This window comes from Actinoplanes sp. NPDC051343, assembly GCF_044455125.1.
Lineage (GTDB): Bacteria > Actinomycetota > Actinomycetes > Mycobacteriales > Micromonosporaceae > Actinoplanes.
Genome location: NZ_JBITEL010000004.1, coordinates 57,031 through 171,377, shown reverse-complemented (window position 1 = coordinate 171,377; position 114,347 = coordinate 57,031). Strand labels below are relative to the sequence as shown.

Annotated in this window: 102 protein-coding genes, 2 tRNA genes and 1 pseudogene (1 of these 105 running past the window's edge); 45 read left to right on the top strand and 60 right to left on the bottom strand. The window is 70.6% G+C overall.

The window, feature by feature from the left end; genetic code table 11:
* Positions 1-1,062, bottom strand: partial view of a signal recognition particle-docking protein FtsY gene (gene ftsY, locus ACIA5C_RS14880; protein WP_396054646.1) — the 5' portion only. 117 nt of this gene lie to the left of the window's left edge; 1,062 of the gene's 1,179 nt are visible here — the first part of the coding sequence; the start codon lies at positions 1,060-1,062; its stop codon lies beyond the left edge, outside the window.
* Positions 1,063-1,203: 141 nt separating this feature from the next.
* Here ftsY and ACIA5C_RS14875 point away from each other — a divergent pair, with 141 nt between their 5' ends.
* The gene (locus tag ACIA5C_RS14875; protein ID WP_396054644.1) at positions 1,204-2,868 is read left to right on the top strand and encodes an alkaline phosphatase D family protein; all 1,665 of its coding nucleotides are present in this window, start codon (positions 1,204-1,206) and stop codon (positions 2,866-2,868) included.
* Positions 2,868-3,383 (top strand): DinB family protein, encoded by a 516-nt coding sequence (locus ACIA5C_RS14870; protein ID WP_396054642.1) that lies wholly within the window; start codon positions 2,868-2,870, stop codon positions 3,381-3,383. Before ACIA5C_RS14875 ends, ACIA5C_RS14870 begins: the two co-directional genes overlap by 1 nt.
* Positions 3,384-3,555: 172 nt before the next feature.
* Here the strand turns inward: ACIA5C_RS14870 and ACIA5C_RS14865 are convergent, their stop codons facing one another.
* Positions 3,556-4,200: a TetR/AcrR family transcriptional regulator gene (locus ACIA5C_RS14865; protein WP_396054640.1), complete on the bottom strand. Its 645-nt coding sequence runs from the start codon at positions 4,198-4,200 to the stop codon at positions 3,556-3,558.
* Between the two features lie 65 nt (positions 4,201-4,265).
* Here ACIA5C_RS14865 and ACIA5C_RS14860 point away from each other — a divergent pair, with 65 nt between their 5' ends.
* Positions 4,266-5,408, top strand: a complete 1,143-nt coding sequence (locus ACIA5C_RS14860; RefSeq protein WP_396055599.1) for an FAD-dependent monooxygenase — start codon at positions 4,266-4,268, stop codon at positions 5,406-5,408.
* Between the two features lie 20 nt (positions 5,409-5,428).
* On the opposite strand, the gene ACIA5C_RS14855 is transcribed toward ACIA5C_RS14860, so the two are convergent.
* The 4 genes from ACIA5C_RS14855 to ACIA5C_RS14840 form a co-directional block, all read right to left on the bottom strand.
* Complete coding sequence (locus tag ACIA5C_RS14855) at positions 5,429-7,537, bottom strand: M1 family metallopeptidase (protein WP_396054638.1); 2,109 nt, start codon at positions 7,535-7,537, stop codon at positions 5,429-5,431.
* Positions 7,538-7,636: 99 nt separating this feature from the next.
* On the bottom strand, positions 7,637-8,254 hold the full coding sequence (locus tag ACIA5C_RS14850) for an HAD family hydrolase (RefSeq protein WP_396054636.1): 618 nt from the start codon (positions 8,252-8,254) through the stop codon (positions 7,637-7,639).
* A 2-nt stretch (positions 8,255-8,256) separates the two neighbouring features.
* Positions 8,257-11,835: a chromosome segregation protein SMC gene (gene smc, locus ACIA5C_RS14845; protein WP_396054634.1), complete on the bottom strand. Its 3,579-nt coding sequence runs from the start codon at positions 11,833-11,835 to the stop codon at positions 8,257-8,259.
* Between the two features lie 237 nt (positions 11,836-12,072).
* Positions 12,073-12,267: a hypothetical protein gene (locus ACIA5C_RS14840; RefSeq protein ID WP_364107337.1), complete on the bottom strand. Its 195-nt coding sequence runs from the start codon at positions 12,265-12,267 to the stop codon at positions 12,073-12,075.
* Positions 12,268-12,920: 653 nt separating this feature from the next.
* Between ACIA5C_RS14840 and ACIA5C_RS14835 the strand changes: the two genes are divergently transcribed.
* The 3 genes from ACIA5C_RS14835 to ACIA5C_RS14825 are packed head-to-tail and all read left to right on the top strand — an operon-like array spanning position 12,921 to position 16,451.
* Positions 12,921-14,489: a DUF3492 domain-containing protein gene (locus tag ACIA5C_RS14835; RefSeq protein ID WP_396054631.1), complete on the top strand. Its 1,569-nt coding sequence runs from the start codon at positions 12,921-12,923 to the stop codon at positions 14,487-14,489.
* Positions 14,486-15,862 carry a hypothetical protein gene (locus ACIA5C_RS14830; RefSeq protein WP_396054629.1) on the top strand — a complete coding sequence of 459 codons (1,377 nt, stop codon included), beginning with the start codon at positions 14,486-14,488 and terminating at the stop codon, positions 15,860-15,862. Before ACIA5C_RS14835 ends, ACIA5C_RS14830 begins: the two co-directional genes overlap by 4 nt.
* A gap of 40 nt (positions 15,863-15,902) precedes the next feature.
* Complete coding sequence (locus tag ACIA5C_RS14825) at positions 15,903-16,451, top strand: spherulation-specific family 4 protein (protein WP_396054627.1); 549 nt, start codon at positions 15,903-15,905, stop codon at positions 16,449-16,451.
* A gap of 3 nt (positions 16,452-16,454) precedes the next feature.
* On the opposite strand, the gene mutM is transcribed toward ACIA5C_RS14825, so the two are convergent.
* The 9 genes from mutM to rsmD form a co-directional block, all read right to left on the bottom strand.
* Positions 16,455-17,306, bottom strand: a complete 852-nt coding sequence (mutM, locus tag ACIA5C_RS14820) for a bifunctional DNA-formamidopyrimidine glycosylase/DNA-(apurinic or apyrimidinic site) lyase (RefSeq protein WP_396054625.1) — start codon at positions 17,304-17,306, stop codon at positions 16,455-16,457.
* A gap of 35 nt (positions 17,307-17,341) precedes the next feature.
* Positions 17,342-18,544: a hypothetical protein gene (locus ACIA5C_RS14815; protein WP_396054623.1), complete on the bottom strand. Its 1,203-nt coding sequence runs from the start codon at positions 18,542-18,544 to the stop codon at positions 17,342-17,344.
* Entirely contained in the window at positions 18,541-19,308 is a 768-nt protein-coding gene (rnc, locus tag ACIA5C_RS14810) for a ribonuclease III (RefSeq protein WP_396054621.1), read from the bottom strand. The genes ACIA5C_RS14815 and rnc overlap by 4 nt, the downstream gene beginning before the upstream one ends.
* Positions 19,298-20,200: a phosphate acyltransferase PlsX gene (locus tag ACIA5C_RS14805; RefSeq protein ID WP_396055597.1), complete on the bottom strand. Its 903-nt coding sequence runs from the start codon at positions 20,198-20,200 to the stop codon at positions 19,298-19,300. The genes rnc and ACIA5C_RS14805 overlap by 11 nt, the downstream gene beginning before the upstream one ends.
* 101 nt (positions 20,201-20,301) lie before the next feature.
* The gene (gene rpmF / locus ACIA5C_RS14800) at positions 20,302-20,475 is read right to left on the bottom strand and encodes a 50S ribosomal protein L32 (protein ID WP_364107323.1); all 174 of its coding nucleotides are present in this window, start codon (positions 20,473-20,475) and stop codon (positions 20,302-20,304) included.
* A 5-nt stretch (positions 20,476-20,480) separates the two neighbouring features.
* Positions 20,481-21,047, bottom strand: a complete 567-nt coding sequence (locus ACIA5C_RS14795; RefSeq protein WP_396054618.1) for a YceD family protein — start codon at positions 21,045-21,047, stop codon at positions 20,481-20,483.
* Between the two features lie 123 nt (positions 21,048-21,170).
* Entirely contained in the window at positions 21,171-21,665 is a 495-nt protein-coding gene (locus tag ACIA5C_RS14790) for a hypothetical protein (RefSeq protein WP_396055595.1), read from the bottom strand.
* Between the two features lie 107 nt (positions 21,666-21,772).
* Positions 21,773-22,252 carry a pantetheine-phosphate adenylyltransferase gene (gene coaD, locus ACIA5C_RS14785; protein ID WP_396054616.1) on the bottom strand — a complete coding sequence of 160 codons (480 nt, stop codon included), beginning with the start codon at positions 22,250-22,252 and terminating at the stop codon, positions 21,773-21,775.
* Complete coding sequence (gene rsmD, locus ACIA5C_RS14780) at positions 22,249-22,812, bottom strand: 16S rRNA (guanine(966)-N(2))-methyltransferase RsmD (RefSeq protein ID WP_396054614.1); 564 nt, start codon at positions 22,810-22,812, stop codon at positions 22,249-22,251. The genes coaD and rsmD overlap by 4 nt, the downstream gene beginning before the upstream one ends.
* A gap of 391 nt (positions 22,813-23,203) precedes the next feature.
* Here rsmD and ACIA5C_RS14775 point away from each other — a divergent pair, with 391 nt between their 5' ends.
* Together ACIA5C_RS14775 and ACIA5C_RS14770 are read left to right on the top strand one after the other, a co-directional pair.
* Positions 23,204-24,727, top strand: coding sequence for an LPXTG cell wall anchor domain-containing protein (locus ACIA5C_RS14775; protein WP_396054612.1), 1,524 nt, complete (start codon positions 23,204-23,206; stop codon positions 24,725-24,727).
* A 370-nt stretch (positions 24,728-25,097) separates the two neighbouring features.
* The gene (locus ACIA5C_RS14770; RefSeq protein WP_396054610.1) at positions 25,098-26,063 is read left to right on the top strand and encodes an LAETG motif-containing sortase-dependent surface protein; all 966 of its coding nucleotides are present in this window, start codon (positions 25,098-25,100) and stop codon (positions 26,061-26,063) included.
* A 64-nt stretch (positions 26,064-26,127) separates the two neighbouring features.
* Here the strand turns inward: ACIA5C_RS14770 and ACIA5C_RS14765 are convergent, their stop codons facing one another.
* Genes ACIA5C_RS14765 through ACIA5C_RS14755 form a run of 3 tightly spaced genes read right to left on the bottom strand, consistent with a single transcriptional unit; the run spans position 26,128 to position 30,457 of the window.
* Complete coding sequence (locus tag ACIA5C_RS14765; protein WP_396054608.1) at positions 26,128-26,469, bottom strand: DUF952 domain-containing protein; 342 nt, start codon at positions 26,467-26,469, stop codon at positions 26,128-26,130.
* A complete protein-coding gene (gene recG, locus ACIA5C_RS14760; protein WP_396054606.1) occupies positions 26,466-28,652 on the bottom strand; it encodes an ATP-dependent DNA helicase RecG in 2,187 nt (728 codons plus the stop codon). The genes ACIA5C_RS14765 and recG overlap by 4 nt, the downstream gene beginning before the upstream one ends.
* Entirely contained in the window at positions 28,649-30,457 is a 1,809-nt protein-coding gene (locus tag ACIA5C_RS14755) for a DAK2 domain-containing protein (RefSeq protein WP_396054604.1), read from the bottom strand. The genes recG and ACIA5C_RS14755 overlap by 4 nt, the downstream gene beginning before the upstream one ends.
* Before the next feature lie 184 nt (positions 30,458-30,641).
* Here ACIA5C_RS14755 and rpmB point away from each other — a divergent pair, with 184 nt between their 5' ends.
* Positions 30,642-30,833, top strand: a complete 192-nt coding sequence (gene rpmB, locus ACIA5C_RS14750) for a 50S ribosomal protein L28 (protein ID WP_030436140.1) — start codon at positions 30,642-30,644, stop codon at positions 30,831-30,833.
* A 69-nt stretch (positions 30,834-30,902) separates the two neighbouring features.
* On the opposite strand, the gene ACIA5C_RS14745 is transcribed toward rpmB, so the two are convergent.
* Complete coding sequence (locus ACIA5C_RS14745; RefSeq protein WP_396054602.1) at positions 30,903-31,364, bottom strand: GNAT family N-acetyltransferase; 462 nt, start codon at positions 31,362-31,364, stop codon at positions 30,903-30,905.
* Positions 31,365-31,378: 14 nt separating this feature from the next.
* Positions 31,379-32,317 (bottom strand): thiamine-phosphate kinase, encoded by a 939-nt coding sequence (locus ACIA5C_RS14740; protein ID WP_396054600.1) that lies wholly within the window; start codon positions 32,315-32,317, stop codon positions 31,379-31,381.
* Between the two features lie 92 nt (positions 32,318-32,409).
* Between ACIA5C_RS14740 and ACIA5C_RS14735 the strand changes: the two genes are divergently transcribed.
* On the top strand, positions 32,410-32,643 hold the full coding sequence (locus ACIA5C_RS14735) for an Lrp/AsnC ligand binding domain-containing protein (RefSeq protein WP_364107299.1): 234 nt from the start codon (positions 32,410-32,412) through the stop codon (positions 32,641-32,643).
* Between the two features lie 2 nt (positions 32,644-32,645).
* Positions 32,646-33,284: a DUF3515 domain-containing protein gene (locus tag ACIA5C_RS14730; protein WP_396054598.1), complete on the top strand. Its 639-nt coding sequence runs from the start codon at positions 32,646-32,648 to the stop codon at positions 33,282-33,284.
* On the opposite strand, the gene ACIA5C_RS14725 is transcribed toward ACIA5C_RS14730, so the two are convergent.
* Positions 33,285-34,379 (bottom strand): D-alanine--D-alanine ligase family protein, encoded by a 1,095-nt coding sequence (locus tag ACIA5C_RS14725; protein ID WP_396054596.1) that lies wholly within the window; start codon positions 34,377-34,379, stop codon positions 33,285-33,287.
* 108 nt (positions 34,380-34,487) lie between these two features.
* Here ACIA5C_RS14725 and ACIA5C_RS14720 point away from each other — a divergent pair, with 108 nt between their 5' ends.
* Both ACIA5C_RS14720 and ACIA5C_RS14715 read left to right on the top strand, forming a co-directional pair.
* Positions 34,488-34,982: a hypothetical protein gene (locus ACIA5C_RS14720; protein ID WP_396054594.1), complete on the top strand. Its 495-nt coding sequence runs from the start codon at positions 34,488-34,490 to the stop codon at positions 34,980-34,982.
* A gap of 52 nt (positions 34,983-35,034) precedes the next feature.
* Positions 35,035-35,652, top strand: a complete 618-nt coding sequence (locus tag ACIA5C_RS14715) for a DUF4232 domain-containing protein (protein ID WP_396054592.1) — start codon at positions 35,035-35,037, stop codon at positions 35,650-35,652.
* A gap of 62 nt (positions 35,653-35,714) precedes the next feature.
* Here ACIA5C_RS14715 and ACIA5C_RS14710 read toward each other — a convergent pair whose 3' ends face one another.
* From ACIA5C_RS14710 to ACIA5C_RS14695, 4 genes are read right to left on the bottom strand one after another with little or no spacing between them, the layout of a single operon-like run.
* The gene (locus ACIA5C_RS14710) at positions 35,715-36,071 is read right to left on the bottom strand and encodes a hypothetical protein (RefSeq protein ID WP_396054590.1); all 357 of its coding nucleotides are present in this window, start codon (positions 36,069-36,071) and stop codon (positions 35,715-35,717) included.
* Positions 36,068-37,162: a cystathionine gamma-lyase gene (locus ACIA5C_RS14705; protein WP_396054588.1), complete on the bottom strand. Its 1,095-nt coding sequence runs from the start codon at positions 37,160-37,162 to the stop codon at positions 36,068-36,070. Before ACIA5C_RS14705 ends, ACIA5C_RS14710 begins: the two co-directional genes overlap by 4 nt.
* Positions 37,159-38,151, bottom strand: a complete 993-nt coding sequence (locus tag ACIA5C_RS14700; protein WP_396054586.1) for an NAD(P)H-dependent glycerol-3-phosphate dehydrogenase — start codon at positions 38,149-38,151, stop codon at positions 37,159-37,161. The genes ACIA5C_RS14705 and ACIA5C_RS14700 overlap by 4 nt, the downstream gene beginning before the upstream one ends.
* The gene (locus ACIA5C_RS14695; RefSeq protein ID WP_396054584.1) at positions 38,148-38,867 is read right to left on the bottom strand and encodes a lysophospholipid acyltransferase family protein; all 720 of its coding nucleotides are present in this window, start codon (positions 38,865-38,867) and stop codon (positions 38,148-38,150) included. The genes ACIA5C_RS14700 and ACIA5C_RS14695 overlap by 4 nt, the downstream gene beginning before the upstream one ends.
* Positions 38,868-38,995: 128 nt before the next feature.
* On the opposite strand from ACIA5C_RS14695, the gene cofC reads away from it, so the two are divergent.
* From cofC to ACIA5C_RS14675, 4 genes are read left to right on the top strand one after another with little or no spacing between them, the layout of a single operon-like run.
* Positions 38,996-39,643, top strand: coding sequence for a 2-phospho-L-lactate guanylyltransferase (cofC, locus tag ACIA5C_RS14690; protein ID WP_396054582.1), 648 nt, complete (start codon positions 38,996-38,998; stop codon positions 39,641-39,643).
* 19 nt (positions 39,644-39,662) lie between these two features.
* Complete coding sequence (locus ACIA5C_RS14685; RefSeq protein ID WP_396054580.1) at positions 39,663-39,860, top strand: cold-shock protein; 198 nt, start codon at positions 39,663-39,665, stop codon at positions 39,858-39,860.
* 55 nt (positions 39,861-39,915) lie between these two features.
* The gene (locus ACIA5C_RS14680; RefSeq protein ID WP_396054578.1) at positions 39,916-42,192 is read left to right on the top strand and encodes an RNA degradosome polyphosphate kinase; all 2,277 of its coding nucleotides are present in this window, start codon (positions 39,916-39,918) and stop codon (positions 42,190-42,192) included.
* Positions 42,192-43,076: an NUDIX domain-containing protein gene (locus ACIA5C_RS14675; RefSeq protein ID WP_396054576.1), complete on the top strand. Its 885-nt coding sequence runs from the start codon at positions 42,192-42,194 to the stop codon at positions 43,074-43,076. The genes ACIA5C_RS14680 and ACIA5C_RS14675 overlap by 1 nt, the downstream gene beginning before the upstream one ends.
* Here the strand turns inward: ACIA5C_RS14675 and ACIA5C_RS14670 are convergent.
* The 4 genes from ACIA5C_RS14670 to leuC form a co-directional block, all read right to left on the bottom strand.
* On the bottom strand, positions 43,033-43,464 hold the full coding sequence (locus tag ACIA5C_RS14670; RefSeq protein WP_396054574.1) for a hypothetical protein: 432 nt from the start codon (positions 43,462-43,464) through the stop codon (positions 43,033-43,035). The genes ACIA5C_RS14675 and ACIA5C_RS14670 overlap by 44 nt on opposite strands.
* Positions 43,465-43,620: 156 nt before the next feature.
* Positions 43,621-44,448: an HU family DNA-binding protein gene (locus tag ACIA5C_RS14665; protein WP_396054572.1), complete on the bottom strand. Its 828-nt coding sequence runs from the start codon at positions 44,446-44,448 to the stop codon at positions 43,621-43,623.
* A 232-nt stretch (positions 44,449-44,680) separates the two neighbouring features.
* Positions 44,681-45,268, bottom strand: a complete 588-nt coding sequence (leuD, locus tag ACIA5C_RS14660) for a 3-isopropylmalate dehydratase small subunit (protein WP_396054570.1) — start codon at positions 45,266-45,268, stop codon at positions 44,681-44,683.
* Positions 45,269-45,282: 14 nt separating this feature from the next.
* A complete protein-coding gene (gene leuC / locus ACIA5C_RS14655; protein ID WP_396054568.1) occupies positions 45,283-46,725 on the bottom strand; it encodes a 3-isopropylmalate dehydratase large subunit in 1,443 nt (480 codons plus the stop codon).
* A gap of 49 nt (positions 46,726-46,774) precedes the next feature.
* Here leuC and ACIA5C_RS14650 point away from each other — a divergent pair, with 49 nt between their 5' ends.
* The 3 genes from ACIA5C_RS14650 to ACIA5C_RS14640 all read left to right on the top strand — a co-directional run bounded on the left by ACIA5C_RS14650 (position 46,775) and on the right by ACIA5C_RS14640 (position 48,962).
* Positions 46,775-47,461, top strand: coding sequence for an IclR family transcriptional regulator (locus ACIA5C_RS14650; protein ID WP_071807642.1), 687 nt, complete (start codon positions 46,775-46,777; stop codon positions 47,459-47,461).
* A 126-nt stretch (positions 47,462-47,587) separates the two neighbouring features.
* Positions 47,588-48,145, top strand: a complete 558-nt coding sequence (locus ACIA5C_RS14645) for a dihydrofolate reductase family protein (protein ID WP_396054566.1) — start codon at positions 47,588-47,590, stop codon at positions 48,143-48,145.
* 328 nt (positions 48,146-48,473) lie between these two features.
* Positions 48,474-48,962, top strand: a complete 489-nt coding sequence (locus tag ACIA5C_RS14640; RefSeq protein ID WP_396055593.1) for a GNAT family N-acetyltransferase — start codon at positions 48,474-48,476, stop codon at positions 48,960-48,962.
* Here the strand turns inward: ACIA5C_RS14640 and ACIA5C_RS14635 are convergent.
* The 7 genes from ACIA5C_RS14635 to ACIA5C_RS14605 form a co-directional block, all read right to left on the bottom strand.
* Positions 48,960-49,032, bottom strand: a tRNA-Glu gene (locus tag ACIA5C_RS14635). The genes ACIA5C_RS14640 and ACIA5C_RS14635 overlap by 3 nt on opposite strands.
* Before the next feature lie 93 nt (positions 49,033-49,125).
* Positions 49,126-49,197: transfer RNA gene (locus tag ACIA5C_RS14630), tRNA-Gln, on the bottom strand.
* 71 nt (positions 49,198-49,268) lie between these two features.
* A complete protein-coding gene (locus ACIA5C_RS14625; protein WP_396054564.1) occupies positions 49,269-50,072 on the bottom strand; it encodes an SDR family oxidoreductase in 804 nt (267 codons plus the stop codon).
* Complete coding sequence (locus tag ACIA5C_RS14620; protein ID WP_396055591.1) at positions 50,069-50,863, bottom strand: fumarylacetoacetate hydrolase family protein; 795 nt, start codon at positions 50,861-50,863, stop codon at positions 50,069-50,071. The genes ACIA5C_RS14625 and ACIA5C_RS14620 overlap by 4 nt, the downstream gene beginning before the upstream one ends.
* Before the next feature lie 34 nt (positions 50,864-50,897).
* Positions 50,898-51,143 (bottom strand): helix-turn-helix transcriptional regulator, encoded by a 246-nt coding sequence (locus ACIA5C_RS14615; RefSeq protein WP_364107252.1) that lies wholly within the window; start codon positions 51,141-51,143, stop codon positions 50,898-50,900.
* Between the two features lie 7 nt (positions 51,144-51,150).
* The gene (locus tag ACIA5C_RS14610; RefSeq protein ID WP_396054562.1) at positions 51,151-51,996 is read right to left on the bottom strand and encodes an ABC transporter permease; all 846 of its coding nucleotides are present in this window, start codon (positions 51,994-51,996) and stop codon (positions 51,151-51,153) included.
* Positions 51,993-52,913, bottom strand: a complete 921-nt coding sequence (locus ACIA5C_RS14605; RefSeq protein ID WP_396054560.1) for an ABC transporter ATP-binding protein — start codon at positions 52,911-52,913, stop codon at positions 51,993-51,995. Before ACIA5C_RS14605 ends, ACIA5C_RS14610 begins: the two co-directional genes overlap by 4 nt.
* 47 nt (positions 52,914-52,960) lie before the next feature.
* Here ACIA5C_RS14605 and ACIA5C_RS14600 point away from each other — a divergent pair, with 47 nt between their 5' ends.
* Both ACIA5C_RS14600 and ACIA5C_RS14595 read left to right on the top strand, forming a co-directional pair.
* Complete coding sequence (locus ACIA5C_RS14600; RefSeq protein WP_396054558.1) at positions 52,961-53,713, top strand: alpha/beta fold hydrolase; 753 nt, start codon at positions 52,961-52,963, stop codon at positions 53,711-53,713.
* A gap of 41 nt (positions 53,714-53,754) precedes the next feature.
* Entirely contained in the window at positions 53,755-54,696 is a 942-nt protein-coding gene (locus tag ACIA5C_RS14595; RefSeq protein WP_396054556.1) for a 3-methyladenine DNA glycosylase, read from the top strand.
* Here ACIA5C_RS14595 and ACIA5C_RS14590 read toward each other — a convergent pair.
* Together ACIA5C_RS14590 and arfB are read right to left on the bottom strand one after the other, a co-directional pair.
* A complete protein-coding gene (locus ACIA5C_RS14590; RefSeq protein ID WP_396054554.1) occupies positions 54,680-55,525 on the bottom strand; it encodes an alpha/beta fold hydrolase in 846 nt (281 codons plus the stop codon). The two genes, ACIA5C_RS14595 and ACIA5C_RS14590, sit on opposite strands and share 17 nt — an antisense overlap.
* A gap of 21 nt (positions 55,526-55,546) precedes the next feature.
* Complete coding sequence (gene arfB / locus ACIA5C_RS14585; RefSeq protein WP_396054552.1) at positions 55,547-55,984, bottom strand: alternative ribosome rescue aminoacyl-tRNA hydrolase ArfB; 438 nt, start codon at positions 55,982-55,984, stop codon at positions 55,547-55,549.
* Positions 55,985-56,034: 50 nt separating this feature from the next.
* Here arfB and ACIA5C_RS14580 point away from each other — a divergent pair, with 50 nt between their 5' ends.
* The 7 genes from ACIA5C_RS14580 (at position 56,035) to thrS (ending at position 64,030) form a co-directional block, all read left to right on the top strand.
* Positions 56,035-57,342 carry an ATP/GTP-binding protein gene (locus ACIA5C_RS14580; RefSeq protein ID WP_396054550.1) on the top strand — a complete coding sequence of 436 codons (1,308 nt, stop codon included), beginning with the start codon at positions 56,035-56,037 and terminating at the stop codon, positions 57,340-57,342.
* A gap of 37 nt (positions 57,343-57,379) precedes the next feature.
* Positions 57,380-57,973 carry an RloB family protein gene (locus ACIA5C_RS14575; RefSeq protein ID WP_396054548.1) on the top strand — a complete coding sequence of 198 codons (594 nt, stop codon included), beginning with the start codon at positions 57,380-57,382 and terminating at the stop codon, positions 57,971-57,973.
* A gap of 49 nt (positions 57,974-58,022) precedes the next feature.
* Positions 58,023-59,336: a M16 family metallopeptidase gene (locus ACIA5C_RS14570; RefSeq protein ID WP_396054546.1), complete on the top strand. Its 1,314-nt coding sequence runs from the start codon at positions 58,023-58,025 to the stop codon at positions 59,334-59,336.
* Positions 59,333-60,679, top strand: a complete 1,347-nt coding sequence (locus ACIA5C_RS14565; RefSeq protein ID WP_396054544.1) for a M16 family metallopeptidase — start codon at positions 59,333-59,335, stop codon at positions 60,677-60,679. Before ACIA5C_RS14570 ends, ACIA5C_RS14565 begins: the two co-directional genes overlap by 4 nt.
* Before the next feature lie 66 nt (positions 60,680-60,745).
* Complete coding sequence (locus ACIA5C_RS14560; RefSeq protein ID WP_396054542.1) at positions 60,746-61,672, top strand: endonuclease/exonuclease/phosphatase family protein; 927 nt, start codon at positions 60,746-60,748, stop codon at positions 61,670-61,672.
* An 11-nt stretch (positions 61,673-61,683) separates the two neighbouring features.
* Positions 61,684-62,649, top strand: a complete 966-nt coding sequence (locus ACIA5C_RS14555) for an endonuclease/exonuclease/phosphatase family protein (protein WP_396054540.1) — start codon at positions 61,684-61,686, stop codon at positions 62,647-62,649.
* Positions 62,650-62,848: 199 nt separating this feature from the next.
* Positions 62,849-64,030 carry a threonine--tRNA ligase gene (gene thrS / locus ACIA5C_RS14550; RefSeq protein WP_396054538.1) on the top strand — a complete coding sequence of 394 codons (1,182 nt, stop codon included), beginning with the start codon at positions 62,849-62,851 and terminating at the stop codon, positions 64,028-64,030.
* Here the strand turns inward: thrS and cimA are convergent.
* Complete coding sequence (gene cimA, locus ACIA5C_RS14545) at positions 63,994-65,583, bottom strand: citramalate synthase (protein ID WP_396054536.1); 1,590 nt, start codon at positions 65,581-65,583, stop codon at positions 63,994-63,996. The genes thrS and cimA overlap by 37 nt on opposite strands.
* Before the next feature lie 196 nt (positions 65,584-65,779).
* On the opposite strand from cimA, the gene ACIA5C_RS14540 reads away from it, so the two are divergent.
* On the top strand, positions 65,780-66,526 hold the full coding sequence (locus ACIA5C_RS14540) for a tyrosine-protein phosphatase (RefSeq protein ID WP_396054533.1): 747 nt from the start codon (positions 65,780-65,782) through the stop codon (positions 66,524-66,526).
* A 741-nt stretch (positions 66,527-67,267) separates the two neighbouring features.
* Here ACIA5C_RS14540 and ACIA5C_RS14535 read toward each other — a convergent pair.
* The 3 genes from ACIA5C_RS14535 to ACIA5C_RS14525 form a co-directional block, all read right to left on the bottom strand.
* Entirely contained in the window at positions 67,268-67,540 is a 273-nt protein-coding gene (locus ACIA5C_RS14535) for a hypothetical protein (protein WP_396054531.1), read from the bottom strand.
* 53 nt (positions 67,541-67,593) lie between these two features.
* A complete protein-coding gene (locus ACIA5C_RS14530) occupies positions 67,594-68,691 on the bottom strand; it encodes a branched-chain amino acid aminotransferase (RefSeq protein WP_396054529.1) in 1,098 nt (365 codons plus the stop codon).
* A 152-nt stretch (positions 68,692-68,843) separates the two neighbouring features.
* Complete coding sequence (locus ACIA5C_RS14525; protein WP_396055589.1) at positions 68,844-69,869, bottom strand: 3-isopropylmalate dehydrogenase; 1,026 nt, start codon at positions 69,867-69,869, stop codon at positions 68,844-68,846.
* Between the two features lie 346 nt (positions 69,870-70,215).
* Between ACIA5C_RS14525 and ACIA5C_RS14520 the strand changes: the two genes are divergently transcribed.
* Positions 70,216-70,575, top strand: a complete 360-nt coding sequence (locus ACIA5C_RS14520) for a hypothetical protein (protein WP_396054527.1) — start codon at positions 70,216-70,218, stop codon at positions 70,573-70,575.
* Here ACIA5C_RS14520 and serA read toward each other — a convergent pair whose 3' ends face one another.
* The 5 genes from serA to ACIA5C_RS14495 all read right to left on the bottom strand — a co-directional run bounded on the left by serA (position 70,576) and on the right by ACIA5C_RS14495 (position 78,277).
* Complete coding sequence (gene serA, locus ACIA5C_RS14515) at positions 70,576-72,171, bottom strand: phosphoglycerate dehydrogenase (RefSeq protein WP_396054525.1); 1,596 nt, start codon at positions 72,169-72,171, stop codon at positions 70,576-70,578.
* A 178-nt stretch (positions 72,172-72,349) separates the two neighbouring features.
* Positions 72,350-73,363, bottom strand: coding sequence for a ketol-acid reductoisomerase (ilvC, locus tag ACIA5C_RS14510; RefSeq protein ID WP_396054523.1), 1,014 nt, complete (start codon positions 73,361-73,363; stop codon positions 72,350-72,352).
* Between the two features lie 71 nt (positions 73,364-73,434).
* Positions 73,435-73,950, bottom strand: coding sequence for an acetolactate synthase small subunit (ilvN, locus tag ACIA5C_RS14505; RefSeq protein WP_396054521.1), 516 nt, complete (start codon positions 73,948-73,950; stop codon positions 73,435-73,437).
* Positions 73,950-75,779: an acetolactate synthase large subunit gene (locus tag ACIA5C_RS14500; RefSeq protein ID WP_396054519.1), complete on the bottom strand. Its 1,830-nt coding sequence runs from the start codon at positions 75,777-75,779 to the stop codon at positions 73,950-73,952. Before ACIA5C_RS14500 ends, ilvN begins: the two co-directional genes overlap by 1 nt.
* A 143-nt stretch (positions 75,780-75,922) precedes the next feature.
* A complete protein-coding gene (locus ACIA5C_RS14495) occupies positions 75,923-78,277 on the bottom strand; it encodes a putative bifunctional diguanylate cyclase/phosphodiesterase (protein ID WP_396054517.1) in 2,355 nt (784 codons plus the stop codon).
* A 102-nt stretch (positions 78,278-78,379) separates the two neighbouring features.
* Here ACIA5C_RS14495 and ilvD point away from each other — a divergent pair, with 102 nt between their 5' ends.
* From ilvD to ACIA5C_RS14475, 4 genes are all read left to right on the top strand, one after another.
* Positions 78,380-80,227 (top strand): dihydroxy-acid dehydratase, encoded by a 1,848-nt coding sequence (gene ilvD, locus ACIA5C_RS14490; protein ID WP_396054515.1) that lies wholly within the window; start codon positions 78,380-78,382, stop codon positions 80,225-80,227.
* Positions 80,228-80,943: 716 nt separating this feature from the next.
* Positions 80,944-83,664 carry an MFS transporter gene (locus ACIA5C_RS14485; RefSeq protein ID WP_396054514.1) on the top strand — a complete coding sequence of 907 codons (2,721 nt, stop codon included), beginning with the start codon at positions 80,944-80,946 and terminating at the stop codon, positions 83,662-83,664.
* Positions 83,661-84,455, top strand: a complete 795-nt coding sequence (locus tag ACIA5C_RS14480) for a YceI family protein (protein ID WP_396054513.1) — start codon at positions 83,661-83,663, stop codon at positions 84,453-84,455. Before ACIA5C_RS14485 ends, ACIA5C_RS14480 begins: the two co-directional genes overlap by 4 nt.
* Positions 84,456-84,599: 144 nt before the next feature.
* Positions 84,600-85,622 (top strand): serine/threonine protein phosphatase, encoded by a 1,023-nt coding sequence (locus ACIA5C_RS14475; protein ID WP_396054512.1) that lies wholly within the window; start codon positions 84,600-84,602, stop codon positions 85,620-85,622.
* Positions 85,623-85,638: 16 nt separating this feature from the next.
* Here the strand turns inward: ACIA5C_RS14475 and ACIA5C_RS14470 are convergent, their stop codons facing one another.
* Both ACIA5C_RS14470 and ACIA5C_RS14465 read right to left on the bottom strand, forming a co-directional pair.
* Positions 85,639-88,077 (bottom strand): FtsX-like permease family protein, encoded by a 2,439-nt coding sequence (locus ACIA5C_RS14470; RefSeq protein ID WP_396054511.1) that lies wholly within the window; start codon positions 88,075-88,077, stop codon positions 85,639-85,641.
* Complete coding sequence (locus ACIA5C_RS14465; RefSeq protein ID WP_396054509.1) at positions 88,071-88,802, bottom strand: ABC transporter ATP-binding protein; 732 nt, start codon at positions 88,800-88,802, stop codon at positions 88,071-88,073. Before ACIA5C_RS14465 ends, ACIA5C_RS14470 begins: the two co-directional genes overlap by 7 nt.
* Positions 88,803-88,958: 156 nt before the next feature.
* Between ACIA5C_RS14465 and ACIA5C_RS14460 the strand changes: the two genes are divergently transcribed.
* Both ACIA5C_RS14460 and ACIA5C_RS14455 read left to right on the top strand, forming a co-directional pair.
* Positions 88,959-90,227, top strand: a complete 1,269-nt coding sequence (locus ACIA5C_RS14460) for a sensor histidine kinase (RefSeq protein ID WP_396054507.1) — start codon at positions 88,959-88,961, stop codon at positions 90,225-90,227.
* 19 nt (positions 90,228-90,246) lie between these two features.
* Positions 90,247-90,906, top strand: coding sequence for a response regulator (locus ACIA5C_RS14455; protein ID WP_396054505.1), 660 nt, complete (start codon positions 90,247-90,249; stop codon positions 90,904-90,906).
* An 86-nt stretch (positions 90,907-90,992) separates the two neighbouring features.
* On the opposite strand, the gene ACIA5C_RS14450 is transcribed toward ACIA5C_RS14455, so the two are convergent.
* Together ACIA5C_RS14450 and ACIA5C_RS14445 are read right to left on the bottom strand one after the other, a co-directional pair.
* Positions 90,993-92,738 (bottom strand): RICIN domain-containing protein, encoded by a 1,746-nt coding sequence (locus tag ACIA5C_RS14450; RefSeq protein WP_396054503.1) that lies wholly within the window; start codon positions 92,736-92,738, stop codon positions 90,993-90,995.
* 139 nt (positions 92,739-92,877) lie between these two features.
* Positions 92,878-93,681: a helix-turn-helix domain-containing protein gene (locus tag ACIA5C_RS14445; protein WP_396054501.1), complete on the bottom strand. Its 804-nt coding sequence runs from the start codon at positions 93,679-93,681 to the stop codon at positions 92,878-92,880.
* A gap of 103 nt (positions 93,682-93,784) precedes the next feature.
* Here ACIA5C_RS14445 and ACIA5C_RS14440 point away from each other — a divergent pair, with 103 nt between their 5' ends.
* A complete protein-coding gene (locus tag ACIA5C_RS14440) occupies positions 93,785-94,651 on the top strand; it encodes an SDR family oxidoreductase (protein ID WP_396054499.1) in 867 nt (288 codons plus the stop codon).
* A gap of 276 nt (positions 94,652-94,927) precedes the next feature.
* Here the strand turns inward: ACIA5C_RS14440 and ACIA5C_RS14435 are convergent, their stop codons facing one another.
* Both ACIA5C_RS14435 and ACIA5C_RS14430 read right to left on the bottom strand, forming a co-directional pair.
* Complete coding sequence (locus ACIA5C_RS14435) at positions 94,928-95,602, bottom strand: permease prefix domain 1-containing protein (protein WP_396054497.1); 675 nt, start codon at positions 95,600-95,602, stop codon at positions 94,928-94,930.
* Entirely contained in the window at positions 95,599-95,931 is a 333-nt protein-coding gene (locus tag ACIA5C_RS14430) for a PadR family transcriptional regulator (RefSeq protein ID WP_396054495.1), read from the bottom strand. The genes ACIA5C_RS14435 and ACIA5C_RS14430 overlap by 4 nt, the downstream gene beginning before the upstream one ends.
* 53 nt (positions 95,932-95,984) lie before the next feature.
* On the opposite strand from ACIA5C_RS14430, the gene ACIA5C_RS14425 reads away from it, so the two are divergent.
* Positions 95,985-96,494 (top strand): GNAT family N-acetyltransferase, encoded by a 510-nt coding sequence (locus tag ACIA5C_RS14425; RefSeq protein ID WP_396054493.1) that lies wholly within the window; start codon positions 95,985-95,987, stop codon positions 96,492-96,494.
* Between the two features lie 177 nt (positions 96,495-96,671).
* On the opposite strand, the gene ACIA5C_RS14420 is transcribed toward ACIA5C_RS14425, so the two are convergent.
* From ACIA5C_RS14420 to ACIA5C_RS14405, 4 genes are all read right to left on the bottom strand, one after another.
* On the bottom strand, positions 96,672-99,116 hold the full coding sequence (locus tag ACIA5C_RS14420) for a glycoside hydrolase family 2 protein (RefSeq protein ID WP_396054491.1): 2,445 nt from the start codon (positions 99,114-99,116) through the stop codon (positions 96,672-96,674).
* Positions 99,117-99,127: 11 nt separating this feature from the next.
* Positions 99,128-99,979, bottom strand: coding sequence for a carbohydrate ABC transporter permease (locus ACIA5C_RS14415; RefSeq protein ID WP_396055587.1), 852 nt, complete (start codon positions 99,977-99,979; stop codon positions 99,128-99,130).
* A gap of 32 nt (positions 99,980-100,011) precedes the next feature.
* Positions 100,012-100,992: a carbohydrate ABC transporter permease gene (locus ACIA5C_RS14410; protein WP_396054489.1), complete on the bottom strand. Its 981-nt coding sequence runs from the start codon at positions 100,990-100,992 to the stop codon at positions 100,012-100,014.
* Positions 100,993-101,055: 63 nt separating this feature from the next.
* Positions 101,056-102,330 carry an extracellular solute-binding protein gene (locus ACIA5C_RS14405; protein WP_396054487.1) on the bottom strand — a complete coding sequence of 425 codons (1,275 nt, stop codon included), beginning with the start codon at positions 102,328-102,330 and terminating at the stop codon, positions 101,056-101,058.
* 306 nt (positions 102,331-102,636) lie between these two features.
* Between ACIA5C_RS14405 and ACIA5C_RS14400 the strand changes: the two genes are divergently transcribed.
* Complete coding sequence (locus ACIA5C_RS14400; RefSeq protein ID WP_396054485.1) at positions 102,637-103,650, top strand: LacI family DNA-binding transcriptional regulator; 1,014 nt, start codon at positions 102,637-102,639, stop codon at positions 103,648-103,650.
* Here ACIA5C_RS14400 and ACIA5C_RS14395 read toward each other — a convergent pair.
* On the bottom strand, positions 103,647-106,262 hold the full coding sequence (locus ACIA5C_RS14395; RefSeq protein ID WP_396054483.1) for a putative bifunctional diguanylate cyclase/phosphodiesterase: 2,616 nt from the start codon (positions 106,260-106,262) through the stop codon (positions 103,647-103,649). The genes ACIA5C_RS14400 and ACIA5C_RS14395 overlap by 4 nt on opposite strands.
* A gap of 190 nt (positions 106,263-106,452) precedes the next feature.
* Here ACIA5C_RS14395 and ACIA5C_RS14390 point away from each other — a divergent pair, with 190 nt between their 5' ends.
* Entirely contained in the window at positions 106,453-106,857 is a 405-nt protein-coding gene (locus ACIA5C_RS14390; protein WP_396054481.1) for a PH domain-containing protein, read from the top strand.
* Here ACIA5C_RS14390 and ACIA5C_RS14385 read toward each other — a convergent pair.
* Positions 106,829-107,749, bottom strand: coding sequence for a 2-hydroxyacid dehydrogenase (locus ACIA5C_RS14385; protein ID WP_396054479.1), 921 nt, complete (start codon positions 107,747-107,749; stop codon positions 106,829-106,831). The genes ACIA5C_RS14390 and ACIA5C_RS14385 overlap by 29 nt on opposite strands.
* 63 nt (positions 107,750-107,812) lie before the next feature.
* On the opposite strand from ACIA5C_RS14385, the gene ACIA5C_RS14380 reads away from it, so the two are divergent.
* From ACIA5C_RS14380 to ACIA5C_RS14370, 3 genes and pseudogenes are all read left to right on the top strand, one after another.
* The gene (locus ACIA5C_RS14380) at positions 107,813-108,982 is read left to right on the top strand and encodes a PQQ-dependent sugar dehydrogenase (RefSeq protein ID WP_396054477.1); all 1,170 of its coding nucleotides are present in this window, start codon (positions 107,813-107,815) and stop codon (positions 108,980-108,982) included.
* 1 nt (position 108,983) lies between these two features.
* Entirely contained in the window at positions 108,984-110,609 is a 1,626-nt protein-coding gene (locus tag ACIA5C_RS14375) for a metallophosphoesterase (protein ID WP_396054475.1), read from the top strand.
* Positions 110,610-110,808: 199 nt separating this feature from the next.
* Positions 110,809-111,029: pseudogene (locus tag ACIA5C_RS14370) on the top strand (IS481 family transposase); the annotation flags it as partial.
* Positions 111,030-111,246: 217 nt separating this feature from the next.
* Here ACIA5C_RS14370 and gatB read toward each other — a convergent pair.
* Positions 111,247-112,743: an Asp-tRNA(Asn)/Glu-tRNA(Gln) amidotransferase subunit GatB gene (gene gatB, locus ACIA5C_RS14365; RefSeq protein WP_396054473.1), complete on the bottom strand. Its 1,497-nt coding sequence runs from the start codon at positions 112,741-112,743 to the stop codon at positions 111,247-111,249.
* 135 nt (positions 112,744-112,878) lie between these two features.
* Between gatB and ACIA5C_RS14360 the strand changes: the two genes are divergently transcribed.
* Positions 112,879-114,297, top strand: coding sequence for a M1 family metallopeptidase (locus tag ACIA5C_RS14360; protein ID WP_396054471.1), 1,419 nt, complete (start codon positions 112,879-112,881; stop codon positions 114,295-114,297).
* Positions 114,298-114,347 lie beyond the last annotated feature (50 nt).

Below are 114,347 nucleotides of genomic sequence, written 5' to 3'. Positions count from 1 at the left end.
GGCGATGACGATGCCGCCCTTCGCGGTGCCGTCCAGCTTGGTCAGCACGACGCCCGTGACATCCACCGCTTCGGTGAACACCCGGGCCTGCTGCAGACCGTTCTGACCGGTCGTCGCGTCGAGGATCAGCAGGGTCTCGTCGATCGGGCCGTGCTTCTCGACGACCCGCTTGACCTTGCCCAGCTCGTCCATCAGGCCGACTTTGTTCTGCAGGCGGCCGGCGGTGTCGACAAGCACGGTGTCGATGCCGGTTTCGATGCCCCGCTTGACCGCGTCGAACGCCACGCTGGCCGGGTCGCCGCCCTCGGGACCGCGGACGGTCTCGGCACCGACCCGCTGGCCCCAAGTGGCCAGCTGCTCGGCCGCGGCGGCCCGGAACGTGTCGGCTGCCCCGAACAGCACCGTGCGTCCGTCGGCGATCAGCACCCGGCCGATCTTTCCGCAGGTGGTGGTCTTGCCGGCCCCGTTGACGCCGACGACCAGCACGACCGACGGGCGGCCCTCGTGCGGCGCGGTCCGGAGCGAACGATCCATGCCCGGCTCGAGGGCCTCGGTGAGCTCCTCGGCCAGCTGCTGCCGCACCTCGCTCACGGAGCGTGTGCCGAGCACCCGCACCCGCTCGCGCAGCCGCTCGACGAGCACCTGGGTGGCCTCCACCCCGACGTCGGCGCTGATCAGGCTGTCCTCGATCTCCTCCCAGTCGTCGTCGGTGAGGTGATCACGCGACAGCACGGTGAGGAGTCCGCGGCCGAACACGCTCTGCGACCGGGAGAGACGGGCGCGCAGCCGTACGAGACGCCCGGCGGTCGGCTCGGGGGTCTCGAACCGCTGCCCGGGCTCCTCGATGACCGGGGTCTCGACCAGCGGCGGAAGTTCCTCGACCGGAACCTCGGCGCCCGGAACCTCGACGCCCGGAGCCTCGGCGGGCGGCCGCTCGATGACGGTCGTGCCGCCCGCCGGAGGGGGCGGCAGTGGACGGCGGCGCATGCGGGGCACCACCAGGCCGACGGCGCCGACCACCAGCACGACGAGCAGAATCACTGCGGCGACCACGTATTCCATAGCCGAAATCCTGACAGATGTCCCGGCCGTCCGTGGCGTCGCCCGCTCCGCTGGCGACATCCGGCACATCTGACGCAGGATGTAGACCCCTAGGACTCAGCGTGGAGGCTCTCCCATGCGCCACCCCCGGCCGGTTTTCCGGTGACCGCACACCTGCTCATCGGCCCCGTGCTGCGGCGGGTGACCGGCACCCGAGCCACGATCTGGGTCGAGACGACGGCGCCGGCCACCGTGCGGGTCAAGGCCGGGAGCGGCGCCGGCGGCGTCGCGACGACCTTTACGGCGTACGGGCATCATTACGCGCTCGTGGTCGTCGAGGGCCTGCCGGAGAACGCGTCCACCCCGTACGAGGTCCTGCTGGAGGACCGACCGGTCTGGCCGGCACCGGAGTCGCCGTACCCGCCCTCGGTGATCCGCACCACCGACCACCGTGAGACTGACGTCCGCCTGATCTTCGGTTCGTGTCGCGAAGCGACGCCGAAGGCGACCGGCCGGAGCCTTCCGCCGGACGCGCTCGACGCCTACTCCCGCCGCCTGATGGCCGCACCGGACGACCCCGACCGGCGCCCCGACCTGATCGTCCTGCTCGGCGACCAGGTCTACGCCGACGAGACCTCGGAGAAGGTCAGGAAGTTTCTGCGCCGACGCCGCCGGGCCGGCCATCCGGGCCCGGACGACCAGGTGGTGAGCTTCGACGAATACACCAAGCTCTACCTGGAATCGTGGCGCGACCCGGAGATCCGCTGGCTGCTCTCGACCGTGCCCAGCGTGATGATCTTCGACGACCACGAGATCATCGACGACTGGAACACCTCCGAGTCGTGGCGCGACGACATGGCCGCCACGCCGTGGTGGACCGAGCGCATCGCGGCCGGCCTGGCCTCCTACTGGGTCTATCAGCACCTCGGCAACCTCGGACCGGACGAGCTGGCCGCCGACCCGCTCTATCAGAAGGTCCTGAACAGCGACGACGCCACCGACCTGCTGCACGACTTCGGCCGGGCGGTGGACGACGGCGGCCGCGGCTACCAGTGGAGTTACGCCCTCGAACTCGGTCGCACCCGCCTGGTGATGCTCGACAACCGCTGCAACCGGGTGGTCACGCCGGGCCGCCGCGAGATGCTGCCCGCCACCGAGTGGAACTGGTTCCTCGACCAGGCCCACGGCGACTACGACCACCTCGTCGTCGGCTCGTCGCTGCCCTGGCTGATGCCCCCGGCCATCCACCACCTCGAGGCGTGGAACGAGCGCACCGCCGACTCGCCGAACCCGAAGGTGTCGGCCCGGGCCGAGAAGCTGCGGCGGGCGTTCGACCTCGAGCACTGGGCCGCCTTCGGCCGGTCCTTCGACGCGATGGGCGAACTCTTCCGGCGGCTCGGCGAGGGAGAGGGCGGCCCCCGGGTGGGGGCGGGGCCCGCGTACGCCGCGCCGGCCTCGATCAGCGTGCTCTCGGGGGACGTGCACCACTCGTACGTCGCCCGGGTCGACTTCGGCACCCCGGTGACCACCCCGGTCCACCAGCTGACCTGCTCGCCGGTGCACAACCAGGTGCCCGCGTTCATGCGGCCGCTGATGCGTTTCAGCTGGTCCCGGGCGGCGGCGAAGGGCACGCGGGGCCTCGCCCGATCGGCCGGCGTGCCGCAACCGGCCTGGACCTGGCGACGGGAGGCCGGCCCCTACTTCGGCAACGCGGTCAGCACGCTCCGGCTCGCCGGGCGCACCGCGACCGTGTGCGTCGAGGGCACCACCAAGGACGGCGACCTGTTCGAGGTGGCGGCCGTCGATCTCAGTCATGATGGTTCTTGATGACTACCTGGATCGCGCCCCCGGCGCACCGCGTGCCCGAACCACAGACCGGCCCCGAGCGGGCCATGCTGCAAGGCTGGCTCGACTGGCACCGCCAGACCCTGCTGAGCAAGTGCGCCGGCCTGACCGCCGAGCAGCTCAAGACCGCCAGTGCCCCGCCGTCCACGCTGACCCTCCTCGGCCTGGTGCGGCACCTGGCCCTGGTCGAGCAGAGCTGGATCGCCCGCGCCACCGACACCGAGGAGCGGTGGGTCTACGGCTCGGACGACAACCCGGACGGCGACTTCGACGACATCGCGGGCGCGGACGCCGAAGCCGACTTCCGGACGTACGCCGCCGAGGTCGCCGACGCCGACCGCAAAATTGCCGACTTCGGCCTCGACCACGAGTTCAGCACCCCGCGCGGCACCAAGAGCGTCCGCTGGGTCTACCTGCACCTGATCGAGGAGTACGCCCGCCACAACGGCCACGCCGACCTGCTCCGCGAGCGCATCGACGGCACCACCGGCGACTGAGCGGCCCACGCCCCGACCCCTGCGGCCGCCCGACCACTCCGCCCGCCCGGCCGTGCGGCCACTCCGGCCGTGCGATCACTCCGCCCGCCCGGCCACTCCGCCCGCCCGACCACCCCGCCCGCCCGACCAACCCGCCCGCCCAACCCGCCCGCCCGGCCACTCCGCCCGGCGATCAGCGCGCGGCGGGCGCGGCCGGTCGGCCGGCCGGCGGGGCGGTGAAGGCGCGCAGCAGCGTCGCGACCGCGCCGGCCAGGTCGGCGCGGTTCTCGGCCGAGCCGGGGGCGGGCGCACCGCGCGAGCCGGCGCCGGCCAGCCGGTTGAACAGCAGGCCGTCGATGCACGCCACGAGGTGCTCGCCGTCGCGCTCCGGATCGCGGGCCCCGGCGGCGGCCAGCATCGCGCGGGCCTGGGCGCGCGAGGGGTCGCCGTGGGCGAGGATCGTGCGCAACTGGAGGTGGTGGGTGGCCTCGAGCAGGCAGGCGTAGCGGGCCAGCGTGCGGTTGCGGGCCGCGCTCATCCAATGATCTAGGACGGCCGCGATGCCGGCGGCCACCTCCCCGATGTCGTCCAGCACGACCGGCGGGGCGTCGGCCGCGCCCGGGATCCGGTTCGCCTCGAGGTCGGCCCGGTCGAGGTCGGCGATCCGGCGCACGACCGCCTCGATCAGCGCCTTCCGGGTGCGGAAATAGGCCGACGTGGTGCCCAGCGGCAGGCCGGCCCGGCCGTCGACGGCCCGGTGGGTGAGACCTCGCATGCCGAGGTCGGCCAGCACGTCGATGGCGGCGTCGGTCAGGACCGCGAACCGATCGGTCGGCATCGTGGCGTCGCCACCTCCTTCTACGGCTGTAGTATGGCTTTCTACAGTTGTAGAAGGGCGACGTGATGACACGAACCGCGGTGATCGTCGGCGGGGGCATCGGCGGGCTGGCCGCCGCCATCGGACTGCACCGCACCGGCTGGGAGGTGACCGTCCTCGAACGGGTCGGCGCCCTCCGCCCGGTCGGCGCGGGTCTGGTGCTGCAGGCCAACGGCCTGCGCTGCCTCGACGCCCTGGGGGTCGGCACGAGGGTGCGGTCGGACGGCTACGAGGACGTGACCGGCGGCACCCGCCTCCCGGACGGCCGTTGGCTGGCCCGCATCAGCGCCGGCGAACTCGAACAGGCCCTCGGCACGCCCGCAATCGGCATCCACCGGGCCGCCCTGCACCAGATCCTGCTCGACGCCCTGCCACTGGGCGCGCTCGTCACCGGTGCCGAGGTCGTCCGCGTGACCGAGGACGGCGAGGTCACACAGCGCGAGCCGGGCACCGGCCGCGAGCACACGGTGAACGCCGACCTCGTGGTCGGCGCGGACGGCATTCGCAGCGCCGTGCGCGGGGCCCTCTGGCCGGAGGCCGCCGCCCCGTCCTATGTCGGCGTGACCGCGTGGCGCGGGGTGACGCCGGTCCGGACCCGCGACCCGGTCGTCGGCATCACCTGGGACCGGGGTGCCGAATTCGGCATCGTCCCGCTGGCCGACCAGCGCGTCTACTGGTTCGCCGCCCTCAACACGGCGCCCGGCGAGCCGCGGGGCGACGAGAAGGCCCGGGTGCTGACCCGGTTCGGCCGATGGCACGACCCGATCCCCGAACTGATCGAGGCGACCACCGACGTTCTCCGCGACGACCTCGCGTGCCTGGACACGCCGCTGCCGACGTACGTGAAGGGCCGGGTCGCCCTGCTCGGGGACGCCGCCCATGCGATGGTGCCCAACCTTGGGCAGGGCGGCAACCAGGCCCTCGAGGACGCCGTCGTGCTGGCCGCGGTCGCACACCGGCGGGACGGCCTCCAGGCGTACGACCGCCTGCGGCGACCCCGCAGCCAGCGGGTGGCGAAAGCCTCCCGGGCCGTCGGCCACCTCGGCCAGCAGCTCAGTAATCCGGTCGCGGTGGCGGCCCGCAACGCGCTCGTGCGCGTCACCCCGCCCCGGCTGGCCCTGCGCTCGATGGCCCGCTTCGCGGACTGGCACCCGCCCTCGCTCGACTGAATGCCCTCCCTCGGCGGAGGTCAGTAGCGCACCGTGCGGCCGGTTGGCAGAAGGCCCGGAAGACCGTGCCGCGGCGGCCCGGCGGTGACCTTGGCGTTCGGGCCCGACCCACCCGGGTAGGGCGGCTTGCCCGCACTGAAGACCCAGGCGGTGAAGAAGCCGCTCAGATCGCGCCGGGTCACCCGGCTCGCCAGCGCGGCGAAGTCGTGGCTATTGCCGTTGCCACCCGACCGTTCGGCCGTCCACGTCTTCAGGATCTTGAAGAACGTGGAGTCACCGACGGTCATGCGGAGAGCCTGAAGGGCCATCGCGCCACGACCGTAGACGGCACCGCCGAGAGCCCCGTCGGCGCCCGGGTCGGCCAGCGGAGTGTTCCAGCTCGAGTCGTCGGCCGGGATCTCGCTGTACGAGTAGTCGAACTGCCCCTGAGCGCTGGTGCGGCCCTCGTGCTCGGACCACAGCCACTGGGCGTACGTCGCGAAGCCCTCGTTGAGCCAGGTGTCCTTCCACTGCTTGATCGAGACGTTGTCGCCGTACCACTGGTGGGCCAGCTCGTGCACCACCGTGCTGTCGGCGATGTCCTGCCAGCCGAAGAAGCCGGTGTTGTAGGTCGGGCGGGTCTGGGTCTCGAGCGCGAAGTCGAACAAGGCCGGGCTGACGATGCCGCCCGCGGTGTCGAACGGGTACGGCCCGAAGCTCCTGGCCATGAACGCGAGCATCTCGGGCTCGCGGGCGAACGACGCGTGGGCGATCTGCCCGGTGGCCGACATCGGCAGCCGGGCCGCGGTCAGCGACCGCCAGGTGCCGGGGTTGGCCCGGCTGCCGGCCGGCGCGGGCGGGAGGGCCCAGCCGTCCCAGGTGTCGCCGTCGTTCTCGAACGAGGTGTCACTGTGGCCGGTCGACACCTTGATGTCGTCGAGGTAGACGCCGGTGCGGGGCGTGCTGTCCTCGTCCGGCTGCGGGACCGTGGTGAGGTAGGTGACCGCGACCTCGGTCTTCGTGCCGGCGAACGGCTTCAGGTCGATCGTCCAGTCGCCGAACTCGCCGCCGTAGTTGAACGAGGACTGCCCGTTCCAGTGGCCGGTGGTCCCGTCCGGCGAGCAGGTGCCGTCCGGCTGCTGCGAGACGTAGTGCGCCAGGAACGGATGCGTGTCGAGATCGTGGCACAGTTCGCCCGCGTAGTCGAAGGTCAGACCGCTCTGTTCGGGCAGCGTGGTCCAGTTGTCCTGGCCCACGGTGTGCGCCTCGACCATCAGATAGCCGGTGTCGGCGGTCTCGAGCACGGCCCCGAAGCTCAGCGTGGCCCCGCCCGCCGGCACGTCGACGGTGTGCGTGAGCCGCTTGTACGCCGGGACCTCGGCCCCGGAGTACGCCATGCGCTGCCCGGTGCGCGCCGCCTTCACGGTCGGCCCGTCGAGCGAGGCGTCGACCGCGTCGGTGAACCGGATGCCGTCCCGGTCGTACGACGTCACGTCGTACCTACCGACCGAGATCGTGGCCAGATAGGACGCCATCGGATCGGCCGCGTTCCAGGTCCAGGTGGTGGTGCCGTCGGGGTGTGCGGCCTTGCCCGCGAAAAGGCCGTTGGCGACCACCGACCGCCCGTTCGGCACGGTCACCCTGAACGTGTACGCCGCCTTGTCACTCGGGTGATCGTCGACCGGGAACCAGGTCGCGGCCGCGTGCGGCTCGCCGGCCACGGTCACGCCGTCGTCGGTGCGCAGGAAGCCGGACGCCCCGATCTCCGGGTCGTCGATCGGCTGCGGCAGCCCGTCGTAGGTCACCACGGTCGTGAACGTGCGCCCGTTCCGCAGCCCGGCCGCCGGCGTGATCACCAGCTCGTTCCCGTCCCGCCGCCAGCCGGCGGCCCGCCCGTCGACGGTCGCCGACCGCACGGTCAGCCCGTCGAGGTCGAGGTCGAAGGCCGAGAGGTCCTGAGTGGCCTTCGCCGTGATCGTCGCGACGCCGCGCAGCTGGCCGGTCGCGGGCGCATAGCCCAGGTCGAGCGTGTAGTGCTGGGCGTCGTAACCGCCGTTGCCGTCGAGCGGGAAGTAGGGGTCGCCCGCGCCGGCGGCGCCCGGTGCGGCAAGCAGCACAGCGGACAGTAGAGCGGTGGCACTGGAGAGCATGCGTTCTCCGCATCGGTCGTCGTCGAATTGCCGGCGCGCGCCAGGCTAGGACAACCGCTGCAAAGAAGCTGTGAAGGACCGGTGAGACGACGGTCCTTTTCAGGAGAGTTCGAGGGCCTTCCGCAGGTAGGTCAGGTGCTGCGGCCCGGTCCACCGGTAGGCCGAGAGGCCCGCGGCCCGGGCGCCCCGGACCGCGCGGTCGTCGTCGTCGACGAACAGGACGCGCTTCGGCGGCTCACCGATCAGCTGGCAGGCCTGCTCGAAGTATTCGGGCGCCGGCTTGTGGATCCTCAGGTCCCAGGAGTTGATCACGACGTCGATCTCGCCGGTCAGCTCCAGCGCGTCCAGATCGGACGGGAGCAGGTCGGTCGCATTGGTGGCCAGCCCGACCTTGCGGCCGGCCGCCCGCACGTCGCGTACGAAAGCAAGCGCCTCGGGATCGACCTCGCCGCGATAGACCTGCCACTCGGCGACCGCCGCGGCCGCGTCAGCGGGCGGGAGCGGGAGCCGGCTCGCCACCACCCGCATCCACTCGTCGTGGGTGAGTTCGCCGGCCATCGCGGGCCGGTAGACGTCCCACTCCATCGCCGTCTCGAGCAGCGCGGCGGGCTTCAGGCCGTACTTCAGCTCGACCGCGATCATCGGCGCCGGGTCCCACCGGCGCAGCACCCCGTCGAAGTCGATCAGCAGGGCCCGGGCCGGGTCGCGCTGCGCCACTGTCAGTCCTCCGAGGTCGTCAGGCGCTGGCTGATCACCTGGGTGACGCCGGAGCGCATGGTCACGCCGTAGAGGGCGTCGGCGACCTCCATCGTGCGCTTCTGGTGCGTGATGATGAGCAGCTGGCTCTTTTCCCGCAACTGTTCGAAGAGGGTAATCAACCGGCCCAGGTTGACGTCGTCGAGGGCCGCCTCGACCTCGTCCATGATGTAGAAGGGCGAGGGGCGGGCCCGGAAGATCGCGCACAGCATGGCCACCGCGGTCAGCGACCGCTCGCCACCGGAGAGCAGCGACAGCCGCTTGATCTTCTTGCCCGGCGGCCGCGCCTCCACCTCGACGCCGGTGGTCAGCATGTCTTCCGGGTCGGTCAGCACCAACCGGCCCTCGCCACCCGGGAACAGCACCTGGAAGACGGCCTGGAACTCGCGCGCGGTGTCCTCGAAGGCGGACGCGAAGACCTCGAGGATGCGGTCGTCGACATCCTTGACCACGGTCAGCAGGTCTTTGCGGGTCGCCTTGAGGTCTTCCAGCTGGTCGGAGAGGAACTTGAAGCGCTCCTCGAGCGCCGCGAACTCCTCCAGCGCCAGCGGGTTGACCTTGCCCAGCAGCTGCAGGTCGCGCTCGGCCTTGTTGGCCCGTTTCTCACTTGTCGGCCGGTGGAAGGGCGCCGGGTCGGGCACCGGCTTGTCGTCCTTCTCCGCCTGCGCCGTCTCGGCCGCGCTGGGCGGCACCAGCTGCTCGGGGCCGTACTCGTTGATCAGCGTGTCGACGTCGAGCGAGAAGTCCTCGGCCGCCTTCGCCTCCAGTTGCTCGATGCGCATGCGCTGCTCGGCCCGGGCGACCTCGTCGCGGTGCACCTCGTTGGTCAGCCGCTCGAACTCGGACGACAGCCGCTTCGCGTTCGCCCGCACCTCCTGCAGCTGGGCCTCCCGCGCCGTACGCGCCTGGGCCAGCTCGTCGCGCGCCTCGACCGCAGCGGTCAGCGAGACCGCGACCCGGCCCAGCGCACCGCGGGCACCCCGCGCGACCGCGCGGGCGATTTCGGCGCCCCGGGCGCGGGCGGCCCGGCGGGCGGCCGCGCGTTCGCGGGCCTGACGTTCGGCGTTGGCCTGCCGCAGCAGCGAGTCGGCGCGCCCGGCGATCGAGGCGACCCGCTCCTCGGCCGTGCGCACGGCGAGCCGGACCTCCATCTCGTTCTGCCGGGCCTGCGGCACGAGGGCGGCAAGCGTGTCCCGTTCCTCGGTGGAGGGTTCCTCGTCGAGCGGGGTGTCCTCGGCCAGCCGCAGCCGCTCCTCGAGCTCGGCCACCCGCATGAGGTCGGCCTCGCGTGCCGACTCGGCCTTCTGCCGGGCGGCGCCGAGCCGGTCGGTCTCGGCCTTGGCCGACCGGGCGGCCGCGCCCAGCTCGGCGAGCCGGCGGGCGGCCGCGTTGCGCTCACCCTCGGCGGCCCGCTTGGCCTGGGCGGCGACGTTTACCGCCTCCTTGCGGGTGGCCACCTCGGCCCGCGCCTCGGCCAGCTGAGCCTTGAGCTCGCCGATCGACTGCTCGGCCGCGGTCCGCTTGGCCTTGGCCTCGTCGACCGCCGCCTGCACCTCGATGTAGCTGGTCGCCTTGCCCGAACCGCCGGCCGCCGCGAAGGCGCCGAGCACGTCGCCGTCCGGTGTGACCGCGCGGAGCTCGGCGTTGTGCGCGACCAGCCGGGCGGCCGCCGCGAGGTCGGGCACCAGCACGACGTCGCGCAGCGCCCGGTTGAGCGCCGGCCGGATGTTGTCGGGGCAGGAGGTCACGTCGGGCGCCCAGACGGCGCCCTCGGGCAGCACCGGACGCAGTGCGTCCAGCGGTCCCTGCATGCCCGGCGCCGCGGCGCCGGCCACCACCAGGTCGGCCCGCCCGGCGTCGGCGATCTTGAGCGTACGCATCGCCTCGATCGCCTCGTCGACCCCGGTGAGGGCGACCGCGTCGGCCAGCGTGCCCAGCGCGGCCGCCAGGGCCGTCTCGTGACCGGGCTGGACGGTCAGCATCGAGGCGAGGCTGCCGAGCAGGCCGGGCACCTGACCGGCCCGAGCCAGCAGCGCGCCCGCGCCGTCCTTGCGGCGCAGGCCCATCGCGAGGGCCTCCTCGCGCGCCTTCCAGCTCGCCGCGTCCTTCTCGGCCGCCCGCTCGGCGTCCGAGAGCTCGCGGACCACCGCGGCGGCCTGGTCGTGCTCGGCCTGCGCCTCGGCGTGCCGGGCGTCGAGCTCCACATTGTCGCGGTCGGCCTCGGACGACACCTCGGAGACCGCGTCGACCTCGGCCTGAGCGGCCTCGGCCCGCATCATCGCGTCGGTGTGCGCGGCGGCCAGTCGCTCGATCTCTTCGGCGGCACCTTCGGTGCGCGCCCGGGCCGCGTTCACGTTGCCGGTCAGCTTGGCGAGGCCCTCGCGCCGGTCGGCGATCGCTTTCGCGGCCGTACGCAGGGCGCCCTCGGCAGCCGCAAGCTGGCGTTCCAGCTCCTGGCGGCTCTCCACCGCCTCGGCCAGACGCATCTGGTCCTCGGTCAGCGCCTCGCGGAGCTCCTCTTCCTGCTCACGCACCCGTTCCGACTCGGCGACCAGCTGCTCGGGGTCGCGTCCCGGCCGCTCCTCCTCGCCGGTGGCAGCCAGGTGGCGCAGCCGCTCGGTGGCCAGCTGCTCGGTCGACCGGAAGCGTTCCTGCAGCGCGGACAGCTTGTACCAGGTGTCCTGGGCCGCCTGGAGCAGCGGCGCGTCCTCGGCGTGGGCCGCCTCGAGGTCGGCGAGCCAGCGCTGGATCTCGCGGTTTTCCGCCTCGACCTGCTCGCGGCGGTCGCGCATCGCCGACTCGTCGGCGATCTCCTTGTCGAGTGTGGTGCGCAGCGTGTGCAGGTCGTCGGCGAGCAGCCGGAGCCGGGCGTCGCGCAGGTCGGCCTGGATGCCGGCCGCGCGCCGGGCCACCTCGGCCTGCTTGCCGAGCGGCTTGAGCTGGCGGCGGAGCTCGGCGGTCAGGTCGTTCAGCCGGTTGAGGTTGACCTGCATCGCGTCGAGCTTGCGGACCGCCTTTTCCTTGCGCTTGCGGTGCTTGAGGACACCGGCCGCCTCCTCGATGAAGGAGCGGCGGTCTTCCGGCTTGGCGTGCAGCATCGCGTCAAGGCGGCCCTGGCCGACGATGATGTGCATCTCGCGGCCGATGCCGGAGTCGCTCAGCAGGTCCTGGATGTCGAGCAGGCGGCAGGAGTTGCCGTTGATCTCGTATTCGCTCGCTCCGTCGCGGAACATGCGGCGGGTGATCGACACCTCGGTGTACTCGATCGGCAACGCGCCGTCGTTGTTGTCGATCGTGAGGGTCACCTCGGCGCGGCCCAGCGGCGCCCGCCCGGCCGTGCCGGCGAAGATGACGTCCTCCATTTTGCCGCCGCGCAGCGCCTTGGCACCCTGCTCGCCGAGGACCCAGGAGATGGCGTCGACGACGTTGGACTTGCCGGAGCCGTTGGGGCCCACCACACAGGTGATGCCCGGCTCCAGCCGCAGCGTCGTAGCGGAGGCGAAAGACTTGAAGCCCTTCACCGTCAGGCTCTTGAGGTGCACGGATCTCCGGGGGTCGACGGTGAGCGTACTGGGGTGCAGGCTACCCGCAGCCCTGGTCACCTGCGGTACACGCCGCGCTCATCTGGCACGCGACCACCCAGAAAACGGACAAAAAGATGCGCGCCGCCACGGTGTGGAGGCGCGCGATTTCGCGGTGTTGCCGTACCAGGTTGCTTTGGTGCCGAGGGGAGGGACAGGACCGCCGGGTCTCGGCGATCGGGGTGGTGCCCGACTAGATCAGGTCAGCGCCGGTTCGGTCAGCCGCAGAATGTCGTCCGCCTCGGCAGCAGCCGCCGCCAGACGATCATTCTCCGCCCGCAGGCGGGTGATCTCGAACTCCAGAGCCGACACCCTGGACCGCAGTCGGGTGACCTCGTCGAGCAGGCGCCGGTCGGGCGCCGCACCTACGTGGCCGTAGAGGGCCTTCGCCATGGTGACTCCTTGGAAGCATTGCTTCTTTGTGGTGCCGCGTCTTTTGTTCTTGCGTCAACGCCGGGAAACCGGCCGACGCGCGCGCAGCATGCACCCGGACGTCTGGGCTCACGGGCACGCATGAGCACAGAATCATGCACCCTCATAAAGGTTCTTAAAGGTGCAGATCTCTCACACCTAGCTGTAACCGGGCATGAGTGGGCGCGACTGGCGACATCTCCATAGTCCGCCGATATCCACGCTCCGTCAAGCCGTGCGCAGCGCCAGCCTGGCCGAGAAGCAAGTGAATCATGCCACGCAAGCGGGTTTTTACCAGGGCTTATGTTTCGCTTAGCCGGTTTGCCCGACCCGCCGCTGCCTGCCTACCGTGATCTCGGTAAATCTCCTCGGCCTTCGGTGGGCGGGGAGGCAGCGCCCGGACGGACTCGCGCGGATCGTCCGCACCGTAACCCCCTCGGTGCCCGCGACGACGACGTCCGCTCCCGCGCCCGGCACCGGCGCCGCGCTGCTCCCCGCCCGCCGACTCTGCCCGGGCAAACAAGAATCCGGACTTTCTCTGCAAAACAGACGACAAATCGGGCAAAGAACGCTAAATTCTGTCGCCTAGGCGACACGTTCCGTCGGGGTGCCCGCACTGCATCGTTGCAGCCTTCGTGAAATCGACCCCGTCGCGAGAGCGCATCTGCCTGCTCACCGGCGGCGGGTACCCGTACCGGCGGGATGCCCTCAGCGGATGGTGCCGGACCCTCGTCGAAGGGCTGCGCCGGTTCCGCTTCGAGTTGCTGACCGTCACGGACCGGGAACCGCCGTCCGCACCCGCGTACCCGCTGCCGCTGAACGTCGGCTCGGCCCGCGCCGTCGCCATCGGGCGGGAAGCGCGGCGCGCCGAACGCCGGCGCGGAGCCGATGCCGAAGCCGTACAGCGGGCCGCCGGACTCCTCAGCCGGGGCATACTCGGCGGGGCCGAACAGTCCGACGAACTGTTCGCCCAGGGGCTGCGGCAGATCGCCGAGCCCGCGATCCGACACCCGGGAATCGTGGCCGGGCTGCCCCTGGCCGACGCGTTGCAGCAGGCGTGGCGCACCGGGGAGGCCGTCGCCGGGACCGACCAGGTGCCGCTCCCACGGCTCAGCACACGGGACGCGCGTACGGCCGCGACGCTGCTCAAGCACGCACTCGGCGCGCTCTCGGTCGAGGTGCCGGACGCCGACCTGGTGCACTGCGTGGGCGGGACGACGCCGCTGCTCAGCGCGCTCGGCGGACGCTGGCGGTCGGGCCTGCCGCTGCTGCTCACCGAAGCGCGGGCGCCGGTCGCCCGGCACCGACCGGCCGAGGAACGGCTCTCCCCGGCGGTCCGCACGGTGCTGCGCCGGTTCCGGGTCGCGGTCGCCCGCACCGGGTACGCCGAAGCCGGCCTGATCGCCCCGCTGAGCGCCTTCCACCACGGCTGGGCGCTCCAACACGGAGCCCGGGCCGACCGACTGGTGCAGGTGCCGGCCGGGGTGGACCCGTCGGAATACCCCGGTGCCTCCGAACCGGAAACCGAGCCGGCCGTGGTCTGGGCGGGCAGCGGCGGCCCGGACAGCGGGCTCGCCCCGCTGCTGGCCGCCTTCGAACAGGTCGCCTCCGCGGTCCCCGGCACCGTGCTGCACCTGGTCGGGGTCACCGCGGCGCACGAGGACCACTGCGCCGAGCAGATCGAACAGACCGGGCTCGGCCGGGCGGTGCGGCTGCACCCGCTGCCCGCCGACCCGCGCGACCGCTACACCGTCGGGCACGTGGTCGCGCACGTCCCCGGGCCCGGTGATCCGCCGTACCGGCTGATCGAGGCGATGATGTCGGGCCGGGCGATCGTCGGGGTCGACGTCGGACCGGCCGCCGAGACGCTCGGCGACGCCGGGATGCTCGTGCAGCCGGGCGACCCGGCCGAACTCGCGATCGCGATCGTCGACCTGCTGCGGGCCCCGAACCGGCGGCGCGCGCTCGGCGACGCGGCCCGGCGGCGCGCGCTCACCCACTTCACCAACGACCGGGTGGTACGCGTCTACGGCGCGCTCTACGCCGACCTGGCCCCGCCGCCCCCGCCGCCGGTCTTCGAACTGGCGCTCGCCGTGCCCGCCCCGCGCTGCGTACCGCCGGCGACCATGCGCTGGCTGGCCCGAGCCGAGAAGACGAACACACCCGCGATGGCCGGCGGTCCCGTCGAAGGAGACCCCGCATGACGATCACGCCGTCCCGGCCGCGCCGGACGACCACGCCGGTCCGGTCCCGGCGCCGCCGGCCCGCCGAGCCGCGGCACTCCCTCTCCGACCCGCCGATCACCACCGCGCCGCCGCAGCAGGCGCCCCCGCCCGAACCCGACCGGCTGGTCGAGGAACCGACCACCCTGCGGTTCCGCCACGCCGCGCCGGGCAAGGGCAGCCGCCGGGCCCCGGTACGCCGCTACTACCTGGGGTCCGCCCTGCTGCGCTGCGGCCTCTACCTGGGGCCGCTCAGCGTCGCGGTGGCCGCGGCCGGACCGCTGAGCCAGGTCGCCTGGCCGGTCCCGCTGCTCACGCTGCTGCTCGGCTGGACCGCGGCCCAGGCCCTGACCAGCGTCGGCGTGGCGGTCGCCCGCCGCGGTGGGCCGGCCACGGCGGCCCGGCTGATCGGCGGCGGGTTCGCCGCGACCGCCGGCCTCTGGTCGGCGCTCGTCTGGGTCGCCCCGCCCGGTCTGCTCGGGCCGCATCGGGTGCTCGCGCTGGTGATCGGACTGGGCGGGCTGACGTCGCTGGCCACCGTCACGGCGGCGGTGGTCACCCGGGCCGCGGCGGCGATCGTACGGTGGAGCCTGCCCTGCTGGCTGCTGGCCGGCCTCGCCGGGGCCGAGATGGCCGGGGTTGCCCTGCCGATCCCGCTGCCGATCGACACCCTGCTTCCGGCGGCGATCGTGGTCGCCGCGATCCGCGCCTTCCGTCCGCTTTTCCTGCCCGGCACGCCGGGGCGCCGGGTCCGGCCGACGCCGGCCGAGATCAAGCGCGGCGGCGGATACCTGATCATCGGCGCGTCCCAGGCGATCTGCGTGGGCCTGCTCTGGCGGGCCGGGCCGTCCGGGTCGACCATGCCGTTCTGGCTTCCGCTGCTGCTCGCGGTGCCGATCCTGGAGGCGCTGATCGGCTGGCACAGCGATCAGGTCGAGGCCGCGCTGGACGCCACCGAGACCGGGGCCGACTACGGCCGGCAGGTCCGCGGGGTCACGCTGATCACGCTGGCCGGGCTGCTGCCACCGCTGGCCGTGGGATGTGCGCTGGCGGTCGCCGCCTACCGGATGCCGATCGAGCTGGCGGCGCTGCAGGGCACCCGGGCCGGGGTGCTCGAGCTGGCCGGCGGGACGCTGCTCGGCGGCGTCTTCGCGATCACGTTCCTGCTGGCGGCGCGGACCCGGACCGGGGTGGCCGCCACGGTGGCCGCCACGCCGCCGCTCGCCGTGGCCGCCCTGCCCCTGCTGCCGCTGCCCGCGGCCGGCGCCCTGCCCGACGCCGTCACCGTGCTCGCCGCGACCCACGCCGTCGGCCTGATCATCGTCGCCCTCACCGCCACCCGCCGCCAACCCTGAGCCACCCGCCGCCGCCGACAACGCTGAAGTGGAGAACATCGTGAAGACACTGTTCCCCCCGTACGCCCACCCGTCCCCCGAGCTGGAGCTGGACGCCGAGACCTGGATCGTGCGGGAGATGCCCGGCGAGCGCCGCACCCTGCACCAGGCACTCGGTCGCATCGACCTCGACTGGGGCAGCCGCTCCCTGGCCGACGTGCTGGCCGACGTCGAGGCGTGGCGGGACGACGGTGCCGAGGGGCTGTTCCTCGATCGGGCGCCGGCCGGCTCGGGCGGCGTCGGCCCGGTCGCGCTGACCATCCGGCTGGCCGCGCGGCGCGGCCTGCACCGGGTGGTGCTCAACCCGGGCGTGCCGACCCACCCGCTCTACCGGGACCTCGGGGTGCGGATCTGCGTCTTCGAGGGGCCGTGGTCGGCCTATCAGAGCTGGGCCGGGGACGGCGTGCGACCCGGCGACGGGCACATCGTGCACGGCGTGCCGGCCAACCTGCTGACCGCCGCCCGCCGGCTGATGGGCCGCCGGGGCGCCGGCTTCGGTCTGGCCACCGACGCGTCACCGGCGCTCAGCGCGGCCCATGCCGAAAGCTGAGTCTCAGCGGGGCGCCCGCGGCCGGGGCTGGCAGCGCGGGCAGCTGAACGACGAGCGGTTCATGAACTGTTCCCGGCGCATCGCGGTGCCACAGCGGCGGCACGGCTCGCCCTCGCGGCCGTACGCGTTGAGCGCGCGCTCGAAGTAGCCGCTCTCGCCGTTCACGTTGACGTACAGCTCGTCGAAGCTGGTGCCGCCGGCCACGATGGCCTCGCCGAGCACGTCGCGCACGTGGCCGAGCAGGCGGCGTACGGCCGGCCTGGTCATCTGGTCGGTCGGGCGGGCGCCGTGCAGGCTCGCGCGCCACAGTGCCTCGTCGGCGTAGATGTTGCCGACGCCGGAGATCAGCGTCTGGTCGAGCAGGGCCCGCTTGGCCTCGGTGTGCCGGCTGCGCCACCGGTCGACGAACGCGTCGTCGTCGAAGAGCTCGTCCATCGGGTCGCGGGCGATGTGCGCGATCTCGTGCGGGAGTTCGGCGCCGTCCTCGCTGACCGACAGCCCGCCGAACGTGCGCTGGTCGACGAAGCGCAGCTCGGGACCGCCGTCGGTGAAGGTGAAGCGGATCCGCAGGTGCTTCTCGTCCTCGGCCTCGGCCGGCTGCATCAGCAGCTGACCGCTCATCCCGAGATGGCCGATGATCGCGTCGCCGGAGTCGAGCGGCAGCCAGAGATATTTGCCGCGCCGGGACGCGTCCAGGATGGTGCGTCCGGTCAGCATGGCGATGAAATGGGCGTCACCGGGCAGGTGCCGGCGGATCGACCGCGGGTGGTGCACCTCGACCGTCTTGATCGTGCGGCCGGCCACCCACTTGGCCAGGCCCTGCCGCACGGTCTCGACCTCGGGCAGCTCAGGCACTGCTTCTCCCCTTCAGATCGTGTAGGGCCAGCCTCTTAGATGGTGTAGGGCCATACGGCGACCAGGTAGGCGCCGTACCAGAGGCCGAACGTCGCCCAGGCCGTGATCGACAGCACCGCAACCCTCGGACGGGCGCGGCCGGCGGCGATCGCGGCCGGCAGCAGCGTCAACAGTACGGGCACGAGCAGGCGCGGCTTCGAGTGGTAGAAACCGGCCTGGCCGTAGACCAGCACCATGGCCACGACCCCGTAAACCGCGAGCGGCAGCCAGGGCTTCCCGGCCAGCGCGACGAGGGCCGCGACCGCGGCGGCGATCAGGATGAGCGCGACGCTGATCGGGACCCAGCCGTCGCCGTCGGCCAGCGTCTCGCTCACGAACTTGATCGTGCTGGTGCCGTAGTCGAACGAGGTGCCCCAGCCGGCGGCCTGGATGCGGAACCAGGCGGCCGGGTCACCGACCCGGTTGCCGACCCAGACCAGGAACGCCGGCACGCCGGCCAGCGCGACGGCCGCGGCCGCGATCGGGGGCCAGATGCTCGCATCGCGTTCCCGGCGGATGCGGCCGACCTCGATCAGGGCGGCCACGGCCAGCGCGAGTGCGGCAGCGGCGCCGGTCGGGCGGGTCAGCGCGGCGGCCAGCCCCAGCAGGCCGGCCGCCCACCACACCCGGCGATGCGCGGCGACCAGCATCCCGGCCACGAAGGCCAGGAAAACCCCTTCCGAGTACGCCATCGAGAAGACGATCGACACCGGGGCGGTCAGGCAGATCGCGGCCAGCGCATAGCCCGTACGGCGGTTGTAGAGGCTCGTGCCGAGCAGGTAGAGCCCGAGCGCGGCACCGGCCGAGGCGACCCAGCTCACCGCGATCGCGGCCGTCTCCGGGGTCGTCCCGAACACCGCGAACAGCTTGATCAGCATCGGGTAGAGCGGGAAGAACGCCAGCTCGTTGCCCTGCAGCCGGCCGGCCATGTCCTCGGTGTACCCGTGCGGGTAGCCGGTGGTCGCCACCTTGAGGAACCACCCGGCGTCCCACACCAGCAACCGGCCGCGCACGCCGCCCTCGTGGCCGGCCGAGTGGTTGAGCCAGGCCAGCATCACCAGCTGGACGACCCTGGTCAGCACGTAGATGCCGAACGCGACGCCGACACCTCGCCAGGCCCCCGCCGTACGCCAAAGGCTCTCGCCGCCGCCCGCGGCCGGCGCCCTCTCGACGCTCTTTTCCTCGTCGGACAGGGTCACACCGATTCCTCGTCGACCGGCTTCTCCCCGGACGCCTTGCCGTTGGCCGAGGCCTGCCGCTCGCTCAGCGTGCGCCAGGCGGCCGCCGCCGCCCGCTGCTCGGCCTGCTTCTTGCTGCGGCCCTCGGAGCCGCCATAACGCTCGCCGGCCACCACGACCCACGCGGTGAAGGTCTTGGCGTGATCTGGCCCGGAATCCTCGATCACGTAGTCGGGGACGCCGAGCCCGAGCGCCGCCGTCAGCTCCTGCAGGCTGGTCTTCCAGTCGAGGGCGGCACCCCGACCGGCCGACTCGGCCATCAGCGGGTCGAACAGCCGGTGGATCACCTGGCCGGCGATGTCGAGGCCGTGCTCCAGGTAGATCGCGCCGAGCAGCGCCTCCAGCGTGTCGGCCAGAATGCTCGCCTTGTCGCGGCCGCCGGTGGTCTCCTCGCCCTTGCCCAGCAGCAGGTGCGGTCCGAGACCCTGCGGGCCGAGGCCGCGCGCGACGTCGGCCAGCGCGTGCATGTTGACCACGCTCGCCCGCAGCTTGGCCAGCTGGCCCTCGGGCAGGTCGGGGTGGTTGTGGAAGAGCGCCGAGGTGATCACCACGCCGAGCACCGAGTCGCCCAGGAACTCCAGCCGCTCGTTGGTCGGCAGGCCGCCGTTCTCGTAGGCGTACGACCGGTGGGTGAGCGCACGCTCGAGAAGGGCGGGCTCGAACGGCACTCCGAACGCCTCCTCCAGCGGAGCGGTCGGCGGCCGGCGGCGCTTGTCACTCATCATGGGACACCTCGTTGATCATCTGTTCGATGGCCGCCACGGCGGCCCGGCGGTGCAGATCGGCGGCGAGGGCGATGCCCGCCGCCACGTCGGGACTCATCGCGGCGCCGTGACAGACCACGACGGTGCCGTCGACGCCCAGAAGGATGGCGGCACGCGGCACCGCCGGTTCCGGCGGCCCGGGCGGGCCGATTCGGGCGTACGCGGTCTCCAGACCCTTGAGCAGGACATTCCCGGTGAAACCATCCGTCACCACGACGTCGGCGGCCGCGCCCAGCACGACGTCGTTGCCCTCGACCAGGCCCGCGTAGCGCGCGCCGGCCGGGAGGGCGAGGTGGCTCAGGACACGGGGCATCTCACGGCGCAGGCGGTCGCCCTTGCCACGCTCGGTGCCGATGGTGAGAAGGCCCACCCGGGGCTCGACGACCTCGTGGACGATCGCGGCGTAGGCCGCACCGAGGCGGGCGTGGGTGGCCAGGGTCCGCGCGTCCGGGTCGACCGAGGAGCCCACGTCGAGCAGCACGAGGCGACCGGACTCGGTCGGGAGGACCGCGGCGAGCGGCGGACGGCGTACGCCCGGCCAGCGACCCAGGCTCAGGGCGGCCGAGGTGACCGTGGCGCCGGTGTTGCCGGCCGAGACGACGGCGTCGGCGGCGCCCTGGGCGACCGCCAGCACGGCCGCGCGTACGCCGCTCTCGATGTCCGGCTCGTTGCTCAGCGCCAGCGTGGTGACGCGGGCGTGATCGGCCGGGTCGAGGGCAGCAAGAAGCTCGCCGGCCGCATCAGTCGGGCCGACGAGAAGCAGGTGTAGGGCCGGGTCGGCCTGGCAGGCGCGCAGAGCGCCGTCAACCACGACGGCGGGAGCATGGTCCCCGCCGAGGAGGTCGACGGCGATCCGCGCGGTGACCGGCTCCCGATCGGGAGCCGGTGCACCGGTGGTTCGCCAACGCTCAGGTGCGACCCGCCCGAGAGCCGGGCGCGTCACTTAAGCGACGCTCAGACCTCGAGGACTTGACGACCGTTGTACGTGCCGCAGACCGAGCAGGCGGTGTGCGGCAGCTTCGGCGACTTGCACTGCGGGCACGCCTGGGTCACGACCGCGGTCGCTTTCCAGTTCGCCCGACGGGACCGGGTGTTGCTGCGCGACATCTTGCGCTTGGGGACGGCCACGGTACCTACTCCTCGTTGTTCGTGAGATTACGCAAAGCGGCCCAGCGGGGATCGACGTCCTCATGGCTGTGATCGGCCGGAAGGTCGTCGAAATGCACCCCGCACTCGGGGCACAGGCCTGGGCAATCAGGGCGGCAGAGCGGGTTGGCCGGCAGCGTCAGCACCACCGCGTCCCGGACCACCGGTTCCAGGTCGAGCAGGTCGCCCTGCATCCGGCCCACCTCGTCCTCGTCGGTCGTCTCCTCGGTGGTGCTGTCCGCGTAGGCGAACAGTTCCGCGATCGAGACGTCGAAGGACTCGCTGATCTCATTGAGGCAGCGCCCGCACTCACCGGTGAGTGAACCGCGGACGTGCCCACTGACGTAGACCCCCTCGGAGACCGATGTGAGCACGAGATCAAGCTCGAGCTCCGACCCCTCGGGGACCTTGATCAGCTCGAGGCCGAGCTCTTGCGGTGCCGGAACCGCCCGCTTCAGGGCACGCGTCGCACCAGGCTGCCGGGGAAGTTTCGTCGTGTCGACGACCAGCGGCTGCCTGGGATCAAGGTGATTCTGCTGCGGTGTTTTGGGCATCCTGAACTCTCAGCCTCGGGTTGGCCGACAGGCAAGGCTACCTGAGCTGCCGGGCGACCGTCGAATCGGCCCTGTCCCCTTGAAAAGGCTCGGCCCTGTCCCCTTAAAAGGGCAGCGGGCCCCTTAAAAGGGCAGCGGGCGCTCGTCCTCGCCCTGGAAGGTGCCGATCTCGCGGAGCGCGTGCATCTTGTCGCGGCCACGCTCGATCGAGGCGAGCGCCCGAGTGAGGAACTGCTCGAAGTTGGCCAGGGCGGTGTCGACGTAGTCGTCGACCTCCTCGCGCAGCCGCTGGGCCTCGGTGCGGGCCTCGGCGATGATGCGGGCACCCTCGTGCTCGGCGCTCACCGTGATCTCGTTGACTGAGACCAGCCGGGCGTGCTCGGCCTCACCCTCGCTGATGATGCGATCGGCCTCACGGCGGCCGGCCTCGATGATGCGGTCGCGCTCGTCGAGCACCGCGGCCGCCTTGCGCAGCTCGGACGGCAGCTCGGAGCGCAGGACGTCGAGATGCTCGACCATGTCGGCCCGATCGAACATGAAGTTCGTCCGCGACATCGGAACGGAGCGCGCTTCCTGGACGAGTTCGATGATCTCGTCGATGCGGTCGAGCGGATCCACCGGTGCCTCACTCCTGTCCATCCCACCCACGCTGCGTGGCTGCGTGGTGCGATCACGTTACTGCCTACCGGCCATCACGGCCGGGCGCGGTCCGGCGCGCCGGGATCCTAGTTCTGCGTCAGCCGGGCGATCAGCCGCTCGCCGACGAAGTCGGGCACGTACGCCGAGGCGTCACCACCCCACTTGACCACGTCTTTGACCAGGCTGGAGGAGAGGAAGGAATAGAGCGGATTGGTGGGCATGAACAACGTCTCCACGCCGGACAGCCCGATGTTCATCTGCGCCATCTGCAACTCGTAGTCGAAGTCGCTGACCGCGCGCAGTCCCTTGATCACGACCGCGGCGCCCTGGGCCCGGCAGAAGTCGACCAGGAGCCCGTGAAAGGACATCACCCGGACGTTCCCGTAGCCGGCGGTCGCCTCGGTCAGCATCTCGAGACGCTCCTCGATGCTGAACAGCCCGGTTTTCGACTGGTTGATCAGTACGCCGATGATCACTTCGTCGAAGAGCCGGCTGGCCCGCCCGACGATGTCGAGGTGGCCGTTGGTGACCGGATCGAAGGAGCCGGGACACACCGCTCGTCTCATGATCGGCGACCGTACCAAAGAGTAGTTTCGCCGTACCGGCGACTGCGCTCGGCAGTGATGCCGTCCACCCAGGTCAGCGCGCCGCCCCGGGTCGCCCGCTCGACGATCACCACGGCGTCCGGGGCGAGCCAGCCGCCGGCGAGGAGCATCTCCTGCATCTCGGTCAGTTCGGCGCCGGTCACCGCGTAGGGCGGGTCGGCGAAGACCACGTCGAAGGGGCCGCCCTCCGGCGGCGCGGCCACGACCTGCGCGACCTTGCCGGTCACCAGGCGGGCGGCGGCGCCGACGCGCAGGGAGACGATGTTGTCGCGAATGACCCGGGCGGCCCGGGCGTCGGACTCGACAAGGAGGGCGTACGCGGCGCCGCGCGAGATCGCCTCCAGGCCGATCGCGCCCGACCCGGCGAAGAGGTCGGCGACCCGCGCGTCGGTCAGGTCGGTCATCGACTCCAGGGCACTGAAAAATGCCTCACGGACACGGTCCGAAGTGGGCCGGGTCGTGGCGCCGGCCGGGGCGGCGAGACGCCGTCCGCCGTGCGCACCGGCAATGATTCTGGTCAATGCGCTCCACCGTCGACGTCGTACCGCACGAGGCGACGTTACTTCACCATCCGGGCGGGGCGAACACAGAGTTACCTATTACTCCCCATCGTCGTCCGGTCGCGCCCCGATTCATCCGATTGCGTGGCGTTCGTGATTGCGGTCGCTACCTGCCGCACCCGGGATATCGCTCTCGGTCAATCAAAAATCACGGATCCGCATCAAGATCCTTAGGCGTCGATGAGGAGTTCCGCAAACCGTCCTTACTGGCTAATGTCGGGCCCTGTTGCACGTGGCTACGGCCCCGTGTCGACGACGTGGGGAGGCGTCGTCGCAGGCCCCGGCAGGCACCACGCCGGCGGCCTCCGCCTGCCTTCCCGCGGTCCCTTGTCCCCCTCCCCCAGGAGAAGGCGTGAAATTCAAGTCCCCACTGCACCGCACGGCGACCGTCCTCGCCGGCGCGGTGATCGGCCTGACGGGAGTTGTGGCGATCGCCGGCCCCGCGAGCGCACACAACGCCACCGTCAAAGGCGTCGCCAGCTGCCAGGACGGCAAGAGCCTTGTCACCTGGGAGCTGCGTAACGACTGGCCGGGTGACGCCACGATCTCGGACCTGCAGCTTCCGAAGGGCGACGCGCCCCAGCCGGTGGAAGACGGCATCCCCGCGCTCGCGAACGGCAGCGTCATCACCAAGTCGAAGGGCTACAGCCAGGACGACGCCACGGTGGTGCACTACACCCAGGTCGTCGACCAGGCGGACAGCGTGACCCTGTCGTTCACGGCCACCTGGGCCGACGGCACCGTCGACTCGAGCTCGAAGTCGGACGACAACACGGCGACAGTTCCGCTCACCCATGGCTGCACGCCGCCGCCGGCCAAGTGCGTCGACTCGGACCACCTCGACCAGCTGGGCCTCGAGGGCCGCCTCACCCACACGTTCCAGGTGGACAAGGACAGCGCCACGACGGTCGTCGACCTGCACGACGTCAAACTCTGCGACGACGTCCAGATCCCGGTCACCTCGGTCTCGTACTACGCGCCGAAGCCCGAGTTCTCGGTGCCGCAGTACCTGTTCGACCAGCCCAAGAGCGGCGTACTGACCCAGACCAACCGCGAGGTGACGCTGACGGTCAAGACCCCGCCGTGCTTCACCCAGGTCGACACCTTCTTCGGTACCGAGAAGGACGTCATCCCGACCATCACCAAGAACGGCCCGCTGTACGGCGACCGGAAGCTGGGCTCGGACACGGGCATCGGCAGCCGCTCGAAGGGCCCGCACGCCTGGTACAACGGCGGCGACCGGTCCTGCGTCACCCCGGCCGGCACCTCCGTCCCGAGCTGTGACGGCACCCAGATGATCAATCTGTCGAACAGCGGCAAGTACGACGAGACCTTCACTGTGAAGTACGGCGACCAGGTCAAGACCGTCACCGTCGCGGGCGGCAAGGGCGAGTCGGTGAACGTCCCGGCCGGTGCCGGCGCCGTCACGGTCAGCGCCGAGGGCATGGACACCAAGACCTTCACCTGGAAGGCGCCGGCGGACTGCGCCACACCGGCCGTGTCGATCGCCAACACCTGCAAGGAGGTCACGATCACCGTGACCAACCCCAAGGGTGTCACCCCGGCCGTCGCCAAGGTCACCTACGGCAAGCAGACCAAGGAACTGACCGTCGCGCCCGGCTCGTCGGAGAAGGCCACGTTCGCGGCCGGCACCGCCAAGGTCGCCACCGTCGACGTCAACGGGCTCAAGACGATCAAGGCGGCCCTCAAGTCGCTCGTCTGCACCGTGCCGGTCGGCAACAACAGCGGCGGCGGCAGCCTGCCGATCACCGGTACCGCGGGCACCAGCATCGCCGCGGGCGCGATCGTGCTGCTGCTCGCCGGTAGCGCGTTCTTCTTCGTCGCCCGGCGCCGTAAGGTTCGCTTCACCGCCTGATAAGTAATGCCTGCCAGAGGGCGCACCGGCTTCGGCTGGTGCGCCCTTTTTCGTTGTCCCGCAAGGGATTTGACCCCTTGATCAGCATGTACGGATGGTGGCCAGGGACTCACTGATCTCGATCGAACCAGCACTCTCAGCGTCGATACGTTGACGTTTCGTTGATGGAAGATCACGGATCTGCAACGAGCTCCTTAAGCGGCCCTGAGGGACTTCCCAGATTCTTATTTATCGCTAAGGTCGCCTCTGTTGCACGTGGTTACGGCCCCGTGTCGACGGCGTGGGGAGCGTCGTCGCAGGCCCAGAAAGTAGTGACAGTGGGCCTCCTTTCTTCCTCGTTGAACTTTGTCCCCCCTCCGCAGGAGAAGGCGTGAAACTGTCGATCAAGAAGCTTCGTCACGGCGCGACCGTCGTTGGCGGTACGTTCCTCGGCCTTGGCATCGCGGCGGCCATGGCCACGCCCGCCCTGGCGTGTAACTCCGAGATCACCGGTAAGGCGTCCTGCGTGGCCGCCGACGGCACGTGGTCGGTGACCTGGTCGGTGACCAGTGACCTGAGCAACGTGTCCGGCAAGGTGCTCAGCATTCAGAAGTCGCCGACCGACGCCCCGCTGACCGGGCTCGACGACGCGGTCATCCCGGCCAAGGGCCACGGCGTTCTGCGCGGCGTCGAGACGCTGAAGGCGACCGACACCACGGCCAGCATCCAGATCACGGCGTCGTACGACTACAACGGCGACAAGCACGTGATCCCCAAGAACAGCCCGTGGATCAACAAGCCCACCAAGCAGTGCCACAACCACACCACCCCGCCGACCACGGCCCCGACGACGGCGCCCACCACCGCGCCGACGACGGCTCCGACTACCGCGCCGACCACCGCGCCGACGGCCACGCCGACCCAGAGCGCGCCGGAGACCGAGCCGGAGTTCGTCTACGACGAGACCTGCACCACGCTCACCGTGGGCCTCGAGGTGCCGAAGTCGTGGAGCAAGACCGAGACCGCGATCTTCACCCCGAACAAGGGCGCGGCCCAGTCCGTGACCGTCAAGCCCGGTGAGACCAAGACCGTCGACTTCAAGGCCTTCAAGGGCCTGACGATCAAGGCCACCGCGAAGGGTTACGAGGACCAGAAGCCGGTCTCGCTGACCTACCAGGCGCCGAAGGACTGTGCCTCCTCCTCCACCCCGGCTGCCACGCCGAGCACCAGCAAGGCCGCTCTGGCGATCACCGGTTCTTCCTCCACCCCGATCGCGGGCGGCGCCGTGGCGCTGGTCCTGCTCGGTGGCGGCGCCTTCTTCCTGGCCCGCCGGCGGAAGATGAAGTTCACCGCCTGATAAGAACTGCGAAGTAAAGGGCGCGTCGGCTCCGGCCGGCGCGCCCTTTCTTGTTGTGTCGTGTCTAGAAGCTGGGCGGCGAAAACGAGCCGTCGGCCTCCGGCGGATAGTCGTAGGTGGCGACGACCGCGTCGACCGGCAGAGCGCTGTACAGATGCGGGAACAGACGGCCGTCGGGCGTCGGGGGATCCCCCTGCTCCCAGGTGATCGCGACCGGCAGGCGCGACTCGTCGATCTCCAGGAGCAGCAGGTCGGTGCGCCCCCGGAAGAGAAGCGTCGCCGGCAGGTGCACCTGCTCCGGGGTGGAGCAGTGGATGTAGCCCTGGGACGCGAGCGTGTCGCCCTCGTAGGTGCCCACGGCCTGTGCGGCCGCCCAGGCCTCCCGCGGGCAGATGTGCAGGATCAACCCTTCTCCAGATATTCGGCGCGCTCCTCGTCGACCAGCGCGGCAACGGAAGCGGCCAAGGCGGGATGTTTCCGCAGATCGGGGTCGTCGCCGACCAGAGCGGACGCCTCGGCTCGCGCGTCGGTGATCAGCTTGGCGTCGCGGAGCAGCGACAGCAACCGTAGGTGGGAGTGGCGGCCGGACTGCGACGCGCCCAGCACATCGCCCTCGCGGCGCTGCTCCAGGTCGATCTCGGAGAGCTTGAAGCCGTCGGTCGTCGAGGCCACGGCGTCGAGCCGCTCGCGGGCCGCGGTGCCCTCGACCGACTCGGTGACCAGCAGGCAGATGCCGGCCGCGCTGCCCCGGCCGACCCGGCCCCGCAACTGGTGCAGCTGGGAGACCCCGAACCGGTCGGCATCCATGATGATCATGACGGTGGCGTTGGGCACGTCGACGCCGACCTCGATCACCGTGGTGGCTACCAGCACGTCGAGGTCGCCGGCGGCGAAGCGGCGCATCACCGCGTCCTTCTCGTCGGCCGGCAGCTTGCCGTGCAGTACGGCGATGCGCAGCCCGTGCAGCGGGCCCTCGGCCAGCAACGGCGCAACCTCGGTGACGGCCAGGGGCGGGCGCCGGGCCGGTTCGTTGTCCGACGGTGGTTCCTCGTCGTCGTCACTGGCAGATCCGTCGCCGATCCGCGGGCACACGACGTACGCCTGATGGCCGGCCCTGACCTCCTCGCGCAACCGCCGCCAGGCCCGGTCGAGAAACGCCGGTTTCTCCGGCGGCACGACGTGCGAGGCGATCGGCGAACGGCCGCGCGGGAGCTGCGACAACGTCGAGGTCTCGAGATCGCCGTAGACGGTCATGGCGACCGTACGCGGGATCGGGGTCGCGGTCATCACCAGCACGTGCGGAGGCCGGGCCGCCTTGGCCCGCAAGGCATCGCGCTGCTCGACGCCGAACCGGTGCTGCTCGTCCACCACCACCAGCCCGAGATCCTTGAAGTCGACGCCCTCGTAAAGCAGTGCGTGCGTGCCCACGACGATGCCGGCGGTGCCGTCGGCGACCTTGGCCAGGGCGGCCCGCCGGGCGGCCGCGCCGAGCGACCCGGTGACCAGGGTGAGCTGCGTGCCGGACGGGTCACCGTCGATCTCCCCCGCTCGGCCGAGCGCACCCAACTGGGCACTGATGCTGCGGAAGTGTTGCGTGGCAAGCACTTCGGTCGGGGCGAGCAGAGCCGCCTGCCCTCCGGCGTCGACCACCTGGAGCATGGCACGCACCGAGACCAGCGTCTTGCCGGAGCCGACCTCGCCCTGCAGCAGGCGGTGCATCGGATGCGCCCTGGCCAGATCTTCGGCGATCTCCTCGCCGACCTGCTGCTGCCCCTCGGTCAGCTGATAGGGCAGGCTCGCGTCGAACTTCGCCCGGATCCCGGCCTCGGTGCGCGGCCGGGCGGTGCCGGGCGCGGCCGACGCCCGCGCCTTTCGCTGTACGAGTGTGAGCTGCACGGCGAACGCCTCGTCCCACTTGAGACGGTATTTCGCCGAGTAGAGAGCCTCCTGCGAGCTCGGCCGGTGGATCTCGCGGAGTGCGGTGCCGATGCCGACCAGGTTGCGGCCGGCCCGGACCGCGGCCGGAAGCGGATCGTCCGGCGGTTGGAAGGTGTCGAGGAGGGTGCGCACACACTTGGCGATCACCCAGGTCGGCACCGCCTGCGCGGCCGGATAGACCGGGATGATCGCACCGGCGAACTCCTCGATCTCCTGCTCCGCCTCGTCCTGCGTGGCGTCGGCGTCGAGCAGCTGATAAGCCGGGCCGTTGAGCTGCCGCTTGCCCCGGAAGTCGGTGACCTTGCCGGCGAACAGGCCCCAGCGACCCCGTCGCAGCTCCCTCTCCCGCCACGCCTGGTTGAAGAAGGTGCACGTCAGCGTCGCACCCGAACCGTCGCCGATGGTGATCTCGAGCATGTTGCCCTTACGGGCGCGCATCGGCTTGACGCTCACCGACTGCACCTGGGCCAGCAGCGTGACCTGCTCACCGATCTGCAGCCGGTGCAGGTCGGTGTGCTCGCCGCGCTCGTCGTACCGCCGGGGGAAGTGGTAGATCAGGTCGCCCGCGGTGTGCAGGTCGAGATGCGTCGCCAGGGCCTTGGCGGTCTTGTCACCCAGGACCGTCTTCAGCGGGGTGTCGACGGTCGTCATTCCACTCCTACCAGAAGGTGGTAGCGGGGCTGGCCACCCGCATAACTCTGCAGCTCGACAAACGGCCAGGTCTGCGTGACGTGCCCGCGGAGCACCTCGTCGAGCCGGTCCGGCGCGTCGGCGCCGAGCACCAGGGTGGTCAGCTCGCCGCCACCCCCGAGCATCCGGTCGAGCAGCCGCCGGCTGACGTCCTCCAGGTCGGTACCGATCACGTGCACCTCGCCGTCGACCAGGCCGAGCAGGTCACCCTCCTGGCACGGCCCGGCGACCGTGAAGGCGGCCCGCTGGGCGGTGCAGACCTCGCCGTACCGGCAGGCGCCGGCCGCCTCGGCCATGGCGATGACGTCGTCGGCGAACGCCCGGCTGCCGTCGCGTACGGCCAGCGCGGCCAGAGCCTGTACCGGCGAACGCGTGGGTACGACGCTCACCCGCAGACCGGACCGCTCGGCCTCCCGGGCGGCGGCGGTGGCGACGGCGTGCGTGGCGGCGTCGTTGGGCAGCAGCACGACCGACCGGGCGTCGGTGGCGGTGACCGCGGCCAGCATCTCGGCGGTCGACGGGTTACGCCCGACGACGACCGCGCCCTCGGCCTCGAAAAGCGCGGTCAGACCGTCGCCGGCCGCGACCACGACGGCGCCGCGCTGGTCGGCCGCGCCGGCCGCATCCTCCTCGGCGATGCGCTCGTCGAGCGGGCTCACCTTGATCTGATAAGGCCGCCCGGCCGCGATGCCGGCCTCGACCGCGGGACCAATGCTTTCGGCCGGGACATGAACGTGCACGTTCCAGGTCGGCGGATCACCGTCGCCGGTGCCGACGACGACCAGCGAATCGCCCAGCGCGTCGAGGGCCGGGCGCAGCCGGCCGACGGCGTCGTCGGTGGCATCGAGCAGATATTGCACCTCATAGCCGAACTCACCCTCGCCACGGTCGGCCCGCGAGTCGGCTTCGCCCCCGTGGAAGGCCCGGGCGGCGCGCTGGGTCAACGACTCGCCGGGGCTGGCCCGAAGGCAACCCGGCTCAAGGGCCGCGGCCGGTGCGGAGTCGCGGCGGCCGACGGCCCCCACCACGGCGAGGTCGCCGGCTTCAACCAGGGCGGGGTCGCCGGTGTCGACGGCCTCGGCGGGGTCGCGCGGGCCGAGGGCCTCGACCAGGGCGTCGAGGAGGAGGCAGAGGCCTCGGCCGCCGGCGTCGACCACGCCGGCGCGGGCCAGGGCCGGGAGTTGCTGCGGGGTGCGGGCCAGAGCCTCGCGGGCAGAAACGGCAGCCGCCCGGGCGACGGCCAGGAGGTCGTCGGACTTGATGCGGCCGGCGCCCTCGGCGGCGGCGGCCACCACGGAGAGAACGGTGCCCTCGACCGGGCGGGCCACCGCGCCGTAGGCGGCCTCGGTGGCGGTGCGCAGCGCCCGTGCCAGCTCGCCGCCGCGGACGGCGACCGAGGTGGCGAAGGTGTCGGCCATGCCGCGCAGGATCTGCGAGACGATCACGCCCGAGTTGCCGCGGGCACCGAGCAGGGCGCCGCGGGCCATCCGGCGCATCGCCCGGCCCAGCGTGGTGGTGGGCACCTCCGCCGGGTCGACCACATCACCGGTCAGTACCTCCCCGGCCCGCGCCTCGGCGTGCTCGGCGAGGTAGCGGTCGAGGGCCTCCTGGGCGGCGGCGAGGGTGAGGACCAGGTTGGTGCCGGTGTCGCCGTCGGGGACGGGGTAGACGTTCAGCTCGTCGATCTCGTGCTGGTGGGCACGGAGCGCCTCCAGCCCGCCACCGCACCAGCGGTGGACGGCCGCGGCGTCCAGGGTCTGCAACACGGGAAAATCGTACTGACCGCCACTGACATTCTCTCGCGGCCGCACCTGAGCGGGGGCGATTGGCTGTCGCGGCGGCGCATCGGGTAACCTTGCCGGGTTGCCTGTGCGGTCACCGCTGGGCGCCTTCGAATTTTGGCAAGCTCGAGTCTGTCCGAGGCTCAGTCGATTACCCCAGGAGTATTCCGTGGCTAGCGTGTGCGACGTCTGTGGCAAGGGACCGGGCTTCGGCCACAACGTGTCCCACTCGCACCGGCGGACCAACCGCCGCTGGAACCCCAACATCCAGTCGGTGCGCACCCCGGCCGGTGGTGGCACCACCAAGAAGCTCCAGGTCTGCACCTCGTGCATCAAGGCCGGCAAGGTCGTCCGCGCCTAATCGGGTTTCGTCCATCCAGCCCTTCTGGCCCCGTCCGGGCCGAAGGGCTGGATGTGTTTCCGTCTCCGTTCAGAGCACCTTCGCGAACGACAGCACGCCCTCGTGCCCGGCGTAGTAGCCGAAGTCGTCGATGCGGGTGTAGCCGGCCGACTCGTACAGGCTGACGGCCTCCGGCTGGCGGTCGCCGGTCTCCAGGATCACTCGCTTGCAGCCCGCTTCCCGGGCCGACTCCTCGATCGTGGTCAGCATGCGGCGGCCCAGCCCGCGACCGCGGGCGGCGGAAGCGGTGAACATCCGCTTCAACTCGGCGTCGTCGCCGTGGCGCCGCCAGCCCGCGCACCCGACGAGCACGTCCGGCTCGGTGTAGGCGACGAAGAACGCCCCGGCGGGCGCCACGAAATCGGCCGGGTCCACCGGGGTGTCGTCGCCGGAGCCGCCGTACCGGCCTGACAATTCGGCCATTACGTCCACCAGCAGGGCCACGACGGGCGGCTCGTCGTACCGGGCCGGCCTGATCTTGATCTCTTGCACGGGCCAACGATAAATCAGCGGAAGTGGTCCCAGCCGGTCCCGCCCGTCCACGGCTTGCGGTCGACGGTCACACCGGTGCCCTCGTGCACCGAGCCGATCCGCTGCCAGCCTTCCGGCAACGTCACGCCGGGCGGGAACGTCGCGACGAGCGCGTGGTCATCGCCTCCGGCGAGGAGCCAGACGTACGGGTCGACGCCGAGTGCCGCCGCCGCGTCCCGCATCGGTGCCGGTACGTCGAACCCGTCGGTGTGGATGTCGACGCCGACCACACTGGCCGTCGCGATGTGGCCCACATCCTGGAGCAGGCCGTCCGAGACGTCGATCATCGAGGTGGCGCCGTGCCGGGCCGCGATCGGTCCCTGCGCGTAGGGCACCGAGGGGCGCCGGTAGGCCTCGACGAGCAGTTTCGGGGTGCGGAACCCGCGGGACAGCACCGTGTACCCGGCCGCGGCGAAGCCGACCCGGCCGGCGAGGGCTATCACGTCTCCGGGCTGGGCTCCCCCGCGTACGACCGGGTTCTGGTTTTGCAGGTCACCCAGGGCCGTGACCGAAACGGTGAGCGTGGGGCTCGCCGACATGTCGCCGCCGACCACGCTCGCCTCGACCAGCGCGGCCTCGGCCGACAGGCCGTCGGCCAGTTCCTCGGCCCAGGCCGGGTCGAGGTCGGGGGGCACGCAGAGGGCGACCAGCAACGCGGTCGGTTTCGCGCCCATCGCCGCGATGTCGGCCAGATTGGCCGCCGCGGCCCGGTGTCCGATGTCGGCGGCTGCCGACCAGTCGCGGCGGAAGTGACGGCCTTCGACGAGTACGTCGGTGGAGGCCACGACCCGCCCATCGGGGGCCGCGATCACCGCACCGTCGTCCCCCGGCCCGAGTAACGTGGCCGGTCCGGCGTCGAGCCGTGCGACGATCCGGGCGATGAGCCCGAACTCCCCGGTCTCGGCAATGCTCACGTGCGGGCCTCTCGTTCCTGGTGGCGTCCCGCTGCCGGACGGATTCGTACGGTAGTTTCACGTTCTAGTCGGCGGCGGATTGGAGTCGGATCGTGGTCCAGGCATACATCCTCATCCAAACTGAGGTCGGAAGGGCTCATGACGTGGCCGCCGCGATCGGCAAAATACCGGGTGTCGTCCGCGTCGACGCCGTCACCGGCCCGTACGACGTGGTCGTGCTCGCCGAGTCGCACACCGTCGATGATCTGGGCAGCCTCATTGTGAGCAAAGTCCAGTACGTTCCGGGCATCATGCGGACGCTCACCTGCTCCGTGGTAAACCTCTGAGCATGGTCGACCTCGAGACCCCGCCCCCGAAAGCGCCCGACAACTCCACGCGGACCGCCGCTTTGACGGCGGCCGCGTTCGCGTTGCCGATCGCGCTGATCGCCGGGGTCTTGATTTTCTGGAAACTCACGCCCGACGATCAGCCGGCGGCCAGACCCGCGCCGACGTCGTCGGCCGTGCAGCAGGTGCCGTCGACGCCGGTGCCGCTGGCCGCGCCGAAGCTGTCGGCGCACGACGCCCAGGCCTGTCTGGCGCTCACCTCGCAACTGCCCGGTCAGGTCCGTAATCTGCCGGCCCGCAAGGTCAGTGCGGGCCCGGAGCAGAACGGGGCGTACGGCGACCCGGCGATCACCGTGCAGTGCGGCGTCACCCAGCCGCCGATGTGCGAGACGATCACGCCCGGGCAGAAGGGCTGCGTGCCGCTCGACGCCGATCTGCTGGTGATGAACGGCGTCTGCTGGTGGGGCGACGACGGCCCGGCGACCAAGCTTTTCACCACGATGGACCGTGAGGTCGCCGTGCAGGTCGGCGTGCCCGCGAGTTACGACCAGCCGGCTCAGTGGGCCAACGAGTTCTCCGACGCCGTCGTCGAGACGATCAAGTCGAAGGCGTCCGCGGTGCCGACCGGCTGCGGTAACTAGTTAGTGCAGGCCCGTGCCGCGGTGCATCGCGGTGCGGACCAGCCGGTCGACGACCTTCGGGTATTCGAGCCCGGTTGCGGCCCACATCTGCGGGAACGCCGAGTTCGGCGTCATGCCCGGCATCGTGTTGATCTCGTTGAGGTAGATCTCGTGCTCGGCGGTGACGAAGAAGTCGACCCGGGCCAGGCCGGCGCAGTCGAGCGCGGTGAAGGTGCGCCGCGCGTACTCCTGGACTTTGCGGGTGACCTCTTCGGGCAGAGGCGCCGGGATCACGTTGTGGGCCTCGCCGAGGTACTTCGCCTCGAAGTCGTACCACTCGTGGTCCGGGGTGCCGACCTCGGCGAGCAGGGACGCCTCGGGGGCGCCGCCGGCCTCGGCCTCGAGCACGCCGCACTCGATCTCACGACCCACGATCGCGGCTTCGACGAGCACCTTGGGGTCGACCTGCCGGGCGGTGGCGACCGCGTCGTCCAGGTCGGCCCAGTCGGTCACCTTGGTGATGCCGTGCGACGAGCCGGCCCGCGACGGCTTCACGAAGACCGGCAGGCCGAGCCGCTCCTTGTCCGCTTCGGACAGCGAGACGCCCGCCCGGAGCACCGCGTAGGGCCCGACCGGGATGCCTTCGACCGCGGCGAGTTTCTTGGTGAATTCCTTGTCCATGGCGGCGGCCGAGGCGAACACGTTGGCACCGACGTACGGAATGCCGGCCATCTCGAGCATGCCCTGGATCGTGCCGTCCTCGCCGAACGCCCCGTGCAGCACCGGGAAGACCACGTCGACCCCGGCGAGCGACGACACGCCCTCGGCCGGATCGCGCACGATCAGGTCGCCGGCGGTCGGGTCGGCGGCCATCACGACCGAGTTTCCGCTGGCCGCGGTCACCTCCGGCAGGTGACGCCCGGCGATCGCGAACTGGGCCGGATCGCCCCCGGCGAGAACCCACCGTCCCTCCCGCGTGATGCCGACCGGGACCACCTCATACTGGTCGGGGTCGAGCGCGGAAAGAATGCTCCCGGCGCTCACGCACGAGATGGCATGTTCGGTGCTTCGACCACCGAACACGATCGCAACGCGGGTCTTCCGAGGGGACGTCACTTTTCCTTGGGCCTCTCGCTAGCGGGCATGCCGGGGGTGACCCTACTCTGCGTGAGCCGCATGCGGGATTACCCGGCCGCCGCCACGGCATAAGGGGACAGGGAGTTCATGACACCGACACTCCACGTGATCGCAGGGCCACTGCCTGGGCAGGGACGGCTGGCGACCATCGCCCATCCGCGCACCGACGCGTGGCCGGCGGATCACCTGACCGGGTTGGCCGAGGCCGGCGTCAACCTGCTGGTTTCGGCGCTGACCGCGGCCGAGCAGCAGCGGCTGGGGTTCACCGGCACGGCGGCCGAGGCGAGCCGGCTGGGCCTGGAGTTCCTGTCTTTTCCGGCTGCCGACGGGACGGCGCCGCGCGAGGAGGCGGCCCGCATGATCGGGCTGTCCGGCCGGTTGGCGGCCAACGTGCGGGCCGGGCGTTTCGTGGCGACGCAGTGCTTCGGCGGGATCGGCCGGTCGACGTTGCTGGCCAGCATGACGCTGGTACTGCTGGGGGTGCCGCCGAGCGACGCCCTGCGGCGGGTGACCGGCGACGCCGAGATGCCGGTGACGCGGGACTGGCTCAACGATTTCGCGGCGCAGCGGGCCCCGGCCTGACTGGCACGAATCGTTGAGGTTCGAATGGGCGCTCCGGCGGTACCACGGAATCATGAAACGACTCCTGCCGATCCTCGCCGTCCCGGCCCTTCTGCTGACCGGTTGCTCGGCCGGAAACAGTACGACCGCGTCACCCCCGTCCGGCGCTACCACCGCCAGCCCGAGCGCCACCTCCGGTCTCGGGCCGCGGGAAAGCAGCGGTACCGACGAAAGCCCGAGCACCGGCACCGGCACCGGGCGCTGCCACTCCGGTGACCTGTCGCTGAAGCTGGGCACCGGCGATGCGGCCGCCGGCACCTACCACACCGACCTGGTGTTCACCGACAAGTCGGACCACAGGTGCACGCTCTACGGCTATCCCGGCGTCTCCTGGGTCACCGGCGACAACGGCACCCAGGTCAACGACCCGTTCGAGCGCGGCTCCGGCACCCGCAACACGATCACGCTGTCGCCCGGCGGGCAGGCCCACGCCGTCCTGGTCACGCACGCGGCACTCAACTTCCCGGCCGACAAGTGCAAGCCGGTCGATGTGCGCGGCTACCGCGTCTATCCGCCCGACGAGACCGCCTCGATCTTCGTAAGTGCCCCCGGCCGGCAATGCTCGGTCAAGGGCACGAATCTCGGCCAGGTCCTCCCGATCGTCAGTGGTCCGGCTCGGACCGGCGATTGACATCGAGCACACCGCGTACCGGGAAAGGCCGCGGAAATCCGCCGGGCCGTCGTGCCGAAACGTCAGGCGGCGAAGGTCTGCGGCAGGACGCCGGTGTCCCACAGGCGGTCGAGGTGGACCAGGAAGCCGGTCAGGCTGCGCTCCAGATCGCGCCGTTCGGCGTCCGGCAGCAGGGCCAGCGGATCGGAGAAGACCAGCCCGTCCGGATGCTTGGAGCGGGTGCCGACGAACTTCTCGCAGGCCCCGCACCAGGCGTAACTGACCAGAGTGGGCCGTCGCGCGGCGGGCGGGCTCGTGACGTACGCCCGCAGGCGCAACCGGCCGCAGGCGGGACAGGCCCGCTCAGCGGGCGCCGCGAAGAAGCTCTCGCCCTGGGTCAGGGCGGCCACCTCGTCGCCCGAGAAACTCGCCCAGCTCATGCCTGATCGAGGGCGGCCGCGAGGTCGGCCATTAGGTCGTCGGTGTCCTCGATGCCGCAGGAGAGACGTACGAAGCCGGGCGAGGTGTCGTCGCCCCACTGGGCCCGGCGGTCGGCCGTCGTGTGTACCCCGCCGAACGACGTCGCCGCGAAGACCAGTTCGGCGGCGGCCAGGAAGCGGGCCACCCGGGCGGCATCGCCGAGGTCGAACGAGACCACTCCGGGGATGCGCCGCATCTGCTCGCTCGCCACCTTGAACGCCGGGTCGGTCGCGAGACCCGGCCAGCGCACGCCCGAAACATCGGACCGCTCGCTCAGCATCGTGGCCAGCGCGGCCGCGTTGTCGCTCTGGCGGCGCAGACGCAGGTCGAGCGTGGCGATCGAGCGGTGGGCCAGCCAGCAGTCGAACGCCCCGGGCACCGAGCCGGTCTGCTTGCGCCACGTCTCGACCTGCTCGTAGAGCCCGCCGTCGTTGGTCGCCACGTAGCCCAGCAGCAGGTCGGAGTGGCCGGTCAGGGCCTTGGTGCCGGAGGCGACGACCAGATCGGCACCGAGCGCCAGCGGGTTCTGCCCGAGCGGGGTGGCGGTGGTGTTGTCGACCGCGACAAGCGCGCCCGCCGCATGGGCGGCCTCGGCCACCGCACGGATGTCGCACACGTCGAGGCCCGGGTTGGCCGGGGACTCCAGCAGCACCAGGCGTACGCCCGTGAAGTCGGGGTACGGCCCGGCGGTCGGCACCTCGATCGCGCCGACGCCCAGGCCGCGAAGCGTGCCCTGGGCGAACGCCCGGACCGTGAAGTAGCCGTCGGACGGCAGCGCGACCGTGTCGCCGGTGCGCAGCACCGAGAGCAGCAACGCCGTGATGGCCGCCTGGCCGCTCGCGAACACCAGCGCCGGGCCGCCCTCGAGCTCGCCGATCGCCTGCTGCAGGGCACGCCGGGTCGGGTGCTCGGTGCGGGCGTAGCCGTTGCCGACCGGGCCCTCGACCGGGTCGAGGTGGTAGGGCGCGGCGAAGACCGGCCCGGGCAGGAACGGCTCGCCCGCCGCGGGCTCGGGAAGCCCCGCGTGTACGACCTTGGTGCCGTCGTTCATTCCGGCTTCATCTCCCGCCCCATCAGCAGTTTGACCGCGATCTGCGGGTCGACGCCCTCGTGGCAGACCCGCTCGACCTGTTCGACGATCGGCATCTCGACGCCGTGCGCCCGGGCCAGGTCGCGGATCGACAGGCAGCTCTTGACACCCTCGGCGGTCTGCCGGGTCGCCGTCTGGGCCTGCTCGAGGCTCTCGCCGCGGCCCAGATGCTCGCCGAACGTGCGGTTGCGGGCCAGCGGCGACGAGCACGAGGCGACCAGGTCGCCGAGCCCGGCCAGGCCGGCGAAGGTCAGCGGGTCGGCGCCGAGGGCCACCCCGAGCCGGGCCGTCTCGGCCAGCCCGCGGGTGATCAGCGAGGCCCGGGTGTTGTCGCCCATGCCCATGGCGGCGGCCATGCCGTACGCCAGGGCGATCACGTTCTTGACCGCGCCGCCGAGCTCGCAGCCGATCACGTCGTCGCTGGTGTACGGCCGGAAGTAGGGCAGCGCGAGGGCGTGCTGCACCAGCTTGGCCCGGCCCTCGTCGTGGCAGGCGACCACGGTGGCGGTCGGCTGGCCCGCGGCGATCTCGGGAGCCAGGTTGGGGCCGGAGACGATCACCACGCGGTCCGGCTCGACGCCGGCCGTCTCGACGATGACCTCGCTCATCCGCTTGGTCGTGCCGAGCTCGATGCCCTTCATCAGCGAGATGATCGTGGCGTCGGGGCCGAACGAGCCCGCCCATTCGGCCAGGTTGCCCCGCAGCGTCTGGGACGGCACCGCGATCGCCACCAGGTCGGCCCCAGCGGTCGCCGCGGACAGGTCGCCGGTGCCGGTGACCTGCTCGGGCAGGCGTACGCCGGGGAGCGAACCCTCGTTGGTGCGCCGCCCGGCGATCTCGTCGGCCACCGCGGCGCGCCGGGCCCACATCGTCACGTCGGCGCCGGCTTCACCCAGCAGCTTGGCGAACGCGGTGCCCCAGGCACCGGAACCGATCACGGCCGCCTTCATGCCCCGCTCCTGTCGGCCCGGGCCGGTGGCTCGTAGAGGGGCGGGGGTTCCTCGCCGCGCAGCCCCGCGACCAGGTCTCGAATGTCCAGCATGATCGCCTCGGTCATCTCGTCGAGCACCGCCTTGGTCGGTGGCGCGCCCGCCCACCGGCTCAGGTCGACCGGCGGCCCGGCGGCCACGCTGACCGGAACCCGCATGCCGAGCTTCAGCTTCTTGGTGCGGGCGTCGAAGATCTTGTAGGACCCCCAGTTGCCGACCGGGATCACCGGTGCGCCGGTGGCCAGGGCCAGCCGGGCCGCGCCGGTCTTGCCGCGCATCGGCCACAGGTCGGGCTCCTTGGTCGTGGTGCCCTCGGGGTAGATCACCACCACGCCGCTCTGTTGGACGGCGTCGACCAGCACGTCGAGCGACTTCACCGCCTCAACACTGCCGCGTTCGACCGGGATCTGCTTGACGTTGCTGAGGAATGCCCCGAGCAGCGGGATGTCCCACAGGCTGGCCTTGGCCAGGAACCGGGGCCAGCGGTCGGCCTTGTAGATGAAGTGGGCGACGACCAGCGGGTCGAACTGCGAGGCGTGATTGGGGACGAGGATCACACCGCCGGTGGCCGGGATATTGTCCTGACCGGTCCAGGTGGGCCTGGTCCAGACCCGCAGGACCGGCAGAACCACCATGGCCGCGAAACGCTGCCAGAACCCGAGTCCGCGCTGCGCCACGGCGCCTCCCGCCCCCTGATCGCGGCGTGTCCCCGCCGCGTTGTCCGCACCTGGGACGAAATCATGCCTGTTCGCGGCCCGTGGGACCAGGCAGGGGTCTCCGGCGTATCCGCTGGCACACTGGCGAGGTGGCACTCGACTGGACGGCGGTGATCCCCGTCAAGCGGCTCACCGCGGCGAAGAGCAGGCTGCGCGGGGCGGTCCCCGCTCATCGGCACGCCGACCTCGCGCTGGCCATGGTCCGCGACACCGCGACCGCCGTGCTCGGCAGCGATGCGGTCGGCGAACTGGTGGTGGTGACCGATGACCCGGTGGTGCGCGAGGCGCTGACCGGTCTCGGCGCGCGGGTGGTGCCGGACCGGCCGGGCGCCGATCTGAACGGGGCGATGCGGTACGGCGCCGACGAGGTGGCCGGCCTGTCCCGTCATCGGGCGGTGCTGGCCGGCGATCTGCCGGCCCTGCGCCCGGCCCACCTCGACGCGGCTCTGCGGTTCGCCGCCGAGCGACGCAGCTTCGTCGCCGACGCGGCCGGCACCGGCACGGTTCTGCTGGCCGTCCCGCCCGGGCAGGAGCTCGACCCGCGGTTCGGCATCGGCTCGGCGACCGCACACGAGCGGTCCGGCGCCCGCCCGCTGACCGGCGACTGGCCGGGCCTGCGGCAGGACGTCGACACCCCGGCCGACCTCGCCACGGTGATCGCTCTCGGGGCCGGACGGCACACCTGTGAGCTGCTCCGTGACCTCGGACTCACGCCGGACTGCGTGCCGGCGGCATGACAGCGGTAGCGTCGGGGGCATGCAGGGCACTGTCTCGACCTTCGATCCCGACACCCGCAGCGGCACGCTGTTGCTCGACGACGGAAGCGAGCTGGCGTTCGGCGCCGACGCCTTCGACCGTTCCGGGTTGCGGCAGCTCCGGCTGGGCCAACGTCTGTCGATCGAATCCGGGCCGGATTCCGAGGTCCACAGGGTGGGAATCCCGGGGATCCGCTGAGTTGATCATCGCTCAGTTCGTTTCCCCTTCGACGCCGAGCAGCAATGATGGTCAGATGCAGACCTCGCCTCGGACCCCCGAAACCCGTCGGCGTGGCCCCAACGGCCGCTTCCTCCCCTCGAGCGAGCCTTTGATCGCGGAAGACGCCCCTGCCCCCACCAAGCCGGTCGAAACTGTGCCGGCCGACCTCGTGCCGGCCCAGCCGGGGCCCAGCTTCGATGAGATGAGGGAGCACGTCATGACCGAGGAACCCGAGGCCGGCCTGGAAATGCCGGAGGACCGCTTCCTCAACCGCGAGCTCTCCTGGCTCGACTTCAACGCCCGGGTGCTGGCCCTGGCCGAAGACCCGGAGACCCCGCTGCTCGAGCGGGCCAAGTTCCTGGCCATCTTCGCCGGCAACCTGGACGAGTTCTACATGGTGCGGGTGGCCGGGCTGAAACGACGGCTGAGCGCCGGGCTGCCGATGCGCGGCGGCGATCGCGTGTCGCTGCGCGGCCAGCTCGAGATGATCACCGAGCGGGCGGCCGACCTGGTCACCAGGCACGCCGCCTGCTTCACCGACGAGGTCCGGCCCAAGCTGTCGGCCGAGGGCATCGAGCTGGTCCGCTGGGGCGAACTCGACGCGCCCGAGCGCGAACGGCTGCGCACCTACTTCCGCGAACAGGTCTTCCCGGTGCTGACCCCGCTGGCGGTCGACCCGGCCCACCCGTTCCCCTACATCTCGAGCCGCTCGCTCAACCTGGCGGTGGCGCTGCGCGACCCGGAGGGCGCCGGCACCGAGTTGTTCGCCCGCATCAAGGTGCCCAACAACGTGCCGCGGTTCGTGACCGTGCAGAACGACTCGCGCGGCGTCCGCTTCCTGCCCGTCGAGGAACTCATCGCGGTCCACCTCGACCAGCTCTTCTCGGGCATGCAGATCCTCGAGTGGCACCTGTTCCGGGTGACCCGCAACGCCGAGCTCGAGGTCGACGAGGACCGCGACGAAGACCTGCTGCAGGCCCTCGAACGCGAGCTGGCGCAGCGGCGGTTCGGGCCGCCGGTACGCCTCGAGGTCGCCGCCTCGATCAGCGACCACGTTCTCGACCTGCTGGTGCGCGAGCTCGACATGCACAGCGAGGACGTTCTGCGGGTGCCCGGCCTGCTCGACCTGTCGGCCCTCTGGCAGGTCTTCAGTGAGTGCGACCGCGACGACCTCAAGGACCGTCCATTCGTGCCGGCCACCCACCCGCAGCTGGCCGACGGCGAGGTCCCGCGCAGCGTCTTCAACCGGCTGCGCGAGAGCGACATCCTGGTCCACCACCCGTACCACTCGTTCTCGACCAGCGTGCAGCGGTTCATCGAGCAGGCCGCGGCCGACCCGCAGGTACTGGCGATCAAGCAGACGCTCTACCGCACCTCGGGCGACTCGCCGATCGTCGACGCCCTGGTCGACGCGGCCGCCGCCGGCAAGCAGGTGGTGGTGCTGGTCGAGGTGAAGGCCCGGTTCGACGAGGTGGCAAACATCGCCTGGGCGCGCACGCTCGAGCGGGCCGGCTGCCACGTCGTGTACGGCCTGGTCGGTCTCAAGACCCACTGCAAGACCGCGCTGGTGGTGCGCCAGGAGGGCAATCAGATCCGGCGCTACTGCCACATCGGCACCGGCAACTACCACCCCAAGACGGCCCGGCTCTACGAGGACTTCGGCATGCTGACCGCCGACCCCGAGGTGGGCGCCGACGTCACCGACCTGTTCAACGTGCTCACCGGATACAGCCGGCAGCGTTCGTTCCGCCGGCTGCTGGTGGCACCGCACGGTGTGCGCTCCGGCCTCATCGAGCGGATCGAGGAGCAGGCCCGCATCGCCCGCGAGGGCGGACCGGGTCTGGTGCAGTTCAAGGTCAATTCGCTGGTCGACGAGGAGTCGATCGACGCGCTCTACCGTGCCTCGCAGGACGGGGTCAAGGTCGACCTGGTCATCCGGGGCATGTGCGCGCTGCGCCCCGGGGTGCCCGGCCTGTCGGACAACATCCGGGTGCGCTCGATCGTCGGCCGCTTCCTGGAGCACTCGCGGGTCTTCCGGTTCGGTGTCGGCGACGACGCCGAATACTGGATCGGCTCGGCCGACCTGATGCACCGCAACCTCGACCGCCGGGTCGAGGCGCTGGTGCGGGTCACCATGCCGTCGGCCCGCGACGACCTGCGCCAGATGCTCGAACTCTCGATGGACGAGAACACCGAGGGCTGGGACCTCAGCGGCGACGGCAACTGGCACCGGCGTCCCGGCGACCCGACCGATCCGCACACCCACCTGCAGGAAGCGCTGCTGCGCCGCACGATCGGCCGGACATCCTGATGACCGATGCCGTTCTCGCGGCCGGTGGGGTGCTCTACCGCCGGTCCGGTGACAAGGTCGAGGTGTGCCTGGTGCACCGGCCGCGCTACGACGACTGGAGCCTGCCCAAGGGCACGCTGGACAAGGGCGAGCACCCGCTGGCCGCCGCGGTCCGCGAGGTCACCGAGGAGACCGGCGTCGCCGGCCGGCCCCAGTTGCTGCTCCCCCAGGTGCGCTACACGCTGCCCAGCGGCCGCCTCAAGACCGTCGACTTCTGGCTCATGGAGGCCCCGGACGACGCCCGGCTCGACCCCCAGGACACCAAGGAGGTCGACGGCGCGGTCTGGCTGCCGGCCGCCGAGGCGGCCACGCGATTGACGTACGCCGATGAGCTCCCGCTGGTCGAGGCGCTCGCCGCGATGCCGGCCGTGACCACGGTGGTCGGACTGGTGCGACACGCGCACGCCGGCGACCGCAAGAAATGGAGCGGCAACGACTCGCTGCGCCCGATCGACGAGCGCGGGCAGGCCGAGGCCGCACTGATCGGCCGGCTCTATGCGCTGTTCGCGCCGAAGCGGCTGTACGCCGCGAACCCGCTGCGGTGCAAACAGACCCTCGAGCCGCTGGCCGCCGCCCTCGGCGACCAGCCGATCGTGGTCGACGGCGCGTTCGCCGAACCGGCCGACGCCGACGACGCCCCGGCCAAGGCCAAGGTCGCCCTGCAGCGGCTGCTCGAACTCGCGCCCGGCCCGACACCGGTGATCTGCAGTCAGGGCAAGGTGATCCCGTTCCTGCTGGCCGCGTTGCACAACGAGGACGACCACACGCCCTACAAGACCCCCAAGGGCGGCGGCTGGGTGCTCACCTGGGCCGGCGACCGCCTGCTGGGCTTGTCGCGGATCTGATCGGCTTCGGTCGTTCCCGGTCGGCGCGCCAAAAGCCCAGTTGGTCGCCGGTCAGCCAGCGGGCCCGCCACAGCTCGTCCTCGCGGGGTTCCCAGTCCCGATAGGGCAGCAGGGCGACCCGCCAGCAGAGCACGCACGTGACGTACCAGCCGTAGATGGGTATCAGTCCCAGCCAGGCGTCGCGGGGGCGGTAGGAGCCGTGCGGGGCGAGAAGGCGTACGGCGACGGCGTTTCCGGCGCACGTGACCAGCCAGTCGAGCAGTCCCCAGCCGGTCCGGTCCTCGGCCAGGTCGCCGAGCGTCCACGCCGGCACGACCGCGGTCGCGAACAGCAGTACGGCCAGGACAGCTCGGGCGACCAGGCCGCGCGGCAACGATCCGCTTCCCATGTCCGGAAACTAGGGCGCGCGCGGCCACGCAGCGCCCGTTTCCGGGCCGGAACACACGAAAGGCGTCCACCGGTGACGGTGGACGCCTGTCGTCGGCCTGCGGCGACGTCAGCGGGATTTCGCGGGTCCCGCTGCCGTCGTCGGCCAGTGGCGACGTCAGCGGGCCTTGCGGGTCCCGGTGCTGCGCGTCGTGCTGGTGGCACGTGCCCGGGCCGGCGTCGCGGCGGCTGCCGTCGTCGTCTTGCGGGCGGTCGTCTTCTTGGCCGCGGCGGTCTTGGCCGGAGCGGCCTTGGTCGCCGTGGTCTTCTTGGCCGCGGTGGTCGTCTTGGCCGCGGTCGTCTTCTTGGCTGCCGCCGTCGTCTTTGCCGGCGCCGCCTTGCGGGCGGTGGTCTTCTTGGCCGCGGTGGCGGTGGCCTTCTTGGTCGCCGTCGCCGTGGTCTTCTTGGCCGCCGTCGACTTCGCCGCCGCGGTCTTGGCCGGAGCCGCCTTGGTGGCGGTCGTCTTCTTGGCCGCCGCGGTCTTGGTGGCCGCCGCGGTCTTGGCCGGAGCCGCCTTGGTCGCCGTGGTCTTCTTCGCCGCGGTCGTCTTGGTGGCGGCCGCCTTGGTGGCCGTCGCCTTCGCCGGTGCAGCCTTGGTCGCCGCGGTCGTCTTGGCCGCGGTGGCCTTGGTGGCGGTCGCCGCCTTCTTGGCCGGGGCGGCCTTGGCGACCTTTCCGCTCGCGACCATCTCCCGGAAAGCAGTTCCCGGGCGGAAGGCCGGCACCGATGTTTTCTTTACCTTGACCGCCTCGCCAGTGCGCGGATTGCGCGCCGTGCGCGCGTTACGCACCCGCTTCTCGAAGGAGCCGAAGCCGGTGATGGCCACCTTGTCGCCCTTGGTGACAGCGTTTTCGACCTCACTGATGACGGCTTCAAGAGCCGCCGTCGCGGTCTTCCGGTCCCCGAGTCGGGCGGCGAGCGCCTCGATGAGCTCGGCCTTGTTCACGGTTTTCCTCCCGAACGTGAAGAACTGATGCCGGTTCCCACTGGGTCGTTCTGTGGTCCCCATGTCGGGAACAAGCATCATTGGCCCAATGCGAGCCATTCTGCGCGCACCGTATGCCCTCTGACCAGCAGACACAAACATTCGGGCAAAAAAAACCCTTGTGTCACAAGGAAATCGCCCCCATCGGGGAACCCGATGGGGGCGAAAAGGCTTGGTAGAGCCCGATTTTCGGTCAGATCACGGCCGGCTTGAACTCCGGACGCTTTTTTTCGTACGCGGTGATGTCCGCCTCATGCCTGAGAGTCAGTCCGATGTCGTCGAGGCCCTCCATGAGGCGCCAGCGGCTGAAATCGTCGATCGGGAAAGGCCAGACCGCGTCGTCCACGCGCACCTGACGCTCACCCAGGTCGACCGTGATCTCCTTTTCGGGCTCGCTGTCGCCCAGATCCCAGAGGGCCTCGATGGCCTTCTGATCGAGCTGGACCGGCAGCAGACCCTCCTTGAGCGCATTGCCCCGGAAGATGTCGCCGAAGCGGGAGGCGATGACCACCTTGAAGCCCCAGTCCCGCAGGGCCCAGACCGCATGCTGGCGCGAGGATCCGGTGCCGAAGTTGGGGCCGGCGACCAGGATCGTGGCGCCCGCGTGGGCGGCATTGTTGAGCACGAACGAGGGATCGTCGCGCCAGGCGCTGAAGAGGCCGTCCTCGAAACCGGTGCGGGTGACCCGCTTCAGGTAGACGGCCGGGATGATCTGGTCCGTATCCACATCGGAACGGCGCAGCGGCATCACTTTGCCGCTGTGGGTGACGAATTTGTCCATGGCGGGATATCCCCTCAGAGGTCGGCCGGGGCGGCCAGCTTGCCGATCACCGCGGTGGCGGCGGCAACCTGCGGCGAGACCAGGTGGGTGCGCCCGCCCTTGCCCTGCCGGCCCTCGAAGTTGCGGTTGGACGTGGAAGCGGCCCGCTGGCCCGGGTTCAAGGTGTCGGGGTTCATGCCCAGACACATTGAGCAGCCGGCGAACCGCCACTCGGCGCCCGCCTCCGTGAAGACCTTGTCGAGACCCTCGGCCTCGGCCGCCTCGCGCACCTGGAACGAACCCGGCACGATCATCATGCGGACGTTCTCGTGCACCTTGCGGCCCCGGATCACGTCGGCCGCGGCCCGCAGGTCCTCCAGCCGGCCGTTGGTGCAGGAACCCACGAATACAACGTCGACCGGGACATCGCGAAACGGCGTGCCCGGGGTCAGATCCATGTATTCCAGGGCCCGGCGGGCGGCGTTGCGGTCGGTCTCCTCGATGAACTCGTCCGGGTCGGGCACCGCGGCGTCGAGCGGCGCACCCTGCCCCGGGTTGGTGCCCCACGTGATGAACGGGCTGATCGTCGACGCGTCGATGACGATCTCGGTGTCGAATTCCGCGCCCTCGTCGGTGACGAGCGTCTTCCAGTACGCCACGGCGGCGTCCCACTGCGCACCCTTGGGCGCGTGCTGGCGGCCTTTCAGATATTCGAATGTGGTCTCGTCCGGCGCGATCATGCCGGCCTTGGCGCCCCACTCGATGCTCATGTTGCAGATGGTCATCCGGCCCTCCATGGAGAGCTTGCGGATCACCTCCCCGCGGTACTCCACGATGTGGCCGTTGCCCCCGCCGGTGCCGGTCTGCGTGATCAACGCGAGGATCAGGTCTTTGGCGCTGACACCCGGCCGCAGCTCGCCGACCACGGTGACCGCCATCGTCTTCGGCTTGCCCTGCGGCAGCGTCTGCGTCGCCAGCACGTGCTCGACCTCGCTGGTGCCGATGCCGAACGCCAGGGCGCCGAATGCGCCGTGGGTCGCAGTGTGCGAGTCGCCGCAGACGATCGTCATGCCCGGCTGGGTGAGACCCAGCTGCGGCCCGATCACGTGGACGATGCCCTGCTGGACATCGCCGAGGGGCCGGATCTGCACACCGAACTCGGCGCAGTTCTTGCGCAGGGTCTCGATCTGGACGCGCGAGGTCGTGTCGGCGATCGTCAGAAGCTCGCCGCGACGGGTGTTGAAGGCCGGATCCGCGTAGCCGGTAGGCGTGTTGTGATCCTCGGTCGCAAGCGTGAGATCGGTGCGGCGAACCGGGCGCCCGGCCAGGCGCAGTCCGTCGAACGCCTGCGGGCTCGTCACCTCGTGCAGCAGATGGAGGTCGATGTAGAGCAGATCGGGCTCACCATCGGCCGTACGCACGACGTGGTCGTCCCACACCTTTTCGGCCAGCGTCCTCGGGGTAGTGACTCCCACCATCTGGACATCCTAAATTCTGGGAGGTATGTTTCGGCTTGTGGGACACAGTATGAGCGGTGTCGGCGTTCTCGACAAGGCGGTAGTGATCCTGGCGGCGTGTGTCGACGGCGCCAGCCTGGCCGAACTCGTCGAGCGCACAAAGCTCCCCCGGGCAACCGCACATCGGCTGGCCCAGGCCCTGGAGATCCACCGGATGCTGGTCCGCGACACCCAGGGCCGCTGGCGCCCCGGCCCCCGCCTCGGCGAGCTGGCGAACGCCGCACCGGACGTGCTGCTGACCGCCGCCGAACCCCTGCTGTCCGCATTGCGGGACGCCACCGGGGAAAGCGCGCAGCTCTACTTGCGCCGCGCCGACGAACGCATCTGCGTCGCCGCCGCCGAACGCGCCTCGGGCCTCCGCGACACCGTCCCGGTCGGCTCGGTACTGCCGATGGTGGCCGGCTCCGCGGCCCAGATCCTGCTCGCCTGGGAACCTCCCGAGGCCGTGATGCCGTTACTGCCCCGCTGCAAGTTCACCGGCCGCACCCTGGCCGAGGTCCGCCGCCGCGGCTGGGCCCAGAGCGTCGCCGAACGCGAGCCCGGCGTAGCCAGCGTCTCGGCCCCGATCCGCGACCGCACAGGCCGGGTAATCGCCGCCATCTCAATAAGCGGCCCCATCGAACGCCTGGGCCGCCGCCCCGGCGAACGCCACGCCATGGCCGTGGTCCGCGCCGGCCAACGCCTCTCCGGCCTCTGACCCACCGCCAGGCGCGGAATCAGTCACGCCGGCAACCGATCAGGCCGAATGACCATCACGTGCCGGATCGAGCCCGTACCTCGAGCTCGCTGACGCGACGCCGTAGTGGCGTTAGGCTCGCCGGGCATGGGACTCCTCACCTTCAGCCTCAACCTCACCCTGGACGGTTGCGTCGACCACCAGGAGGGGATCGCCGACGACGAGACGCATGCCTTCTTCACCCGCCTCATGGACGAGGGCGGGGCAATGCTGTGGGGCCGCGTCACCTACGAGATGATGGAAAGCTACTGGCCGACCGTCGCCCGCGGCGACGAGCAGGCGCCGCCGGCCATGCGCGAGTGGGCGGCCAAGCTGGAGGCCAAACCCAAGTACGTGGTGTCGTCGACGCGCACCGACTTCCCGTGGACCAACAGCCACCACATCGCCGGCGATCTGCGCGAGGGCGTGCAGAAGCTCAAGGACGCGACCCCGGCCGGGGTCCTCCTCGGAAGCGGCAAGCTAGCGACCGAGCTCGACCGGCTGGACCTGATCGACGAGTACAAGCTGCTCGTCCATCCCAGAATCGCCGGCCACGGCCCGACGCTGTACCAGGGCGGGCTGCCCGGCACGCGCCGGCTCGAGTTGCTCTCGGCGGAGCCGCTCCGCAACGGCGCGGTGGCCATGCACTACAGCCGCGCAAGCTGACTCACAGGAGCCCATCGCCGCCGGCCTGACGGTGCGCCGCTTCTTCTGCGCCGACATCTCATGTGGGATGCGGACGTTCGCCGAACAGGTCGCAGGACTGACACGTCGCCGGGCCCGCCGCAGCAAGCCGTTGCGGGCGATGCTGATTTCGGGCTGGCGCAGGGCCGCCGAGCCGGGCCCTATCTGAGCGAGCGGATCACCAGTGGTCGCCTCAACGCCTCGGTGTTGCATCGCGAGGTCGTCGCACAGGGATTCACCGGCGGCGACGGCATCGTCCGAAACTCCGTTGAAACAGGTCCTCCTGGCCTGATGCCACGAAGAACTTCAAATATCACTGTCGTACGTCAACATCAGCTACGCCGTCCACCCGTGGGCCCGCGGTCGCGGAGTCGCGGTTGAAGCCGTCCGCCTAATCCTCGAGCACATACGGGAGCACCGCGTCGGAACACGCGCCGCCGTCCGGATCGACCCCAACAACATCGCCTCGGTGCGCGTCGCCAAGAAGAGCAGCTTCACAAAATCCGCGCCGACCGCCAATCAACAGATCGCAATCCCGCATGAGGCCCCGCGACGGTTACCGGCCCGAGAATCCCCGCGAGGCAAGCCAGCCAGCCGACCCAGGCCGAGGAGGAAGCCGGACACGACGCCGGAGGCGAGTAACGGCCAGCGCACGCAAAGCGGCGAAGCCGCAAGCCCCAACCCAACCCCCCACCCAGCGCAACCAACCGCACCGTGGGGTCTGGGGGCTCGGCCCCCAGGGGAAATGCGAAATGACCCCGTCTGCGCACTTTGCAGACAGGGTCATCCCAGAATGTAGCCCCGAAGGGATTCGAACCCTCGCTACCGCCTTGAGAGGGCGGCGTCCTAGGCCGCTAGACGACGGGGCCAGGACTTTCTCTTGCTGCTTCCACTCTCGCGTCAGCGGCGGGCCGAACACTATCAGATGTCCAGCTCCACCATCCTTCGCAGGATTGGTAGCGCTGGGGTACCAGGACTCGAACCTAGACTAACTGAACCAGAATCAGTCGGGCTGCCAATTACCCCATACCCCATTTGGCGCGGCTTGCCGTGCCGAGGATGAACTCTACCCGACCCCATGGTGCCCACCAAATCGGGTTAGCGGTTACTGGAAGAGGTGGGTGTGGGTGCGGGCCCACTGGACGTACGTCGTTGCAGGTCGGCCGGTGATTTCGGTGGCCGGGTGGAGCTCGGTCTGTGGGTGCTGGGTGAGGGTGGCGAGGCCGTCCAGGTACCACTCCGCGGCGGCGCCCTGGGTCTTTTCGAAGACGGGTCGGGCCTGGTCACGGCTGAGTTCGACGTATTCGAGGGTGCGGCCGAGGGCCTCGCCCAGCAAGCAGATCATCTCGCGGCGGCTGAGGGCGGACGGGCCGGTGAGCGGGTAGAACGCACCCTCGTGGCCGTCGGTCAGCAGGACGTGTGCGGCTGCCGCGGCTACGTCTTCCTGGGCGATGGGGGCGTTGACCGCGTCGGGACAGGCGTCGCGGATCTCGTCTCCGGCGCGGATCTGGTCGGCCCAGAGTGTGGCGTTCGCCATGAATTCGCCGGGTTCGAGGTGGGTCCAGGGCAGGCCGCTGGCTTCGACGGCGTCTTCGATGGGTTGCCAGATGCCGCCGCGCGGGCCGGCCAGGTCGACGATGCGGCGTACGCCGGCTTCTGCGGCCAGGCGGCAGATTTCCCCCGCGGTCGGAATGTGGGGCGCCAGGTAGATCACGTCGGCGCCGTCGAGGGCGGCCGCGACCGAGGACGGGCGGCCCAGGTGGCCTTGGAACACTGTGACCCCGGCGGGCAGGGCGGCCCGGCCGGGGTCGACGGTCAGGGCGCGTACGTCGTGGGCGCCGAGCCGATGCAGCTCGGTGACCACCATCCGGCCGATGTTGCCGGTCGCCCCCGTGACCAGAACCGTCATTCGAGCGAAACTACCGGGTTTCGAATTTCGCCGATGCCCTGAATGCTGATCGAGACGGTCTCGCCGGGGAGCAGTTCGCTGACGCCGGCGGGCGTGCCGGTGAGGATGATGTCGCCGGGCAGCAGCGTCATCACGTGGGAGACGTAGGAAACCAGGGTGGGCACGTCGAACACCATGTCTTTGGTGCGGCCGATCTGGCGCACTTCCATGGCTTGGGGGTCGCGGCCGACCTCGCAGCGGATTTCGAGGTCGCTGACGTCGAGGTCGGTGACGATCCACGGGCCGATCGGGCAGAACGAGTCGAAGCCTTTGGCCCGGGTCCAGGTTTTGTCGCTGCGCTGGAGGTCGCGGGCGGTGACGTCGTTGCCGATCGTGTAGCCGAAGATCGCCTTCTCGGCGCCGGCCCGGTCGACGCGGCGAGCGCCGCTGGCGCCGATGACGACGGCGAGTTCGGCTTCCTCCTCGACCCGCTGGGACTGGGCGGGCAGCCGGATGGCGTCGTTGGGGCCGATCACCGAGGTGGACGGCTTGATGAAGATCAGCGGCTCCTTGGGCACCTCGTTGCCCAGCTCGGCCGCGTGGTCGGCGTAGTTGCGGCCGATGCCGATCACCTTGCTGGAGAAGATCGGGGCGAGCAGCCGGATGTCGGCGAGCGCCCAGCGCTGGCCGGTGAAGCGGACGTTCTCGAACGGGATCGACTCGATCTCGGCCACGGTCAGGCCGGATGATCCGTCACCCTCGACGACACCGAACGAGACACCGCCGGCATGAACAAAACGGGCGAAGCGCACGGGTTTTCCCATCTCTAGACAGCTAGCAGGGAATCTACGCCGAGCGGGACTCCGCACCGAGCCGCGGGAACGGGTCGAGCGAGAAGACCACCTCGACCGGGACCTCGAAGTATGCGCAGATGCGCAACGCCAGGTGGAGGCTGGGGCTGAACTCGCCGCGTTCCAGGTAGCCGACGGTCTGGTAGTGCACGCCGAGGGCGTCGGCCAGCTGCCGCCGCGAGATGCCGCGCTCGGCGCGCAGCATCGCGATGCGGTTGTACGTGATCTCGGTCGTTCCCATAGTCAGTTCAACGCCCCATTGCGACCATCGCACGCTGCCTGCGCGCTTCGACCGCCGAGCCGGACTCGCGGCGAGCCATGCGCCGCAGGAATGAGGGGGCCAGCGTCAGGCCGACCACCGCCCAGAACACGAGCATGCCCAGGGTCTCCCAGTGCCGCCACGAATGCCCGAGCTCGACCCCGGCCAGCGAGGACGGCAGGAACACCGAGCGCATGCCCAACCCTAGCCAATAGATCGGGAAGCACTGACCGACGGCCTGTACCCAGCCCGGCATCGCGGTGATCGGGTAGAACACGCCGGAGATCGCGACCAGTCCGATGATCGGCAGGATCAGCAGGGCCATGTTGCGCGAGTTCTCGAACAGCGATCCGAACACCGCGCCGATCGGCATGGTGGCGATCAGCCCGAGGGGCACCAGCCAGAGCAGTATGAGCCAGCCGGTCGCGGTGACGTGCAGCCCGTGGACCACGAAGACGCCGGGGATGAGCTGGAGCAGGAAGCTGATCAGCAGCATGCCGCCGACCAGCACGGTCTTGCCGATCAGGTAGCCCATCATGCCGTTCGGGGTGGCCTTGGCCCGCAGGAGCGTGCCGTCCTCCCGGTCGGCGATCAGCAGCTGGGCGACCGTCATCAGACCGCCGAAGGCGATGCTCATCCCGAACGAGCTGGTCAGGCTCTGGGTGCCGAGTGAGAAGTTGGTGCCGGGCACATGTGCGTTGCGCATGAAGAAGATGGCGCCCAGCAGCAGGATCGTCGGGAAGATGTACGCGAAGAGGTCGCTCCACGTGGTCAGCGTCTGGCGTAGTTCGATGCCGCCCCGGGCGACGCCGGAGCGGAGGATCGAGAGCCTCATCGGGTGCCGCCTTCGAAGTTGTGAACCATCTGCATGTACGTGTCTTCCAAACTCGCCCGGCGTACCTCGAGGTCGTCGATCGCCTCGCCGTACTGCAGGAACAGTTCGCGGACGAAGCGGGTCGAGTTTTCCGTCGAGTGCACGTAGCGCTGGCCGTCGCGGGTCCAGCGGATCTCGGACTCGCCGGCGACCTGGCGGGACAACTCGTCGGCCGAGCCGTTGGCGATGATGCGGCCGCCGGCCAGGATCACGATGCGGTCGGCCAGCTTCTCCGCCTCGTCGAGGTCGTGGGTGGTGAGCAGGATCGTGGTGTCGTCCACATCGGTGAGCCGGTGCACCAGGTCGTGGAACTCGCGCCGGGCGGCCGGGTCGAAGCCGACCGTGGGCTCGTCGAGGAACAGCAGTTCGGGCCGGCCGACGATGCCGATCGCCACGTCGAGCCGCCGCCGCTGGCCGCCGGACAGCCGGGCGATGCGCTGGTCGGCGTGCCGGGTGAGGCCGACCGCGTCGAGCAGCTCGTCCACCGGCCAGGGCTTCGTGTACGGCACGTAATAGGTGCCGAGGTGTCCGAGCAGTTCGCCGACCCGCCACTTGCTGTGGTCGCGCCAGGATTGGAGGACCACCCCGAGGCGGGCGCGCCAGGATTCGCCGCCGGACGCCGGGTCGACGCCGAGGACGCGTACGTCCCCGGAGGACCGCATGCGGAAGCCCTCGAGGATCTCGATGGTCGTGGTCTTGCCGGCGCCGTTGGGCCCGAGCAGGGCCAGCACCTCGCCGCGCCGGGCCGTGAAGTCGATGCCCTCGAGCACGTCCCTGGTGCCGTAGCGCATCCGCAGGTCGCGGACGTCGATGACTCGCTCGTCGTCGGGATCGATCCTCCCGACGTCGAGCGCCCCCGTCAAAGTCATTGCTGCCATGTCGAGCACACTATCAAAGATGTAGCAGATGTACTACATTCGTTTGCATGTCTTCTGTCTCCGTGAAAAGCACCGGACGCGGCCCCGGCCTCGTCGTCATCCCCGGCGGCACCCGTCGGGCCCACCACTACGACAAGATGGCCGCCGCGCTGGCCGACCGGTTCACCGTGCACATGATCGATCGCCGCGGGCGCGGGGCGAGTCCACCGCAGGACCGTGACTACAGCCTGGACGTCGAGGTCGCGGACGCGATCGAGGTGCTCGATGAGACCGGATCCGAGCAGGTGTTCGGGCACAGTTACGGCGGGCTGATCGGTTTGCACGTGGCCCTGCAGCGCGACCTCGATCGGCTGGTGCTGTACGAGCCGGCCGTCAACCTGGACAGCTCGTTCGATTTCGGCTGGCTCGACGCGTACGGGAAGCTTTTCGAACAAGGTCGCAAGGCGACCGCCTATGCCCTCTTCCTCACCCGGATGGAATTTCTGCCCCGCATGCCGATCGCGACGCCCCTGATGTGGACGCTGCTGCGGGTCAACCGTGACATCCGGGCGATGCTGCCGACGATCGAGCCGGAGCTTCGCCAGATCGCCGCCCTCGACTCGGACGGCAGCCGCTACGCCGGCGTCACGTCACCCACACTGTTGATCTCCGGCGGGAAGAGTCCGGCGTACCTGAAGGACATCCTGCCGACGCTGGCGGCGATCATGCCCCAGGCAAAAGCCATAAATATTCCGGAATGCGACCATAACGGTCCAGACCTGAGTGGTCCCTCGAAAGTTGCTGCGGCCATTCGCGCCTAACGGTGATCGTGTTGATCGCCTCGGCTGGATACGCTGGTGCGATGGGGATCAAGCAGGTGAGGGCGCTCACCACGACGCTGCCTTCTATCACCTGGATTCCCCTCGCCCGCGCCCACGCCGAGCGGGCCGACGAGATGACCGCCGGCCACCGCGCGCGGCGCGCCAGCGGCGAAAAACACGCCATCGAGGACTTCCTCTACGACTACTACGGCACCCGGCCCTCGGTGCTGCGCCGCTGGCATCCGGGGGTCGGCGCCGGCCTCTCCCCGGCCCCCGACGGGCTGGCCGAACACTCCGGGTGGAAGTTCTACATGACCTACCCGGACGGTGTGGTCACGCTCGACGAGGACGCGTTCATGCACGCCCGCGGCGAAAGCGTGCGCTACATCCACGGGCTCCTCACGGCGACCGCGTCCCGCCCGGTCTTCTCCGGCTGCTTCGGCCTCCACGAGTGGGCGATGGTCTACCGCGCCCCCGAGCATCGGCACCCGCTGCCGCTGCGGCTCGGCCAGGAAGAGACCGACCGCGTCGTCGAGGAACACCCGATCCGCTGCACCCACTACGACGCGTTCCGGTTCTTCACCCCCGAGTCGGTCGGCCTCAACCGGCTCCAGCCGACCCGGGCCACCCAGGTCGACCTAGACCAGCCCGGCTGCCTGCACGCCGCGATGGACGTACACAAGTGGGCGACCAAGCTCGGTCCGGCCGTGCCGGGCGCGCTGGCCCTCGACTGCTTCGCCCTGGCCGGCGACATCCGCCTGCTCGACATGCAGGCCAGCCCCTACGACCTGAGCTCGTACGGCTACCCCCCGGTCAAGATCGAGACCCCGGAGGGCAAAGCCGAATACGTGGCCCGCCAGCGCGAGTTCGCCCGGCGGGCGGCGGGCCTGCGGGCCCGGCTCATCCGGGTCTGCGAGGAGCTGATGGGCCCCGAGTCGGCGGCGCGCAACCGCGAGGCGGTCGCGCCTAACAACCACCGATAAACCGACGGATCAGCTGGGCGGTCCGGTCCCGCTTTTCCAGATGTACGTCGTGACCCGCACCCGCAATCGTCGCCGTCTCGGTCTTCGCCCGCCCCGCCATCCGTTCCGCCGTCTCGGTCTTCGCCCGCCCCGCCATCCGTTCCGCCGTCTCGGTCTTCGCCCGCCCCGCCATCCGTTCCGCCTCGACCGGGTCGAAGTCGTCGTCCGCCCCGCGGATCAGCAGGGTGGGCGCGGTGATCCGCTCCCAGGCATCCCACCGCGCGGCGTCGGCCACCGGGCGCATGACCGCCTCCATGACGTCGGCGTCGAAGCGCGGGTAGAGCCCGTCCGGCCGCCGCTCGAAGCCGACCACCCACGCCTCGGCGATCGGCCGGTCCCCGAGAAACCCCCTCGCGGCCTCCTCATCGGCGAACGGAACCGGCCAGCTCGCGAAATACTCGCCGAGCGCCTTCGGATAGTCGTCGGTCGAGCCACCCACCCCGCCCGAGATCATCACCAACCCGCGGACGGGCTTCTCCGCGGCCACCAGCATCGCGGTGTGCGCACCCATCGACTGCCCGACCAGCCAGGCCGGCTCGTCACCCAGCAGGGCAACCACGTCGTCGACGAAGGCTTGCCGCGACAGATCGGACGGTCGCCGCGCGCTGAACCCGTGCCCACGCTGATCGAGCGCGACAAACCGCATCCCCAGCGCCTCCCCGAGCGGCACCATCTCGGCGGCGCTCCCGGCCAGCCCGTGCAACAGCACGATAAGGTCACCCCCGCCGCCGCCTCGAAGGCCGGACAGCACCGTGCCACCACGCAAAAAGGAGAACCTGTCGACAGCCACCGGCCGAGGGTACTGAGCGGCTTAGTCCATCTCTCCGCGGCGGCCGCGCTTGACCTGGCCTCGGCGCTTCTTCTCGGCGATGCGGCGTTCGACCGAGCCCTTGGACGGGCGCGTGGCGCGTCGCACTCGGGGCGGTGGCGCGATGGCCGAGGCGACCAGGCCGCCGAGCCGGGCCGCGGCCGCCTCACGGTTGCGCAGCTGGGAGCGGTGCTCGGAGGCGACGACCGTCAGCACGCCCTGCACCAGCCGGTGGCCGAGGCGCTCGACCGCGCGCTCCTTGAGCGCGGTCGGCAGGATCGGCGAGCCCATCAGGTCCCACGAGAGCTCGACCCTGGAATCGGTGGTGTTGACCCCCTGGCCTCCCGGCCCGTGGGCCCGCGAGAACCGCCAGGCCAGCTCGGCCGCCGGAATGGTCAGCCGCTCATTGACCCGGACATCCTCTGACACGTCGCCCAGCATCGCACCCGCCGGCGGCGGCCGTCACATCGATTTTGATCACAGCCCGCAGATTGAACCGCCCGCGCGCTGCAAGCAGAGCTCGTTTTTCGCATATGATTGACGAAATTGGGTTCGAGAGTGCAGGAGTCGGCATGCTGTTGAGGTTCGCGGTGGGCAACCACCGTTCGGTCATGGAAGCGGTCGAGCTGTCCATGATCGCGGTCGACGACGATCGCCCGGCCACCCGGGGCTTCGAGCGTCTCTCCGAGCGTGTCCTCACCACTGCCGCAATCTATGGCGCCAATGCTTCCGGCAAGTCGAACGTCCTGCAGGCACTCGCCTGGCTGGCCGACGCCGTCGACCAGTCGCTACGGCAGCGGGAAGGCTTCCTGCCCCGCCAGCCCTTTCGGTTTGGAGCGGGCCCCTCGTCCGCGTCGACCTATGAGGTCGAGATGATGGTCGGAGGCATCCGGCACACCTACGCCGTCCAGTGCGACGACTCTTCCATCGTGTCCGAATCGCTGTTCAGCTATCCCGAACGCCGTCGCCGTCTGCTGTTCGAGCGCGAAGGCATGGCGCTGTCCTTCCGCCGCGGCCTGACCGTGTTCTCGGCCGCACGGGAACTGATGACACCGACCACTCTCGCGCTGTCCGCCGCGCTCCGCTTCGACGACGCCGAGGTAGGGCCCTTCGGCCGGGCATTGGCCGGGATCGGGGCGCTGAACTTTCCTCGCCGCGTCCTCCCCTCGCGGGCGGCCCGCGACACCTCCGAGTTCGCCACACGTGACCTGTTCGTGCTGGCCGACCGTGAGCCGCTCCACGACCCGGATGCTCGGCGCATCGCGTTGGGCCTGCTCCGGCTGGCCGATCTCGGGGTCGACGACGTCGAGGTGGTCCGCGAGCGGTCCGGCTCGCGGCTACAGCTTGTTCACCACGCGGCAGGCGAACGTGTCGCGTTCGAGCTCGACGAGGAGTCGGAGGGAACCCGGACCTGGTTCGCACTCATCGGGCCGGTCCTGGATGCCTTGCAGACCGGGCAGATCCTCTTGTTCGACGAGATCGACGCCAGCCTGCACCCAAGGCTCTCGGGCCACCTTCTGGCCCTCTTTCAGGACGAGGAGACCAACCCGCACGGCGCCCAACTGATCTTCACTACTCACGACACCAGCCTTCTCGGGCAGCTGAATCGCGACGAGGTCTGGCTCACCGAGAAGGGCACCGACGGCGCGACCCGGCTGACCGCGCTCGCCGAATACGGCGGAGACAAGGTCCGGCGGTCGACCAATCTGGAACGGGCATACCTCCAGGGTCGATTCGGCGGCCTGCCTCAGATCGACGAGCAGGCGCTGCGCCAGGCACTCGTCCGCAAGGGCCGGTGACCTGATGGGTCGCCAACCGAAGTCTCTCCGACGCCGTGTGGCCCAGCTCCACCCCCGCAAGACACTCCTCGTCTTCTGCGAGGGCGCGCGAACCGAGCCGGAGTACCTCGACGCACTCCGCCGGCTGCCCGAGGTCCGGAACGCGGCGGCGGTCGACATCCGGATCGATCGGAACTCGGCCGGGTTCAAGCCGCTCGGGCTCGTGCGGGCAGCGATCGCCGCTCGCGAGAAGGCCATCCGCGAGGAGGGTGAGGTCGACGAATTCTGGTGCCTCTTCGACGTGGAATGGCCGCACACGCACCCCGGCCTCCGAGAGGCAGTCGCGCTTGCGGCCGATCATGGGATCTGCCTAGCGATATCGAACCCCTGCTTCGAACTGTGGCTCGCTCTGCATTTCGCTGATCAGGCCGCGTGGCTGGACAACGACGGCGCCCGGCGACTGCGCCGGCGACACGACGGTCAAGCCGACAAGGGTCTGGCCGCAGACATCTATATGCCGAATCGCGCTGCCGCGGCAACTCGGGCGGCGAAACTCGAGCGGTCGCGTGCCAGAAACGGCACTCGTCTGCCCGACAACAATCCTTCGAGCGGGATGCATCTGCTGATCGGTTCGGTAGGGCCGGTGGAGTGACCATGGGAGCTGAGCACACAAGCAGGGGTCCAACGGGCAGTATGGGTGGGTGACGTCCCCAAGTACGCCGGTCGTGACGACCGGCTATCCGTGGCCTATCGAAAGCACCCGGCTCGCCAACGGCCTGCGCGTCGTTGTCAGCGAGGACCGGAGTGCGCCGGTCGTGTGCGTCAACCTGTGGTACGACGTGGGTTCGCGGCATGAGCCGGACGGGCAGACCGGCTTCGCGCATCTCTTCGAGCATCTGATGTTCGAGGGGTCGGTGCATGTCAAGAAGACCGAACACATGCGGCTCGTGCAGGGTAACGGCGGCTCGCTGAACGCCACCACCAACCCGGACCGCACCAATTACTTCGAGAGCATGCCGTCGGAGCATCTGGAGCTGGCGCTCTGGCTCGAGGCCGACCGGATGGGCGGGCTGGTGCCCGCGCTGACTCAGGAAACTCTGGACAACCAGCGTGAGGTCGTCAAGAACGAGCGGCGCCAGCGCTACGACAACGTTCCGTACGGTGACGCCTGGCTGCGGATGCTACCGCTGCTTTATCCGCCCGGCCATCCCTACCACCACTCGACGATCGGGTCGATGGAGGATCTGAACGCGGCCGCGCTGGAGACGTTCCAGGCGTTCCACCGGCAGTACTACGCGCCCAACAACTGTGTGCTGACGGTGGCCGGGGATGCGAGCCCGGCCGAGGTGTTCGCGCTGGCCGAGAAGTACTTCGGTGTCATCGAGCCGGTTTCGGCGATCCCGCCGGCGCCGTCCGGGCACCTTGCGGGCCCGGCTTCCGAGCCGGTGCGGGAGACGGTCACCGGTCCGGTTCCGGCTCCGCGGATCTATCAGGTTCATCGGACGTACGCGTTCGGCACCGCCGGATACGACACGATCACCGTGCTGGCGACCGTGCTCGGGAACGGGCGGGGCAGCCGGCTCTACCAGCGGCTGGCCGACGGGAAGCGGATCGCGCAGCCCGACTACATCGGGTCGTACGGGGTGGATCTGGCGCACGCGCCCGCGCCGCTGATCATCACGGCGACGGCGAAGGACGGCGTCGACGTGGACACGCTGGAGGAGGGGCTCAACGAGGTGATCGGCAGCCTGACCAGCGAGCCGGTGACCGAACAGGAGCTGGCCCGGGCCAAGGCGCTGCTGACGACCGCGTGGTGGCGGCAGCTGTCCACGCTGGGCGGCCGCGCCGACACGCTCGGCCGTTACGCGACGCAGTTCGGCGATGCGACCACCGCGGCCTACCGGCTGCCGCAGTGGCTCGCGGTGACCGCCGACGACGTGACCGACGCCGCCGCGTACGCCCTGAAGCCCGAGTCCCGGGTGACCCTGACTTACCTGCCTGAGGAGAAGCCGTGACGCTCATCGCCACCCGACCGGATTCGGGATCGCCGCGGCCTTACCAGTTCCCGACTCTGCAGCGGGTGACCGTCGGCGGCGGCACCGTGATCGCCGCCCATCTGCCGGGCCAGTTGCTGGCCAGTGCTCTGCTGCTGCTCGACGCCGGTGCGGCCCGCGAGCCGGACGGCCGTGAGGGCACCGCGACCGTGCTGGCGAAGTCGCTGGAGGAGGGCACGAAGTCGCGCGACTCCACGGCGTACGCCCTGGCGCTGGAGGGTCTCGGCGCCGCCCTGGCGCCCTCGGTGGATTGGGACACCTTCCGCGTCGGTCTGTCGGCGCCGGTGCCGCAGTTGGCCGGCGCCGTGCGGCTGGCCGCCGAGGCTGCCCGCACTCCCCGGCTCGATCCGGCCGACGTGACCCGGGTTCGCGACGACGAGGTGACCGCCCTGCGGATGGATTGGGCGCAGCCCGGTCCGCGGGCCGACGCCGCGTTGCGGGCCGACCTGTTCGGCGCCGCCGAGCGGTACGGCCGGCCGCTGCACGGCGATCCGACGTCGGTGGCCGCCGTGTCCGTCGACGACGTGCTCGCCTTCCACCAGCGGTGGATGCTGCGGCCGGGTGTGCTGCTGGTGGCCGGCGACCTCGACTCGCTCGACCTCAAGGAGCTGGGTGAGGCCGCGTTCGCCGGCACGTCGGGCGATCCGCTGGCGGTCGAAGCGCCGCTGGGTGTTCCGGTGCGCGGCGAGCGCCGGACGATCCTGGTCGACCGGCCGGGTTCGGTGCAGTCGACGCTGCGGATCGGGCATCGTGCGCCGGAGCGGGCGACCCCCGACTACGTGGCGATGACGCTGGCCGCGACCGTGCTCGGCGGTGCTTTCACGTCCCGCCTCAACCATCTGATCCGCGAGGTGAAGGGTTACAGCTACGGCATCCGCGGCAGCTATGCGATGACCCGCCGGTTCGGCCGGTTCGAGGTGGCGGCCGGCGTGCAGACCGCGGTCACCGTCCCGGCGATCATCGACACGCTGGGCGAGATTGCCCGCACCGCGCTGGACGGGGTGACCGAGGAGGAGCTGGCGGTGGCCCGGTCGTGGCGGGCCGGCCAGCTGTCGGTGGAGATGCAGACGCCGGGTTCGATCGTGAACGCGTTGAGCACGCTGGTCGTGCACGGCCTGCCCGACGACTACTACGCGACCTTGCGCCGCGATTACCTGGAGGCGTCGGTCGGGCAGGTGTCGGCGGCCGCCCAGGCGCACCTGCATCCGCGGGGGCTGACCCTGGTGATCGAGGGCGACGCCGCGGTGATCCGGGACGAGCTGGCGGCGGCCGACCTCGGCGAGCTGGTCGATTCCGGCATCTGACGGTTCACCCGTTGGGGGCGGCCGCGCGGCCGCCCCCGGCGACGGGGGCAAAGCTACGGTCGCGCCATGAAAATCGGGCTGTGGGCGCTGATCCTGCCGGGCCTGATATGGGCGGTGCTGCGGCTGCCGGGCTGGGAGCGCGGATTCCTGGTGCAGGCTTTCGCTTTCACGCCGTACGTGGCGGCGTGGACCGTGGTTCCGGCGATCGTCGCGCTGGCCACCCGGCGCTGGACAGCGGCGGGTCTGGCGGTCACTGCCGTCGCGATCATGGCGTGGTGTGTGCTGCCGCGGGCTCTGCCCGACCGGGACAGAGGCCCAGCGGACGGTAACGAGCTGACCGTCATGACGATCAACATGTTCGTCGGGGCGGCCGACCCGGCCGCGATCGTCAAGCTGGTCCGCGACCACGACGTGGCCGTACTGGCCGTGCAGGAGTTCTCGCCGACGGCCCGCATGGGGCTGAACAACGCCGGTCTGGACGCGCTCCTCCCGCACGCCGCGCTGGCCGACGAGGTGGGCACTACCGGTTCCGGGCTCTACTCGCGCTACCCGATCACCGCGTCGCATTCGGAGCGCAGCGGCGGCGGCAACATGCAGGTCTACGCGACCATCCAGCCGCCGGGCACCAGAACGCTCGATGTCGTCTCCGCCCATCCGCTGGCGCCCTATTCCACCAAGGTGCTGAAGCTCTGGAAGGGCGACCTGGCCGCGGAACCACGCGTCGACATCCTCCTGGGAGACTTCAACTCCACTCTCGACCACGCCCCGGTGCGCCGGCTGATCGCGCGCGGCTACCGCGACGCCGCCGACGCCACCGGCCGGGGCCTGATCGGCACCTGGGGTCCCTACGACGGCAAACCCGTCCCGCCGGTCACGCTCGACCATGTGCTGGCCGACAAGCGGATCGGGGTCAAGGACGTGCGGGTGCACGGGGTCAAGGGCAGCGACCACCGGAGCGTGATTGCCACGCTGGTAGTGGCAGGCGGCAACTAGCTTCGGTCACCATGAAGATCATGACCTGGCTGCTCGTGGTGCCCGGACTCGTCTGGGCCGTACTTCGTATGGGCGGCTGGGATCGCGGCATCCTCGTCCAGTTGCTCTCGTTCACCGCCTACGTGGCGGCCTGGTCCTGGCTCCCGCTGATCTTCGCGCTGGCCCGGCGGCAGTGGCTCGCCGCGGCGGTCGCGCTGGTCGCGGCCGGTGCGCTGACGGTGGCGGTGCTGCCCCGGGCGCTGTCCGCCCGGATCACGCCGGCCGGGGCCGGGGTCGGAATCCAGGTGATGACCTCGAACATGCTGCTCGGCGGCGCCGACCCGACCGCGATCGTCGACCTGGTTCGCGAGCACGACGTCGACGTGCTCGCGGTGCAGGAGTTCACGCCGGAGGCCGAGACCGGGCTCAAGGCGGCCAGGCTCGATCAACTGCTCCCGTACTCGTCGCTCGCGCCGGTGCCGGGCGCGGGCGGCTCCGGCCTCTACTCACGGTTTCCGATCACCGATCCGGGCGCCGGGCGGAACGGCGGCGGCTTCCATCAGGCGTACGGGACGATCGCGCCGCCGGGAGCACAGCCGCTGCTCGTCGAGTCGGCTCACCCGGCCGCGCCCTCGGCGGTGAGCATGCTGAAGGACTGGCGCGCCGACCTGCGGGCCGAGCCGCACGCCGACCCGCGCGGGACGGCCCGGGTCCTGCTCGGCGACTTCAACGCCACGCTCGACCACGCCGAACTGCGGGACCTGATCGCGCACGGCTACCGGGACGCGGCGGCCGTGGTCGGCCGGGGGCTGGTGCCGACCTGGGGCATCTACCACGGACCCCGCCACTACCCGCCGATCACGATCGACCATGTGCTCGTCGACGAGCGGATCGGCGTACGGGAAGTGCAGGTGCACCGGATCCCGCGGAGTGACCACCGCGCGGTGTTGGCCTGGCTCACCGTGCCGGCCGTGGCCGCTACGCCGGAGGCGAAATGAGCTCGCGGCTTTCGCCAAGCGGAGCTAAGGTCGGCGGCATGCGCAGCAGCTTTGTCACGACGACGCCGGGGACACCCGGCGCCCTGATTCGCTGACACAGCTCCGCTGCTTTCAGCGTCCACACGGCCCCGGGCGAGATGCCCGGGGCCGTGTCGCGTCTCCAGGGGTCCCGCTGGGCCATCACCTCAGGAGACTTGAAATGTCTGTCGACCACCGCAAACTCGGCCGCGAACTCGACCTGTTCGACTCCGATCCACTGATCGGGAGCGGCCTGCCGCTGTGGCTGCCGGCCGGGGCGGCCGCCCGGCACGAGGTCGAGGCGTACCTCTACGACCTCGAGCGACGTAACGGCTACCAGCACGTCTATTCGCCCGCGATGGGCAAACGCGCGATGTACGAACTGTCCGGCCACTGGCGCAACTTCGCCGACGACATGTTCCCGCCGATGAACCTGGGCGGCGGCGACGACCTGGTGCTCCGGCCCAGCCTCTGCCCGCATCACGCGCTGATCTTCAAGTCGCGCCAGCGGTCCTACCGCGACCTGCCGCTGCGCATCGCCGAACTGGGACCGATGTACCGCGCCGAGCGCTCGGGCGTACTCGGCGGGCTGCAACGGGTGCGGTCGGTGCAGCTCAACGACGCCCACATCTTCTGCCGCCTCGATCAGGCCGGCGACGAGGTCGCCGCGGTGGTCCGGCTGATGCGGGTCGCTCACGCCGCTCTGGGCGTACGCGTTGCCGCCGTGCAGTTGTCACTGCGCGGTGACTCGGGCAAATACGCCGGCGACGAGGACGGCTGGGTCCACGCCGAGAAACTCCTGCGGGAAGCCCTCGACGCGGCCGGCCAGCCCTACTCGGAGGCACCGGGCGAGGCGGCGTTCTACGGGCCGAAGATCGATGTGGAGGTGGAGGATTCGGCCGGTCGGCGGTCGACCCTCGCCACCGTCCAGATCGACTTCCACCAGCCGGCCGCGTTCGACCTGAGCTACTCCGGCCCGTCCGGCAGCCGCGATCGCCCGGTCATGGTGCACCGCAGCCTGGCCGGCTCGATGGAACGGCTCTTCGCCCACCTGATCGAGGTGCATTCCGGTGCTTTTCCCGCCTGGTACGCCCCGGTGCAGCTCGCCGTCATCCCGCTGGTGGACTCTTCCGGCTTCGCCGATCGGGCCATCGCGGCCGGGGTGCGGGTAGAGGTGCTGCATGAGGGGTCGGTCGGACTCCGCATTCGTGCGGCTGCTCAGCGGAAGATCCCGTACGTCGCGGTGATCGGAGACCGCGAGGTTTCCTCCGGCGAGGTCTCCCTGCGGCTGCGCGACGGCCGGCAGATGCCGGCCGTCGCGATCGATCAGGCGATCTCCGCGGTGGCCCGCGACAGGCCGTAGGTCAGCGCGTCGACCAGCGACACCCAGCTGGCCTCGACGATGTTCTCGTGCACTCCGACGGTCGTCCACTCGCGGTGGCCGTCGGAGGTCTCGAGGAGCACCCGGGTGACCGCGTTCGTCCCGTGGCTGCCCTCCAGGATGCGCACCTTGTAGTCGCTGAGCTCGAACGTCTTCAGCTGCGGGTAGTGCTGGAAGAGGGCGACGCGCAGGGCCTCGTCGAGGGCGTTGACCGGGCCGACACCCTCGGCGGTGGCGATCACGCGCTCGCCGCGTACGCGGATCTTGACCGTGGCCTCGGACATGATCGAACCGTCTTCCCGGTGCTCGGTCAGCACCCGGTACGACTCGAGCGTGAACGGCCGCGCTACGGCCTGGCCCGGCAGTTCCGAACGCACCAGCAGCTCGAACGACGCGTCGGCGGCCTCGAACGACCACCCACCCGCCTCGAGGTCCTTCACCTGCTTGGTCACGCTGGTCAGCGTGTCCGGGTGGCCGGCCAGGTCGAGACCGAGCTCACGACTCTTGAGCTCGATGCTGGCCCGGCCGGCCATCTCCGTCACCAGGATCCGCATGTCGTTGCCGACAACCGACGGGTCGACGTGGTTGTAGAGCAGCGGATCCACCTTGATCGCGCTCGCGTGCAGACCCGCCTTGTGGGCGAAGGCCGCGGCCCCGACATAGGCCTGGTGGGTGTCGGGGGCGATGTTGGCGATCTCGGCGAGCGCGGTCGACACGCGCGTCGCCTTCTCGAGGCATCCGTCCGGTAGGACCTTCAGCCCGAGCTTGAGTTGCAGGTTGCTCACGGTGGCGAACAGGTCGGCGTTGCCCGGCCGCTCTCCGTACCCGTTGGCGGTGCACTGGAAGTGCTTGACCCCCGCCTCGACCGCGGCGACCGTGTTGGCGACCGCGCACGAGGTGTCGTTCTGGCAGTGGATGCCGAGCCGGTCGGCACTCACCTGAGTGCGCTCGACCACTTCGTTGATCGCCTTGGTGATCATCGAGGGGAGCATGCCGCCGTTGGTGTCGCACATGACCACCCGCTCGGCGCCCGCCTCGGCCGCGGCCTTGACCACGCTCGCCGTGTAATCCGGGTCGTAGCGGAAGCCGTCGAAGAAATGCTCGCAGTCGACGAAGACCCGGCGGCCCTGTGCCCGGAGATGCCGGACCGTGTCGCGGACCATCTCCAGGTTTTCCTCGCCGGTCGTGCGCAGCGCCCGCTCGACGTGCCGGATGTCGCTCTTGGCCACCACGCAGACGACCGGGGTCTCGGCGTCGAGCAGCGCCTGCACCTGGCCGTCGGCGGCCACGTCGACGCCGGCCTTGCGGGTCGCGCCGAACGCGACAAGCACCGCGTTGGTCAGCTTCAGCTCGGTGCGGGCCCGCTGGAAGAACTCGGTGTCCTTCGGCATCGCGCCCGGCCAGCCGCCCTCGATGAAGCCCACGCCGAACTCGTCCAGCAGCCGGGCGACCGCGAGCTTGTCGGCGACCGTGTAGCTGATGCCCTCGCGTTGCCCGCCATCGCGCAACGTGGTGTCGAAGACCTGGTAGTCCATGGCGCTGGTTCCCTTCGAGGTGTTGGTGCGACCAACAAAAAGACCCCCTGCGGATGCAGGAGGTCAGCGCGGCGGCGAGTCTTCAGCCGGCGCGCTAGGTGCCAATAATGAGCACGTTGCAGGTCACGGAATGAAGCATGCCACTAACGGCCGCCGTGGGAAGCGTTGTTCCACCTTTCGAGACTAGGTTGGTGGCGTGGTAGCCGATTCATACCCCCGGAATCTCGGTTTCTCCGCGACATACAACTTCCGCGACGTCGGCGGATACACCGGCCTCGACGGCCGGAAAGTGCGCTGGCGCCGCCTCTTCCGCTCGGACGCGCTGCACCGGCTCGACTCGTCGTCGTCCTCCGACGCCTTCGTCGCCCTCGGTGTTCGCACCATCGTCGACCTCCGGCGGCCCTTCGAGATCGAGAAGTACGGCCGGATCGCCGAACGCTACGGCCTCGACTACCGCAACGTCGTGCTCCAGCACGTCGACTGGGAAGAGGTCGGCCATCCGACCGGCGTCGACCACGAGCGCTGGCTGGCCGACCGCTACCTCAACTTCGCCGAGGACGGGCGCGCGGGACTGCTCGGTGCCCTGCAGGTGATCGCCGACCCGTCACTTGCCCCGGTGGTCGTGCACTGCATGGCCGGCAAGGACCGCACCGGCACGGTGTGCGCGCTCACCCTGTCGCTACTCGGGGTGTCCGACGAGGACATCGCCTCCGACTACGCGCTGACCACGTCGGCGATGGAACCGCTCACGGAGTACCTACTGCAGAAAAACCCCGAAGCGGTACGCGGCAACGAGCACATGTTCGACTCCCCACCGGAAGCGATGCGCCTCTTCCTCGACGACTTGCGCGCGCTGCACGGCTCGGTGGAAGGCTTCGTCCGCGAGATCGGCCTGACCGACGCCGAGGTCGCGTCGATGAGATCCCACCTGCTCGAGCCCTAGGTAAACTGCCCCAGCGCCGCCATCGCCCGGTCGTAGGTGCCGCGGTAGCCGGCGCTTTCGGTGGCGAAAAACGTGCCGGTCATCAGGTTGCTGGTGATGCCCCATTCGACGCCGTACCGCGGGCTGGGGTCGAGCAGGTCGCAGATGACGGTGCCGCTCCCGGTCTCGGCCCGGCGCCGGGTGCTGTCGGTCGGGGTCTCGGACTCCGGCTTGCCGCCGCGGTCCCGTCGGGCGCTGCCGCCGCGGTCCTCTCGGGCGCTGCCGCCGCGGTCCCTTCGGGCGCTGCCGCCGCGGTCTCCTGGGGCGCGGCCACCGCAGTCCCCGCTGCCGTCGCCTTGTTCGGTTCCGCGGGAGGGACCACCGCCTCGGCCGCCTCATCGGGCGCCCCTACCACCTCCTGCGGCCGGGACCGCGGCGCGGCGTCTGCATCGCCCGGTGCGTTGGCCGCGCGTTTCGGGTCCGCTTCCTTGGCCGGGGCGGGCGCGGGCTCCACCGGGCGGGGGCGCCGGTTCGGGTTGCGGGCCACGAACAGGTCGCCGCGCAGGCCGAACTCCCACTTGCTCGGCGTCTGGTAGGGCGTCAGCTCGCGCACCCGGTCGTACACGTAGTCGTAGAGTTCGCCCAGCGCAACGTTCCCGTCCTGGTCGCGATCGGCGTCGCCGTGCGGATGCCCTCGACCAGGGCGCCCGCGAACACGGACGGCGTCGCCTCGCCGCCGGCCAGTTGGGCGCCCTCGAACTGTTACTCCATTGCGGTCGAGGCCGTGATCACCACGCGCCCGCGGCCCGGCTGCCGGAACTCGTCGCCCACGTCGACCGGGCCGGCGGCGCGGGCCACCACACCGCGTTCGAACGCGCCGCCGTAGCAGCAGTACCACGCGCTGGGCCCGGCCGTGGGGTCGCCGAGCACACCGGCCAGCGCGTCGGCGCCGGCAGCGGGCGCCGCCAGACGGTGCAGGGCGGCATGGTCGTAGCTGTCGACCGCGACCACCAGGGCAAGCCGTCGATCGGTCATGCCCCAGCATCCGCGCAGCTCCCGGCGCCTGTCGCCGCCTGGTCGGGCATCCGTCAGAGGACCCGGTGCACCCACCCGAACGGGTCGGCCGCGCGGCCGCGCTGGATGTCGACCAGCTCCTTGCGCAGGCCCATGGTGACGTCGCCGGAGCTGCCGTCGGCGACCTGGAACTCGTCGTCCGGTGTCTTGACCGTGCCGATCGGGGTGATCACCGCGGCGGTGCCGCAGGCGAACGCCTCGCGGACACGGCCCGACTTCGCGCCGTCGCGCCACTCGTCGAAGCTGACCGAGCGCTCCTCGACCCGGCGGCCGGCCCGGCCGGCCAGCTTGATGACCGAGTCGCGGGTGATGCCGGGCAGGATCGTGCCGGTCAGCGGCGGCGTGACCAGGGTGCCGTCGTCGAGCACGAAGAAGACGTTCATGCCGCCGAGCTCGTCGACGTACTTGCGCTGCACCGCGTCGAGGTAGACGACCTGGTCGCAGCCGTGCTCGATGGCCTCGGCCTGCGCGGAGAGCCCGGCCGCGTAGTTGCCGCCGCACTTGGCCGCGCCGGTGCCGCCGGGCGCCGCCCGGGTGAAGTCGGGGCTGACCCAGACCGACACCGGCTTGACGCCGCCCGAGAAGTAGGGGCCGACCGGCGAGGCGATCACCAGGTAGAGGTATTCGAGGGCGGGCCGCACGCCGAGGAAGACCTCGCTGGCGTACGCGAAGGGGCGCAGGTAGAGGCTGCCCTCCTCGCCCGGCGGAATCCAGTCGTTGTCGATCTTGATGATCTCGGTCAGTGACTGCAGGAAGACCTCGGACGGCAGCGCCGGCATCGCCATGCGCTGGGCCGACTGGGCGAACCGGGTCGCGTTGGCGTCGGGCCGGAACATCGCCACGCCGCCGTCGTCGAGCCGGTAGGCCTTCAGACCCTCGAAGATCTCCTGCGCGTAGTGCAGGACGGCGGACGCCGGGTCGACCGCGATCGGCGCGCGGGCCTCGACGCGGTGGTCGTACCACCCTTTGCCATCGGCGTAACGCACGGTGACCATGTGGTCGGTGAAGATGCGGCCGAAACCGGGATTGGCCAGCAGCGCGGTGCGCTCGGCGGCTCCTACGGGCGCCAGGTTCGGACGGATCTCGAAATCGAGGTGGTCACCACCGCTCATGACAAAAGGACCTGCTTTCTGGCGAAAAGTCGAGGCGTGCGTAGGGCACCCGTAGTGCTCCACGAAAATTTACCCCGAACGCTCGTTAAAACAACGGGCGCGGGGATCTCCGGCGGCTGCGGCCCGAGAGTGGCGGCCCCGAGAGCGCAGGCTCAGAGAGCGGCGGCGACCCGGTCGCCGACCTCGGCGGTACGCAGGGAGGTGCCCGGCGTGCGGGAGGCCACCTCGGCCGCGACCGCCTCGGTTACCCGCCCGGCCTCTTCGTGGTGGCCCAGGTGCTCGAGCAGCAGTGCGGCGGAGAGGATGGCCGCCGCCGGGTCGGCGATGCCCTGGCCGGCGATGTCGGGCGCCGAGCCGTGCACCGGCTCGAAGGTCGACGGGTATTTGCGCTCCGGGTTGACGGAGCCGCTGGCCGCCATGCCGATGCCACCGGTGACGGCCGCGGCGATGTCGGTGAGGATGTCACCGAAGAGGTTGTCGGTCACGATCACGTCGTACCGCTGCGGGTTGCTCACCATGAACATGCTGGCCGCGTCGATGTGCTGGTATTCGGTGGTGACCTCGGGGAACTCGGCGGCCACGGCGGCGAAGGTGCGCGCCCAGAGACTGCCGGCCTTGGTCAGCACGTTGGTCTTGTGGACCAGGGTCAGGTGGCGCCGGTCGCGGCGCTGGGCCCGGGCGAACGCGTCGCGGATGACCCGCTCGACGCCGTGCCGGGTGTTGAGGCTCTCCTCGGTCGCGATCTCGGCCGGGGTGTCCTTGTGGAGCACGCCGCCGGCGCCGACGTAGAGGCCCTCGGTGCCCTCGCGGACACAGACCATGTCGATCTCGCCCGCCTTCACGCCGGCCAGCGGGCTGGTGGTGCCGGGCCAGAGGCGCGAGGGGCGCAGGTTGACGTACTGATCGAAGTCGAACCGCAGCTTCAGCAGCAGACCGCGCTCGAGGACCCCCGGCGGGACGCTCGGGTCGCCGATCGCGCCGAGCAGGATCGCGTCGTGCCGGGCCAGTTCCTCCTGCACGGCCTCGGGGAGCACCTCGCCGGTGCGGTTGTAGAAGCGGGCACCCAGGTCGTAGTCGTCGAACTCGGTGCCGGGCAGCACGGCCTCGATCACCTTTTGAGCCTCGGCCGTCACCTCGGTTCCGATGCCGTCGCCGGCCACCACCGCGATTCGCGCCACGCTCACGTTGTGCTCCCTCGTCCACCGTTCCGACGCACCAGGCTAACGCTTAGGTCTCGCCTTTCGGTACGACGGTCCCACCAAGTGAACGTTAAGGGTGCTTAGCGGACAGCCCCCGGACCGCGGCAAACGATCACGGGGGCTGTAGCGACGATGACGCGTGGCTCGGTCTCGCCGGTGCACACCACGCGTCGCAAGCGGACAAGTCACCCGAAGACCGTCCACCCGCTGTGTCGCGCGGCACGGACAACGCTAGCGATGCGGACTAATGACGCGCAAGACGCATCCCCCGCGTGTCGCCGCGCTGGTTTGGCCAATGACTGGGCAGTGATGGCACCATGCGCCGGTGAGTTTCGACCTAGTGGTGTGGGCGATGGACGCCACGGATCGGCCCGAAGCCGTGCGGGACGCCAACGCGCGGTGCGTGCGCGGCGAGCACCCGCAACGCCCGGCCGACCCTCGCGTCGTCGCCTTCTATGATGCCCTGACCAGCGACTATCCCGACCGCGGCCCGCGTGCCACGGCGCCCGGTTCACCCTGGGCGGTCGCGCCGCTGCACGCCGCGGCCGACCACATCTGGATGCGCCTCGACGAGAGCTGCCCCGACGTGGTCCTCGAGACGATCGAGAGACTGGCCGGCGAGCTCAACCTCGACCTGCTCGACCTGCAGGACGGCACGGTCTACCCACCGGCCCGGGTCCGCTGATCACTCGCCGCGGAGGTCGACGATGCTCCCGCGCGCCGAGCCGATCTCGGCGGCGACGGCGGAGAGCAGCTCCGCGTCGACCGAGGAGTCGACGGTCAACGTCATCAGGGCCTCGCCGCCCGCCGAGCGCCGCGCGACCTGCATCGCCGCGATGTTGACGCCCGCCTCACCGAGGATCGTGCCGATCGAGCCGACCACGCCCGGCCGGTCGGGATAGCGGAAGAAGAGCAGGACCCCGTCGGCGGTCAGGTCGAGGTCGAAGTCCTCGACGCCGGTGAGTTTGCAGATCTCGCGGGGGCCCGAGGTGGTCAGGATGCCGGCGACACTGACCGTACGGCCGTCGGGCAGCGCGCCGCGCACCGTGACCAGGTCTTGTCCCGCCTCGTCGTCGGAGACGACGAGCTCGACCTCGACCCCGCGGTCGGCGGCGAGCTGAGGTGCGTTCACATAGGTCACCCGCTCGTCGACCACCGAGGTGAACAGGCCCTTGGTGGTGGCGAGCCGGAGCACCCCGACGTCGTGCGAGACGATCGCCCCGCTCACCTCGACCGTGACGCTGGCGGCGACGCCGCCGGCCACCGCGGTGAAGACTTTGCCGAGCTTTTCGGCCAGCGTCAGCAACGGGCGTACGTCCTCGTCGACCACCCCGCCGGCCTGCACGTTGACCGCGTCGGGCACGAACTCCCCCTGGAGCGCGAGCTTGACGCTGCGGGCCACCGACAGCCCCGCCTTGTCCTGCGCCTCGCTGGTCGAGGCACCCAGGTGGGGCGTGCAGACGACGTTGTCGAACTCGAACAGCGGCAGCCCGGTCGCCGGTTCGGTGGTGTAGACGTCGAGGCCGGCGCCGGCCACCCGCCCGTCGCGCAGCGCGTCGGCGAGCGCCTGCTCGTCGATCAGTCCGCCGCGGGCCGCGTTGACGATGCGGACGCCCGGCTTGACCGTGGCGAGTTCCTTCTCGCCGATCAGGCCGACCGTCTCCGGGGTCTTGGGCAGGTGCACGGAGATGAAGTCGCTCTCGCGCAGCAACTCGTCGAGCCCGACCAGCCGCACCCCGAGCTGAGCCGCCCGCGCCGGCTGGATGTAGGGGTCGTAGGCGATCAGGCGGGTGCCGAACGCGGCCATCCGCTGGGCGAACAGCACCCCGATGCGACCGAGCCCGACCACCCCGACGGTCTTGCCCTGGATCTCGACGCCGGTGTATTTGCTGCGCTTCCACTCGCCCCGCTTGAGCGAGGCGCTGGCGCTCGCGGTGTGCCGGGCGACCGACAGCAGCAGCGCGATCGCCTGCTCGGCGGCCGAAACGATGTTGCTGGTCGGTGCGTTGACCACCATGACGCCCCGCGCGGTGGCCGACGGGACGTCGACGTTGTCGAGCCCGACCCCGGCCCGGGCGATCACCTTGAGGCGGCCGGCCGCCGCGACGACCTCGGCGTCGACCCGGGTGGCGCTGCGGACTATCAGCGCGTCGGCCTCGGCCACCTCGGTGAGCAGGGCGGCCCGATCGGTGCCGTCGACGTGCCGCACATCGAAGTCGTAGGCGAGCACGTCTATGGCGGACGGGGCGAGCTCCTCGGCGATCAGGACGACGGGGGTCACATGCGCCTCCAACCGGGCGTTTTACGCTCAGACCGACCGCCGTTGGCCGCCTTTGCGCGAATCGTAGGCCGGTCCGGACGCTCACCGTCAGATCATCGGAGAGTGACCGGCATCACACCGCGCGTACGGAAAATGCCCGGGCCTCCGCGGAGGCCCGGGCATTCTCGAAAAGCTTCGATCATGCAGTTTCGGTGATCGGGCGGTCGACCCAGCTCATCATGTCGCGCAGCTTCTTGCCGGTGACCTCGATCGGGTGCTGGGCGCCCTGCTCGCGGTACTTGGTCATGAGCGGGCGGCCGTTGTCGTCGTCCTCGATCAGCTCGCGGGTGAACTCGCCCGACTGGATCTCGGCGAGGATCTTCTTCATCTCCTCCTTGACCGACGCGTTGATCACGCGCGGGCCGCGGGTGTAGTCACCGAACTCGGCGGTGTCCGAGACGCTGTAGCGCATCCGGGAGATGCCACCCTCGTACATCAGGTCGACGATCAGCTTGAGCTCGTGCAGACACTCGAAGTACGCGATCTCGGGCGCGTAGCCGGCCTCGGTGAGCACCTCGAAACCGGTCTGCACCAGCGCCGCGGTGCCGCCGCAGAGCACGGCCTGCTCGCCGAACAGGTCGGTCTCGGTCTCCTCCTTGAAGGTGGTCTTGATGACGCCGGCCCGGGCGCCACCGATCGCCTTGGCGTACGAGAGAGCGAGCGCGAGGCCGTCGCCGGTCGGGTCCTGCTCGACCGCCACCAGGCAGGGGACGCCCTTGCCGTCGACGTACTGGCGGCGGACCAGGTGGCCCGGGCCCTTGGGGGCGACCATCGCCACGGTCACGTCGGCCGGCGGCTTGATCAGCTCGAACCGGATGTTGAGGCCGTGGCCGAAGAAGAGCGCCTTGCCGGCGGAGAGGTTCGGGGCGATCGACTCGGTGTAGATCTTGCGCTGGGCGGTGTCCGGCGCGAGCACCATGATCACGTCAGCCCAGGCCGACGCCTCGGCCGGGGTCTTGACGGTCAGGCCCTGCTCCTCGGCCTTGGCCCGGCTCTTCGAGCCCTCCTTGAGGCCGACGACCACGTCGACGCCCGAGTCACGCAGCGACAACGAGTGGGCGTGACCCTGGCTGCCGTAGCCGATCACGGCGACCTTCTTGCCCTGGATGATCGAGAGGTCGGCGTCGTCGTCGTAAAAAACTTCCGCGGTCATTTTGAATCCTTTGAGATTTCAGTCTGCTTAGGGCGGTGGGTGGGCGGTCGGACGGCTTTCAAAGGTGTGTCTCAGGCGGCGCGGAGCGCCGGGCCGGTCGTGATGGAACGCGAGCCGCGGCCGATGGCCACGAGGCCCGACTGGACCATCTCCTTGATGCCGTACGGCTCGAGGTCGCGCAGCAACGCATCCAGTTTGTCGGGATCACCGGTCGCCTCGATCGTGAGGGTGTCCGGGGCGACATCGATCACCTTCGCCCGGAACAGCTCGACCGTCTCCAGCACCTGCGTGCGCAGCGCGCGATCGGCGCGCACCTTGACCAGCAGGAGCTCACGCTGGACCGACTGCTGCGGGTCCAGCTCGACGATCTTCAGGACGTTCACCAGCTTGTTGAGCTGCTTGGTCACCTGCTCCAGGGGTGAGGAGTCGGCGTTGACCACGATCGTGATGCGGGAGACGTCCGGGTTCTCCGTTTCGCCCACCGCCAGCGAATCGATGTTGAAACTGCGCCGGGAGAACAGTCCGCTGACCCGGGCGAGGACGCCCGGCTTGTTCTCCACCAGGACGGAAAGCGTGTGCTTGTTCATTACAGATCGTCCTCGTCGAAGTTGGGACGCAGGTCGCGGGCGTGCATGATCTCGTCGTTGCTCGTGCCGGCCGCGACCATCGGCCAGACCATGGCGTCCTTGCCGACCGTGAAGTCGATGACCACCGGCGCGTCGTTGATCTGCATCGCCTGCTCGATGATCTTGTCGACGTCGTCCTTCGACTCGCAGCGCAGGCCGATGCAGCCGAGCGCCTCGGCCAGCTTCACGAAGTCGGGGATGCGGTGCTTGTGGGTGCCCAGCTCGGTGTTGGAGTAGCGGCCCTCGTAGAACAGGGTCTGCCACTGCCGGACCATGCCCAGGTTGCCGTTGTTGATGACGGCCACCTTGATCGGGATGCCCTCGAGCGCGCAGGTCGCCAGCTCCTGATTGGTCATCTGGAAGCAGCCGTCGCCGTCGATCGCCCAGACCGGGGTGTCCTTCGCGCCGACCTTGGCGCCCATCGCGGCCGGGACGGCGTAGCCCATCGTGCCCGCGCCACCCGAGTTGAGCCAGGTGCCCGGCTTCTCGTACGAGATGAACTGCGACGCCCACATCTGGTGCTGCCCGACGCCGGCCACGTAGATCGCGTCCGGGCCGACCAGCTTGCCGATCCGCTCGATCACGTACTGCGGGGCCAGGGTGCCGTCGGTCGGCTCGTCGTAGCCCAGCGGGTAACGCTCGCGGACGTCGTTGAGCGTGCGCCACCAGGCCTCGTATTCGCCCGGGCCGTCGGCGGTGGCCGAGACCGCGGCGATCAGTTCGTCGATCACGTGCCGGGCGTCGCCCACGATCGGGACGTCGGCGTGCCGGTTCTTGCCGATCTCGGCCGGGTCGATGTCGGCGTGCACGACCTTGGCGTCGGGCGCGAACGAGTCGAGCTTGCCGGTCACCCGGTCGTCGAACCGGGCCCCCAGGGTGATCAGCAGGTCCGACTTCTGCAGCGCGTAGACCGCCGGAACCGTGCCGTGCATGCCCGGCATGCCCAGGTGCTGCGGGTGCGAGTCGGGGAACGCGCCGAGCGCCATCAGCGTGGTGACGACCGGGATGCCGGTCATCTCGGCCAGCTTGCGCAGGCCGTCGGTGGCGCCCGCCTTGAGCACGCCACCGCCGACGTAGAGCACGGGGCGCCTGGCCGCCGCGATCAGCCGGGCCGCCTCGCGGATCTGCTTGCCGTGCGGATGCAGGGTCGGCCGGTAGCCGGGCAGGTCGAGGGTCGGCGGCCAGACGAACGTGGTCTGCGTCTGCATCACGTCCTTGGGGATGTCGACCAGGACCGGGCCAGGTCGCCCGGTGGCCGCCAGGTGGAACGCCTCGGCGAGGATCCGCGGGATCTCCTCCGGGGTCTGGATCAGGAAGTTGTGCTTGGTGATCGGCAGGGTGATGCCCTGAATGTCCGCCTCCTGGAAGGCGTCGGTGCCGATCGACGGGCGGGCCACCTGACCGGTGATCGCCACGATCGGGACCGAGTCCATGTAGGCGTCGGCGATCGGCGTCACCAGGTTGGTCGCGCCCGGTCCGCTCGTCGCGATGCACACGCCGACCTTGCCGGTGGCCTGCGCGTAGCCGGTCGCGGCGTGCCCGGCGCCCTGCTCGTGACGGACCAGGATGTGGCGCACCTTGGAGTCGTAGAGCGGGTCGTACGCCGGGAGGATGGCGCCGCCCGGAATGCCGAACGCGACCTCGACACCGAGTGCCTCGAGCGACCGGACGAGCGACCCGGCGCCCGAGGTGGCGACGGGAGAGGCAACGGCCGGGGCCGGGTTGACGGCCGCCGCGACAGTGGCCGGGTTGGCTCGGTGGGCGAGGGTCTCAGGAGTGGGTCTCGTCATGGCAGTTCCGTTTCGATCGGCCGGGCTTCTTTTGAGCATTAAAAAAGGCCCTCGTGCTTAACAGCACGGGACCTAGCGCACTCAGGCCGGTTTGGTTTCGGCCGGAGCGCGCTCACATAAGTACTCGGGTGAAGCACATGCGGCTAACCTTGCCCCATCTCACGCGGTGAGTCAACTGATCCCACATTTTGATCACCGGAGAGTGCCTCGAACGCGGGATCGGTCGGCAAAAGCGCTCTGAGCTGGCGCATTCCCGGTCCGAGCATGACCACCTGGCTTCGGGGTGCGGCGTCCTTCGGGGCCTCTTTCGACGGTGCCGCCACCGGTACGGCCGCCGGGCGCGCACCCGGGCGCAGCGTCTGCAGCTGGGCCTCCAGGTGCTCGGCCGGCACGCCCCAGCCGAACAGCGAGCCCTGCCCGAGACGGCAGCCCGCCTCCTCGACCACCGACCGCTGGGCCGGGGTGCCGATGCCCTCGGCCAGCACCTCGAGACCGAGCCGGTGGCCGAGCCGCACGACGACGTCGACCAGCGGGGCCGCGGTGCCGGTGCGCGACTCCGGTTCGGCCACCAGAGCATGGTCGATCTTGAGAATGTCGACCGGGAGCGTGCGCAGCTGGCCGAGCGACGAATAGCCGGCACCGAAGTCGTCGAGCGCGATCCGGACGCCGGTCGCGCGCAGCTCGGCCAGGCGGCTGATCAGCTCCTCCATGTCGGTCGCGACCGCGTGCTCGGTCACCTCGAGCACCAGACGCTGGGCCGGCACGCCGTAGGTCGCCAGCACATCGGCGACCTGGCCCGCGTAGTCGGCCGCGTGCAGTTCCTTGGGCGACAGGTTGACCGAGACCCAGACGTCGTGCCCCTTGGCCAGCCACTCGGAGAGCTGCTTGCACGCCTGCTCGAGCACCCACGAGCCGATGCGGTTGATCAGCCCCGATTCCTCGGCCACCGGGATGAACTCGTCCGGCCGCACGGCGCCGAGCCGAGGATGGTGCCAGCGCAGCAGGGCCTCGGCGCCGACCAGACGCATCGACGGCAGCGCCACCACCGGCTGGAAGACCAGGCGCAACTCGTTGCGGTCGATCGCATGCCGCAGCTCGCTCACCAACGTGCCCCGGCGACGCAGCAGCTCGTCATAACGCACCTGGTAACGCTCGACCCGGTTCTTCCCGCGCTGCTTGGCGTAGCGCAGCGCGAGATCGGCGTCGCGCAGCAGCTGGCCGGTGTCGGCCACGCCCAGGCTGGCCGACAGGAACACCGCGCCGCCGTCGAGCTCGTAGGGCTCCCCCAGCACGGCCAGGAGCCGGTGCGCGGTGAGCATCGCCTCGTCGGCCGAGCCGCGCATCAGGATCGCGAACTCGTCGCCGCCCAGCCGGGCCGCCACGTCGCCGTCGAGCAGGTTGCGCCGCAGGCGGTCGCCGACCTCGCTGAGCACCGCGTCACCGACGTCGTGCCCGCGCATGTCGTTGACCGTCTTGAAGCCGTCGAGGTCGATGCCGACGAGCACCGACGAGCCGGCCGGCTCGCGCAGCGCCCGCTGGAGACCACGGCGGTTGGCCAGACCGGTCAGCGGGTCGGTGTGTGCCAGTTCGCGGAAGTGAGCCTCGCGCTGGCGGAGCTGCAACGTGTAGCGGCGGACGTCGGTGAGCGCCAGGTATTGCCGGGCCACCAGGGCGAACCCCTCGACCGCGGCCCCGGCGAACGCGTAGCCGTCGAAGGTGCCCCCGCGGGCCAGCTGGTAGCCCAGGGCGGTGACGATGGTGGCCATCGGGAACACCGCGTACGCCCGGTTGCGCTCGACCACGTTGCCGATCGGCCGGACCGGGCGGTCGGCCGCCTTGACCGCGCGGGAAACCACGAACAGCCCGGCCGGCAGCAGCACCGCGCTGAACATCCCGATGAGCGGCCAGCCCTGGCAGATGCTGCCGGCGATGCCGGTCGCCGCGATCGCGACCAGGCTCACCCCGCCGGCCACCCGCACGGTGATGCGCCGGGGCCGGTGGGCGTGCAGCATGAGCTCGCTGGTCAGGCCGAGCGAGATCACCGCGACGGCGGCCGGCAGCAGCAGGGACGGGCAGGCCATCGGGGTGTTGCCGCCGAGGATGCGGGTCGGCGGGGTGAGCAGGGTCCAGCCGGCGAACCACAGGGCGGCCGCGATGATCAGGCCGTCGAGCAGATGGCGCACGGCCGCGCCGGCGCTCTCGGCGGCGCCCGGCAGTGCAGCCGTGCCGGCCAGCAGAACGGTCGTGCCGATCGCCATGCCCAGCGCGACCGCCGCGCCGAGGCCCATCCGGGGCGGGGGCGTGTCGGTCAGGATCGCGCTCAGGACTCCGGCCAGGGCGGCCGCGGTGGCGATCGCGCCGCCCGCGGCCAGTAAGAGATGGGCCCGGCGGGCCGCGCCGGTGTGCCGGCGGCCGGAATCGCCCAGCAGAGCAACGGCGGGCACGGCGACCAGAACGATCGCCAGGCCCGCAAGCTCCACGCCGGACGGTGACTGCACGGGAACACTGTGCCGGATCTCGCAGCGTTTGGGGAGCCCCTGGCGTCTCGCGTTGTGGACGTCCGTGGCCATGGCCCCCGGGTCCGGTGGCACTATGAGGGGATGCCTGACCTGCGTTCCCGGACTTCGACTCACGGCCGGACCATGGCCGGCGCGCGCGCCCTCTGGCGCGCCACCGGGATGACCGACGACGACTTCGGCAAGCCCATCGTGGCGATCGCCAACAGCTATACCCAGTTCGTACCCGGCCACGTCCACCTCAAGGACCTCGGCGGCCTGGTCGCGGACTCGATCGCCGAGGCGGGCGGCGTCGGGCGGGAGTTCAACACGATCGCGGTCGACGACGGCATCGCGATGGGCCACGGCGGCATGCTCTATTCGCTGCCCAGCCGCGAGCTGATCGCCGACGCGGTGGAATACATGGTGAACGCGCACTGCGCCGACGCCCTGGTCTGCATCTCGAACTGCGACAAGATCACCCCGGGCATGCTGATCGCCGCGCTCCGGCTCAACATCCCGACCGTCTTCGTCTCGGGCGGCCCGATGGAGGCCGGCAAGACGGTCGCCATCGAGGGCGTCGTCCACGAGAAGCTCGACCTGATCGACGCGATGACCGCCAGCGCCAACGACAACGTGACCGACGAGCAGCTCGGCACCATCGAGCGGTCGGCCTGCCCGACGTGTGGTTCCTGCTCCGGCATGTTCACGGCCAACTCGATGAACTGCCTGACCGAGGCGATCGGTCTTGCCCTTCCGGGCAACGGTTCGACGCTGGCCACGCACGCCTCGCGCAAGGCGCTCTTCGAGAAGGCCGGCGCGCTGATCGTCGACATCGCCCGGCAGTACTACGAGAACGACGACGAGTCGGTGCTGCCGCGCTCGATCGCTTCGCGCAGCGCGTTCGAGAACGCGGTCGCCCTCGACGTGGCGATGGGCGGCTCGACCAACACGGTGCTGCACCTGCTGGCCGCCGCCCGCGAGGCCGAGCTCGACTTCTCGGTCGCCGACATCGACGCGATCTCGCGCCGGGTGCCGTGCCTGTCCAAGGTCGCGCCCAACTCGGTGAAATACCACATGGAGGACGTGCACCGGGCCGGTGGCATCCCGGCCCTGCTGGGCGAGCTTCATCGGGGCGGCGCGTTGAAGACCGACGTCCGTTCCGTGCACTCGCCCGACCTGTCGACCTGGCTCGACAAATGGGACATCCGCAGCGGCTCGGCCGGCGCGGAAGCGCTCGAGCTGTTCCACGCGGCGCCCGGCGGGGTCCGCACCACGCAGCCGTTCAGCACCTCCAACCGCTGGGCGACCCTCGACACCGACGCGGTCGACGGCTGCATCCGGTCGGTCGAGCACGCTTACACGGTCGACGGCGGGCTCGCGATCCTCTTCGGCAACCTGGCCCCGGACGGCTGCGTCGTGAAGACGGCCGGCGTCGACGAGTCGCTCTGGAAGTTCACCGGGCCGGCCCGCGTCTTCGAGTCGCAGGAGCAGGCGGTCGACGGCATCCTCGGCAAGCAGGTCGTCGAGGGCGACGTCGTGGTCATCCGCTACGAGGGCCCGAAGGGCGGGCCGGGCATGCAGGAGATGCTCTACCCGACCTCGTTCCTCAAGGGGCGCGGGCTCGGCAAGGCGTGCGCGCTGATCACCGACGGGCGGTTCTCCGGCGGCACCAGCGGGCTGTCGATCGGCCACGTCTCCCCCGAGGCGGCGGCCGGCGGGCTGATCGCCCTGGTCGAGACCGGCGACGAGATCACCATCGACATCCCGGGCCGGTCGATCACGCTCAACGTCGACGACGAGACGCTGGCGCAGCGACGGCACGAGGTCGAGCGGCGCACCAAGCCCTACTCGCCGACCGACCGGCAGCGTTCGGTCTCGGCGGCCCTGCGGGCCTACGCCTCGATGGCAACGAGCGCCAGCGACGGTGCCTACCGCAAGGTTCCCGAATAGGTCACGGCCTTCTGACGTACGCCGGCGACGGTCCCGTCCGGGGCCGTCGCCGGCGGCGTTCCGGGCGGATCGCCAGATCGGCGGATCGACGGGTCGACGGGTCGCCAGATCAGCGCGTCCGCGGGTCGGCGGCTCGCCGGGCCGCCGCGTCGGCGGGTCGGTGGGTCGGCGGGTCGCCAGATCAGCGCGTCCGCGGATCGGCGGCTCGCCGGGCCGACGCGTCGGCGGGTCGGGGGCTCGCCGGGCCGGCGCGTCGGCGGGCCGGCGGGCCGGCGGCGCCTGCGAGGTCGGCGCTTTGGGATTTGTCTAAGCACGCAGGTCAACGGGCCGGACGTCATTTGGGTGGCGCAAACAATGACCGACGTCACTCCGGGCGGTGAATTCCGCTTGTCCGGGTAGCGGCTGGTGCGCCGTTACCAGGGCCGGTTCCGGCGGCATCTACATGGGGCTGAGCTGGGGAGATGCGCTGCCCGGGCACGACCGGCCGCTCGGCCGGAAGCCGGGTGCGGCCCGGTTGCGGACGGCCTCTGCCGCAGCCCACGGGGCGATTGTTGCTGCTGTTGGTTGCGGTCTCCTGGCGTACGTTTCAGGGGTCCTCGGTTTTACGTCGATCTTGATCCTGGTAGCGGATTGAGAGCTTTCACACTCGTCTGACACCTGCGGGATTGCTGCTTCGTTTGTGGGTAGTCCCCATGGCGTCGACGAAGGAGTCAGCAATGAGCAGCAGTGCAGTCGCGGCGCCTGCCCACGGCACGCCGCAGTCCCCCTCCGCGCCGGCCGCCGGCGCCTCGTCGTCGCAGCTGAGCCACAAGCAGATCCTGGAGATCCTCGGCGGGCTGATGCTCGGCATGTTCCTGGCCGCGCTCGACCAGACGATCGTGACCTCGGCCATCCGCACGATCGGCGACGATCTGCACGGGCTCTCGGTGCAGGCCTGGGTGACCACGGCCTACCTGATCACGGCCACCATCTCGACGCCGCTCTACGGCAAGCTCTCCGACATCTACGGGCGCAAACGGTTCTTCCTCGCCGCCATCACGATCTTCGTGATCGGGTCGGCGGCGTGCTCGTTCGCGACGTCGATGTACATGCTGGCCGGCTTCCGCGCCTTCCAGGGCCTCGGCGCGGGCGGTCTGTTCTCGCTCGCGCTGGCGATCATCGGGGACATCGTGCCGCCCCGGGAACGGGCCCGCTACCAGGGATACTTCCTCGCCGTCTTCGGTACGTCGAGCGTGCTCGGCCCGGTGATCGGCGGCTTCTTCGCGGGCGCGCACAGCATCCTCGGAATCACCGGCTGGCGCTGGGTCTTCCTGGTCAACGTGCCGATCGGCGTCCTCGCATTGATCGTGGTGGCCAAGGTGCTGCGGATCGAGCACCGGCGCCGCGACCACCGCATCGACTGGTGGGGCGCGATCACCATCTGCATCTGCCTGATCCCGCTGCTCACCGTGGCCGAGCAGGGCCGCGAATGGGGCTGGGGCAGCACCCGGTCGATCGTCCTCTACATCGTCGGCGGCGTCGGGCTGATCCTGTTCATCGTCGCCGAGGCGCTGATGAAGGAGGAGGCGCTGATCCCGCTGCGGTTCTTCCGCAACCGGACGTTCAGCCTCACCGCGGCCGGCGGCTTCATCGTCGGTATGGGCATGTTCGGCGGACTGGCGATGCTGCCGCTCTACCTGCAGATCGTGCGGGGTGCCACGCCGACCCAGTCCGGCCTGCAGCTGCTGCCGATGACCGGCGGCATCATGCTCGGCTCGGTGATCTCCGGGCAGCTGATCAGCCGCACCGGCAAATACAAGATCTTCCCCGTGCTGGGCGGCGCGCTGATGGTCGCCGGCCTGCTGCTGATGCATGAGGTCGGGGTCGACACGCCGTTCTGGCGCACCGGCGTCTTCATGGCGGTGTTCGGGTTCGGGCTCGGCTTCATCATGCAGCCGATCACGCTGGCGGTGCAGAACGCAATGGCGCCGTCCGAGATCGGAGTGGCGACGTCGTCGGCGACGTTCTTCCGGCAGATGGGTGCCACGGCCGGTACGGCGTTCTTCCTGTCGATCCTGTTCTCGACCGTCGGCGACAAGATCGGGCACGCCTTCCGGACGGCCGGACCGGGGCTGCAGCAGGCGCTGAACGACAAGTCGGTGACGGCCAACCCGGCCAACCAGCCGATCATCAACGCGCTGCACGGCGGCGGGGCGGTCAACTCGTCGGCGCTCAACGACACGTCGTTCCTGTCCAAGGTGACGCCGGTGCTGGCGCGGCCGTTCAAGGTCGGCTTCTCCGACTCGATGGACATGATCTTCCTGATCGCGGCAGGCATCCTTGTTCTGGCGTTCCTGTTGTTCCTGTTCCTGCCTCAGCTGGCGTTGCGGTCCCAGTCGGCGGCGGCGGCGCGGGAAGCGCCGGGCCCGTCCCCTTCACCCTCTGATGCGCCGGCTCGTTCCGAGTCCGCGGCTTCTCCCGAGCCTCCTCCGGCGGCCGATCCCGAGATTCTTCGGCCGGCCATCCCGGTCAGCCCGGCTGCCGGGCATCGGCCGCAGACACTGGCCGACGTGCCCGCGCCCGAACACCACGCGCCGGCCGCGTTGTCCAACGAAGCCGTCGTCAGCGGCCGCGTCGAAGGGGCCGACCACCAGCCGGTCGTCGGCGCCACCCTGACCGTCACCGACTTCGGCGGCCGCCAACTGGCGCGATCGGTCACCTCGACCGACGGCTCCTACCGGATGGTGCTGCCGACCGGCGGTTCGTTCCTGCTCATCTGCGCGGCCGAGAACCACCAACCGGCCGCCTCGATGATCACCGTGGCGGCGGGCGAGGTGCGGCGCGACGTGTCGCTCTCCGGCGCCGGCCAGCTCGAAGGCCGCGTCGCCGACCAGGCCGGACGCCCGATCACCGGCGCCGCGATCACCCTGACCGACGCCCGCGGCGAGGTCGTCGCGACCGCGGTCACCGGCGACGCGGGCACCTACGTGCTGCCCGACCTCTACCCGGCCGAATACACGCTGACCGCCACCGCGGACGGCACCCGGCCGGCGGCCCGCACGGTGTCGCTGGGTGCGGGCGGCGACAACCGGATCGACATCGTGCTGGTCACCAACGGGACGCTGGCCGGGGTCATCCGCGCGGCCGCCTCCGGTCAGCCGGTGCCCGACGCCTCGGTGCTGGCGGTCGACCAGTACGGAACCGTGGTCGGCGCCACGGCCACCGGGCCGGACGGACGCTACGAGTTCAGCGATCTGCAGCCCGGGGCGTACACGGTGACGGCCAGCGGCTACGCGCCGGTCGCGAGCCGGGTCCAGCTCGCCGGTGACCGCACCGACCACGACATCCTGCTGGGGGCGCCGTCGTCCAACGGCTCGTCACCGAACGGCTCGGCCAACGGCAACGCCCGGCACGTCAGCGCCTTCGCGGTGCCGGCCGAGAACGGCGGCGAGCGGTGACGAAGCAGGTCACGGGCCAGACGGCGACGTCCGACGGCTGGCCCCTGCCCGGCGCGACGGTCACCCTGATCGGCGCGGACGGCCACCAGATCGGCCGGGCGGTCGCCGACACGAACGGCCGCTTCGCGATGCCGGTCGACGCGAACGGCCCGGCCACGGTGATCGTCGCGGCGGCCGGGCTCGACCCGGTCGCCCGCTCGGTCGCCCTGCCCGGCCACGACCTCGGCACCATCGTTCTGCAGGCGGCCGGCCACGACCGCCTGCCCTCCCCCGGCACGTGGACCATCGACCCGGCGCACTCGATCGTCCGCGCAACCGCCCGTCACCTCGGCATGTCGCGCGTCGAGGGCCGCTTCACCGAGCTCTCGGGCACCGTCACGGTCACCGAGCCGATCGAGAACTCGCACGTAACGGTCGTCATCGAGGCCGCCAGCATCGACACCGGCAGCCGCGACCGCGACACACACCTGCGCTCCCCCGACTTCCTGGACGTCAAGCAGTTCCCCACGCTCCGCTACCGCAGCAGCGGCCTGACCCGCCTCAGCGACGACCATTGGCAACTCGACGGCGGTCTGACGATCCGCGACATCACCCGGCCGGTCAGCCTCGACGTCCGCTACGGCGGCAGCGGCCCGGACCCGTGGGGCGGCACCCGCATGGCCGCCACCGCCACGACCCAGCTGCACCGCAGCGACTACGAGATCAACTGGAACATGGGCCTGCCGGGCGGCCTCACCCTCATCGGACCGACCCTCCGGATCGAACTCGACATTCAGGCGGTCCTCGCTTAGACAGAACCGTGGCAGTCACACGGATCCTGTTGATGCCGGACGCCCCGGCTACCGCTTCACAACAGTCGGCTCGGCGCTTACCGATGAGTGGCCGTCTGTCCGGCGGACTGCGCGAAGCGCGGTCGACTCCGGTAGGCCTCAACGATGGCGGCTGACCGGCTTTCGCGGTGGTTCGCGGCGCAGACCGACTTGTCGCTGGCCGAGCTGGTCGCGCCCGTACGGACGGCCGGTATCGGCGGCGCGACAGGCGTGATCGACGTCGACGGCGGGCCGGTGTTCGTGAAACGGATCCCGATCACCCGGCGGGAACTGGCAGAACCGGGCGGCACCGCTAACGTGTTCGGGCTGCCGCTCTACTGCCAGTACGGTGTCGGCAGGCCCAGCTTCAACGTCTGGCGCGAGTTGGTGGCCAGCCAGGCGGTCAGCGGAAGCGACCATTTCCCGGCGCTCTATCACTGGCGGGTGTTGCCGGGCCGGCCGCCGTCGACGGTCGGGCAGATGGGCAGCGGCGCTGGCAGCGGCAGGGGCAGCGGCAGGGGCAGCGGCAGGGGCAGCGGCAGCGGCAGCGGCAGCGGTGCCCATCCTGGCGCGGCCGCCCGGGCGATCCGCCGCCGGTGGGAGGAGCTGGCCGCCGCGCCGGCCGGCCTTGTGCTGTTTTTCGAGCACATCCGCTACCCGTTGCTCGAATGGCTGGATGCTGACCCGCTCGGACGCGTCGAGACGTTGGAGCAGCAGCTGGCGGAGATCGTCGAGGTGCTGCGCGAGCAGCAGCTGCTGCACATGGACGGCCACTTCGACAACATGCGCTCCGACGGCCGCCGGATTTACCTGACCGACTTCGGCCTGGCCACGTCACCCCGCTTCGAACTGTCGGAGGCCGAGCGCGACTTCGCCGCCCGCCACACCGGCCATGACGCCGACTACGCCTCGATGAGGCTGGTGAACTGGATCGTCACCCGGCTGCGCAACGTGCCGGTCCCCGCGGTCGGCGGCCCGGTCGAACGTAACGAGTACGTCCGGCGGTGCGCCGAGGGCGACATCCCTCCCGGACCCGGCGCCGCTGTGCTCGCACGGCATGCGGCCGCCGCGGCCCGGATGAACGACCTGTATTGGAAGCTGTTCGGGGGCGACGTCGACGCTCGATATTCCTCGGAGGGCTCGTCGTGAACGACCACCGTTTCTCCTATGTGGACCGTAGCGAGCGGCGGGCAGGCAGAGCGGCCGCGCCCACGGCCAGGATCAGCGTGACGCCGAGGATCGCGGCTATCGTCGCCCACGGGACCACGAGGGGGACGTGAGCACCCATCTGCTCGCTCAAGCCGGCCCGGATGCCGAGCAGCGCCGGAACCGCGATCGCACCCGCGAGCAGAGCGCCGACCGCGACCACGAGGACGGCTTCGCCGGCGGCGGCCTGGCCGACCTGGCGCGGGGTGGCCCCGGCCCGCCGCAGCAGGCGGAAGTCGGCCGCTCGGGCGCCGGCCGCCATGAGCAGGGTGTTGACGAGGGCGAGAGCGCCGTACCCGGCCGAGACTCCCATCAGCAGCACCACGAGAACCCACGCCACCCGGTTCTCCTGCGCATCCTGTTCGCCGGCCCACGTCGCGACGCTGATCACGCGGGCACCGGGACCGGGCTCGAACCGCACGGGGCCGAGCGGCGGCACCGGCGAAGTCGGCGCTCCGAAAGCGGAGTCGGGCCGGTGCGGGTCGGGCAACAGCACGGCCGAGGTCAGGGCACCGGGGTCGTGGGAGCGCAGGGTCGCGCGGTCGACCAGAAGGTCGGCGGGGACCACGTTGTCGGGCAGCACCAGGGCGATGCGCAGCGGCGTCGTCGTGCCGTCCGCGAAGGTCAGCCGGAGGGTGCTGCCCTCGGCCAAGGTGAGGCGGGTTGCCGCGGCCTGGCTGACGGCGGCCGTGTCCGGGCTGTGCAGCGCGATCAGGGCGCGGGCCCGGTTGTCGGCCGCCGCCAGCGCGGCCGGGTCGGCGCCCATCAACTGCAGCGCCTGGCGGTCGTCGGTGTAGGCGACCGACGGGAGCAGCACCGCGCTTCCGGTGCCCTGGAGCGGGGCCACCGCCGCGTCCGAAAGGCCGGGTGTGCCGTCGGGGGCGAGCACCGAGCCGGCTTCGACCGCGGCTGCGCGCCGGGCCGCGTAGGACGCCGTCGTGGTCGCGAACAGGCCCGACACCAGCACCGAGAAGGCCAGGGTGAGCAGCACCGGCGCGGCCACCGAGGCGGTGCGCCGGGGTGCGGTGGCGGCACCCTCGCGTACGAGCAGGCCGATCGCGCCGGAACCGCGTGCCAGGACCGCACCGAGCATGCGGGCCAGGGGCGGCACCACGGCCGGGGCGAGCAGGGCCGCCGCGGTGATCAGGGCCATCGCGGCGAGCAGCATCAGGTTGCCCAGCGACTGGACGCTGCCGGCGGTGGCCATCAGCACGACCAGCCCGAGTCCGACGGTGGCGAACAGCAGTCCGGCGATCCACCGGACGCGGCCCATCGGGCGCTCCTCGACGGACGCCTCGCGCAGCGCGTCCAGAGGCGGCACCCGCGAGGCGCGCCAGGAGGCCGTCGCCGCGCCCGCGGTCGCCAGCAAGGGTCCGATCGCCAGGGAAGCGGCGATCGGCCACCAGTGTGGGCGGACGGTGTAACCGACGGGTTCGGCGCCGGCCCTCACCAGCGGCCCGGCCAGCGCCGGCGCGACGACCGTGCCGAGCACGGTGCCGGTGACCGAGGCGATCGCCCCGACCGTGAGGGCTTCGAGGTAGAGGGCACGGCGCAGTCGTCGAGGCGTCGCGCCGAGCGTGCGCAGCAGGGCGAATTCGCGTCGCCGCTGGGCGACCGAGAACGCGTAGGTGCCGGCCACGATGAAGGCGGTGACGAAGCCGGACAGGGCGGCGACCGCGACCAGGACCTGCAGACCGATCCAGCGGGTGCGCGCGTCGGCCGGGGCCTCCAGGGTGGTTCGTTCGGCGTCGGCCAGGACTTCTCCGCGCGTACGGACGAAAGCGCGCGCCGCGTCGGCGACCGCAACCACGTCGGCTCCGGGCGTGAGCCGGAGCCCGATGGCCCGTACCCCCGGAGCGAGCGTCCGGGCCGAATGATCGCTCAGCCAGAGCCGGTAGCCGCCGTGGGCGACGACGCCGGTGATCAGATAGTCGGCCGGGCCGGAGGCGGTGAGCACGGTGAGGTGAGCACCGGTTGCGGCGCCCAGACCGGAGCCGACAGCTATGTCGCGGTCGGCGCTTGGCGGTGCCCCTTCGGTCAGCCGGAAACCGCCGAGCGTCGCGGCCGCCCAGCCGAATCCGAGCGTGGCGCCGGGAACCGGGTGACCGTCGCGCACCGGCTGGGCGTAGAACTGGTGCACCGGCACGGCGGCGGTGACCCCGGCGAGCCCGGCCAGGCGCGCGGCCAAGGTCGTGGCGGTGGTGTCCGGCCATGGGACGGGCTCGACGAAATCGCCGGACGCGGTGGGGCTCTGCACCACGATCGGCGCGTCACGGTAGGTCTGCGGAACTCCGGGACGGCTCGACGCGTAGAGCAGCGTGCTCATGCAGACCGCGGCCACTCCGAGCACGGCGGCGACGAATGCGCCGGCCAGCGTGCGGGCACGCCCGCTCAACATGTCGCCTCCAGCGCGGCCATCCGGGCCGCGATGTGCCCGGCGTCCACATCGGACAGCTCGTCGACCAGGCGGCCGTCGGCCAGAAGCAGAACCCGATCGGCGTAACCGGCGGCGACCGGGTCATGAGTGACGAGCACGACCGTGCGCCCGTGGGTGTCGACCAGCCCTCGGAGCAGCTCGAGCACGTGCCGGGACGTGTTGCTGTCGAGGGCGCCGGTCGGCTCGTCGGCCAGGACCACAGCAGGCCGGGCGATGATCGTGCGCGCGATGGCCACCCGCTGCCGCTCGCCGCCGGACAGCTCGCTCGGTCGATGGGCGGAGCGACCGGCCAGTCCGACCGCTTCCAGCGCCTGGGCAACCTCCTCCGGTTTCGGCTTACGACCGGCGAGGCGCAGCGGGAGGGCCACGTTCTGGGCGGCGGTCAAGGACGACAGCAGGTTGTAGTCCTGGAAGATCACGCCGATCCGGTCGCGGCGCAGGTGCGTGCGGGCGGTCTCGTCGAGCGGGCCCAGATCGGTGCCGTCGACGGTCACGGTGCCGCCGGACGGGCGCTCCAGAGCCGCCGCACAGTGCAGAAGAGTTGACTTGCCGGAGCCGGAGGGGCCCATCACCGCGGTGAACGTGCCGGCATCGAACTCGGCGCTCACGCCGGCGAGGGCGGTCACCCGCCGTTCGCCGATGCCGTACGTGGCGCGCACCTCGTGCAGCGCGACAGATGTGGTCATGCCGAACACGTTCTCGCGCGGCGCATCCGCGGCGCATCGGCCCGGAGGCGACAATCGCTGTTCCCCCTGGGGACTAACGTCCGGCGCCGCCGTCATCCTCGAGGATGACGCCCGCGGGCCGACGCGCCGCGGCATCCCGGCGGCTAACGTCGGGGCGTGACTCTCACCTCCGGCCTGCTCGCACGTGGTCTGCGCCTCCGCGACCTGTACGTGCTCGATGCGCTGCTGGCCGCCGCGCTGTCGGTGGCTTGCGGGCTGTCGGCGATCGAGACACCGGCGGCCGGCGGCTGGCACGAGCCGGTGGGGATCACGCTGCTCACCGCCGTACTGATCGGTGTGCCCGTCGCCGTGCGACGTCTCCTGCCCGTCCCGGCGCTGGCCTTGTCGCTCGTCGTCTCGGCGCTCGCCCTGGCGAGCGGGGTGATCACCGACTACGCCTCGGGCTCGGTGGTGGCCGTGCTCGCCTGCGAGCTTTACCTTGTCGGCTCCGAGGCGGCCACCCGATCGATGCCGGCGCTGGCCGTGACGCTGGTGGTGCTCGCCGTGGCGGTGACCCTCTCGCCGGGTGACCAGGGCTCGCCGGCCGGCACCGCGTTCGCCTGCACGATCGTGGCCGGCGCCTGGCTGCTCGGCCGGATCCGGCGCGAGCGGCGTCAGCATGCGGCGCAGGTGGCCGAGCAGCGCACCCAGCGCGCCGTGAGCGACGAACGGTTACGCATCGCGCGCGAGTTGCACGACATCGTCGCCCACAGCATGAGCCTCATCGCGGTGCGGGCCGGGGTGGCCGACCACGTCTTCGACGTCCGGCCGCAGGAGGTGCGGGCGGCGCTTCGCGACATCGAGGCGGCCAGCCGCAGTGCACTCGGCCAGTTGCGTCAGGTGGTGGAGGTGCTGCGCGAGGAGGACGGTTCCTATGCACCGGCGCCCGGGCTCGCCGACCTACCGGCGCTGGCCGACCGGGCGGCCGCCGCCGGCGTCTCCGTGCGACTCACGATCACCGGCGATCCGGCGTCGCCGGAGGCGGTCGCGCGACTCACGATCACCGGCGATCCGGCGTCGCCGGAGGCGGTCGCGCGCCTTACGAACGGCGGCGGCGAGGCGGTTCCGCGAGTGCCGGAGGCGGTGGGGCTGTCGGCCTATCGCATCGTGCAGGAGGCACTGACCAATGTGGTCAGACATGCCGGGCCGGTCGCCTGCACGGCACGGGTGACAGTGACGTCGGCCGAGGTTCACATCCGGGTGGCAAACGACGGCGTACGGCCGGATGCGACAGCTACGGCCGGTGGTGGGCACGGGCTCATCGGGATGCGGGAGCGGGTGGCGGCATGGGGCGGCGAATTCTCGGCCGGGCCCCGTGACGACAAAGGGGGCGGCAAAGGGTTCGTCGTGACGGCCACACTGCCCTACCGGAGTGCCGACTCGTGAGGCATGCGGGGGAACGCCTGTGATCCGGGTGGTGATTGCTGACGATCAGGCTCTGCTGCGCGGGAGTTTTCGGCTGCTGATCGACCTTGCCGATGACCTGACCGCGGTTGCCGAGGCGGCCGACGGGGCCGCGGCGGTCAGTGCCGTGGTCGAACATCGGCCCGATGTGGTGCTGATGGATATCCGGATGCCGGTCATGAACGGCATCGAGGCCACCGAGCGGATATGTGCCACCACGGACACCCGGGTGTTGATGCTGACGACGTTCGACCTGGACGAATATGTCTACGCGGCGCTGCGAGCGGGGGCCAGCGGCTTCGTGCTCAAGGACATCCCGCCCGCCGAACTGCTCGATGCCATCCGCGTGGTGGCGGCGGGTGACGCGCTGCTGTCGCCTCGGGTCACCCGGCGGCTGATCACCGCTTTCACGCGGTCGCCCGGCCCGGTTCCGGTGCCTCGGGCCGGACTCGAGGCGATCACCGGGCGGGAGCGGGAGGTGCTGGTTCTCATCGCACGCGGGCTGTCCAACGCCGAGATCGCCGCGCATCTGACGCTCAGCACGGCCACCGTGAAGACGCATGTCGGGCGGTTACTGACCAAGCTGGACGTGCGCGACCGGGCTCAACTGGTCATCGTCGCCTACGAGACCGGGCTGATCACGCCGGCGCCGAGAAACTGACCGGCCCAATGCACATGGGGCGTGGGGAACGGGCCGTACGCGGATGGCCCGCCGGACAAACCGGCGGGCCATCTCTCAAGCGGAAACTAGCGGGCGGCGAAGGGCTTGGCGGTCGGGGCCTTGACCTTCTTCTTGCTGCCGGTCAGGTGGTGCAGGCTCGGCTTCTTCGCCGGGGCCTTGGCCGCCGACTTGGCCGAGGCGGAACCGGCCGGGGCAGCAATCGGATAGATGGTGTTGGGCTGGAAGGCGTAGTAGCTCGGCGGATCGGCCGACGCCGCTCCCGCGACCATGAAGGCCACCCCGAAGCTGTAGCCGGAGGGCGACTGGTAGCCGAACAGGGTCGGGTCGCTGCCCGTCGTGCTCGGGCCGGAGATGGTCTGCCAGGCACCGATCGTGCCGGTGGCCGGCCCGGTCTCGGCCGCATAGTAGAGCGCACCGTCCCGGCCGCGGATCGCCACGGTGGCCGTGCCGCCGAAGGGCTGCATGATCGCGGTCGGACTGCCCAGGGCCGCGACACCGTCGATCGACTTCCAGTCGCCGGGCCAGGAGCCGTCGACGTTCTGTTCCTTGTAGACGATCGTCCCGCCCACGCTGTTCGAGAAGACGAAGTCCCGGTAGCCGGGCAGCACCGCGACGGCCGGCGTACCGGCCAGGCCGGTGCCACCCAGGTTGACCCAGTCGGACAGGGTCTTGTTGTCGGTGTACGTGGCCGTCTGCACCTGACCGGCCGAGTTGACCGCGAACACGTTGGTGCCGGTTCCGGTCGGCGCGGTCACCGCGGTGCCGAGCAGGCCCGAGCCGCCGAGGTTGCGCCAGGCGCCGACCGCGGCCTGAACGTCGTTGACCTGCTCCGGCGCGACCCACAGAGAGCCGTTGATGACCGAGAACACGCCGAGCGTCCCGGTGATCGGGTTGCTCAGGCCGACGCTCAGGGAACCGGCGGTGGTGCCACCGATGTCGTCGATGTAGGTGTGGGTGCCGGCGCCGACCGCGTCCTCGTCGGTCAGGTACGCGTCGCCGGTCGCGGCGTCGTCGGCCACGACCTGCGCCCGGCCGTCCTGCAGGATGGCGGTCGAGGTCGGGCCGGTGTAAGGGCCTTGAATGCCGACCCAGTTCGCGGCGTGGCTGCCGGTCGCCGGATCGAACGCGGTGTCGGTCAGCATGTTGAGGTTGTGGTCGCCGTCGAGCCAGCTGAAGTGCAGCGGCGCCTGGTCGGAACCGGAGGGAACCGGGCTCTGGGCCACCGAGATCGGGCGCTCGCTGCTCAGCGGGCGGCTCACCGGGTTGGGCGAGGTCGTCGGCGGGAAGTAGAACCGCTCGTTCGGCCCGGTCTGGCCGGTCGTGCAGGTGTACTGCACCAGCTGGACGTTGTTGGCGGTCGAGCCACCCGGCACGTTGATGCACTTGCCGGTGCCCGACGAGACGAGCCGCACGGTCGGACGGCCGAAGATCTCGTCGACGTACCAGAGCTCGTTCCACCCGGTGTTGCAGGTGTAGGTGACCAGGCCGGCGCTGTTGGCAGTCGAGGCGCCGGACACCGTCAGGCATTTGCCCGACTGGATGCCCTTGACCTGATAGAGGTAGTCACCGGCCGGGACGAGCTGCCACCGGTCGTTGGTGCCGGCGGCCGAACACGAGTACTGCACGACCTTCGCGCCGTTGGCGGTGCTGCCGCCGGCGACGTTCAGGCACTTGCCGCTCTGGTCGACCTGGATCGTGGTGCCGGCCGCGGCGGTCGTGGCGGCCAGTGCCTCGGACGCCGGGAGGGCGGTCGTGACCAGGGCGCATGCGGATAGGACGGACAGCGTGAAGGCACGCCTGCGTGATGCCATGTGGCGATTCCCCCGAAGGATCGGATGGCTTCGGAAAGCCGAGGCCGCCGATGTTATTTGTCGATGCCGGTCGGTCCGGTCCGCTTCGGGAAACGCATGGACAACCTCGGATGAACTCGGTCGGCCGCCGCGGCGAATTTCAGAGCGGCAGCGATCCGAGCAGGGCCAACGCGTCTTCCGTGGGCGATCCGGGCGCGGCTCGGTAGACCACGAGCAGCTGCCCGTCCGACCCGGTGACCGCGAATTTCTCGTAGAACAACTCGAGATCACCGGCGATCGGGTGTCGCATGTGGTGTTTGCCGCCGCCCGGGTGCGGGCGGGCGTCGTGGCGCGGCCAGAGCCGCCGGAAGACGTCGCTCTTCACCGACAACTCGCCGACCAGGTCGGTCAGCCGCGGGTCGTCGACGTCCGGGCCGACCATCGCGCGCAGTGCCGCGATCAGGCTGCCGACGCGCTGCGGCCAGTCGGGCAGGAGCTTCTGCACCTCCGGGTCGAGCAGCACCGAACGCAGAATGTTGCCGCCCGGCCGGAAGACCGGCGACAACAGCATTGCCAGGCGATTCGCTGCCAGCACATCTTGCAGCGGGCTTTGGACGTACGCCGGGGTGCCGGTCCATGCGTCGAGAAGTTGTTGCACGCCCGGCCGGACCCGCTCGGCGCGCCGACGTCGGGGCGCCTCCGGGGTGCCGAGCGCGTGCAGGTGCGCGGTGGCGTCGTCGTCGAGGCCGAGCGCGCGGGCGACCGCGTCGAGCACCTGCGGCGAGGGTCGCCGGTCGCGGCCCTGTTCGAGCCGCGTGTAGTACTCGGTGCTGATCCCGGCGAGCATCGCCAGTTCGTCCCGCCGGAGACCGGGCACCCGCCGGTGGCCGTTGGCGGGCAGCCCGACGTCCTCGGGGCGGATCAGCTCGCGCCGCGCCCGCAGGTACTCGCCGATCAGGTTCACGCTTCGACGATAGGCCGCGGGGCGGCCCGGGAGGGTAGCCCTGGCGGCACCCCTCTCAACAGGGGAATGGTTGATATGCCGGATTCCGCGCACGCTGCTGAGCATGACTACACGAACCTGGTTGATCACGGGCGCCAACAGCGGCTTCGGCCGGCACCTCGCTTCGCAACTGCTGTCCCGCGGAGACCGCGTCGCCGGCACCTTTCGGACGGCCGGAAGCGTCGACGACCTGTCCGGTCCGGGATTCCGGGCATATCACTTGGACGTCACCGACCCGGCCGAGATCACCGCGGTGGTCGATCAGGCCTTCGCCGACCTGGGGCGGATCGACGTCGTGGTGAGCAACGCCGGGTACGGGCTGATGGGCGCGGCCGAGGAGATGTCGGACGGGCAGGTCGAGCACCAGATCGCGACCAACCTGACCGGATCGATCCGGCTGATCCGGGCCGCCCTGCCCCACCTGCGCGCGCAGGGTGGCGGCCGGATCCTCCAGCTGTCGTCGGTCGGCGGCCAGGCGGCGTGGCCGGGCGGGTCGCTCTACCACGCCACCAAGTGGGGCGTGGAGGGGTTCGCGGAGGCGCTGGCGGGGGAGGTGGCGCCGTTCGGCATCGGGGTGACAATCGTCGAGCCCGGCGGGGCAAGAACCAATTTCCGGTACGGAAGTTCCGTCCTCGCCGCGCGGATCCCCGAATACGACGGCACGCCGGCGGCCGGCGTCCGCCGCATCCTGACCGAGCAGACGACGCAGGGCATCGGCGACCCGGCGCTGATGGCCACGGCGATGATCGCGAGTGTCGAGCAGGAGCCGGCGCCGCTGCGACTGGTCCTGGGCAGCGACGCGGCGCAGGCGATGGAGGGCGCGCTGACCGCCCGGCTGGCCGACGTGCGGTCCCAGCGCGAGGCGGCGGCCACCACCGACGCCCCGCTGACCGACGCGGTCACCGGCAGCCCGGCCGACCTGAATGACTGAACCCCGCCAAGCGGCCTCGACCGCCCCGACCGGCCGGCGCACCCGGCCGACGTGACGGAGGCCGCCGGAAGGCCGGGGCGACCGGAAGGCCGGGGGCACCGGAAGCGACCGAGGCCGGCGGAGCGCGGCGGCCGGGCTGGGGGACGAGCACCGGCGGCGGTGCTCAGTGGGCCTCTACCGGCACGCCCGGGTCGGCTGGTGCTCGCGGCGGACGGCGTAGGCGCCGGACGGCGAGCACGCTGATCGTGAGTGCTGATGCCCCGGTGATGACGTAGCTCAGCCCGTACTCCTGGGTGCCGTCGGCGAGGCCGATGCCGCCGTAGAACAGCAGCAACAGACCGACCACCCCGAACGGTACGGCCGACGCCAGCCCGATCGTGGTCGCCGGTGGGGCCAGGCGGGGCCGCCGAGATCGGTCGTGCGGCGCAGGGTCAGCAGTGACAGGACCAGGAGCAGGCCGACGAACCCGACCGACAGGTAGGGGAAGTCGTCGCCGCCCCAGGGAACGGTCTGGACGTCGGCGCGCTGGAACGTGAAGCAGTCGACGCCGCTCGGGATCCACGGGCGTTGGCACATCGGGTGGGTGCCGAACGAGTCGGTCGCGATCAGGAGCCGGGTCCACGGGCCGGCGAGCAGCCAGGCCAGGACGCCGCTCAGCCCGTACCACGTGAGGCCCGCGCCGGCGAGGGCCCACGTGCCGGTCGCGAGCCGGCGCATCGAGAGGCGCAGTGTGCCGGTGGCGGCTGGCAGCCGGCGGACGATGTCGGTTGCGGCGCCGAAGCGCTGGACGGCCTCGCGTTCGGCCGCTTCGGTGTCGAGGCCCCGGTCGCGGCCTTCGGCGACCGCGTCGGCCAGGTGCTGTTCGGCTTCGACCAGCAGGCGGCGGCCGTCCGGTCCGGTGCCGGCCAGGCGCTCGAACAACTCGTCCAGGTATCGGTCGACGGTGGTCATGCGAGTCCCTCCGCGGTCAGCGGGCCGATGACCGCCTGCATGCCGCCGACGAAGCCGCGCCACTCCTGCTTCTTTTCGGCCCGGGCTCGGCGCCCGTCGTCGGTCAGGCGGTAGACGCGGCGCCGGCGGCCGGTGGATTCGTCCCAGCCGCTGATCACCAGGCCGGCCCGTTCGAGGCGTTGCAGGGCCGGATAGACCGTGCCTTCGGGGAGGTCGAAGACGCCATCGGAGCGGTCGCGGAGCGCGGTTATCACCGCGTAGCCGTGGACGGGGCCGGCGTCGGCCAGCACAGAGAGCAGGAGCAGATCGAGGTGACCCCGGACATCCATACCTAGAAAGGCTAGGCATACCGTGCCTATGCGTCAATGCGGAGAATGGCGGGATGATGCTGCGGACTTCACGGTTGGTGCTGCGGCAGCCGGTCGAGGCGGACGTCGACGCGGTGTGGCGGATCCACTCGGATCCGTCGGCGTGTGCGCACAATCCGGGCGACGCGATCTCGACGCGGGACGAGGCGGCGGAGCGGCTGCGGAACTGGATCACGCATTGGGAGCGGTACGGCTTCGGCTACTTCACCGTCGTCAGAGGAGAAGAACTCGTCGGGTTCTGCGGGATCAAGCGGATGCAACTGCACGGCAAGCCGGTTCTGAATCTGTTCTATCGGCTCGATCCGGCGGCCTGGGGCGGCGGGATCGCTACCGAGGCGGCGACGGCCGTGGTGCGGTGGGCGGCGGAGGCCTGGCCCGCCGAGATGGTGATCGCGCGGGTGCGGCCGGACAACGTGGCCTCGGCCAAGGTTGCCGAGCGGGCCGGTCTGCGGCGCCGCCCGGAGCTGGATGCGATGGGCGAGGACGGTCCCGATTGGATCTTCGCCACCGCGAGAGTCGCCTGACGGCCGCTGCCGCCCGCGGGGATCGCGGGCGAGAGTCGCCTGACGGCCGCTGCTCCCCGCGGGGATCGCGGGCGAAAGTCGCCTGACGGCCGCTGCCGCCCGCGGGGATCGCGGGCGGCAGCCGCCGGAGGCGGGGTGGTGGCCGGTTGCGGTTGTGGGACTTGCCTAGGCGTACGTCTAAAGGTCGTTGACGCAGCGCAGCACCGGTCGCGTCACCAACTGCTTCTCGTCGAGAGGCTCGGTCGAGCGGATGGTGAAGACGGCCGCCTCGCCCGGGAGGAGGGTGACGTCGGCGCGGTCCGCTTCGGCGGACGCCGACAACCGGTCCGGGAAGACCGTGAGTGACCGGAGGATCGTGCGGGCGGTGACGGTGAGCGTGGTGAGCTCGCCGCGGGTCGAGATGTGGGTGGTGAAGTCGGCGGCCGGCCAAGGGATGTCCTTGTCCGGGGCGAAGAACCACCATGCGCGCTGATCGCCGGACTCCACCAGGAGGAATTCGGTCGGCTCCGCTGCCGATGACGGCAGCGGCAAGGTGATGGAACTACCTGGCGCGACGTCGAAGTCGGACTCGAAGCGGGCCAGGACGTCGCCGGTCAGGTTGCGGCGGGTGATGACGGCCGACGACACCCACGGCTGCCGGGAGTCGTTGACCACGATCAGCGCCGGATCGGCCGGATCCACAAAGGGCTCACCCGATGCGACGTCGAAGAGTGGACCGCCCGGAGTCAACGGCTCACCCGATCGGGGACGCAGCGTGAGCAGTCGGTCGGCATAGGCGTCGCGCATGGCGAACCACAGCGGCTTCTTGCGCCCGTCGCCGTCGACCGCGGCCCACGAGGTGACCGGCCAGCAGTCGTTGAGCTGCCAGACGACCGAGCCCATGCACAGCGGCCGCAGCGAACGGAAGTGGGTGATGCCGAACGACACCGCTCGCGCCTGGTTGAGCTGGGTCAGGTAGTGCCAGTCGTCGAAGTCGCGCGGCGGCGGCAGGTGGTTGACCAGGCCGCGGCTGAGCTTGGCATCGCCGCCACCGGCCTTCTGGTGATGCGCCATGCCGGGCGAGTCGGGCGCCAGCGGGTCGTCCGAGATCGCACGGCGCAGGGTGGCGAACGTGGGTGGGCCCTGGAAGCCGAACTCGGCGACGAACCGCGGGCGGTACGCGCCGTATTTGGAGTAGTCGTCGGTGTTCCAGACGTCCCAGATGTGGGTCGTGCCGTAGGCCGGATCGTTCGGATGGCGGGACGGGTTTCCCGAATACGGGCTGCCGGGCCAGTAGAAGCGGGTCGGGTCGAGCTCGGCGACGACCCGCGGCAGCAGGTCGTAGTAGTAGCCGGCGCCCCAGGTCAGGCCGCCGAGCGCGGGCTTCCAGTTCCAGTCCTCGTGGCCCCAGAGGTTTTCGTTGTTGCCGGTCCAGAGCACGAGGCTCGGGTGGGAGCTGAGGCGCACCACGTTTTCCCGCGCCTCGGCCTCGATCTCCGACGCGTAGGGCTCCTCCTCGGGATAGGCGGCGCAGGCGAACAGGAAATCCTGCTGCACGAGGAAGCCCATCTCGTCGGCCAGCGAATAGAAGTCCTCGGACTCGTAGCGGCCGCCGCCCCACACCCGCAGGAAGTTGACATTCGCATCGGAAGCCTGCTGGAAGCGCTCCGCGAGCCGATCGCGCGTGATCCGGTCGGCGAATACGTCGTCGGGGATCCAGTTGACACCGCGCGCGAAGACCGGCACGTCGTTCACGATCACCGTGAACGCGTCGTGGGTGGTATCGATGCGCACCGACCGGAAGCCGACACGGCGACTCCAGGAGTCGAGTTCGTCACCATCTTCCGATGTCAAAGAGACTTCGAGGTCATACAGCGGCTGCGAACCGTAGCCGCGCGGCCACCAGAGCGAAGGATCCTCGACGGTCAGGATCAACAGTGCCTCGATGCCGTCCACCATGGCCGATGCTTTCCGCCCGCCGAGAGACGCCGAAACGGTCACGGGAGAGGACGACTCGCGCTCGAGCCGCACCCGCACCTCGACGCGCCCGACCGCGTCGGTCACCGTGACCTGCGGCCGCACCTCGGCGAGCCGGGCCACCGACCAGCTGTGCAGCCCGATCGGCTGCCAGACCCCGGCGGTGACCAGGGTCGGTCCCCAGTCCCAGCCGAAGTTGCACGCCTGCTTCCGGATGAAGTTGAACGGTTCACCGTAGGCGTCGGGCCGGGCGCCGAGCTTCGCTTGCGCTTCCAAGGCGTACGCGTAAGCGCTCTTGAACTTGATTTTGAGGTCGTTGGTTCCGGGGCGCAGCACCGGTCCGACGTCGAAACGATAGGACCGGTGCTGGTTGGCGGTCTGCCCGATCGGCGAACCGTTGAGCTCGATCGACGCGACCGTGTCGAGACCGGCGCAGACGAGGTCCACCCGCGGCGCCGACGGATCGAAGTCGAACGACGTCCGGTAGTCCCAGTCGGTGCGGCCGATCCAGGTCAGCCCGGTCTCGTTGGCGTCGAGGTAGGGGTCCTCGATGCGCCCGGCGGCGAGCAGTGCGGTGTGCACGCAGCCGGGCACCGGGGCCGGGAGGTCGGACACGTCGGCTCCGGAGATCGTCCAGCCTTCGTGCAGGGGTCGATACGAGGTCACGGCTCTCCTCATCAGGACTTGACGGCACCTTCCATGATCCCCCGGACGATCTGCCGCCCGCCGATCAACAGCAGCACGATCAGGGGAACGGTAGCCATGAAGGCACCGGCCAGGACCCGGCGATAGATCACATAGTTGCCGGTGGCCAGGTTGGAGAGGGCCACCATCGAGGTCGGGAACTCGGTGCCGCCGAGCGTGATCAGCGGCCACTGGAAGTCGTTCCAGGCCATCACGAAGGTCAGCAGGCCGAGCACGGCCAGCGCCGGGCGGATCGCCGGGAGCACGATGTTCCAGTAGATCCGCAGGGTCATCGCCCCGTCGATGCGGGCCGACTCGACCAGTTCGTCGGGCACCGCGTGCGCGATGAACTGTCGCATGTAGAAGACGCCGAACGCGCTGACCAGGCCGGGCGCGATGACCGCGAGCAGGGTGCCGTTCCAGCCCAGCTTGCCCATCAGGATGTACAGCGCGACCACGCCCAGCTGGTTGGGCACGGTCAGGGTCAGGATCACCACGAACATCAACGCGTTGCGGGCCGGGAACCGCAGCTTGGCGAACGCGAATCCGGCCAGCGAGCAGAAGAACAGCGTCGACACGGTGATGACCAGCGACACGAGGAAGCTGTTGATCAGGGAGGCGGTGAAGTACACCTCCGACATCGACAACACTTCGTGCAGGTTGTGGAGCAGCTGACTCCCCGGGATCACCGAGGGCGGGATCTGCGAGACCGCGGCGTCGGTGCTGGTCGCGATCACGAACATCCAGTAGACCGGGAATGCCGAGAGCACCAGCACGACCGAGAGCAGAAGGTACGTCTTCCAGTTGCCGCGGGTGTCCTGCGGTGCCCGGTTGGCCCTCTTGATGTAGTTCGGGCTGCCGAGGAAGGGCCTAGTCGTCACCGGTCTCCTCCGATGCGCTTGGTGAGCAGGGCGTTGATGCCGGCCACGATCAGGATGATGATGAAGAGCGCCCAGGACATCGCGGCCGCGTACCCGAGGTTGAGGTCCTTCCAGCCGACCTTGTAGATCAGCTGGGCGATGGTCTGGAACTGGCCGGCCGAGCCACCCGAGGCGGCGGCCGGATTCTCGTCGAACATCATCGGCTCGTTGAACAGCTGCAGCCCGCCGATGGTCGACAGGATCACGGTGAACACCACGACCGGCTGGATCATCGGGACGGTGATCCGCCAGAGCTGGCGCCACGGGCCCGCGCCGTCGACCGCGGCCGCCTCGTAGACGTCCTTCGGGATCGACTGCATGGCCGACAGGTAGAGCAGCGCGTTGTAGCCGATCCACTTCCAGTTGACCATCGTGGCGATGGCGATCCAGCTGCTCCACTTCTCGGCCCGCCAGTCGAGCGGGTGGTCGTGACCGAAGCCGACCAGCGACAGGAACCAGTTGGCCATGCCGTTGTCGCGGGCGAAGAAGACCGAGAAGACCAGCGTCGAGGCGACCACCGGGGTGAGGTAGGGCAGCAGGATGCCGATCCGCCAGAACGAGCTGCCGCGCAGCTTGCGGTTGAGCAGGTTCGCGATGATCAGCGCGAGGAGCAGCTGGGGGACGCTCGACAGGATGAAGATGCCGAACGTGTTGAAGAGCGCGTTCCAGAAGTCGGAGTCGGTGAACAGCTGGGTGAAGTTGGCGAAGCCGGACCACCCGGCCTTGTCCGGTTCGTCGAGCCGCCAGTCGCGCAGCGAGACGACCGCGTTGAAGACGATCGGGAACAGCCCGAAGATCGCGAACAGCACGAAGAACGGCGCGATGAAGACGTACGGGATGGTCTTGGTGTCGAACCGGTGGAGCCAAAGCTTGGCCCGGCCCGGTTTCCGCGGCGACGCCGCGTGCTGCGGCGACGGCCGGAGCTGGGTGAGGGACACGGCCACTCCTAGGTAAGGGCGGGGCGGCATGCGCCGCCCCGCCTCACGAATTGGTGCTGATCCCTACTTGGCGGCCTTTTCGGCCTGCTTGACGGCCTCCGGCCAGGCGGCGTCGGGCTTCAGCCCACCCTGCTGTACGCGCGTGATCACGTTCTCGACCGCAACCCGGACCGGACCGTTCTTCTTGCCGAGGTACTGCGGCTTGAGGTTCTCCGCGGTGGCGGCGTAGATCTGGCCGGTCGGGGCGTTGTTCATGTACTCCTTCTTGTAGTCGAGCACCGCCGGGTCCTTGTAGAGGGCGGGCTGCGACGGAAGGTTGCCGACGGTCTTGAAGACCTCGATCTGCTGCTCCGGCTGGACCATCCACTTCACGAAGTCGGCCGCGGCGTCGATGTTCTTGCCCTGGGCCGGGATGGTCCACCAGGAACCGCCCCAGTTACCGCCGCCGCCGGGGATCGCGGCGATGTCCCACTTGCCCTTCTGCTCGGGCGCGGTGTCCTGCAGGTGGCCGAGCATCCAGGCCGGGCAGGCGATGACCGCGAACTGGTCCTTCTTGAAGCCCTGGTCCCAGTTCGGCTGCATGCTGGCGAGGTTGGCCGAGATGCCGGCCTTGACGGCCTTCATGCTGTAGTCGAAGGCGAGCTTCGGGCCGCCGTTCATCTGCAGCTGGTCACTCGAGTCGAAGTAGCCCTGCGGCTGCTGGGACAGGATCGGGTTCATCAGGTTGGTCGCCGAGTCGACGAACTTCTTGCCGGTCTTGTCGGTGTAGTTCTTGCCGACGTTGATGAAGTCGTCCCAGGTCGGCCAGAGCTTCGAGACGGCGTCGCGGTCGGTCGGCAGGCCGGCCTTCTTGAACAGGTCGTTGCGGTAGCACATGGCCAGGCCGCCGACGTCGGTGCCGAGGCCGATCTGCTTGCCGTCCGGCGACATCGACTCCTGCCATTTCCAGGACAGGTACTTGCTCTGGAAGTCGGCGCCACCCTTGTCCATGAAGTTGACGAACTTGTCGGCCTGACTACGGAACTGGACGATGAAGCCCTCGTCGACGGCCGAGATGTCCGGGGCGCCGTTGCCGGCGACCAGCTTCTTCTGCAGGTTCTCGTGCTGGACGTTGTAGTCGCCCGCGTTCAGCACGATCTTGACGTTCGGGTGGGCCGCCTCGTACTCGGCCTTGAGCTTGTCGAGGCCCATGTCGCCCCAGAACGCGACCTTGAGCGTCACGGTGCCGCTCTTGTCGCCGCCACCCTCGAGCTTCTGCCCGCTACAACCGGTAATCGCCAAAGTTGCGACGAGCCCTGCGGCGGCCAGCCGCAGACCTCGTTTGCCAAGCCGTTCCATCACGCCTCCACAGCGGAGAAAGTTTACTGAACCGGGTAAGTTTCAGTGACGCTAAGACGTGACTCAATGAGTGTCAATAGCGCGTTAAGCCCGTGGGTAAGCAGAACAAATCGGACATCGGATTTACAACAGGGCAGTGATCGGCAACACTTAACCGATCAAGCGTTAACCGTGACAGCCGTTTCCGAAACCGCGTAAAACCGTGAGAGCGCTCTACCGGGACCGAGGCCGGGCGCTCCATGGCGGCATGCGTCGGTAAGCTCGGGCGTGCGCCGGAAGGGCTCGGCAGGGACAAGAGGAGACCGAGTGAAGCGGCCTACGATCGCCGACATCGCGCGGCGGGCGGGAGTGTCCAAGGGCGCGGTGTCCTATGCGCTCAACGGACAGCCCGGTGTCTCCGAGGCGACACGTCAACGCATCGTGGCGATCGCCCAGGAGATCGGCTTCAACCCCAACAGTGCCGCCCGCGCGCTCTCCGGCGCCCGGGCCCGCGCCGTCGGCCTCACCCTCAACCGCCCGGCCCGCATCCTCGGCATCGAGCCCTGGTTCATGGGCCTGATCAGCGGCTTCGAATCCGAGCTGTCCGCCCGGTCCTACGGCCTGACCCTGCAGGTGGTCGGCTCCGAGGAACAGGAGATCGAGGTCTACCGCCGCTGGTGGGGCGAGCGCCGCATCGACGGCGTGATCGTGACCGACCTCCGCGAGGACGACATCCGCATCCCGGTCCTGCAGCAACTCCAGCTGCCTGCGGTGATCATCGGTGGCCCCGGCGAGACCGGCGACATCCCGCAGCTCTGGTCCGACGACGCCGGCGCGATCACCGAGGCGGTGCGCTACCTGGTCGCCCTCGGCCATCGCCGCGTCGCCCGGGTCGGCGGCCTGCCCGGCCTGCTCCACACGCAGGCCCGCACCCACGCGTTCGAGCAGGTCACCAAGGCACTTGGACTGGTCGAGGCGGTCACCGTGCCGTCCGACTACACCGGCGAGGAAGGCGGCCGGGCCACCCGGCGGCTGCTCATCGAGGCGGACCGGCCCACCGCGATCATCTACGACAACGACGTGATGGCCGTCGCCGGCCTCGCCGTGGCCCAGGAGATGGGCCTGTCCGTGCCCGGTGATCTGTCGATCGTGGCCTGGGACGACTCCCCGCTGTGCAGCCTCGTGCACCCGCCGCTGACCGCGCTCACCCGCGACATCGCCGAATACGGCGCGCACGCCGTGCGCCAGTTGCTGGCCGCGATCGACGGCACGCACCTCGGCAGCGTCGAGGCCGGCACCGCCCACCTGACCCCGCGAGGGAGCACCGCGCCGCCGCGCTAACTCGAGCGGTGGCTCTCCAGGTAGGCCTCGATCCGCTCGGCCGGGGCCGGGCGACCGAGCGCGAAACCCTGGCCGTAGAGGCAGCCGGCCCGGGTCGCCCGCTCGATGTGCTCGGCGGTCTCGAGCCCCTTGCCGACGATCTCCAGGCCCAGCCGGCGGCCCAGGCTCACGACGACATCGATGACCGCCGGTCCGCTCTCGGCGGGCGAATTGACAAGCGTCGCGTCCAGCTTGAGCATGTCGACCGGCAGCCGCCGAAGGTGGGACAGCGAGGCCTGCCCGGCCCCGAAGTCGTCCAGCGCCGCGCGTACGCCCAGCTTCCGCAGGCCGGCCAGCGAAGCCACGATGGCCGGCACGTCCTCGGCCACCCAGTCCTCGGCCACCTCGACGACCAATCGCTCGGGCGCCAGACCGTAACGCTTCAAGGTGCTCTCGACCCGGTTGGGGAACCGGGCCGTGAGCAACTCGCGCGGCGAAACGTTGATCGACAGCCAGAACGCGGTGTCACCGGTCTGCCAGGCGGTCAGATGCCGGCAGGCGGCGTCGAGCACCCACTCGTCGATCTCGGGCGCGATGCCCACCGCGCGGGCGATCGGCAACAGCTCGGCCGGCAGGATCGTGCCGAGCTGCGGGTGCCGCCAGCGCAGCAGCGCCTCCACCCCGACCGGCTGCTGGTCGCGCAGGTCGACCATCGGCTGGAAGACCAGGTCGAGCTCGCCCCGGTCGGCCGCACCGAGCAGCTGCTTCTCGAGATCCATCCGACGGTTGAGCTGCACCTCGACGTCGGGGTCGTACCACTCGACGCGGTCCCGGCCGAGCTGGCGGGCGCGGCGCCGGGCCAAATCGGCGTGCCGCAGCACCTCGTTGGAGTCTTCGCCGCCGGCCAGCTCGGCCAGGCCGACGCTGGTGTGCAGGTCGACGATCGAACGGGGCAGCGAGTACGGCTCGGCGAGCGCGGTCGTGATGCGGGTGGCCAGCGCGTACGCCAGTACAGCCCCGTCCGAGGTGAGCACCGCGAACTCGTCGCCGCCCAGCCGGGCCGGCACATCGCCCGGGGCGAGCAGCGCCCGGATGCGCCGGCCGACCTCGGTCAGCACGGCGTCGCCGGTCTCCCGCCCCTGCGCGTCGTTGATCTCGGCCAGGCCGTGCAGGTCGATCACCAGCAGACTGCCCGGCTGGCCGGCCCGGCGGCGGTGGTCGAGCAGGTCGCGCATCAACTGCCGCCGGTTGGCCAGCCCGGTGAGCTGGTCGGTCCACGCCATCCGGTGCAGGGTCTGCTCGAGGTGCTTGCGCTCGCCGACGTCGCGCACGTGCACCACCAGGGCGGCGACCTCGGGCACCGCGCGCTGGTCGGAGATCGTCGACTCGGTGTCGCGCCACAACTCGGCGCCGTCCCGCAGACGGGCGTTGACCAGCGCGGGCGGCCCGTCCTCATGGTCGCCGGAGACCACCGAGTCGATCACCAGCTGGGCGTCGGCCACGTCGTCCGGGTGGATCAGGTCGCGGAACGGCCGGCCGACCACCTCGTCGTCGTCGAGGCCGAACAGCCGGGCCGCGGCGGGCGACTGCCACTGCACCCGCTGTTCCTCGTCGAGCACCAGCGTCAGGTCGGTGGCGCCGGCGACCAGCGACCGGAAGTGCGCCTCGGCCACCCGCAGCTGACCCGCGTACCGCCGGATGTCGCGCACCACCAGCAGCTCCCGCATCACCAGGACGGCCACCATCGAGATGCCGAAGATGATCGCGGTGGTGTCGAACGACCAGACGGTGAAGAGGTGCCAGAGCGCGGCCACGACACCGACCGCGGCCGGCAGCGCCAGCAACGGATAACTGGCCAGATATTGGTCGGGGTGCCGCGGTTGCAGCGGCGGCGGGACGAGGTCGCGACGACCGCCACCGTCGGCGGTGGCGGCGAGGCCGATCACGATCGGCAGACCGAGCAGGGGTACGGCGATGCCACCGCGCCCGAGGATCTCCAGCGTCGTCAGGGCCCCGACCCCGATCAGCACGGCGATCGCCCCGAGGCCGCAACTGATGGTCGGCCAGCGGTGCGGGCGGCCACGCAGCACGGTCACCGTGACGATCGCGATGCCGGTGGCGGCCAGCATGGTGATCGGCAGAGTGGCCGGGTCGACCGACCTGACCGGCGGGATCAGATAGCCCGCGAAGGCCAGGCTCACGCCGAGCCCGATGCCGTCGAAGGCGCGGCGCAGCAGCACACCCCACCGGGTCGCGATGCCCGGCAGCAGCAGCGTGCCCTGGGCATAGAGCAAGGTCACGGCCCCGAAACCGAGGGTCGCCCCGAGCGCCGCGCCGTGCGACCCCAAGAGCGGGACGATTGCGGTCACGCCGGCGGCCAACGCGCCCAGCCCGACGAAACCGGCGCCGCGACAGGCCACATATGACTCGTGGGCGCGGTGGATCGCCCGCGCCGCCCGCAGCAGGTGCAGGCAGGCCCACAGACCGGTGCCGCCGACCGCGATGGCCAGGGCGGCCGTCCCGGGCGTGACGCCGGTCGCGCCGGCCACCAGCACCGCGACCGCGACCGCCGGCACGGCAAGCGAGGTCACCCGGCCGGGAAGCCGTCTGTGCTCGGGGGGTGGCACGGCCACGACGGAGATCCTCTGAGCGGGGGGTTCGAGGGGGCTCTGCACCAGGTCAACGAGCATCCCTCGAACAGGTTACGGCGACCGGATGGCCGGCGCATGGTCGGATCGTCGGGTATGGACAGGCGCTGGTCAATTCCCGGACACCGGGAGTACCCCGTCTGGGTGGCTGCCGGGTGGATGGGAGGATGGCCCGGTGAGTCGAAAGCCCCTCCTTCGCGTCCGCAAGACCGGCGCGCTGCTGGTCGCCGGCGTGATCGCGTTCGTGGGCACGGTCCCGCTGGCCGGCGCGTCCCGTCCGCTGGCCTGGGTGCTGGTCGTGCCGGCTGCGGTGATCGTCTGGGCCTGGCGGGCCGGCACCGACGTCCGGGAGGACGACCTGCGGGTCAAAGCGCTGGTCGGGAGCACCCGGGTGCCGTGGTCGAGCATCGTCGAACTCGCGCCGGACGAGCGGGGACGCATCTCGGCACTGCTCGACAACGGCAACGCGATCAGGCTGACCGGGGTGACCCGCGACAACCTGCCCCGGGTGCTGGCCGTGGCCGGCAAGTCCCCCGCGCCGGAGGAAGAGGTCAGTACCCCTCCGGACCCACAAGATTGATCAGCGGCTCGCCGGCCGCAAAGCGCCGCAGCTGATCGCCCGCCGCGGCGTACGCCCGGGCCGGGAAGCCGTCGACCGCCCCGCCGGTGTGCGGGGTCAGAAAGACATTGGGCAGATCCCAGAGCGGATGGTCCGGGGGCAGCGGCTCCGGGTCGGTGACGTCGAGGGCGGCGCTCAGTCGGCCCGACGACAGCTCGGCGACCAGCGCGCCGGTGTCGACGACCGGACCGCGGGCGGCGTTGACCAGCAGCGCACCGTCGGGCATGGCGGCCAGGAAGGCGGCGTCGACCAGGCCGCGGGTGCCGGCGGTGAGCGGCACCAGCAGAACGACCACGTCGGCGTGCGGCAGCAGGTCGGGGAGCGCGGTCACGTCGCGTACGCCCTCGGCCGGGCGCGCCGTGCGCGCAACCTTGGTGATTTTGACGTCGAACGGCGCCATCCGGCGCTCGATCGCGGCGCCGATCGAGCCCGCCCCGACCAGCAGGACCCGGGCCCCGGTCAATTCCGGCGTGGGCACGTAGCGGGCGCTCGCCCACTCCCGAGCTCGCGCGAACTGCGGAAACCGGCGCAGCGAGCCGATCGTGGCGCCCAGCACCCACTCGGCGACCGGCGCGTCATGCACGCCTCGGGCGTCGCAGAGCGCCACCCCGGGCGGCACCACGCCGATCCAGCCGTCGGCACCGGCCGAGAGCAGCTGGATCACCCGCAGACCGGTCATCCGGGACAGCAACTCCGGCCGGCGGGCCGCCGGGTCGAACGGCGGCACCCAGAACTCGACGCCGGACGGGTCACCGGGCAGCGCGCGGCCGTCCGGCGCCACCTCGACCGTGATCCCCTCCGGGAGCGGGCCCAGCAGCTCACGACCTTCAGAGTGAGAGATCCACACCAGCACGGCATCAACCTAGCGCTCAGCAAACGTCGCTACCCTGGGGGCGTCGACTCCCAAGGAGGGCGTGTGAGTGTGCGTAACCGCCGGTTCCGGGCCGTGGCGGTGGCCCTCGGTGCCGTGCTGGCGCTGACCACGGCGTGTGCCTTCGGGCCGCCCGGTCCGGACGAGGAGGGCGAGCCGCCCAACCTCCCGCCGCCCTCCGCGCCGTCCCAGGGCCCCGACGCCGGCGACGGCGATCAAGAGGTCGTGGTCACCGTGCTGGCCAAACACCTGGCGATCCCGTCCGGCATCGCCTTCCTGCCCGACGGGTCGGCGCTGGTCACAGAGCGTGACACCGCCCGCATTCTGCGGGTCGGCCCCGACTCCGACGCCGACGGCCTGACGGTCGCCGAGGTGCGCCGGCTCAACGAGGCGCAGCCGTCCGGCGAGGGCGGCCTGCTCGGCATCGCGGTCTCCCCCAAATACAAGACCGACAACACGATCTTCGTGTACTACTCGACGGCCAAGGACAACCGCGTCGCCAAGACCACGCTCAAGGGCAAGCTGCAGCCGATACTCACCGGCATCCCGCACTCGGCCGGCGCCGACGGCGGCGGGCTCGCCTTCGGCCCCGACGGATACCTGTACGTGGGCACCGGCGACGGCACCCCGACCGGCACCCAGGCGCCCAACGCGAAAAACCTCGGCGGCAAGATCCTGCGGATGACCACGGCCGGCAAACCCGCGCCGGGCAACCCGGTCAAGGCCTCCCTGGTCTGGGCGTCCGGCTTCCACGACGTGCTGGGCGTGGCGTGGGACAAGAACAAAAAGATGTACGCGACCGACAGCGGCCAGCCCAGGAACGGCGAGATCAACGTCGTCGACAAGGGCAGGAACTACGGCTGGCCCAAGGCCGACGGGCCGGGCAGCGACGCCAAGCTGACCAACCCGCTGCTCAGCTGGGCCTCCGCCGACTCCACGTGCGCCGGGATCGCGACGCTGGAACAGAACATCGCGACCGCCTGCCTCACCGGCAAGCGCATCTGGCTGGCCGGCGTGACCGCCAACGGCACGGTGCTCGGCAACCCGCAACCGCTGCTCGTCGGCCAGTACGGCCGCCTGCGGGCCCTGGCCGCCGCGCCCGACGGATCGATCTGGGCGAGCACCTCCAACCAGGAGGAGGGCGCCAGCCCGACCGCGGACGACGACCGCCTGATCCGGCTGGTCTTCTCCGACGGCGGCGCCGGCCGGAGCTGACATGCGCCTCTTCCCCGGCACCCCGGCCCACTTCCGGGCGGTGGCCGCCTTCCTCGCCCGCTGCATGCGCAACCGGTGGACCCGCCGGGTACGTACGGCCGCGATGGTCGGGCTGGTCAGCATCGGCGGCGTGATCATCGGGACGATGCTCTTCGCACACACCAACCTCGACGTGGGCCCGTTCCGCGCCGAGATGTCGATCAGCCCGTCCTTCAAGGGCGGCACCGAGATCGACATCCCGCCGCTCGGCTCGCTGCACCTCCGCAGCCACGACGGCCCGATCCACCTCAAGGTCAACCTGGGGTCGCTCGACCAGAACCGCACCGAGGCGCTCATCGACCGGCCGGGAGGCATCTCGGCGGCCGGGGAGAGCGCGGTCGACGACGTACGCACCGGGGTGTTGCGGCTCGGCGTGCGCACCCTCGGCATCGGGGTGCTCAGCGCGCTCGTGCTGGCCACGCTGATCTTCCGCAACGTGCGGCGGATCGCGGCGGCCGGCGTCACCGCGCTCGTCGTCACCGGCGGCAGCCTCGGCCTGGCGGCCGGCACGCTCCGGCCCGACTCGATCGCCGAGCCTCGCTACGAGGGCCTGTTGATCAACGCGCCCTCGGTGGTCGGCGACGCGCGCAAGATCGCCGACAACTACGGCCGCTACGCCGACCAGCTGCAGCAGATCGTCAGCAACGTGAGCCGGGTCTACACCACAGTGTCGGCGCTGCCCTCGTACGAACCGGCCGGCAACACGACCCGCATCCTGCACGTCTCCGACCTGCACCTCAACCCGTCGTCGTGGGGCCTGATCCGCACGGTGGTCAAGACGTTCGACATCGACGCGGTGGTCGACACCGGCGACGACGTCGACTGGGGCAGCGCGGCCGAGACGTCGTACGTCTCCTCGATCTCGACCCTCGGCGTGCCCTACATCTACGTGCGCGGCAACCACGACTCCAGCGCGATCCAGTCGGCGGTCGCACGGGAGAAGAACGCGGTCGTCCTCGACAACACGGTCACCACGGTCGACGGCCTGACCATCGCCGGCATCGGCGACCCCGAGTTCACCCCGGACAAGAGCACGACCGAGCCGCCGGAGGATCCGGCCACGTCGCCGCTGCTGCAGAGCGGCCGGCAACTGGCCGACACGGTCCACGGGCACGACAAGCGGGTCGACATCGCGATGGTCCACGACCCGGCGATGGCCCCGCCGCTGTCCGGGGTGGTGCCGTTGGTGCTGGCCGGGCACCTGCACCAGCGGCAGGTGAGCCTGCTGCCGGAGCCGTCACCCTCCCCGTCGGCGTCCTCCTCGGCGGAGGTCACGCCGCCGCCCTCGATCCCGCCCGCGGACCCGCCTGTACCGACCCGCTTGATGGTCGAAGGGTCGACCGGCGGGGCCGGGCTGCGCGGCCTCGAGAAGGACAAGCCGACGCCGCTGGAGCTGTCGGTCCTCTACTTCGACGAAAACCACAACCTGAAGGCGTACGACGACATCTCGCTGGGCGGCACCGGCGAGTCCAACGTGGAGATGCAGCGCAACGTCATCGGCGCCGACGACGACGTGCTGCCATCCCCGTCCGCATCCCTCGACCCGTCGTCGCCCTCGGTCGTTCCGGACAACCAGCCCAGCCGCTGACGTCGGTCCCGGCGCCGACCGACCGCCGGATCGGGGCCGGACCGCTGGGCACGGTGCGGGCAGGCGAGCGGACCCCGGGCGGCTTTCCGGTGCGCTAGAGGTACGCGGCCCGCCAGGCGCCGGTGGTGTGCGCCGCCGGGAGGGTCCGTCGTTGATGACGGCTGGCTGCTGCGCCGGGCCGCGGAAAGGTCGCCGGGTCTGGCTACGAGCGCACGCCTGGGTCACCGGCCACGGCATTACCTGGGTGCTGACCGACAACGGGTCCTGCTACAAGTCCCGGCTCTGGCACGACACCTGCACACAGCTCGGCGTCGCGGTGAAAAGGACCCGACCTTACCGGCCCCAAACCAACGGCAGGCTCTCCACCGCACCTTCAACGACGAATGGGCCTACACCAAGCCCTACACTCCGCCATCGGAGGAGCACCGGCCACCCGCGTACCTGACCTCTGAGCAGGACAGCTGGCGCCGGATGGCTCGGGGCAACTCCCGGAACAGCGAGCCACCCGCGGTTGTGGCCGACCGGGCCCGCCCGGTGGCGGCGGCAGCGAGGGTGACCCACCGCCTGGCGGGGCCGCTCCTCAGGGAGCGGCCCCGGCTCGGGCGGGACGGCTCAAATCCCGTACGGGAAAGGTTTTTCAGGAGGTGAGGCGGGAGAGGATCAGTTCGCGGACGGTCTTGGCGTCGGCCTGGCCGCGGGTGGTCTTCATGACCGCGCCGACCAGGGCGCCCGCGGCGGCGACCTTGCCGTCGCGGATTTTGGCGGCGATGTCGGGGTTGGCGGCGATGGCCTCGTCGACCGCGGCGGTCAGGGCGCCGGTGTCGGAAACCACCCCGAGGCCGCGGGCGGCCATCACGGCGGCCGGGTCGCCCTCGCCGGCGACGACGCCCTCGAGCACCGTGCGGGCCAGCTTGTCGTTGAGCTTGCCCTCGTCGACCAGCTTTTGCAGGGCGGCCACCTGGGCCGGGCTCGCGCCGACCGCGGCCAGCTCGATGCCCTGCTCGTTGGCCCGGCGGGCGAGCTCGCCCATCCACCACTTGCGGGCGCCGGCCGGGGACGCGCCGGCCGCGATCGTCTCCTCGATCAGCTCGACCGCGCCGGCGTTGGCCACCGACTGCATGTCGAGCTCGCTGATCTCCCATTCCTCGCGCAGCCGGGCCCGCTTGGCGCTCGGCTTCTCGGGGAGCGCCGCCTTGAGCTCGGCGACCCAGGCCGGGTCGGGCGCGATCGGCACCAGGTCGGGCTCGGGGAAGTAGCGGTAGTCGGTCGCCTCTTCCTTGGAGCGTCCGGCACGGGTGTCGCCGGTCTCCTCGTTGAAGTGGCGGGTCTCCTGGAAGATGCGGGTGCCCACGTCGAGCAGCGAGCTCTGCCGGATGATCTCGGAGCGGACCGCGCGCTCGACCGAACGCAGCGAGTTGACGTTTTTCGTCTCGGTGCGGGTGCCCCACTCGTCGCCCGGGAGGTTGAGCGAGGTGTTGACGTCGCAGCGCAGCGAGCCCTGCTCCATGCGGACGTCGGAGACACCGAGGGAGCGGACGATGTCGCGCAGCTCGGCGACGTAGGCCTTGGCGATCTCGGGGGCGAGCGCGCCGAGGCCGGGCACCGGCTTGGTCACGATCTCGACCAGCGGGATGCCGGCCCGGTTGTAGTCGACCAGCGACTCGGTGGCGCCGTGGATGCGGCCGGTCGCGCCGCCCACGTGCAGCGTCTTGCCGGTGTCTTCCTCGAGGTGCACGCGCTCGATGCCGATGCGGTAGGTCTTGCCGTCGACCTCGACGTCGACGTAGCCCTCGGTGCACAGCGGCTCGTCGTATTGCGAGGTCTGGAAGTTTTTCGGCATGTCCGGGTAGAAGTAGTTTTTCCGGGCCATGCGGCACCAGCTCGCGATGTCACAGTTGAGCGCCAGACCGATGCGGATCGTCGCCTCGATGCCGGCCCGGTTGGCCACCGGCAGCGCACCCGGCAGGCCCAGGCAGACCGGGCACACCTGGGTGTTGGGCTCGGCGCCGAAGTCGGTGCGGCAGCCACAGAACATCTTGGTGCGGGTGCCCAGCTCGACGTGCGTCTCCAGGCCGATGACCGGCTCGTAACGGCTCACCGCGTCCTCGTACGAGGGCAGAGCGGTCGTGGTCATTTGTGGGGCTCCCTTCAACCGGACAGGGACCAGACTATCGGGCGGGACCGACAGGTTTTCGCAAGCCCTGGAGCTGCCCCCACGAGTGATGATCATTTCTGTACGGTCTCCACCATGCGCCGCACGGCACTACTCATGTCTGTCTTTCTTCTCGCCGGATGCACGGCCCACGCACAAGGTGCACCCGCCCCCTCCGCCGCGCCCGTCGCGGCGGAAAAGGTCAACTACGCCCGGTGGGCCGCGGGCCGCTCCGCCCCGGTCGCCGACACCCTTTATCCGAAACACGGCAACCCCGCGCTCGACGTCCTGCACTACGGGCTCGACCTGTCGTGGGCGCCCGACACGACCACGCTGACCGGCACCGCGACCGTGCAGATCCGCCCGGTGACGTCGGCGTCGGAGATCAACCTCGACTTCAAGCCCTACACGCTCGACGGCGTGACGGTCGACGGCGTCAAGGCGGACGCCAAGGTCGTGAGCGAGAAGCTGATCGTGCCGGTGGCGGTCACCGCCGATCAGCCGGTGACCCTGGTCGTGCAATACCACGGCAAGCCGACCACCACGCCCCTGCCGTCGCACCGGGGCGACGCCGAGCCGCTCGGCCTCACCATCACCAAGGACAAGAGCCTCTGGACCATGCAGGAGCCGTACGGCGCCTACACGTGGTACCCGGCGAACGACCAGCCGTCCGACAAGGCGCTCTACGACATCAGCGTGGCCGCGCCCGCCGGCTGGTCGGCGATCGCGGCCGGCACCCCGGCCGGGCAGCAGGGCAACACCTTCCGCTACACCAGCGCGGTCCCGATGGCGTCCTACCTGCAGACGCTCGCGGTCGGGAAGTACAAGAAGATCACCGCGACCGGGCCGCACGGGCTGCCGCTGACGTACTGGTACCGCCCGGGCGTCGACGACAAGTTCCTGCCCTCGCTGAAGAAGTCGCCGCAGTTCATCAAGTTTCTCGAGGCCCACTACGGCAAGTTCCCGCTGCCCACCGCCGGGCTGGTGCTGGTCGACTCGGACTCGGCGATGGAGACCCAGCAGATGGTGACGCTGGGCGCCCGCATCTTCAAGAAGTGGGGCAAGGCCGAGTTGTCGTACTTCGAGGAGGACATCCTTCACGAGTACGCCCACCAGTGGTTCGGTGACACGATCACGCCGGCCACCTGGACCGACCTGTGGCTCAACGAGGGCTGGGCGCAATACTCGCAGTACCTGTTCGAGCAGAGCTCGCAGCACTTCAGCGACGCCGACCTCGAGGCCTTCCTGCGTCACTTCGACTCGGTCAACCGCAAGAAGCTGGGGCCGCCCGGCAAGCCCAAGGCGGCCAACTTCGCGGAGAACAACGTCTACCTCTGCCCGGCGACCATGCTCAAGGAACTCCAGGACGCGCTGGGCAAGAAGAAGTTCTTCCAGGTCGCCACCGCGTGGGTGCAGACCCGGAAATACACCACGCAGAGCCGGGCCACGTTCATCGCGTTCGTCAACCAGCAGACCGGCAAGAACTACACCAAGCTGATCAACAGCTGGCTGGACTCGAAGACGACGCCGGCGTGAAACCGGAATCGTTAGATACCTTTCCTAATAGTGCTCCGACGGGTTAGCAT

Excerpts from the sequence above, each read along its gene's own strand:
- ACIA5C_RS14360 (WP_396054471.1), top strand. The coding sequence starts at position 112,879 with ATGTCTGTCTTTCTTCTCGCCGGATGCACGGCCCACGCACAAGGTGCA.
- ACIA5C_RS14830 (WP_396054629.1), top strand. The coding sequence starts at position 14,486 with ATGACGATCACGCCGTCCCGGCCGCGCCGGACGACCACGCCGGTCCGG.
- ACIA5C_RS14465 (WP_396054509.1), bottom strand. The coding sequence starts at position 88,802 with ATGACCACATCTGTCGCGCTGCACGAGGTGCGCGCCACGTACGGCATC.
- ACIA5C_RS14615 (WP_364107252.1), bottom strand. The coding sequence starts at position 51,143 with ATGGGAACGACCGAGATCACGTACAACCGCATCGCGATGCTGCGCGCC.
- ACIA5C_RS14430 (WP_396054495.1), bottom strand. The coding sequence starts at position 95,931 with ATGGATGTCCGGGGTCACCTCGATCTGCTCCTGCTCTCTGTGCTGGCC.
- ACIA5C_RS14720 (WP_396054594.1), top strand. The coding sequence starts at position 34,488 with ATGACACCGACACTCCACGTGATCGCAGGGCCACTGCCTGGGCAGGGA.
- leuD (WP_396054570.1), bottom strand. The coding sequence starts at position 45,268 with ATGGACAAATTCGTCACCCACAGCGGCAAAGTGATGCCGCTGCGCCGT.
- ACIA5C_RS14700 (WP_396054586.1), bottom strand. The coding sequence starts at position 38,151 with ATGAAGGCGGCCGTGATCGGTTCCGGTGCCTGGGGCACCGCGTTCGCC.
- ACIA5C_RS14645 (WP_396054566.1), top strand. The coding sequence starts at position 47,588 with ATGGGACTCCTCACCTTCAGCCTCAACCTCACCCTGGACGGTTGCGTC.
- ACIA5C_RS14560 (WP_396054542.1), top strand. The coding sequence starts at position 60,746 with ATGAAAATCGGGCTGTGGGCGCTGATCCTGCCGGGCCTGATATGGGCG.
- recG (WP_396054606.1), bottom strand. The coding sequence starts at position 28,652 with ATGACGACCGTCGACACCCCGCTGAAGACGGTCCTGGGTGACAAGACC.
- ACIA5C_RS14870 (WP_396054642.1), top strand. The coding sequence starts at position 2,868 with ATGACTACCTGGATCGCGCCCCCGGCGCACCGCGTGCCCGAACCACAG.
- rnc (WP_396054621.1), bottom strand. The coding sequence starts at position 19,308 with ATGATGAGTGACAAGCGCCGCCGGCCGCCGACCGCTCCGCTGGAGGAG.
- ACIA5C_RS14435 (WP_396054497.1), bottom strand. The coding sequence starts at position 95,602 with ATGACCACCGTCGACCGATACCTGGACGAGTTGTTCGAGCGCCTGGCC.
- ACIA5C_RS14440 (WP_396054499.1), top strand. The coding sequence starts at position 93,785 with ATGACTACACGAACCTGGTTGATCACGGGCGCCAACAGCGGCTTCGGC.
- ACIA5C_RS14710 (WP_396054590.1), bottom strand. The coding sequence starts at position 36,071 with ATGAGCTGGGCGAGTTTCTCGGGCGACGAGGTGGCCGCCCTGACCCAG.
- ACIA5C_RS14650 (WP_071807642.1), top strand. The coding sequence starts at position 46,775 with ATGAGCGGTGTCGGCGTTCTCGACAAGGCGGTAGTGATCCTGGCGGCG.
- thrS (WP_396054538.1), top strand. The coding sequence starts at position 62,849 with ATGTCTGTCGACCACCGCAAACTCGGCCGCGAACTCGACCTGTTCGAC.
- ACIA5C_RS14670 (WP_396054574.1), bottom strand. The coding sequence starts at position 43,464 with ATGGGAAGCGGATCGTTGCCGCGCGGCCTGGTCGCCCGAGCTGTCCTG.
- ACIA5C_RS14680 (WP_396054578.1), top strand. The coding sequence starts at position 39,916 with ATGCAGACCTCGCCTCGGACCCCCGAAACCCGTCGGCGTGGCCCCAAC.
- gatB (WP_396054473.1), bottom strand. The coding sequence starts at position 112,743 with ATGACCACGACCGCTCTGCCCTCGTACGAGGACGCGGTGAGCCGTTAC.
- ACIA5C_RS14795 (WP_396054618.1), bottom strand. The coding sequence starts at position 21,047 with ATGCCCAAAACACCGCAGCAGAATCACCTTGATCCCAGGCAGCCGCTG.
- ACIA5C_RS14485 (WP_396054514.1), top strand. The coding sequence starts at position 80,944 with ATGAGCAGCAGTGCAGTCGCGGCGCCTGCCCACGGCACGCCGCAGTCC.
- ilvD (WP_396054515.1), top strand. The coding sequence starts at position 78,380 with ATGCCTGACCTGCGTTCCCGGACTTCGACTCACGGCCGGACCATGGCC.
- ACIA5C_RS14610 (WP_396054562.1), bottom strand. The coding sequence starts at position 51,996 with ATGAGGCTCTCGATCCTCCGCTCCGGCGTCGCCCGGGGCGGCATCGAA.
- ACIA5C_RS14595 (WP_396054556.1), top strand. The coding sequence starts at position 53,755 with ATGGGGATCAAGCAGGTGAGGGCGCTCACCACGACGCTGCCTTCTATC.
- ACIA5C_RS14840 (WP_364107337.1), bottom strand. The coding sequence starts at position 12,267 with ATGGCGAAGGCCCTCTACGGCCACGTAGGTGCGGCGCCCGACCGGCGC.
- ACIA5C_RS14535 (WP_396054531.1), bottom strand. The coding sequence starts at position 67,540 with ATGACCGATCGACGGCTTGCCCTGGTGGTCGCGGTCGACAGCTACGAC.
- ACIA5C_RS14625 (WP_396054564.1), bottom strand. The coding sequence starts at position 50,072 with ATGACGGTTCTGGTCACGGGGGCGACCGGCAACATCGGCCGGATGGTG.
- ACIA5C_RS14600 (WP_396054558.1), top strand. The coding sequence starts at position 52,961 with ATGTCTTCTGTCTCCGTGAAAAGCACCGGACGCGGCCCCGGCCTCGTC.
- ilvN (WP_396054521.1), bottom strand. The coding sequence starts at position 73,950 with ATGAACAAGCACACGCTTTCCGTCCTGGTGGAGAACAAGCCGGGCGTC.
- leuC (WP_396054568.1), bottom strand. The coding sequence starts at position 46,725 with ATGGTGGGAGTCACTACCCCGAGGACGCTGGCCGAAAAGGTGTGGGAC.
- ACIA5C_RS14475 (WP_396054512.1), top strand. The coding sequence starts at position 84,600 with ATGGCGGCTGACCGGCTTTCGCGGTGGTTCGCGGCGCAGACCGACTTG.
- ACIA5C_RS14530 (WP_396054529.1), bottom strand. The coding sequence starts at position 68,691 with ATGAGCGGTGGTGACCACCTCGATTTCGAGATCCGTCCGAACCTGGCG.
- ACIA5C_RS14425 (WP_396054493.1), top strand. The coding sequence starts at position 95,985 with ATGATGCTGCGGACTTCACGGTTGGTGCTGCGGCAGCCGGTCGAGGCG.
- ACIA5C_RS14500 (WP_396054519.1), bottom strand. The coding sequence starts at position 75,779 with ATGACGAGACCCACTCCTGAGACCCTCGCCCACCGAGCCAACCCGGCC.
- ACIA5C_RS14705 (WP_396054588.1), bottom strand. The coding sequence starts at position 37,162 with ATGAACGACGGCACCAAGGTCGTACACGCGGGGCTTCCCGAGCCCGCG.
- ACIA5C_RS14865 (WP_396054640.1), bottom strand. The coding sequence starts at position 4,200 with ATGCCGACCGATCGGTTCGCGGTCCTGACCGACGCCGCCATCGACGTG.
- ACIA5C_RS14375 (WP_396054475.1), top strand. The coding sequence starts at position 108,984 with ATGCGCCTCTTCCCCGGCACCCCGGCCCACTTCCGGGCGGTGGCCGCC.
- ACIA5C_RS14675 (WP_396054576.1), top strand. The coding sequence starts at position 42,192 with ATGACCGATGCCGTTCTCGCGGCCGGTGGGGTGCTCTACCGCCGGTCC.
- cimA (WP_396054536.1), bottom strand. The coding sequence starts at position 65,583 with ATGGACTACCAGGTCTTCGACACCACGTTGCGCGATGGCGGGCAACGC.
- ACIA5C_RS14555 (WP_396054540.1), top strand. The coding sequence starts at position 61,684 with ATGAAGATCATGACCTGGCTGCTCGTGGTGCCCGGACTCGTCTGGGCC.
- coaD (WP_396054616.1), bottom strand. The coding sequence starts at position 22,252 with ATGAGACGAGCGGTGTGTCCCGGCTCCTTCGATCCGGTCACCAACGGC.
- arfB (WP_396054552.1), bottom strand. The coding sequence starts at position 55,984 with ATGCTGGGCGACGTGTCAGAGGATGTCCGGGTCAATGAGCGGCTGACC.
- ACIA5C_RS14605 (WP_396054560.1), bottom strand. The coding sequence starts at position 52,913 with ATGGCAGCAATGACTTTGACGGGGGCGCTCGACGTCGGGAGGATCGAT.
- ACIA5C_RS14470 (WP_396054511.1), bottom strand. The coding sequence starts at position 88,077 with ATGTTGAGCGGGCGTGCCCGCACGCTGGCCGGCGCATTCGTCGCCGCC.
- ACIA5C_RS14450 (WP_396054503.1), bottom strand. The coding sequence starts at position 92,738 with ATGGCATCACGCAGGCGTGCCTTCACGCTGTCCGTCCTATCCGCATGC.
- ACIA5C_RS14860 (WP_396055599.1), top strand. The coding sequence starts at position 4,266 with ATGACACGAACCGCGGTGATCGTCGGCGGGGGCATCGGCGGGCTGGCC.
- ilvC (WP_396054523.1), bottom strand. The coding sequence starts at position 73,363 with ATGACCGCGGAAGTTTTTTACGACGACGACGCCGACCTCTCGATCATC.
- ACIA5C_RS14685 (WP_396054580.1), top strand. The coding sequence starts at position 39,663 with ATGCAGGGCACTGTCTCGACCTTCGATCCCGACACCCGCAGCGGCACG.
- ACIA5C_RS14730 (WP_396054598.1), top strand. The coding sequence starts at position 32,646 with ATGGTCGACCTCGAGACCCCGCCCCCGAAAGCGCCCGACAACTCCACG.
- ACIA5C_RS14405 (WP_396054487.1), bottom strand. The coding sequence starts at position 102,330 with ATGGAACGGCTTGGCAAACGAGGTCTGCGGCTGGCCGCCGCAGGGCTC.
- ACIA5C_RS14715 (WP_396054592.1), top strand. The coding sequence starts at position 35,035 with ATGAAACGACTCCTGCCGATCCTCGCCGTCCCGGCCCTTCTGCTGACC.
- ACIA5C_RS14855 (WP_396054638.1), bottom strand. The coding sequence starts at position 7,537 with ATGCTCTCCAGTGCCACCGCTCTACTGTCCGCTGTGCTGCTTGCCGCA.